Below are 115,343 nucleotides of genomic sequence, written 5' to 3'. Positions count from 1 at the left end.
GCCATTAACGAAAGAAACGCTTGAATATGCGGTCAGTATTAATCAGATAATGATTGGATATTCGAATCAAAAGCCTGTTGATATTATTTTTTTTCCTAATGAAAAGCAGATGGAGGATTACTCAGGTTTATTGGATGTCGTTGGTTTTTATTCTGAACGGGAGCAGCTGATCGGTTTGTTGCCTGAAGAAAAAAAGAAGCTTTTAGAAGGTGACGAGGTAGCGGTTTATTTGTATCAGAGATTGTTGATTCATGAATATACGCACCATGCGTTTCACCAGAAATTGAAGGAGCTTGAGGCAGATCCTGCTGAGTTTCCATTATGGTTTCATGAAGGGTTAAGCGAGTGGATCGCGAACTATGAATTGCTCATAGATCCGGTCACGTTTTCTGTCGTGCCCTTTGACCGTTTGCAGACAGATCAAGACTGGCAGGAAGCACGAGTCGAATATGACACTGATGTCTATTTGCAAAGCTTTTATATGATCAATGAGCTGACGGACAAATACGGGGAAGACATTATCTCAAAAATGATAAAGGAAACGGCAAAGAAAGGAGACTTTACAGAAGGATTTAAATCGGCAACAAAGGAAAGTCTTGATCAATTTGAAAAAGCTTTTAAGAAAACATTTGATGAAAAAAGTGAGGCATTGGATAAATTATATCCAATGCCTTTGTTATTAATGAAGTCCTTGTTGGCCCATACCGCCTTGAGTTGGAGGCATTTGTCCTTGTGCCGGAGCAAATGAATTTTTCATTTGTTCCATGTCCTGCGCATCTAGCTGAGGAACTTGGTAATAGCCGTGTTTGTTTTGGTATAGGAAAATTTCGAAAGCCATTTCAACATACTGTTGAATCTGCGCCGACAATACGCGTCTTACGGCTGGATTTGTCATTTCCAGAGAAGCCATCGTCAGCATAGAAGCTTGTGCTTTAACAGTGCAAAGCATTTGTCGGCTGATAATGCTGTCATCAATATCATTCATGGATTGAACAGGTTTTTTAGGCTGTGACGGCTGCATGCCGTAAACAGTCTGATTGTCTTCCTTCATCATATAAGTTGCTGTTTTTTGTGAAGGCTCGTTTCCTGTTTTAAAGCATTCAGCAGTTAAGTTATATTGAGACGCAATGAATTGATGTTGTCGATCAAGGATGTTTACTAATTCCTGATCCTTACAAAATTGTTTCAGCATCGTAAACTGGTCAAGGACATTAAGTGTTCCTGAAAGCACCTCATGCATATCAAACATTTCATGTCCGCCGTGGTTTTTATGCGGTTTGCCAGGGATGCCTTTGTTCATTTGGGATTGCTGCTGCTGATTTAACTGATCCAAACCGAATTCCTCCTTTTTTTTCAGATCAGCTGTATTTTGTATCAGTCTGCCGCGTTTTATGCAGAAGCCTGAAAGGAATTATATGGTGCCTGTCGAAATGATAAGCTGTAATGTGTTTATTAAGGGAGGAAAAATGATGAGGCGTATTCTGCATATAGTGTTAGTCGCGGCATTGATGTTCTTAAATGTGATGTACACGTGCGAAGCTGTAAAGGCGGCTGATCCGCAACATCCGATATCGGTTGATATGGCGATACAGCAAAAAGAAGGACAGGCGTTTGTTGAAGGATATGCTGTCGGCCAGGCTGTTTCTCCGCAGCGGTATAAACTGACAAGCCCTTTTTCAAATGATTATCATGTTGCGCTGGCGGACAGTAAAAACGAGGCATCGCCGGAACACATCCTTCCTGTGCAAATCCCCTCCGACTTTAGGAGCCGATTTGGGCTGCAAACTAATCCGCTTCTTCTTGGAAAAAAGATAACTGTTCAAGGACAGCTTGAAGAATACTTTAACACGACAGGACTTAAGAACGTTCAGTCGATGAACTTAACTGATGACATGAAAACACCGCCGGCTGAACAGCTGGTGACGATAAATGAAGCGCGGGGACGGCTGAATAAAGAAGTAACAATAAAAGGGATCGTCACTGCTGATCAAAGCGCGGTCGGAGGCGGGAAGCTGTCGACCTTTATGCAGGATGAAACTGGAGGCATTAACATTTATTCGTCTTCCCCTGAACTGTTTCCCGAGTTAAAAGAAGGCATGGATATCACGGTAAAAGGAAAAATCACGACATACCAAGGGCTGACAGAAATCGTTCCAAACTCATCAGGCATCAAAATCAACCAGTCAAACCAATCTCTCCCCGCTCCTATACATTCAACAATCAATGAACTGGTTAACAGCAGTCTGGGTGACCAGTTGGAAGGCCGGCTTGTGACACTAAAAGCGTTTGTTTCCTCAATTCCACATTCTCCTGCCGGCGGTGGTTACAATGTAACGATGATTGATGGGGATCACCATGCTATGACACTTCGGGTGATGAATGAAACAGGGGCCATAGGCGAACTTGATGAGGGCAAATGGTATGAATTTACCGGGGTGTTAAGCAGGTACCAATCCCTTCAGCTGCTTCCGCGAAAATCGTCTGACCTGAAATTGCTCAAAGAACAGCCAGCTCCTCCGTCTGCGGCGGAGGGTGAATATGAAGGTATTGTGGATCGGGTTGTTGACGGTGATACCATTCATCTCAAATCTCCCATACTTGGAACGACAAAAGTCCGGTTTGTGAATGTAGATACACCTGAAACGTATCACACACCAAAAAATGAAGCGGACGAAAATCAATTAAGCTTTGGCAAAAAAGCATCTGACTATCTAAAAACAATTTTGTCTTCAGGAGAGAGGATTACTGTCAAGGTCGGGAGTGAAGCGAAGGACAGCTATGGCAGACTTCTTGGGCAGGTCATAACGGAATCGGGTTCCAATGTGAACCTAGAGCTTGTGAAAAATGGCTATGCTCCGACGTATTTTATTTGGCCGGTAGACAATGAAGAGGATTATCAGCAGTTTCAGGCTGCCGCAGCCGCTGCGAAAAAAGCACAAAAAGGAATATGGAATGAAAACGATCCCCTCATGGAAATGCCTTTTGAATTTAGAGCCAGAGAGCAAGGGAAAGGCCTGACAAGATATGTGGGAGATTCGTCAAATAAAACGTATGTGGAGCCAGCTGAATGGAAACAGGTAGCTGTGGAAAATAGAATTTTCTTCGCCTCTGCAAGTGAAGCGGAAAACGCAGGATATAAAAAAAGGCAAACGGCACCGGAACAACATGTGCCGCTTAGCATTCTCAGTATGAACGATTTGCATGGCAAGATTGATCAGCAGTATGAGCTAGATCTTGATGGAAACGGAACTGCAGACGGCGTCTTTGGGCGCATGGACTATGCCGCCGCATATTTGAAAGAAAAAAAGGCTGAAAAGAAAAACACGCTGATTGTTCACGCTGGAGATATGATCGGAGGCAGCTCTCCAGTTTCATCTCTTCTACAAGATGAGCCAACTGTAGAATTGATGGAGGATATCGGATTTGATGTCGGAACGGTCGGCAATCATGAGTTCGATGAAGGTGCGGATGAACTGCTGAGGATTTTAAACGGCGGAGATCACCCGAAAGGCACAAGCGGATATGATGGACAGAACTTTCCCCTTGTGTGCGCAAATTGTAAGATGAAATCGACTGGAGAGCCCTTTTTGCCGGCATATGACATCATAAATGTGGAGGGCATACCGGTTGCTTTTATCGGGGTTGTCACACAGTCGGCAGCGGGTATGGTCATGCCTGAGGGAATAAAAAACATCGAATTTACCGATGAAGTGACAGCGGTGAATGAGGCGGCCGAAGAGCTGAAGAAAAAAGGCGTGAAGGCCATCGCGGTTCTCGCACATATGTCAGCTGAACAAAATGGCACTGCAATTACAGGTGAATCAGCAGATTTAGCAAACAAAACAGATTCTGAAATAGATGTGATTTTTGCAGCGCATAATCACAAGATTGTTAACGGCGAAGTGAACGGAAAACTGATCGTTCAGGCTTTTGAATATGGAAAAGCGATAGGTGTTGTTGATGTAGAGATCGATAAAACGACAAAAGACATTGTGAAAAAGTCGGCGGAAATCGAATATGTCGATCAGAGTAAAATAGAACCGGATCCAAGCGCCTCAGCTATTTTAAATCAATATCAAACACTAGCCGAACCGATTATCAGTGAGGTTGTCGGTGAAGCGGCTATTGACATGGAAGGCGGTTATTCGAATGACGGGGACACGCCACTTGGAAATCTGATTGCGGATGGCATGAGAGCGGCCATGAAAACAGATTTTGCCCTTATGAATGGCGGCGGAATACGGGAAGCGCTGAAGAAGGGCCCCATTACGTGGGGAGATCTTTACAATATCCAGCCTTTCGGTAATGTGTTAACGAAGCTTGAGATTAAGGGAAAAGATTTAAGAAAAATTATCAATGCGCAAATCTCGCCGGTTTTTGGGCCTGACTACAGCATCAGCGGTTTTACGTATACGTGGGATAAAGAAACCGGAAAAGCTGTCGAGATGAAAATGGCAGATGGCGCCGAGATTCAGCCTGATGCGACATACACACTGACCGTTAATAATTTTATGGCGACGGCGACAGGGACCAAATATCAGCCAATCGGATCGCTTGGGAAAAATCCGGTGACAGGGCCCGAGGATTTGGACGCGACAGTTGAGTACGTGAAGAGCTTTGATAAACCGATTGCGTATACAAAAGAGGGAAGAATTAAGCTGGCTGAAGCCAGTGACATTGAAGACCCTGTAACAGAAGACCCGGGAAATGGACCGGGGACGGATCAGCCGGTTAAAGACGTCCCAGAGCCTGGTGAGGATCATTCTGATATAAAAGAGACTCCGGGTACTGTACCGGTTCATCAGCTTCCGCCTTCAGCCAGTTTGAGAATCGACGAAATACCGAAAAAAACCGCTGATACTGTGGGCGGTATCAGCACATTGCCAGTGCCAAACGGGATTGCCGAAAGCGGGTCTGATCATCAGCTTCCGGATACATCAGCGGGCTACTATAACTTTATCGTGATCGGTGCGGCGGCGGCACTGTCCGGAACTTATCTATATGTCAGAAGAAAAAGGAGCGCTTCCAGAACGTGAAAAAGGTTATTCCACTCGTCATCATTGCGGCCGGCCTAGTGATCGCAGGCTATGGAGGCCTTAAATTGATCGATACCAATATGAAGACCGAACAGACATTAAAAGAAGCGAAACTGGCGTCTGAAAAGCCGCGGGTAGCTTCGCGCGAGAAGAAAAGCGCTGTTCAAGCAGAGAACAAAGTTTCATTTAAGCCTGAGACCGGACAAGCGAGCGGCATCTTAGAAATACCGAAAATCAACGCAGAGCTTCCGATCGTGGAGGGCACAGATGCAGATGATTTAGAAAAAGGTGTCGGGCATTACAAGGACAGCTATTATCCTGATGAAAACGGGCAAATTGTACTGTCGGGACATCGTGATACCGTGTTTCGCCGGACGGGAGAGCTGGAAAAGGGGGACAGGCTTCGTATTTTCCTGTCATATGGCGATTTCACGTATGAAATAGTAAAAACAAAAATAGTCGATAAAGATGACACATCCATTATTACGCTCCAGCATGAAAAAGAGGAACTCATTCTGACGACCTGCTATCCGTTTTCATATATCGGCAATGCCCCGAAACGCTATATCATATATGGAAAACGGGTTACTTAAAAGCCGCGGGCGATGCCTGCGGCTTTTCTTCAGGAAAAATAAGAGTGGAAAAGGTTTTCTATATCAGCTGGGCAAGGCGCCTCGACAACAATCAGCTCGTCGGTTATTGGGTGAACCGCTTGTACCTTTCTGGCATGCAGCGCCTGTCTGTTTAGCAGCGTGCTTCCGCCTCCGTAAAGCGCATCTCCTGCCAGTGGATGGCCGATGCTCGCCATATGAGCACGAATTTGGTGTGTCCTGCCTGTTTCCAGCTCTAACTCAACGAGTGACAGCCGCTCCTTCGCATTGGCGGCAATCACCTTGAAATGAGTGACGGCTGCTTGCCCGCCTGGTGAAACCCGGCGTCTTGTCGGGTGTGATCTGTCTCTGCCGATCGGTGAATCAATTGTCCCTTTTTTTGTCTTTAGCTTTCCTTCAGCGATGGCGGTATACGTGCGTTTCAGCGTCTTTTTCTCTAACTGCTGATCCAAAATGGCGTGTGCCAAACGATGTTTGGCAAAAACGATGGCACCAGATGTATCCTGGTCAAGGCGGTGGACATGCCGCACCTTGCATGTTTCGCCATTCACCTGATAATGGTATGCGATCAAGTTAGCCAAAGTGCCGGTTTGGCCATCCTCATTCGGATGTGTCGCTATGCCCGCAGGTTTATTCACGATGAGCATGTGATTGTCCTCAAATAAAATATCAAGTTCTCCATATTCTGGAATAACGGAAGATTCTTCATTTTCCTGAAGATCAATGAACAGGCGGTCTCCCTTTTTTACGGTTATATTGTGTAAGACGGATTCGTGATTGACCTTTATCCGATGATGGGACACCCAGTCTTGAAGCACGGGTTTAGAGGCTTTGAGCGCTGTTTTCAGTACAGAAAACAGCCATTGGCCATCCTGTTTTTCATTGATGAGGAGCTCAAGCCCTCTGCCTTTTTGTTTCATGTCAAATGGCTCCTTTTCGAAGCGGAAGGCCGCGTTTCTCATAGGAAACACTTACCTTAGCATTCGGGTTTTTTTCTGTGCTATTCTTGATTAAGAGTTAGGATATTCGATGGCAAGAAAGGTGATTGACGTGAGAATTGTGAACGCAGCAACTGAAGAACAGGAGAGCTTTATCAAGGAGCTGTCAATGGAGCTTTTCCATGATGTATTTCCTCTTTATTTCTCCGAACTGGACATTCAGCGCTTTAAAAAGAAAGGCGTTCTGTCTTTAAATAACCATGATTACCAAGGAACATTAAAAGAAGCATTTCAAATTATGGCTTGTCTGCAAATGATACATATTATTCTGACAAAGCCTTCACCGCATGCTGATATAAGTAATCAGGCGATTTTTGAGAAAAACAGCAAGATGCTGAATGATTTTGGGATATATTTTCCGTTTGCTTTTTCTGACTTTCAAACGAAGACAAATAAAGACTTTTCCGGTCACAGAAGGCTGATATAATCCGGCGGCAGGAGCTTTTCCGTTTTCAGAAAAGCTCTTTTTTGCATCAAAGAAATCATATCATAAAACCTTTCCTCTAACTCCCTTTTTAATCAGCGCGTGTCTGAACATACTAATGGGTGAAAGGGGTGCTGACAATGAGTTCAGTTAAAAATACAATGACAACGCAGGTGGCAACCGTTTCTCCGAATCAAACGATTCAGGAAGCGGCTTCTCTCATGAACCAGTATAACGTCGGGGCGATTCCTGTTGTGGATCAAGGTGTTTTAAAAGGAATGCTGACTGACCGCGACATTGCATTAAGAACTACAGCTCACGGCCGAGATGGCCAGACACCCGTTTCAGAAGTGATGTCAACAGACCTCATATCAGGTAATCCCAATATGAGCCTGGAAGACGCGTCGCAGCTGATGGCCCAGCACCAAATCCGCCGCCTTCCTATTGTAGATCAAAACAATCTAGTCGGGATCGTTGCGCTTGGAGACCTGGCAGTCAATCAGATGTCGAACGAGTCTGCGGGAGCAGCGCTGACAAACATTTCTCATCAAAACATTCATTAATAAGAAAGAGCTTGCGGTGTGCAGGCTCTTTCTCACATTAACCCTTACTTTTTGAAAGCAGACACGTTTCGGGGTATAGTGTATACATATGTCTCAATTCGGACTAAAGGAGTTGTACGCAGTGATTAAAGCGTTAATTTTTGATTTTGACGGGCTTATTCTCGATACAGAAACACATGAATATGAAGTCCTTCAGGAAATATTTGAGGAACATGGCTCGGTCCTTCCGCTATCCGTCTGGGGAAAGGTCATCGGAACAGCCGCGGGATTTCAGCCTTTTGAATATTTAGAAGAGCAGATCGGCCAAAAGCTGAACCATGAAGAGCTGACAAAACTGAGAAGAGAGCGGTTTACGAAACGCATGGAAACAGAAAAAGCGAGACCGGGTGTCGAAGCGTATTTGAATGCGGCAAAGGATTTAGGCTTAAAAGTAGGCCTTGCCTCCAGCTCTGACTATAAATGGGTATCCGGCCATTTGAAGCAAATCGGCCTGTTTGATGATTTTGAGGTCATTCAAACGGCGGATGATGTGGAAGAGGTGAAGCCGAATCCCGAGCTGTATGTATTGGCGGCAAAGAACCTTGGGGTATCGCCATCTGAATGTCTAGCGTTCGAGGATTCTGTCAATGGTTCGATTGCTGCGAAAAGGGCGGGGATGAAGTGTGTCATCGTCCCGAATAAAGTGACCGGCACCTTGATGTTTGAAGACTATGATCACAGGCTTGAATCAATGGCGGAGATGGAGCTCGCCCTATTGCTTGATTCACTGAACGCACAACACTAAAAAGGAGCGAGTAAATTGTCTGAGAAATTAGATTTGAGCCGTTTTGAAAAGAAAATGGCCATTCGCAATATCGAAGAGAAAGATATCGACAAGATTATTGATCTTCAAAAGGACTGTTTTCCGGGGATGGACCCTTGGAAGCGGGAGCATTTAATCAGCCACTTGGAGCATTTTCCCGAAGGGCAGTTTTGTGCAGAATTCGAAGGTGAAATAATCGGTTCGTGCTCAAGCCTCCTGATTAATTTTGATGAATATGATGACCGCCATACGTGGCAGGACATTACAGATGACGGTTATATCACAAATCATAATCCTGATGGCTTGAATATGTACGGCATTGAGGTCATGGTTGATCCGGAATACAGACGAATGAAGATCGGCCACCGTTTGTATGAGGCGAGAAAGGACTTGGCCAGACGTTTAAATCTGAAAAGCATCATCATAGGCGGACGGATTCCGAACTTTCACAAATATGCGGATGAAATGACGGCGAGAGAGTATGTTGAGCAGGTGACACGCCACCAAATTTACGATCCGGTTCTTTCTTTTCAGCTGATGAATGGTTTTACCCTTATGCGGATTAACCCGAATTATCTTCCGGACGATACAGCTTCGATCAAGTATGCGACGCTGATGGAATGGAATAATGTCGATTATCTTCCTCAGCAGACAAAACGCTATTATAAATCGGCTTTCCCTGTGAGAATTTGTGTCATCCAATACGAAATGAAGAAAATTTATTCCTTTGAGGAATTTGCCAATCAAGTAGAATACTATGTCGATGTCGCTTCCGACGCGCGCTCAGATTTCGCGGTGTTCCCGGAGATTTTCACAACCCAGCTGATGTCTTTCCTCGAGGAACGGTCACCGAGCTTGGCGGTTCAGAGAATTACCGAGTATACAGAAGATTACATCAGCCTGTTTACTGATTTGGCCGTAAAGTACAACGTCAACATAATCGGCGGATCTCATTTTGTCGAAGAGGAAGACAAGATTTACAATATCGCTTACTTGTTCAGACGGGACGGAACGATCGAGAAGCAATACAAACTCCATATTACGCCGAATGAGCGCAAATGGTGGGGAATCAGCGCCGGAGACCAGGTGCGCGTGTTTGATACGGATTGCGGAAAAATCGCGATTCAAATCTGTTATGACATCGAATTTCCTGAGCTCGCCCGGATTGCGGCGGATAAAGGCGCAAAAATCATTTTTACGCCGTTTTGTACAGAAGACCGCCAAGGCTACTTGCGTGTCAGATACTGTTCGCAGGCAAGAGCGGTTGAAAATCAAATTTATACGGTCATCTCCGGGACGGTTGGAAACCTTCCGCAAACGGAAAATATGGATATCCAATACGCTCAGTCAGGCATTTTCGCACCATCTGATTTTGAATTCGCCAGAGACGGCATTGTCGGCGAAACAAATCCAAATATCGAGATGGTCGTCATCGGTGATGTTGATCTGGAAATTCTCAGAAGACAGCGCCAAAACGGTACAGTACGCCAGCTAAAAGACAGACGCCGTGATATTTATCATATTCAATATAAAAAATAATCCCAAAACCCGCCTGAATTGGCGGGTTTTTTATCATAAGCGGAATTGAAAAATCTGTTGCATTTTGAGGTTACCAGCCTACTCGGTTATCCGATTTTAGTTAGAATATAGCTTTAATAATTCTTGCACTGAAAAACGGTTTGTATTGTTCACCTCGACAAAATACGCTAACTGCCATTTTTGTGTTTCGCTAGCTTGTTTGCTAGTGGGGGTTTCCCATCTAGGGTAAACTCTAATTCCCATTTTTCCATTTGTAGTGGCTGTTTTTAAGATATTTTGTTTTACAAGAACTTCTTTTGGAAAAACGAATTGTCCAAACTTATTATCGGTAAACGTATTGATAACCAATAAATCAGTAGCTTTTTCATATGGAAAGGCCTGGTTTTTATTATCCCCATCTTTTTCCCAAAAAGCAACGAACTGCCCAATCTTGTTAGGTGTTATTTTTGCGACTCTAAATCTTACCGATTTTGAATGTATCTGAAATATACCCGCTCCGTAATCTGAATTTTGAGCTTCTTCACGAATCGCATTTATAGTGAAGTGATTTGGTTCATAAAACAATTTATTTACATATGTTAATGCCTTGTAAAATTCATTCACTGTTTTGTACTCCTTATTTTTAATACTACATCATCCAAAGCCTTCTTAAATAGAATAGGCGAGTCATCAAATATCGTCAAAGATGTTCTAGTTTTATCACGTTTCTTATTCTTGTTATTCTGCTCCGTTAGTTAAAGAAGAGCTAAGTATTTAGTCCCGCACCTTTAAAACGGTTGATCCAATGTGTTAGACGTGTGGGCAGTCAGTAACATTTGAATAGGGTATAAATCTTTCACAATGTCTTTCCCTCAATACATGTTATCGATAATGTTCTATTCCTTTTTCCTTTGCATTTTTTTATAGACTCTTCATGCACCTGTAACAAGAACAATCTGCCTGTTCTGCTGCGGTTGTTTTATTCTTTCCGCGGTTTATTGACTCGAACCCCGTCTGGCTTTATATTGAAGGCAGGGAAATCATCACCAAGACATCACATAAGAGAAGGTCTGTTTCAATTGAATTGGCACTTTAGTGAACGCTAATGAAATGGAGATGATGGGGATGGAAAACATTCAGCAATATCAGGGATTAAAGCAAAAAGATGAGCAATTTGTGTGGCATGCCATGAAGGGAGCGCATCAAGCGGACAGCCTGATTGCCCAAAAGGCGGAGGGGGCCTGGGTGACGGACATAGACGGACGCCGCTATTTGGATGCGATGTCGGGTTTGTGGTGCGTCAATATAGGTTACGGCAGAACGGAGCTTGCTGAGGCTGCCTATGAGCAATTAAAGGAGCTTCCATATTACCCGTTAACGCAAAGTCACGCACCGGCAATTCAACTGGCGGAAAAGCTGAATGAATGGCTCGGCGGCGATTATGTCATCTTTTTTTCCAACAGCGGATCGGAAGCAAACGAAACTGCTTTTAAAATCGCCCGCCAGTACCATCTGCAAAACGGCGGCCACAGCCGTTATAAATTCATCTCGAGATACAGGGCATACCACGGCAATACATTGGGAGCGCTTTCGGCTACCGGGCAGGCGCAGCGGAAATATAAATATGAGCCTTTAAGCCAAGGGTTCCTGCATGCAGCTCCGCCAGATGTATACCGGAACCCGGAGGATGCCGACACGCTTGAAAGCGCAAATGAAATTGACCGCATCATGACATGGGAGTTAAGCGAAACGATTGCCGGGGTCATCATGGAGCCCATCATTACAGGCGGAGGCATCTTAATGCCGCCGGACGGTTATATGAAAAAGGTGGAGGACATTTGCCGCCGCCATGGCGCTCTATTGATTTGCGATGAAGTCATTTGCGGGTTTGGACGGACAGGCGAGCCGTTCGGGTTTATGCATTACGGCGTGAAGCCTGATATCATTACGATGGCAAAGGGAATCACAAGCGCGTACCTGCCGTTGTCAGCGACCGCTGTTAAACGGGACATTTTCGAAGCGTATCAGGGGGAAGCGCCTTACGACCGTTTTCGCCATGTGAACACGTTCGGCGGAAGTCCCGCTGCCTGTGCGTTGGCGTTGAAAAACATGCAAATCATGGAGGACGAACAGCTGATTCAGCGATCCCGCGATCTTGGAGCAACGCTTTTGGGTGAGCTTCAAGCCTTAAGAGAACACCCGGCAGTCGGAGATGTGAGAGGAAAAGGGCTGCTGATCGGAATTGAGCTTGTCAAAGATCAATTGACAAAAGAACCGGCTGATGCAGACAAAGTAAACCAAGTGGTTGCGGCGTGTAAAGAAAAAGGGCTGATCATCGGCAAAAACGGCGATACAGTCGCCGGCTACAACAACGTCATCCAGCTCGCGCCGCCATTTTGCCTGACAGAAGAGGACCTTTCCTTTATCGTGAAAACGGTGAAAGAAAGCTTTCAGACGATTTAACATAAAAGTGAATGATTAAAGGAGCACATGATGAGTTTTCACAATCAGCCGATTTTACCGGCTATACGAAATATGAAACAATTTGATGAGTTTTTGAACAGTTCATTTTCCTACGGTGTTATTCTTGATATTCATCTCGGCCAGCTGAAGGGCGTGATCAGAGAAGCGCAAAAGCACGGAAAGAACATGATGGTGCACGTCGATCTTATTCAAGGGATCAAGCATGACGAATACGGAGCAGAGTTTATTTGCCAGGACATCAAGCCTGCCGGGATTATTTCAACAAGGTCAAGCGTGATTGCCAAAGCGAAGCAGAAGAAAATTTATGCGATTCAGCGCCTCTTTCTGCTTGATACAAGCGCGATGGAGAAAAGCATGGAGTTTGTCGGCAAGCATAAACCTGACTTCATTGAAGTGCTGCCAGGCATCGTTCCATCACTCATTCAAGAAATAAGAGAGAAAACGGGGATTCCTATCTTTGCCGGCGGTTTCATCCGTACGGAAGAGGATGTGGAACGGGCCTTGAAAGCGGGGGCTGTGGCCGTCACAACATCAAACACCAAATTATGGAAGAAGTATGAAAACTTTTTGACAGAAAGTGATTGACACCGCTTACATCAACTGATACAATTGCACTAGGTTAATACATTGTGATGGAGAACTCGGAGACCACAGCAGCTCTTTACGGTACATGTCTATGCACCAGTAAAGCGGTTTGTTGTGGTTTTTTTATTCTCTTCTTCTCTATCATACTGTTAATCGTGACTTTAGGAGGAATGTGCTATGACAGCATTTTGGGGAGAAGTCATCGGTACGATGCTGCTGATCATTTTTGGGGCAGGTGTTTGTGCAGGTGTCAATTTAAAGAAATCGCTTTCATTCCAGTCTGGCTGGATTGTTATTGTATTCGGGTGGGGATTGGGTGTTGCCATGGCGGCTTATGCGGTTGGCGGCATCAGCGGAGCCCATTTGAATCCGGCGTTAACGATAGCGCTTGCATTTGTTGGAGATTTTCCATGGAAAGAGGTTCCGCTTTATATTATGGCGCAAATGATCGGAGCGATCATCGGTGCGGTGATTATCTATCTGCATTACCTTCCGCATTGGAAGGCAACGGATGATCCCGCTGCCAAGCTGGGTGTTTTCTCAACCGGACCCAGCATTCCGCACACATTTTCAAACGTTTTAAGTGAAGTGATCGGGACATTTGTTCTTGTGCTTGGCATCTTGTCCATTGGGGCAAATCAATTTACAGAAGGGCTTAATCCTTTAATCGTCGGTTTTCTCATTGTGGCGATCGGTATCTCTCTTGGAGGCACCACCGGCTATGCGATTAATCCGGCCCGCGACTTAGGTCCGCGGATTGCCCACGCTTTTCTTCCGATTCCGGGGAAGGGCCCATCAAACTGGAAATACGCCTGGATACCGGTAGTCGGTCCCATTTTAGGCGGATCGTTCGGCGGCGTATTTTACAACGCTGCATTTAAAGGGCATATCACAAGCAGTTTCTGGATTGTAAGCGTTATATTGGTTGTGTTATTGTTAGGACTCTATGGCTATACGAAAACACATTCAGCTAAAACATTATCAAATTCAAAATATATTTAATCAAAGGGGAGACATCTTATGGAAACATACATTTTATCCTTAGATCAAGGGACGACAAGTTCAAGAGCGATTCTCTTTAATAAAGAAGGCAAAATCGTTCACTCCGCTCAAAAGGAGTTTACACAATACTTCCCGCATCCAGGATGGGTTGAGCATAATGCGAATGAAATTTGGGGCTCTGTCCTCGCTGTTATCGCATCAGTGATTTCTGAATCAGGAATCAGCGCCTCTCAAATTGCCGGCATCGGTATCACGAACCAGCGCGAGACGGCGGTTGTGTGGGATAAGGATACAGGAAAGCCTGTCTATAATGCGATCGTTTGGCAGTCCAGACAGACGTCCGGCATTTGTGAGGAGCTTCGTGAAAAAGGACATAATGATGTATTCAGAGAAAAAACGGGGCTTTTAATCGATCCGTATTTCTCCGGCACGAAGGTAAAATGGATTTTAGACAATGTGGAAGGCGCGAGAGAAAAAGCGGAAAAAGGCGAGCTGCTGTTTGGAACGATTGATACATGGCTCATTTGGAAAATGTCCGGCGGGAAAGCGCATGTGACCGATTACTCCAATGCGTCCAGAACGCTGATGTTTAATATTTACGATTTGAAATGGGATGATGAACTGTTAGACATTCTGGACGTACCGAAATCCATGCTTCCTGAGGTGAAGCCGTCCTCCCATGTGTATGGGGAAACTGTTGATTATCACTTCTTCGGAAAAAATATCCCGATTGCGGGAGCGGCAGGCGACCAGCAGTCCGCACTGTTCGGCCAGGCGTGCTTTGAAGAAGGCATGGGGAAAAACACGTACGGCACAGGATGTTTCATGCTGATGAATACAGGGGAAAAAGCAATTAAGTCCGAACACGGGCTTTTGACGACAATCGCATGGGGCATCGACGGAAAAGTTGAATATGCTTTAGAAGGAAGTATTTTTGTCGCAGGCTCTGCCATCCAATGGCTCAGAGACGGATTGAGAATGTTCAAAGATTCCTCGCTAAGCGAATCTTACGCAGAGAAAGTGGATTCAACTGACGGCGTATATGTTGTTCCCGCATTTGTCGGCTTGGGAACGCCTTACTGGGACAGCGACGTGCGCGGTTCGGTTTTCGGCCTGACAAGAGGCACAACAAAAGAGCATTTTATCCGCGCGACACTGGAGGCATTGGCTTATCAGACAAAAGATGTGCTTGATGCAATGGAAGCTGATTCAAACATTTCATTAAAGACGCTTCGTGTAGACGGAGGCGCCGTGAAAAATAATTTCCTGATGCAGTTCCAAGGAGATCTTCTGAATGTGCCTGTGGAGCGTCCGGAAATTAATGAAACAACTGCGCTTGGCGCGGCCTATTTGGCAGGTATTGCTGTGGGATTCTGGAAGGACCGTTCTGAAATCGCGAACCAGTGGAATCTGGATAAACGGTTTGAACCTGATTTTGAAGAAGAAAAACGAAATGAGCTGTATACAGGCTGGCAAAAAGCCGTGAAAGCAGCTATGGCTTTTAAATAGAATAAGAGTATGATATAATGGTTACAAGTTAATAAGAACGGTCCTGAGATGAGGAGAGACCACAGCACCAAAGTGTAAGTATGCACTTTGGATGTTGTGGCCTCTTTTTCTATTTACACACCGTGACAACAAGGAGGAGCAATAATGAAACATCAATTTTCAAGTCTGGAAAGAGATCGCATGCTGACAGACATGACGAAAAAAACATACGATCTATTTATTATCGGCGGAGGAATTACAGGAGCGGGAACAGCTCTTGACGCGGCATCAAGGGGAATGAAGGTCGCGCTCAGCGAAATGCAGGATTTTGCGGCGGGAACATCAAGCCGATCAACGAAGCTTGTTCATGGAGGCTTGCGTTATTTAAAACAATTTGAAGTGAAAATGGTTGCCGAGGTAGGGAAAGAACGGGCGATTGTTTATGAAAACGGCCCGCACGTCACTACACCGGAATGGATGCTGCTTCCGTTTCATAAAGGCGGCACATTCGGTTCGTTTACAACATCCATCGGTTTAAGAGTTTATGACTTCTTAGCAGGCGTGAAAAAATCAGAACGAAGAAGCATGCTTTCAGCAAAGGAAACGCTGCAAAAAGAGCCATTGGTGAAAAAAGACGGCTTAAAAGGCGGCGGGTACTACGTGGAATACCGCACTGACGACGCGAGACTGACAATCGAAGTCATGAAGGAAGCGGTGAAATTCGGAGCAGAGCCTGTGAATTATTCGAAAGTGAAGGAGCTTCTTTACGAAAAAGGCAAAGCAGTCGGCGTATTAATTGAGGATATGCTGACAAAGAAAGAATATAAAGTGTACGCGAAAAAAATTGTCAATGCGACAGGCCCTTGGGTCGATCAGCTCAGAGAAAAAGATCATTCGAATAACGGAAAGCATTTGCAGCATACGAAAGGCATTCACCTTGTATTTGACCAGTCTGTTTTTCCGCTGAAACAGGCGGTATATTTCGATACGCCTGACGGCCGTATGGTATTTGCGATTCCTCGTGAAGGAAAAACATACGTGGGGACAACAGACACCGTTTACAAAGAGGCGCTGGAGCATCCACGAATGACAACGGAGGATCGCGATTACGTCATCAGTTCAATCAATTACATGTTCCCAGAGCTGAAAATCACAGTGAATGACATCGAATCCAGCTGGGCGGGGCTGCGTCCGCTGATTCATGAAGAAGGCAAAGACCCTTCTGAAATTTCACGGAAAGACGAGATTTGGACATCTGACTCAGGTTTAATCACCATCGCCGGCGGAAAACTGACCGGATACAGAAAAATGGCGGAGCATATCGTCGATCTTGTGAATGATCGCTTAAAAGAAGAAGGTGAAAAGGATTTCGGGCCATGTAAAACGAAAAACATGCCAATCTCAGGGGGACACGTCGGCGGTTCGAAAAATCTCATATCCTTTGTCACGGCGAAAACGAAAGAAGGAATCGCAGCCGGCTTATCAGAAAAAGACGCAAAACAGCTGGCGATCAGATACGGCTCCAACGTAGAGCGAGTTTTTAACCGAGTGGAAGCGCTGAAAGATGAGGCCGCGAAACGCCACATTCCGGTTCATATTCTTGCTGAGGCAGAATACAGTATAGAAGAAGAGTTGGCCGCAACACCTGCTGACTTCTTTGTCCGCAGAACGGGACGTTTATTTTTTGATATCAATTGGGTAAAAACATATAAAGATGCCGTTATTGATTTTATGAGCGAGCGATTCCAATGGAATGAGCAGACGAAAAACAAACATACTGAAAATCTCAACAAGCTTTTACACGATGCGGTTGTGCCGCTCGAACGATAAATCATAACGGGCTGTCTCTCAGCCCGTTATTTCTTTTTACGGGCCGAAAGCGCCGAATCCAAGGATTTCAAGTGACAGAAGCACTCGCTTCATATTAAAATAACGGCATAAGCTAATACATAGGAGGACGAATATGACTTGGAGAAAAAGTTATGAACGCTGGAAACAGACAGAACATTTAGATCCGGAACTAAAAGAACGCCTTACTGAATTAGAGGGGAATGAACAGGCTCTTGAAGACTGCTTCTATAAAAACCTTGAATTCGGCACTGGCGGGATGCGCGGAGAAATCGGCGCTGGGACGAATCGGATGAATATTTACACGGTGCGCAAAGCATCAGCCGGGTTTGCGGCATACATCTCAGAGCAAGGTGAGGAAGCGAAAAAACGGGGCGTTGTCATTGCTTATGATTCCCGCCATAAATCGCCGGAGTTCGCGATGGAAGCGGCAAAAACACTTGCGACACAAGGCATCCAATCATACGTATTTGATGAGCTTCGCCCGACGCCGGAGCTGTCATTCGCTGTCAGACAGCTGAACGCCTACGGGGGAATTGTGGTGACGGCAAGCCATAACCCGCCTGAATATAACGGCTACAAAGTATACGGAGATGACGGCGGCCAGCTGCCTCCAAAGGAAGCGGACATCGTCATTGAGCAGGTAAACGCGATTGAAAATGAACTGACGATCACAGTCGACACTGAAGATACATTAAAAGAAAAAGGCTTAATTAAGATCATCGGTGAAGATATTGATAAAGCCTATACTGAAAAACTGACGTCCATTTCCGTCCATCCTGAATTACCCGAAGAAGTTGATGTAAATGTTGTTTTTACACCGCTGCATGGAACGGCCAATAAGCCGGTCAGACGCGGTCTTGAAGCACTCGGCTACAATAATGTAGCGGTTGTCAAAGAACAGGAGCTGCCCGATGCAGACTTCTCTACTGTTCCCTCTCCAAACCCGGAAGAGCATGCGGCTTTCGAATATGCCATTAAACTCGGGGAAGAGCGGAACGCAGATATTCTCATCGCAACAGACCCTGACGCTGACCGTCTTGGCATCGCGGTGAAAAACGAACAAGGTAAATATACAGTGCTTACAGGAAACCAAACCGGTGCGTTGCTGCTTCATTACCTGCTTTCTGAAAAGAAAAAACAAGGCATCCTGCCTGAAAACGGTGTTGTTCTCAAAACAATTGTCACAAGTGAAATCGGGCGTGCTGTCGCTTCTTCGTTCGGTCTTGATACGATTGATACGCTCACAGGCTTCAAGTTTATCGGTGAAAAGATTAAGGAATACGAGGCAACAGGCCAGTACACCTTCCAATTCGGTTATGAAGAGAGCTACGGTTACTTAATCGGGGATTTTGCCCGCGACAAGGATGCCATTCAGGCGGCGCTCTTGGCAGTTGAGGTTTGCGCGTTCTATAAAAAACAAGGAATATCATTGTATGAAGCGCTCATTAATCTCTTTAACGAATACGGTTTTTATCGTGAAGGGCTGAAATCCCTGACGCTGAAAGGAAAACAGGGAGCAGAACAGATTGAAGCGATTTTGGCTTCCTTCAGACAAAATCCGCCGCAAAAAATGGCCGGCAAACAGGTTGTGACAGCCGAAGATTACGCAGTAAGCAAACGGATGCTTCTGACGGAAAACAAAGAAGAAGCGATCGGCTTGCCAACATCAAATGTACTGAAATACTTCTTGGAAGACGGGTCTTGGTTCTGCCTTCGTCCTTCCGGAACTGAGCCGAAGGTGAAATTCTATTTCGCCGTAAAAGGAACATCTTTAGAAGACAGTGAAAAGCGTCTTGCCGCGCTTTCTGACGATGTAATGAAGACGGTAGACGAAATTGTAGAGGCTACAGCTAAATAGTTCAAGAAAAGCTGGGTCATTTATGTGATCCGGCTTTTTTCTCATCCAAAAGTCTGAAAGAAAATCATCCCTCAAGCGAAGTAATGAATGACATAAAACTGGTATAATCTAAGATAACAGGAGATGAATGCCGGAGTGAGTGACGTGAGCAAAACGAGGATGGAAAAATTAAAAACGCTGAAAACGATTGCGGAAACCTTAAATCAAGGACACGATGTCAAAGCAACACTGGATGAGGTGTTAAAAGAATTGCTCAGTGTAACGAACCTTCAATCGGGATGGATTTTTCTAATCGAAGAAGATGGCTCCTATACGTTAGCCGCCGACGCCTATCTGCCCCCCGCTTTAAGCCGCAAGGAAAAAGTGCTGATGTGCGAAGGAGATTGCTACTGCCTGACGAAATTCAATAACGGAGGGCTTAGAAGGGCGGCTAATATCATGAACTGCAAACGCATAGAGTCAGCCAAAGAGCTGCACTGTTTTGACACAGAAGGGATTACGCATCATGCAACTGTGCCTTTAGAAGACGGAGACAGGAGATTCGGATTGTTAAATGTAGCCGCGGCCGGAAAAACCGTGTTTGATGAGGGAGAGCTGCATTTACTCGAGTCTGTCGCCTTTCAGATCGGAACCGCGATTCAGCGCATGAAGCTTTCTGAATATAAACAAAAAAATGCGCTATTAATGGAGCGCAACCGCCTCGCTCAGGAGCTCCATGATTCTGTCAATCAAATGCTGTTTTCCGTTAGTTTAACAGCCAGAGCGGCAAAGACACTCACAAAAGATGAGAATTTGCAGCAGATGATTGATTTCATTCAAAACCTATCACAGGACGCGCTCGCAGAAATGAAAGCGTTAATTTGGCAGCTTCGCCCCGGAGGGTTGGAAAAAGGGCTGCCTGAAGCCATTAAAAGCTATGGCGCGCTCATCGGATTGAATGTCATTTTCACACAAAAAGGCTGTCCGGTTCTTATTGATGAGCAGGAGCATATGCTGTGGCGTGTCGTACAGGAAGCTTTAAATAACTGCAAAAAGCATGCCGGAACTGGTACGGCGTATGTCCGTCTGACTGCTTCTTCATGCCATGCGGAGCTGGATATAATCGATCATGGGGCAGGGTTTCGCTATGAAGCGCATGCCGGTCTGCCTTCACTTGGCATCAAGGGTATGAAAGAACGGGCGGAAAAAGCCGGCGCGGAGTTTTTGATTGAGTCAGAGCTTGGAGCGGGGACAAAGGTGTCCGTCAAGCTTCCGCTAGCCAATCAGAAAGGAAGGACAGTGCAATGAAAATTGTAATAGCGGATGATCACCATGTTGTCAGAAAGGGGCTTCGTTTTTTCTTTGCCATCCAAGATGATATTGAAGTTGCAGGAGAGGCCGCAACCGGAACAGAAGCTCTTCGTATCATCGGAGAAACAAAGCCCGACCTTGTGCTGATGGATCTGTCTATGCCCGAGATGGACGGAATACAAGCCATAAAAAAAGCAGTTCAGCAATATCCAGGGGTCAAAATCATTGTGCTGACGAGCTATTCCGATCAGGATCACGTCATCCCCGCGCTTCAGGCAGGAGCGAAGGCGTATCAATTAAAGGATACGGAGCCCGAGGAATTGGTGAAAACACTTAGACAAGTGCATGCTGGAGAATACAAGCTTTCTTCAGCTATTATGCCCCATGTGCTGACACATATGAGAAATCAGCGCGATCCGGAAAAAGAAAAATTATATCAATTAACACGAAGAGAAAAGGACGTTCTGAACGAAATTGCGAACGGAAAAAGCAATAAAGAAATCGCGGCGGCCTTGTTTATTTCAGAAAAAACAGTGAAAACCCATGTGTCGAATCTTTTAGCAAAACTTGAAGTGGCCGACCGCACGCAAGCAGCGCTTTTCGCAGTAAAATATAACCTGAATGGAGAGATCGCGACATGAACATGTTAGTTATAAATGGCACGCCCAGAAAACATGGCAGAACAAGAATTGCCGCAACCTGCATTTCAGCGCTGTATCACACGGATTTGATTGATCTAAGCGAGTTTATATTGCCGATTTTTAACGGTGAAGCGGAGCAATCAGAACTTTTGCAGGTACAGGATCTTAAGCGGCGCGTCACTATAGCGGATGCGATTGTCTTATTATCGCCTGAATATCACAGCGGCATGAGCGGCGCTTTAAAAAATGCCCTGGATTTTCTAAGCAGCGAACAATTTAAATATAAGCCCGTTGCATTATTGGCAGTGGCGGGAGGCGGAAAAGGCGGCATCAACGCGCTGAACAATATGAGAACTGTGATGCGGGGTGTCTACGCCAATGTGATTCCGAAACAGCTTGTACTTGATCCAGTGCACATTGATATTGAAAAGGCTACAGTTACGGAACCTATAAAGATCAGCATAAAAGAGCTTGTCGAAGAACTCACCATGTTTGCAAAAGCAGGAAATCCCGGCGTTTGAACGCCGGGATTTGTTTATGTGAGCAGGGCTAATTGATCTTCGTAAGTCAGCTCTGTGGCATGATCAATATAACGGAGAAGGGAATACAGCATCTTTTCAAGAACAGCGTAATCCTGTTCAAAATGATACGCGTGCAGAAAATGCTCGATTCGTTTTGATAACAAATCATCCTGTGTACGCACCATTAAAATTAATAAATTATCCCATTGGGAACGGTGGGTGTAATACAGCGCTTTATCGTAATCGGCATAATCCATGAATCGCTTCTCCTTTCTTGTGTGAGAAGTTCATGATTAGTTTATGCCGCATCCTATGTAATTGACGTTGCAAAACTTGGCGTCTGCGGCAGTACAGGGTAGCAATATGAGGGAGACATAAAATCAAAATGACTGAATGAAGCCATCGCTTTTGGAAAACCTATGAGAGAACATAATCTGGGTACAGGAGACTGAAAATATGAAATCTCTGCCGTATTCAATTGCGCTTCTTTTTTGCGGATTGATCATTGTGTCAATGGCTGCAAAAGGGCATTCAGCGGACACAAACGAGTCTGTTCAAAAGTGGGAACAGCTCGCCTGGAGCAGAATTCAGGATGAATATAAGGGCGCTTCATTTTCTGATTACGCTTATATGGGGCGAACCGAGGTGAATGACCAGCAGACAAAAGATGTCTTTCGGGTGACGGTCAGACAGAATGACGACACCTTTTCTGTTCGGGCCGAAGTCTATTTTCATCCGGTGACAAAACATATGATCAGCATTAACGTTTTTCGGCTCTAATCAAAAAACTGTACAGCCGCTAAGGCCATACAATTTCTGCTTTAGAAATATCGTTTTGCACCGAGATAGCGCTGTTTCCAGTAAGAGTTGTTCATACTGGAAATAACAACTCCGGAATCATTGGCATTAATGAATTCTCCGTTTCCGAGATAAATCCCGATATGAGAAGGGCCGGCTTTATATGTTGAAAAGAACACGAAGTCTCCGACAGCAGGCTGACTGACAGATTTCATTGTGTTCCAATATCCGGCTGCCGTTAATCTTGATACGGATGTGACTTTGTTTAGCGCATAGTAAATGAAACCGCTGCAGTCAAATCCGGCCGGTGTCGTGCCTCCCCAGCGATACGGAACCCCAAGCTGCTCTTTAGCGGCGGCAATCATTGTGTTAATCTTCGCGCTTGATGAGCTGGACGTGCTTGAAGACCCGGATGAGGAAGAGGATGAAGCTTTTCCGGTAATGACCAATTTTTGGCCAACCTGCAAGACATCCGTTCTCAAATTGTTTTTCTCCCGAATCTGCTGAGCTGTTACATTGAACTTCTGAGCAATCACCCACAAGGAATCGCCGCTTTTCACCGTATATGTAGTCGTCGATGTGCCAGAGCTTGCATTTGACTTAGAAGACGATGACGGTGAGGAAGTGCCCGAAGGTGCTTTACCTGTCAGCTTCAGCACTTGTCCGACGTATATCACATCTGATTTCAGGCTGTTGCTGTTTCGGATTTGCTGTACGGTCACGTTATAGCTGTTTGCGATTTTCCAAAGTGAATCACCGCTTTTTACAGTGTATTTCGATGTTGCCGACGTTTGGTTTGAATGAGATGAAGTGTCTTTGGAAGACGTATCAGAACCGCTTGATTTTGTTTTCAACACTTGATTCACATAAATGGTGTCTGATTTTAAGCTGTTCAAGACCTTCAATTCAGCAACGGACATGTTGACTTTGTTTGCGATTTTCCAAAGCGAATCTCCAAGCTGCACCTTGTATGTTCCGGCAGAAGATGAGGAGCTAGAGCTCTTTTTGGAACTGCTTTTTTTATTAGAACTAGAGCTGGAACTGGAACTTGAGTTTGAAGAAACCGTGCCGGACACCTTTAATTTCTGCCCTGCACGAATCATATCGCTGCTGAGTCCGTTTAATTTTTTAAGTTCCTGCACCGTCATTTTATACTCAGTTGCGATCAGCCAAAGTGAATCGCCGCTTTTCACTGTGTAAACAGAACTTCCGCTCTTTTTGGTTGTTGAGCTTGAAGTAGATGAAGTTCCGGACTTGCTGCCTGGAATGGTAAGCGTCTGGCCGATCGACAGAACGGTAGTCGAAAGATGGTTGGCGGATGTGATGGCCGCCACGCTTGTGTTGTAGTTTTGGGCCAGTTTCCATAAAGAATCTCCGCTTTTGACCTTAATCGTAGCTGCTTCAGCTGGTGTGACTGCTAGAGTTGTACTGACAATCGCAGAAGCTGTCAGCCCTGCTGCTAATTTCTTTTTCATCTGAGCTCTCCTTTTTCCCCCAATGATTTGAATTTACTGTTTCTTTTTTATATCGGCAGCTTCGTCTCATCGTTTTGCCTTTTTTAAAAAACAGCCCAATTTTCTTAACAAAAAGGGGGAAAAAGGGCATAAAAAAGAAGGAATCTTTATCTATTCCTTCATTTTTAAAAGCTTCATGATATCTTCTTTGTTTTTGACAAGGTCGCGCAGTGTGTATTTGTCTAAAACCGCAAGATAGGCCATTAGCGCTTCATTAAGCACATGCTTCAAGCCGCACACTGGGGAAATGATGCAAAGATTTTTATTCACATCAAAACACTCAACAATATTAAAATCGTCTTCCGTTTTTCTGACAACCTCACCGATGTTGATGTCTTCAGGTTCCATGCCTAAGCGTATGCCGCCGCCTCGTCCGCGTATCGTTTCTACGTATCCGAGCTGGCCGAGCCTGTATATGACTTTCATGAGATGGTTTTTTGAAATAGAATACGTTTCGGCAATCTGTTTTATGTTTGAAAGTTCACCAGGACGTTCTGCAGCCAGAAAAATCAGCACTCTTAATGAATAATCAGTATAATTTGTTAATTTCATAATAAGACCTCGGAAAAAGAGATTTTCTATATCTTATCATAATCGATTGAAAAATGAAAAAAAAGGAATTTTAAAAAACGTGCACCCTACTGGGCGCACGTTTTTTGTTTACATGTTATTCGGCGGATTTTGGTTTTTACGGTTTTTATCGATTTCGGTGTTTTGCATTTTGCGTTCAAATGCAGACAGATAACGTGATGCAAAATCCTTTCCGCCAAGGCCGAAGGATAAACCGAAAGCGAGTGCGAAGCCGCTAAGCACGATGATGAACGCGGAATTGACGATCGTTTCAGCAACACCAAGCTGATCCAGGGCCATAAAGAGAGCAAGTGCGATAATCGTATATTTGGCAATCGCCGCCAAAGACTTGAATTCTTGGCCTTTAATGATGCTAGAAAGCACTTTTCGAACCAATTCTCCAGCGTAAAGACCGATTCCGAGAATGAATACGGCGACAAGGACATTCGGCAGATACGCGATAATGCCAGTCGCAATCTCTACGAGGAAGTGCATCTGAACAATTTGCAGCGCCTCGGCTGTGAACAGCAGAATGACAATGACTTGCGCGATCATGCCGACAACTTGAGATAGGGACAGCTTTGCAGGTGTTCCTGTTTCCATCCCTATTTTTCCTAACACAGAATCAAAGCCTGCGCGATGGAGCAGTCGGGACACCATGTTGTTCACCCATTTTCCTGTCCATATACCCGCTATAACAAGCACGATGGCAATGATGATGTTCGGAAGCATATTTAAAATAGTATTCAGCATAGAGACAGCCGGTTTTGAAATGCCGGCGACATCCAGCTGATCAAGTGCTGAAATGACAACCGGTATTAAAATCAGCACATAAGCGATTGTTCCGATGACTGCAGAAAGGCTTGTATCTTTTAAGTAAACTGATAAACCCATACGTGCGGCGAATCTTTCCGTGCCGATGCTTGCAAGGAAATTTGTTATGATATCTCGTACAAGACGGGCAACAAGCCAGCCGATTAAAACGATAAGTGCGGCAGCAAATAATTTCGGCAGAAAAGCGAGCACGCTTTCCATCATATTTGTAAACGGACCCGAAATGCCGCTGATGTTCAAAGAAGATAAGACCCCCGGCAGGAAAACAAGCAGCACGAGATAAAAGACAACTTGTGAAGCGGCATTAACTGCCTGATGAATATCTTTTCCTTCAGACACAACATTCCACTTGCGCAGCTTGTCACTTGTGTTCAGCTTCATCCCGATTTTTTTGACAAGGAAGCTCAAAACAGAGGCTGCAGCCCATCCTAACAGCAGAATGAGCCCGGCCTTCAGTACGCTCGGGATAGCCGCGGTAATGGCGGAAAGCATGCTGACAAACGGTGATGCCACTGTTGTCAGGTGCAAAATGTTAAAGAATAAAATAAAGACGATAATCAATGCGATAAAATAAACGACCTTGCTGATGACTTTTTCCGAGGAATAGCGTGATGGCTTTTTCCCAGCAAACAGCTTATCGTCAATTTTTGTTTTTCTGAGCCCTTTGTATACCGCTTTTTCAATGATTTTAGAGATAGCCCATCCGATTAATAAGACGAGTAAAGCAATGATTAAGTTTGGCAGCTTACTGAGATAAGAAGAAAGCATGTCTGCTGCATTCAATTGGTATCGCTCCTTTTTTTCATAATATGGTGTGTTTTTACCCACTGGCACAATCGGCAAACAGATGAATGTGCCGGGTGAATTTTTTTCTTGCCCAAGTGCGGTTATCATCTTTTGTCAGGCGGGCTCATACATTATAGATAAGTCCAAGTAGGGGGGATTCGGTTGAACGCGGAGGAGAAGAAGGGATTACAGCGGGCAATTGAGGAGATTACCGAAATTGCAAAAGGATTCGGCCTTGATTTCTACCCGATGAGATATGAAATCTGCCCGGCTGAAATTATTTATACATTCGGCGCGTACGGGATGCCGACAAGATTCAGCCACTGGAGCTTCGGCAAGCAGTTTCACAAAATGAAGCTGCATTACGATCTTGGTTTAAGCAAGATTTATGAGCTGGTCATTAACTCGGATCCATGCTACGCTTTTTTGCTGGACAGCAACTCACTGATTCAAAATAAATTGATTGTCGCTCACGTTCTCGCCCATTGTGATTTCTTCAAAAATAACTGCCGTTTCCAAAACACGAAGCGCGATATGGTGGAAAGCATGGCGGCAACAGCCGAGCGGATTAAGTACTATGAACAGGTTCACGGGATAAAGGAAGTAGAGGCTTTTTTAGACGCGATCCTATCGATTCAGGAGCATATCGATCCTTCTTTGGTCCGTCCGAAGCTCCTATGGAGTGTGGATGATGAGGAAGATGAAATGGAAGAGGCAGCGACGCCGTACGATGATTTATGGTCTTTGGATGAAAAGAAACCGAAAAAACACGTGAAAAAATCGAAAAAACCTTTCCCGCCGCGGCCGGAAAAAGATATTCTGCTATTTATCGAGGAGCATTCACGTGAGCTGGAGCCGTGGCAGCGTGATATTTTAACGATGATGAGAGAGGAAATGCTTTATTTCTGGCCTCAGCTGGAAACAAAGATTATGAATGAGGGCTGGGCTTCCTATTGGCACCAGCGAATTATACGCGAGCTTGATTTAACCTCTGATGAAGCGGTCGAGTTCGCCAAGCTGAATGCTGGTGTCGTCCAGCCGTCCAAAACAGGCATCAATCCTTATTATTTAGGGCTGAAAATATTTGAAAACATTGAGGAGCGGTACAATAATCCGACGGATGAAATGAAGAAAGTGGGCGTACAGGCTGACTCGGGCCGGGAGAAAATGTTTGAGGTCAGGGAAATTGAATCCGATATCTCTTTCATCCGCAACTATTTAACAAAAGACTTAGTGATGCGCGAGGATCTTTATTTGTTTCAAAAACAGGGCAGAGATTATAAAATCGTCGATAAAGCGTGGAAGTCGGTGCGCGACCAGCTCGTGAGCATGCGGGTAAACGGCGGGTTTCCGTATTTGACAGTAAACGACGGCGATTATATGAAAAATAACGAGCTCTATATTAAGCATTGGTATGAGGGCATAGAGCTGGATTTGAAATATTTAGAGAAAGTGCTCCCTTACTTATTCCAGCTATGGGGAAGAAGCGTGCACATCGAGTCTGTGCTTGAGGATAAGGAAGTCATGTTTTCGTACGACGGAAAAGGTGTTCACCGCAGGTATCTATAAAAAAAGAGGATGCAGCGTTCTGCATCCTCTTTATTTTCCCGCATTCAAAATCTTAAATATGATGTTTGCCTGATCGGTATTGTTAATCAGTCCTCGGAATTTTTCTTTTCCGGGGCCGTACGCGTATACTGGCACTTCTTCGCCGGTATGATCGGCACTCGTCCAGCCGCTGTTAGATCGTGTGTTAAAAATCTTGATGATGGCTTTGTAGGCGCCTTTGCTTTTGTCAGCCTGTACAGCGGCTTCAACACCTTTGATTTCATCAGAGGTGAATTTCAGATTTGTATAGCGGGTGAGCACATCTTTGACCGGTTTGCCTTCACTGATTTTTTTGGCCATATATTCAGGTGTTTTTTTTGCGGCGAGAATCGGCTCCGCGTGCCAATTCTTTTGACCATTTGCGCCGATGGTAAAGCCGCCGGTTGTATGATCAGCAGTTGCAATGACAAGCGTGTGTTTATCTTTTCTCGCAAAATCAATCGCGGCTTTATAGGCCTGTTCAAAGTCTTTAACCTCGCTCATGGCTCCTACTGTATCATTGTCATGGGCCGCCCAGTCAATTTGGCTGCCTTCGACCATCAAGAAAAATCCTTTTTTATTTTGGTTCAGGCGGTCAATTGCTGAAACCGTCATGTCCTTGAGAGATGGTGTTTTGCTGTCACGGTCGAGCGCTTTAGCAAGCCCTCTGTCTGCGAAAAGGCCAAGCACCTGCTGATCTTTATTTTTCTTCAGCGCTTGTTTTGTTGTCACGTAGCTATAGCCGGCTTGTTTGAATTCCTTCGTCAAATTTCTGTCCTCGCGGTTAAAATATGATTTTCCGCCGCCAAGCAAAACGTCTATTTTTTGTTTTCCTTTTATTTTGTCATCCATATAGCTGTTGGCGATTTGGTCCATGTTTTTCCGTGATTCATTGTGGGCGCCGTATGCGGCAGGGGTGGCGTGGTTAATTTCAGACGTTGCGACGAGCCCGGTCGATTTTCCTTGCTGTTTGGCTTCTTCGAGCACAGATTTCACTTTTTTTCCGTTTTTATCGACGCCAATTGCATTGTTATATGTCTTAACGCCTGTCGCTAATGCTGTTCCGGCGGCGGCTGAATCTGTAATATTAAAGTCCGGGTCATCAGGATGCGTCATCATCATGCCTGTCAGGTTAGGGTCAAATTGGGTCAACTTCGGGTTATTCGGTGTTTCCCCGTTATTCTTCATGGAACGGTAGGCGTTTATGTAAGGCGTCCCCATGCCGTCACCGATCATCACAATGACATTTCTGATCTCGGCTTTGTCTTGTTTTTTTGCGCTGGCCTTTTCAGTCTGCTGCAGTTCTGCACCGGCAAATATGCCGGCTGTAAGCACGGAAACAGCTGCGATTGGCAGCAGTTTAGATTTCAGATTTTGAAACAAATTCATTTTTTGCATGCCTCCTTTAATGTATTTGTTTATCATGTTAAGGAAATTTTGTTAAACGCGGCTTTTGATCGTGTAAACATTAAGTAAAGCATTGTAAGGAAATGAAAACATCTGTTTCGTTATCTTGCCTTTTTTCAATCAAAGCATTCATTTTTTCAGAAAAATCTTTACCCCCCTGCCCTTGCGTGATATGTTTATTTAAATAAAAAAACTGCGGATAACCGCAGCTTTCCTCGAATATGCTTTATGTCTCACTTTTCCACTATGTGAGTTGACCCCCGAAAGTTTGTCATTTATCCCCTTTATAATGGAAAATAGCCCAATAAACATGACAAAAGGACGCGTTTTTTGTCACCTTTGAAACGAAAATGAAATATTTTATACCCTTAAAAACTTTTTTTAAGAACGAATAAGTAAGAAATTAGTCACATGAAGTCAAGACTATTTCTGTTGGGAATCTATCCTTATAATAGAAACCAATAAGATTAATTTAAAAAAAGAGATACATATATAGAGAGAGAAACATTGGGGAGGAAAATATGAAAAAGCAAATCATTACAGCTACGTCAGCAGTGGTTTTAGGATCGACACTATTTGCAGGAGCGGCATCTGCACAAAGCATCCAGGTGAAAAAAGGCGACACGTTATGGGGACTTTCAAGAAAATACGACACAACGATCGGTAAAATTAAATCAGAGAACAGCCTTCGTTCAGACATGATTTACGCAGGACAGACTTTATCAATTAACGGCAAAACTTCAAGTTCAAAAAGCAGCAGCTCTTCCAGTTCTTCATCTTCTACATACAAAGTAAAGAGCGGGGACAGCCTTTGGAAAATTTCGAAAACATATGGCATGACAGTCAGTGAACTGAAAAAAATGAATGGCTTAAAGTCAGACTTGCTTCGTATCGGACAAGTCCTGAAACTGAAAGGTTCAACAAGTTCTAGCAGCTCTAGTTCATCGAAGGTATCAACGTCTTCAACTTCCACTTATAAAGTGAAGCGCGGGGACAGTCTGTCTAAAATCGCAAAGCAATACGGCACGACGGTTAGCAAGTTAAAAAGCTTAAACGGCTTAAAATCAGATTTGATTTATGTCAACCAAGTGTTGAAAGTGAAAGGAACAAGCACAAGCTCAAAAACTGTTTCTTCCGGCTCTTCATCATCTTCAAGCAGCAAAGCACCATCTACTACATCACTTAATGTTAGCAAGCTGGTTTCTGATGCAAAGGCGTTAAGCGGAACGCCATACAAATGGGGCGGAACAACGACTTCCGGCTTTGACTGCAGCGGATTTATCTGGTACGTGCTGAATAAACAAACAAGTGTGGGCAGAACAAGCACTGCGGGATACTGGAGTTCTATGAAGAGCATTTCTAGCCCGTCTGTCGGTGATTTTGTCTTCTTCACAACATATAAATCCGGCCCTTCTCACATGGGGATTTATGTCGGCAACAACAATTTCGTTCATGCAGGATCTAACGGTGTTCAAATCAGCAGCCTGGACAACAGCTACTGGAAGCCTCGTTACCTCGGTGCGAAAAGATTCTAATTGTAAAAGGAAACCCGTTCATTGGAACGGGTTTTTTCATTAGACGGAGAACCTCCGATTTGGTTGCTTCTAAAAATGAAAATGTGATAAAAAATCCAAGAATTTTTTTTCTTTTTTATTTTCATAAAGGGCGATTGCATAAGCGCCGGCATAGGGAAGCTGTACAGATTGATAAGGGATTCTGATCATCTGTTTCTCTGCCAACTCACGCTTTACTGTCGATAAGGGCAGAAATGAAACTCCGAGCCCTTCCTTGATAAACCGTTTCGTTATATGTGTTTGAGTGACTTTCATTGTTCTCACAAATGGAAATGTCACTCTGACTTGACGGAGCAAGTCGTCCCAGTAATCAGGATGATTGTGGGTCAAAAGCAGGTATTGCTCCAGCACCTCTTTGGCATCAATTTCTTTGTCTGCCATGAAACGCTGATCGGGCGGGGCAACAAGGACTACCGGGTCTTTATATAAGCAGTGGCAGGTTAAAGAGGAAGACTGTACCTTTAAACAGCTCAGCCCGATATCTGCTTCCCCGGCTTTAATCAGTGACGCGATTTCCGCCGATTCAAAAATCGTCACTGCCATTTCTGTTTCTGTATTCATTGCTGTGTACCGCTTCATGACAGAAGGAAGCACTGTATCTGCGATAAGCGGAGAAACCGCGAGCTGTAAGGTTTGAGAGTAGCCTTGTCTCACTCTGTGAAGCTCTGCCATGCTGTTTTCGTAATCATCAAGCAGCCTGAGCGCATACGGCAAATAAGCCCTGCCTTCATCAGTCAGCTGGATCTGCCTGCCTTTTCGTTCGAACAGTTTGCAGCTGATTTCTTTTTCTAATTGCTTGATATGTACGGTTACAGTGGGCTGAGATAAAAAAAGCGTTTCCGCTGTTTTTCGGAAGTTTTCATATTTCGCAGCAGTCACAAAGGTGTGAAGCCATTTGAAATCCATTTCTATTCACCCTCTGATTAATATTTTTAATTAATTCCCTTTAAAATATTCAATATTTTTTAAATATTATATTTACTATAATAACAGAAAAGGATAGGGGGAATACAAATGGTACATTACGGATTAAAGGGAATTACATGTGTGGAAACATCCATCAGCCATATTGACGGTGAAAAAGGCCGCCTGATTTACAGAGGCCACCATGCAAAAGACATCGCACTGAATCACAGCTTTGAAGAAGCCGCTTATTTGATCTTATTTGGAAAGCTGCCTTCATCGGAGGAATTACAGACATTTGAAGATAAGCTGACTGCTGAGCGGCATCTGCCGGAACACATCGAACGATTGATTCAGTCACTGCCAAACAACATGGGCGACATGTCGGTGCTGAGAACGGTTGTTTCAGCATTGGGGGAAAATGCGTACACGTTCTATCCGAAAACAGAAGAAGCAATCCGGCTGATTGCCATCACGCCTTCCATCATTGCGTATAGAAAACGATGGGCGCGCGGTGAACAAGCAATTACACCATCTTCCCAGTACGGACATGTCGAAAATTACTATTATATGCTCACAGGTGAACAGCCTTCAGAGGCAAAAAAGAAAGCGCTTGAAACATATATGATTCTGGCCATGGAGCATGGCATGAACGCATCCACTTTTTCTGCACGGGTCACATTATCTACAGAGAGTGATTTAGTGTCAGCCGTCACTGCCGCTCTCGGCACGATGAAAGGCCCGCTGCACGGAGGGGCTCCCTCAGCGGTGACAAAAATGCTTGAAGACATTGGAGAAAAAGAACATGCTGAAGCATACCTGAAAGAAAAACTGGAACAAGGAGAGCGCCTGATGGGATTCGGGCACAGGGTGTACAAGACGAGGGACCCGCGGGCAGAAGCTTTGAGACAGAAAGCAGAAGAGGTGGCCGGCAATGACCGCGATCTTGATCTTGCGCTGCATGTAGAAGCAGAGGCAATTCGTTTGCTTGAAGTCTACAAACCAGGACGCAAGCTGTATACAAATGTTGAGTTTTATGCGGCTGCTGTGATGAAGGCCATCGACTTTGACGATGAATTGTTTACACCAACCTTTTCAGCAAGCCGAATGGTAGGGTGGTGCGCCCATGTGCTGGAACAAGCAGAAAACAATATGATTTTCCGTCCGTCAGCGAAATATACAGGCACCATTCCTGAAGAAGTTCTTTCATAACAAAACATATTTTGCCGTTTATTCGCTTCTATGGCGTGGTAACGTTCAGTATCAACCACATGTCTAGGAGTGATGAATATGAACCCAATGGACAGACAAACAGAAGGGCAAGAGCCGCAGCATCAGGGCAGACAGCCGGGCATTGAGTCAGAAATGAATCCGCTGCCTCTGTCAGAGGACGAGGATTATCAAGGAAGCGGAAAGCTGAAAGGGAAAGTTGCCATCATTACCGGGGGCGACAGCGGCATAGGGAGAGCCGCAGCTATTGCGTTTGCTAAAGAAGGGGCTGATGTATCCATTCTTTACTTAGATGAGCATTCGGACGCAGAGGAAACGCGTAAACGAATCGAAAAGGAAAATGTCCGCTGCCTGCTTATCCCGGGAGATGTTGGGGACGAGAATCATTGTGAACAAGCTGTGCAGCAAACAGCGGATCACTTTGGCCAGCTTGATATCTTGGTGAACAACGCTGCTGAACAGCATCCGCAGGACAGTATTCTCAATATTTCAACAGAACAGCTGGAAAAGACATTTCGCACAAACATTTTTTCCATGTTCCATATGACGAAGAAAGCTTTGCCTCACTTGAAAGAGGGAAGTGCCATCATTAATACGACATCGATTACCGCTTATGAAGGGGATACGGCGTTAATTGATTACTCCAGCACAAAGGGTGCGATTGTTTCCTTTACGCGATCCATGGCGATGTCGCTTGCGGATAAAGGCATCAGAGTGAATGCAGTGGCGCCCGGTCCGATTTGGACGCCGCTTATTCCGGCGACATTCCCGGAAGAAAAAGTGAAACAGCACGGCTTGGACACGCCAATGGGAAGGCCGGGGCAGCCGATTGAGCATGCAGGTGCATATGTCCTGCTGGCGTCTGACGAATCGTCCTATATGACAGGGCAGACCATTCATGTAAATGGCGGCCGTTTTATTTCAACATAATCAACGAAAAACCAGCGTGATAGCTGGTTTTTTTATGTGAGGAGATATTTCAAGATAATAATTTGTAGACTTTTCTGACAATTAAGTTTTCATTTTTGTGATTTTATATATAATAAATATTGTTAGGAGAAAGGAATGATTCGTTCACCGGTACAAATAGAGTGGAAAAAAAGAAAAATGGCCATTATCGCACATGAATTCTGAAAATTCAAATAAAATATAAAAATAGATAATTAGTCTAGGAGTTGAAGGGGAATGAAAGGGAGCGTATTTAGGAAGAAAAGCATTCAGGATTTAATCGCTGCGACGAGCGGTGAAAAATCTTTAAAAAGAGAATTAGGGGCATTCGATTTAACATTGCTTGGAATTGGCGCCATTATTGGCACAGGAATTTTTGTCCTGACGGGAACAGGTGCAGTCACGGCCGGCCCCGGGCTGACCATTTCATTTGTTGTGGCGGCGCTGGCTTGTTTATTCGCGGCCCTGTCTTACGCAGAATTTGCGTCAAGTGTGCCTGTTTCAGGTTCGGTGTATACATTCACGTATGCGACATTGGGAGAGCTTTTGGCCTTTATTATCGGGTGGGATTTAATTTTAGAGTACATGCTGGCGGTAAGTGCGGTGTCAGTCGGCTGGTCTGGTTATTTCCAATCGTTTTTATCAGGGCTCGGCATTCATCTTCCGGTTGCTTTAACAGCAGCACCGGGGGCGGTGGAGGGCACATTTACCATCTTTAATCTGCCTGCCTTTGTGATTGTGATGGCGATAACGTTTTTGCTTTATTTAGGCATCAAAGAATCAAAAAGAGTCAACAACATCATGGTGATCTTGAAAGTGCTGGTTGTTTTGCTGTTTATCGCGGTGGCAGCCGTTTATGTGAAGCCGCATAACTGGCAGCCGTTTATGCCGATGGGCTTTGGAGGCGTATTCAGCGCAGCGGCGCTCGTATTTTTTGCTTTTATCGGATTTGACGCTGTATCCTCTGCTGCGGAAGAGACAAAAAATCCTGCGAAGGATCTGCCTAAAGGCATAATATTCTCTTTATTGGTTTGCACGATTTTATATGTCACTGTATCAGCCATCATGACAGGGGTTATCCCGTTTGCACAGTTTGCGGGCGTGGATCATCCGGTTTCTCTTGTTCTCCAAAGCGCCGGGCAAAATTGGGTGGCAGGCATCATTGATATTGGCGCCGTTTTGGGAATGACAACAGTTATGCTCGTGATGCTTTATGGGCAGACACGCGTCATGTTTGCTATGTCGCGTGACGGACTGGTGCCGGGCTCACTTTCTAAGGTCCATCCAAAGCACAAAACACCTTATGTGGCCACTTGGTTTTTCGGCACAATGTCGGCGCTCCTCGGCTCACTTGTTCCGCTGGATGAACTTGCAAAACTGGTAAACATCGGAACACTGTCAGCGTTTGTGCTTATTTCTGTGGCAGTGATCGTTTTGAGAAAGAAACAGCCTGATCTACCGAGAGCCTTTACATGTCCGGGGGTTCCAATGATCCCGGGTCTGGCGATTCTGTTCTGTCTGTTCTTAATTTTAAATCTTGGCTGGGTGACGATTGTCCGCTTCCTTGTGTGGCTGTTAATCGGATTGGCAATCTATTTCTTGTATTCAAGAAAGCATTCAAAATTAAATCAATAATCTTGTGGTTAAGAGAGCGGTTATTCAGGACGCTCTCTCTTTTGTGTTCTTGGTAAATGAATCTATAGAAATGAAGACAAAAATAAGAGATAATATAGGGTGGAAAGGAAGTGACGTTTATTGTCTGAGCAAAAACCAGTCCAATGGGCTTCGAAAATCGGTTTCGTCATGGCAGCCGCCGGCTCGGCTATCGGCTTGGGCGCGATTTGGAAGTTCCCTTATGTAGCAGGGACCAATGGGGGAGGCGCCTTTTTTCTTATCTTCGTGTTATTTACCATTCTCTTAGGCTATCCGCTTTTAGTGGGAGAGTTTATTTTTGGAAGACGGAACCAGACGAATGCCATTGATGCATATAAAAAAGAAGCGCCGCGAACAGCTTGGTTTCTCACGGGATGGGTCGGTGTAGCCGCATGTTTCTTAGTGCTGTCGTTTTACAGTGTAATCGGAGGGTGGATTTTGCTGTATATCGTGAAAACAGCATCTGGTTCACTTTCCGGGCTTTCTCAAGAACAGTTTGGAACCCTGTTTGCTGCTATTATTCAAAATCCGATGCAGACGCTCGCGGCTCAGTTTGTTTTTATGGTGCTGACTGTCTTGGTCGTCGCCAGAGGGGTTCAAAAAGGGATTGAACGGGTCAGCGCGGTGATCATGCCGATTTTGTTTTTATTGTTTATTCTGCTCGTTCTTCGGTCACTCACGCTTGATGGTGCGATGGAAGGCGTAAAATTTTTGCTTGTGCCTCATTTCGGCAATTTGACTCCGGAATCTATATTATTCGCGCTGGGACAGGCCTTCTTTACGTTAACACTGGGGGTTTCGGTGATGGTGACTTACAGCTCTTATTTGCCGAAAACGCAAAATGTCCCTCGTTCGGCAGCCTCCATTGTCGTGATGAATATCATTGTGACACTCTTGGCGGGCCTGGCCATTTTTCCGGCGGTTTTTTCATTCGGTTTTCAGCCAAATGAAGGTCCGACATTGCTGTTTACAGTGCTTCCGGCCGTTTTTGAACAGCTTCCGTTCGGCACGTTGTTTTTTATCGGCTTTCTCGTTGCGTTTTTATTTGCAGCCTTAACCTCAGCGTTTTCGATGGTTGAAATTATTGTCGCCACAATCGGAAAAGGGGATGAAAAGAAGAGAAAAAAACTGTCATGGACAAGCGGGCTGTTGATCTTTTTGGTCGGAATCCCTTGTTGCTTGTCTTATGGCGTGTTGAGCGATGTGAACATATTCGGTAAAACGTTTTTTGATATTGCCGATTTTACTGTCAGCAATGTTTTGATGCCATTAGGCGCTTTGTTAATTTCTCTTTTTATCCCGCTCAAAATTTCGAAGCGCGAGCTTTTAGCAGAAATGAGAAACGGATCAAATGCAGGTAAAGCATTCTTTTATACATGGTTTTATTTGCTTCGTTTTATCGTACCGCTGGCCATTATTATCGTATTCTTAAATTTAATCGGGATTTTATCATTTTAAACAACAGGCTCCGTTTCCGGGGCCTGTTTTCTTATTTAATAAGACGATGTCAACGGTGCCCATGCCGTTTTCAGTTTTTGGATCCCGAGCCTGATGTCCTCTTCTGACAAACCGCCATAACCGATTAAAACAGAAACAAATGGCGGCTGTCCTTTATAAGAGGGGGATACGGGATAGATGGTTACGCCATTGTCGGCAGCAGCACTAATCGCTTCTTCTTCACTTGCCGGAAACAAAAGCCGCAGGAGGATATGAAGACCGGAGTTTTTCCCGAGAACCTCAACGCTGTTCCCTAGTTCAGACCGTATGGCTTCTAACAGGACAGCGTGTTTTTTTCGGTATAAGGCTCTCATTCTGTTTACATGCTTTTGCCACTCTCCGCTTTCGATGAAGTCTGCCAGTGCCATTTGAGAGTGGGAAGAGACCGTTTGTTTCATTAAGTGAGCGTTTTTTCTGACCGATTCCATGAGTGCAGGGGGCAAGATCATGTAGCTGAGCCGCAAAGAAGGCAGCAGTGACTTTGAAAAAGTGCCGAGATATATGACTCTGCCATTTGGATCAAGACCCTGCAAAGACGGAATGGGCTGGCCGCTGTAGCGAAATTCCCCATCGTAATCATCTTCTATAATGAACGAGTTTGCTTCCTTTGCCCATGCCAGAAGCTCTTGTCTTCGGGTTATCGTCATAATGCTCCCGAGCGGAAACTGATGCGAAGGAGTCGTATACACGAGAGATGGATTCTGCGCTTTAAGCTCACCCGGCAGGACGCCTTCTTCATCAGAATAAATCGGAATGACATGCATGTGATTTGCTTCAAATAATCTTCTTGAACGATGAAAACCCGGTTCTTCAAACCCGATTTTTGTGCCGTGCTTAAGCGTAAGACAAAGAATTTGCAGAAGCACGGTCGTTCCTGCGCCAATCATAATCTGGCCGGGCTCGCAAATGACACCCCTTGACAGCCTGACGAAACGGGTAATCATGCGCCTGAGTTCAGGCTCTCCTTGAGGGTCTCCAGAGGTGTGGCCGGAATAGCGGTCCAGACTTTTTACGATGCTTTTTCTCCATGCGTTAAAGGGGAAGCGGGCCGGATCAACATTGCCTTGATGAAAGTCAATAACAGGTACGTTCTCTTCAGGTAAGACCTTCTGCATAGACTGCTGAAAATGGTCAGGAGCCGCTGTAAAATCTGCTTCTACTCCCGCCGCGAACCAGCCGATTTTTGGTTTGCTTTTGACATAGCCCTCAGCAGTTAATTGCTCGTATGCATGTTCAATTGTTGCTGTACTGACACCGAGCAAGACAGAGAGCCTGCGTTTTGAAGGAAGTTTTGTTCCTTTCGTAATTCTCCCGTGTGAAATTTCTTGTTTGAAAAAGGTATAAAGCTGCTCATACAGCGGTGTTTTGCTTTTTTTATCAAGAAACGGCGTGATATCCATCTCAAGTCTCCTTTATATCTGGCATGGTCATATTTTTTGATATTGGCTATTTGGTAAATGCCATTTATTAGCTATGATCATTGTAACGAAAGGAAAGGGGATTGAGAAGATGATTCATATGAAACAGTTAACCACGAAAGAAGAATGGGCTGAATCGTATCCGGTTATGAGTGAATTGAGAACAGAACTGGATGAAGAAACATATTTACAAAGGCTTGACGCCTGTGTGCAGCAAGAATCGTATATGCTGTTTGCCTTATATGAGGATACGGCAATCAGGGCGCTGTGCGGCGCGCTGCCGAGGGTTTCCATTCACAAGGGAGAGCATTTGTGGATTGCGGATCTTGTGACAACCGCGCCTTGCCGATCAAAGGGATACGGCAAATTACTTTTGGATTATGCCGCAGACTGGGCAAGAAAAGCCGGACTTGGCTTTGTCAGTCTTTCATCTGGCCTTCAGCGTAAAGACGCACACCGATTTTATATAGACAAAATGGGTTTTACGATAGAAAGCTACTTGTTTAGAAAGCCGCTGTAATCAAAAAAGACGCCCCCTCAGGCGTCTTTCTTTTAAAAGCCAAACTGTAAATTAGTATCTACAGATACAATGGTATACACACAAATAATCACAAAGAGATTCAGGATGACGCCGAGCAGGCCTGGCCCGGTGCGCCCTCTCTTGATGAAGAGTTCAATAATGCCAAACGGAACGGCGGCCATGGCGAACGGAAGCATTTGATAGGAATAAATTGTGACATTGCTGATAATCGCCAAATTCAGCAAGAGCAGGGACAGGATTGCTGTCCCGACTGAAATCCAGCCGAATACATTGTGTTCTTTAAAAATTCTTACCAGTTCCATAATTCCACCTCGCCGACATTCGCTGATTTTACAGATTTGTTTTTCAGCATGCTCTGGATTTCCTTGGTTGGGCCTGTAACGACCGAGCCGTATACATTGACACCGTTTTTCTCTACATAATCCAATCGTTTAACCACATTCAGGTCTTTTCGTTTTGAAATAACCTGCGCCCATTTTTCGTGCTTGGACATGAATGTCAAGGCGTTGATAAACTGATCGCCATTTGACTTGCCTTTTGTATTAAGCGCAGCCAAGAACTTTGAATCTTTCCCGGGATAGCCAAGCGGCTCTGCGTATACTTTCTCATTGTTGTTGTTCTCTGTTTCAATTGCATTCCACAAAAAGCTCACATCATACCCTTTGAACTTGTTATATATTTCTTTTGTCGGGTATGCACGGTCATATGAAAGGTAGACCTCGGAAACCGTTCCTTCGGGCAATGTCTTTAACGTTTGGTCAGCTTTTGCAGTGGATTGTTCAGACGCATTTGATGGGTGTGTAAAGTAATGGCCGGTTTTATGCACTTCTAAATCATAGTAGTTAACGACAGGCGCTTTCACTTTATTATAAAACATTTCAACTCGTTCATTCCCCACTGCGACTGTCTTCGTACCGATCTGCTTTTGCAACGGGAATTCGGTATTCATGCCAAACAGCTTCACTTGGCTTTTCAGTCCGGATGTATCGACAAGAACATTTGGCATGGTCAGGGCTACAGTGACTGCGGCGGTTTCCATAAACTCATTGCCGGTGCTTTGTTTTCCTCCCATTCCGTAATAGAGGTAGCTTCCCAGCGTACAAAGCGGCAAAATCATCAAGGTCGAAATAACGGCAAGGACAGAAATTCGTAAATAAGACTTGCGTTTCCCATAGGCTAAAATCGCTTTTTGTTTTTCTTGACTGATGCTGACATCCCAATCGTTATCGTCCTCTAGCTCGCTATCAATCAGTTCCTGATACACTTCGAGCTTCTCTAGTTCTTCCTCAAATGCGGTCATTTCCCGGTCGCTCATTTCCCCATTTTTATATTGATCAAAACGCTTTTTAAATTCTTCATTCATCATTAACACCTCTATTATAAAGTGCTTTCAGCCGCTGTCTGGCGCGAAATAAAACACTTTTAAAATTCGCCTCTGAAATATTCATAATATGGGATGCTTCTTTGTAATTTAGCTCTTTTAAATAATATAGCGTTAAGGCCTCCCGATAATTATCGGGGAGCTCGGACATATAACCAGTCAGCACTTCCTTTATCTCTACCTGATGAGCAGGGCTCTGAACAGCACTTTGAAAGAGGCTACCGATTAAGTCATCAGAAATGGTTACTTCTTTCTTATGCTTTCTGACGTAATCAATGAAGGCGTTTCGCGCCACTTGAAAAAGCCAGGGCTTTACTTTGCTGTGATCATAGGAGTGAATGTGTATGTATGCCCGCATAAAGGTTTCCTGCAGCAAGTCCTCGGCAAGATGCTTGTCTTTTGTCATGGAGAGCAGGAACCTGTAAACATCATTCATGTACATTTGATAAATTTCATCGATCGTCACTGCCTTTTCTCCCCTCTATGTTATACACGCATAAGAAAGGTTTAAAGTTGCACATTACATGCAAACGGCTTTTTATACCTCATCAAACACCATTCCTATATAGTACCTAAAAATGGCCGCGAAAGATAGTACCGAGAAATGTTTAACATTTTTTCCAGTGGGGAAAAGAGAGTGAAAAAAGAAGGAGTGGCACAATGGAATATACCAGTATAGCAGACACCGATATAAAAGCCTCCAGAATCGGCCTGGGCACATGGGCAATTGGCGGAACCATGTGGGGAGGCACTGACGAGAAACAATCAATCAAAACCATCCATGCCGCTCTTGATCAGGGGATCACACTGATTGACACCGCTCCGGCCTACGGCTTCGGGCAGTCCGAGGAAACTGTAGGGAGGGCGATCAAGGAGCACGGCAAAAGAGATCAGGTGATTCTCGCAACGAAAACGGCTCTGGACTGGAAGAACAACCAGCTCTTCCGCCATGCGAACAGAGCGAGAATCATAGAGGAAGTCGAGGCTTCTTTGAAACGGCTTCAAACGGATTATATTGATCTTTATCAGGTGCATTGGCCCGATCCGCTTGTGCCAATTGAAGAAACGGCGGAAGTCATGAAGGAATTATATGATGCCGGCAAAATCAGGGCGATTGGCGTCAGTAACTTTTCAGTTGAACAAATGGATACATTTCGCGCCATTGCACCGCTTCAAACGATTCAGCCTCCATATAATCTGTTTGAAAGAGAAATTGAAGAGAATGTTCTTCCATATGCGAAAGACAAACAGATCACAACGATATTATACGGCAGTTTATGCAGAGGGCTGCTAACAGGTAAAATGACCGAAGAGTACACGTTTGAGGGCGACGATCTGCGAAATCATGATCCAAAATTCCAGCAGCCCCGTTTTAAAGAGTATCTTTCTGCTGTTCATCAGTTGGATGAGCTGGCGCAGACACGTTATGGAAAATCAGTGATTCACTTGGCCGTCAGATGGATCTTAGATCAGCCGGGAGCGGATATCGCTCTTTGGGGGGCGAGAAAGCCTGAGCAGGTTGATGCGATATCGAAGATTACAGACTGGACGCTGAGCAGTGAAGATCATAAAGACATCAATACCATATTGAAAAATACGATTTCAGACCCGGTCGGGCCCGAGTTTATGGCACCCCCGACCAGGGAGGAAATCTAACAAAAGCTGAGGGCGATCCTCAGCTTTTTGGCGTTTTAACCAGAGAAATCTTAAAAATTAGTACCAGGTAATAAAAAATGTTGTTATAATAGAAGCAGAAAGAATCATTGATTACGACAAAGGAAGTGCGATATGTATAAGTTTTGTGCAAATGCTTTAAAAGTTATTCTTTCTCTTCGCGGAGGAGTGAAGGTGTATAACAAAGAAAACCTTCCGGCCGATTCAGGTTTTGTCATCGCGTGTACACACTCCGGCTGGGTTGATGTGATCACACTCGGAGTCGGGATTCTTCCTTATCAAATACACTACATGGCGAAAAAAGAGCTTTTTCAAAATAAATGGATCGGTTCGTTCTTGAAGAAAATCAATGCCTTTCCGGTAGATCGTGAAAATCCCGGACCAAGCAGTATTAAAACCCCGATTAAGCTGCTGAAAGAAGGAGAGATCGTCGGTATCTTCCCGAGCGGAACAAGGACCTCCGAGGATGTGCCTTTAAAAAGAGGCGCGGTGACAATTGCGCAAATGGGGAAAGCGCCGCTCGTTCCCGCTGCATATAAAGGGCCTTCAAGCGGAAAGGGATTATTCAAAAAAGGAAAAATGAAGCTCATTATCGGTGAGCCGCTTCAGCAGGCTGATTTTGCCCACCTGCCGTCAAAAGAAAGACTTGCAGCCATGACAGAGGCTTTAAATAACAGTATTAAAGAGCTTGAAAACAAGCTGGAACAGCTATAATCCACCAGTGCCCGCACTCCCCGATTTCCCGATTGTTTATAAGTTCCTTGGCAATTAGCTATACTATATAAGGAATTAATTATTGGGAAAGGTTACGGAAAATGATGAAAATGATCGTAGTAGGGGCTGGAATTCTAGGAGCGTCAACAGCGTATCAGTTAGCCAAAATGGGGGCTGAGGTTCTTGTCATAGATCGGAAAGATAAGGGACAGGCCACCCATGCAGCGAAAGGCATTATTTGTCCATGGCTGTCACCGAGGCGAAATCAGGCGTGGTACAAGCTGGCAAAGGCAGGAGCGCACTTTTACCCCTGTTTCATAGAGGAGCTTAGAAAAGCAGGCGAGATAGAAACGGGTTATGCTCCGGTTGGTGCTCTTAGTATTCATCACGAGAAAGAAAAGATTGAAAAGATTGAAAAACGGGTGCAAGAACGCAAACAAGACGCCCCGGAAATCGGAGACATTTCTTTTCTATCTGAATTTAAAACCGCCGGCATGTTTCCATTGCTGGCTAAACGGTACCATTCAATTCATATAAGCGGAGCCGCTCGAGTGGATGGCGAGATGCTGAGAGATGCATTATTGCGTGCTGCTCAAAGAATGGGCGCCGTTTATTTAACAGGCGATGCCAAGCTTCAATATCATTCGAAACGAGTGACAGGAGTAACCGTCGGTGATGAATGTTATTCTGCTGACAAGGTGATTGTTTGTGCCGGTGTATGGGCAGACCAATTGCTGGCGCCTTTAGGCATTCGCTTTAAAGTAAGCGTGCAAAAAGCGCAGATCATATATGTACAGGTTCCTGACGCAAACAATATGGACAGTTGGCCTGCTGTCATGCCGCCTTCTAAGGAATATCTGTTAGCTTATGCTGACAAGAGAATGGCCATCGGAGCGACTCGTGAAGATGATATAGAAGGTCGTGATGAACGGATCACGGCAGGCGGGCTGCAGGAATTGTTGAACAAAGGATTGGAAATGGCTCCTGATTTAGCAAACAGCACCTTTCAAGAAGCAAGAGTCGGTTTACGACCGATTACACCGGGTGATGTGCCGGTGATCGGACCTCTTCCCGGCTGGGACGGGATCATAGCGGCAAATGGCCTTGGATCGTCCGGTTTGACAATGGGACCTTATATGGGGCAACAGCTGGCGAAGCTGGCTCTTAAAATGGACGTAGACATCGATTTAGAAGAATATGATATAAAAAATGCAGCAGAAGTTCAATGAACATCCGCTGCTTTTTTGTTTTATATTTTGGATAATGAAAGCTGGTCCTCTGGCAGTGCTTTGAGTGAGCCGTCATTGTTTAATACAGAACGCCATGTATAACGGGGTTCATAACCAAGGGTCTTTTTCGCTTTATCGATCGCCATCAGTGTTTCATATCCTTTTATATCCCGCTTTAAAGAGACTTCTGGGAAAAATCGTTTTACCAAGTCTTCACTCGGTTCTTTCATGATGGTATCCGGCGCCGTAATGTGGAAGACCTCATTGCCGATATTGTTTTTTTCGATTGCAAGCAGGCAAGCGTGCGCAGCGTCTCTCACATCGCAATACGCCCATGCATTTTTCTTTTGGATATCCTTTTGCTTTTCGTTCCAATGCATGCCTGGAATTTTTTCATACTCATCAGGTTCATATATATTTGCAAAGCGGAGGGTGACAATTTGTGTATTCATCAGCTTTGAAAACATATCTGAAAGGATCTCGGTCAGACGCTTTGCCATTGCGTAAGACGATTTTACGATTGTCGGATGCTCTTCGTCTACAGGAAGGTAGCTGAGCTCTTTCGGTACAAACGGATATCCCAGCACCGTCTCGCTCGAAGCCCATACAAGCTTACGCACTTTAAAATCTTTACAAGCCTCCAAAATATTGAAGTTGACAAGCATATTATTTTCAAATATCGCCTGGGAGGGATTTCTGACATCGGTCGGAATATTCCCAAGATGGACCACAGCGTCACAGCCCATAATAAGCTGGCATACTTGGCCGTAATCCCGCAAATCGGCTTGGATAAATGTTTTTGATGCTGATTCCTCTGTTAATATTCTATCTGATGCTGTTACATCGTGGCCGGCCTCCAATATTGTTCTTACGGCCCACCGTCCTATTTTACCTGCTGCTCCAGTTACCACTACTTTCATCATTTCACTCCTTTTTCTTGTTTTTAAATGAGATCCAGTCCCCTGATTAGAATTCCCGAGGATTCAGTTTTTATAAAAGAATAGGGAGGTTAGAAACAAAACATAATAAAAAAGACACCTCAATAAAAGGTGTCTCAGCGTGTCGACAAACCCTCGCATTCGTTGTCAGTCCTGCGCGTTGGTGCTTACTTGAGAAAAGATCAGCGGCTAAAAGCTGAGCGTCCTGCTCAAACGCCGCTGTCACCGCATCCTGCGGAAGTCTGCTCCAATACTCGTCCTTCCTAGACTTCAAGGGTTTTCAATCACGCTGAAAAGATGACAAAATCCTAAAACAAAAACCGTTTTAGGACTTTGTCTACAATCTAAAAGACACCTCAATAAAAGGTGTCTTTTTATATTATGCTTCTTTCGGTTCTCCAGCTTCAACCAGCTCTTCTGCCGCGAGTTTTTTGACTTCAATATAAGCGACGTGGTGGCCGTCGATTTCGTTAATGATAAATTCGCAGCCTTCTTCGATGATAGAATCATCTTTTTCAACATCGTATTTTTGGGTAAGGAACCAGCCGCCGATCGTATCGACTTCTTCGTTCTCTAAATGAATGCCGAACAGGTCGTTTACTTGGTCGATTAACACTTTTCCGTCAAGAATATAATGGCCATCGCCGATTTTGCGGATTTCGTTAATTTCATCAATATCAAATTCATCGCGGATTTCGCCGACAATTTCTTCGATGATGTCTTCAACCGTCACAAGTCCGGCCGTACCGCCGTATTCATCAGACAGGATGGCCATGTGGACTCTGTCTTTTTGCATTTTGACAAGCAGATCTTGGATCGGCGCGGATTCAATGACATGAATGATCGGGTTGACGAATTGAGAAATGGTGGAATCAACAGATACCTCGCCGCTGATGCAGGCGGTCAGCACTTCTTTAATATTAATAACCCCGATAATGTTATCTTTATCGCCCTCTTCTACAGGGTAGCGGGTATATTTTTCGATTTGAATGATGTCCATCATTTCAGAAATCTTGATATCATGCGGAAGGCTGACAATTTCAGTCCGCGGAATCATAATTTCTTTCGCGAGCCTGTCGTCAAATTCAAAGATTTTATTCACATATTTAAACTCTGACTGGTTAATTTCACCGCTTTTATAGCTTTCAGACAGAATGATTCGCAACTCTTCTTCAGAGTGAGCCAGTTCGTTTTCTGAAACGGTCTCCAGGCCAAATGCTTTTGTCAATAACCGAGCGGAATTGTTCAAAAGCCAAATGAATGGGAACATGATGCGGTAAAACCAAATCAGCGGTTTCGCAAACAGCATAGACACTGCTTCCGCCTTTTGGATGGCGACTGTCTTAGGCGCAAGTTCTCCGACAACAACGTGTAGGAACGTGATAATGGCATACGCAAAAATAAACGATATGACATGTGAAAGGGAACCTGGCACATTCAATTGTATGAAAAGCGGGTGAAGCAGCCTTTCAATTGTGGACTCGCCTAAAACCCCTAATCCAATGGAAGTCAATGTAATTCCGAGCTGACACGCAGATAAATATTCATCAAGATGCGTAGTCACTTTTTTTGCGGCTATTGCTGCTTTATTTCCTTCCGCGATCAGCTGATCGATTCGTGAGCCTCTGATTCTGATAATGGCAAACTCAGAGGCCACGAAAAATGCCGTCAGGGCGATTAAAACAGCAACTAAAATCAAATTCACTATGTCCAATTAGAACCTTCACTCTAGCATTGAGAATGAAGGTAACACCTCCTGTTAGATAAAATGGTTTTAACTTAACAGCAGCATAAATGATTGGAACACGGCGAGCTTTTCGGGTGGGAGCTTGTTTTTCAGCTTGTCACGATCCTCGGGCTTCAGCCGTTCAAACCGATGCAAGATTCCGGAGATATTTTGATTCATATGATCAATTTCTAATGCCAGTTTGCCAATTTCATCATCAAGTTTAGCTGAAGAGGGAAACTGGTTCTCCAGTCGATCTTTAATATCGGACAGGGCCAATCGCTGCTTCTTGCAATCTACAATAAATATGAGTCGTTTAAGTGCATTTTCATCGTAGTAACGGTAATTTGAACAGGATCTGGCCGGCGTAAGCAGACCAATATTCGTATAATAATCAACTGTTCGTTTCGTTACTCCGGCAAGTTTTGCTAGTTCACTGATGCGATAAGTCTCAGCCCCATCTATATCCCTCCCAACCATCACGTTATAGTTATGAGAATAGTTTAATATATGAACGGTGTCTTGCACAAGTTTATTGTTTTTTCCCAGATAGAACTGGAAGTTGTGGAATTCATCATCTGATTAAAGTAACATGGAGAAAAACAATTTTCGAAATATTTTATACTTGAAGGGACAGATGAAATTGGCTGGGTTATCTCGGGAAATTGAAGAAAACTTAAATAAAGGATCATGGATTCGCAAGCTGTTTGATGAAGGCGCAAGGCTGAAGAAAGAGTTCGGGGATGACCAGGTCTTTGATTTTTCGCTTGGCAACCCGATTGTTGAACCGCCTGAAGCTTTTAAGAGAGCATTAATAGAAGAAGCTGAAAAAGGCAATCATGGATACATACAAAACCAAGGGCTTCCGGCAGCGAGAGAGAAGGTCGCGCAATTTCTGGGGTCCCGTTTTGAAGCGGAGTTCTCGTCGGAACGAGTCGTCATGACGGTGGGCGCGGGCGGCGCATTGAATGTCGCGTTAAAAAGCATTGTGAATCCGGGAGAAGAGGTCATTATTCTCGCACCTTATTTTGCCGAGTATAAATTGTATATTGAGAACTATGGGGGAAAGGCTGTCAGCTGCCCATTGACGCCTCGATTTGAGATTGATATTGAAGCGGTAAGGCAGTCCATCACGCCAAAGACGAAAGGGCTGATTCTCAACACGCCTCATAACCCGACAGGCACTGTTCTCAGCCAGAAAAATATAGATGATTTAGGCGCTTTATTAAAAGAAGTAGAAGAGAAGAACGGCCAGACCATTTATGTGTTGTTTGATGAACCCTACAGTCAATTAATCTATGATGAAGAGCTGGCAAATCCGTTTCAATCGTATCACCGTGTGATTTTGGCGAGCTCATTCAGTAAAGATCTCGGCATAGCCGGAGAGCGGCTCGGATATATCGGTTTGGACAGCCGGATGCCTGATTCAGGCCTTTTGATCAACGCTTTTGTGTATTGTAATCGAACGCTGGGATTTGTGAATGCGCCTGTCATGATGCAGCGGGCTGTGGCAAGAATGGATAATGTAAGAGTCGAGGCAAGCGCTTATAAAGAGCGCAGGGATTTAATGGTCGGCATTTTAAAGGAAGCCGGTTTTGAATTTGAAATGCCGAAGGGCGGTTTTTTCGTTTTTCCGAAATCTCCAATAGAAGATGAAGTCGCCTTTTGCGTGCATGCCGCCCAAAAATACAAACTATTAATCGTGCCGAGCAGCGGTTTTGGAATGAAAGGGCACTTCCGTTTATCCTTCAGTGTGCCGATAGAGCAGATTAAAAACTCACGGGATATTTTTGTATCCTTATATAAAGACTTTGCTTAAAGAAAATTTCATATTTCCAAAATCCGAATCCAAACAGGCAACACAAATGACTGGCTGTGCCTGCAATTAAAGCCTGCTTCACAATAAAAGTCTAAAAATTAAAAATCATTTTTGGAATGAGTTGTGTTACAATAAAATATACAATTTATAATCAAACTTTGACTTGGAGGTGGTATGATGGGGCCCTCTGCTTAGGCAACAATACACCGCGTACCTCAATGTTAAGGAAAAATGATTATATCAGGAGGTGACTCCTTATCCTTTCATGAGGGGATAAGGTTAAATGGACGATATTGACAGTCTGATTTTAATTGGTGTGCTCATTGCTTTAACCGCGTTTTTCGTTGCAAGCGAGTTTGCGATTGTTAGAGTAAGGAGATCCAGAATTGATCAGCTTATAACAGAAGGAAACAAACGGGCGATACTCGCAAAGCGTGTCATAACAGATTTGGATGAATATTTATCCGCATCCCAGCTGGGCATTACATTGACATCGATCGGACTTGGCGTGCTGGGGGAGCCGGCATTTGAACAGCTTCTGCATCCATTGTTTGAACCGCTCGGCCTGCCGGAATCGGTTTCTCATGCGGTCTCTTTTGCGGTCGCGTACGGCCTGATCACGTTTCTGCACGTTGTAGTAGGTGAATTGGCCCCGAAAACGGTGGCGATCCAAAAGGCAGAACAGCTGACCTTGCTGATAGCGGGTCCATTGCGTTTATTCTATTTGCTCCTGTTTCCGTTTATTTGGATCCTCAATGGATCTGCGCGGCTTTTATGCGGCTTGTTCGGTTTAAAACCTGCGTCAGAGCATGATGGTTCCCATTCTGAGGAAGAACTCAGAATGCTGTTATCTGAGAGTTTAAAAAACGGAGAGATTAATCCGTCTGAATATAAATATGTAAATAAGATTTTTGAATTTGATAATCGGATCGGCAAAGAAATTATGATACCGCGGAAGGAAATGGCCGCTGTGTCAACAGAGATGACGATGGCCGAGATGCTTGAAGTCATGCTGAAGGATAAATACACACGCTGGCCTGTGACAGACGGGGACAAAGACAGTGTCATCGGTTTGGTCAATACGAAGCATTTGTTTTCTGATTTGTTGTTTATGACAGAAGAGGAACGAATGAAGATGACGATCCATCCGTATGTGCGGCCGGTAATCGAAGTGATTGAAACCATCCCGGTTCATGACTTGCTGATTAAAATGCAGCGCGAACGCATTCATATGGCCATATTGTCTGATGAATACGGAGGAACATCGGGACTTGTGACGACAGAGGATATTCTTGAGGAAATTGTCGGCGAGATCAGAGATGAATTTGATGAGGATGAACAGCCGCTGATCCAACATCTTGGCGATCGCCATTATGTCATGGATGGAAAGGTTCGGATCGATCAGGTGAACAGCCTTCTTGGTGCATCGATTCAAGAAGACGTTGATACGATCGGCGGGCTGATATTAAAAGAAAACATCGATGTTGAGGCTGGTGAATCCATCCGCATCGGTTCATACACGATAAAGGTGCTGAAGATGGACGGCCGATTAATCAAGCAAATCGAGATAAAAGAAGAAGCAAGCACAACCGGGGTTACCGCGCACCACACGTTGCCGATGCCCGAGCCTGTGATACTGAACAATGCGACCTTGAGCGAGAAATAAGCTCAAGGTTTTTTTACGTTGCAATTGTCCAGCCGCACCAAAACGCCAAAAGCGACCCGCAAAGCGTTAGGGTGATGTACAGAATGCTTTCCATAACGCGTTTGGCCAGCAGGAGCTGAACACTTTCAACGCTGAAAGTGGAAAAGGTCGTAAAGGCGCCGAAAAATCCCGTGCCGATGATGAGGGAGGCCGAAGCATTTGTGACGTGGAGCCCTGTAAACAATCCAAGCCCGAGAGCCCCAAGTATATTGACTGTTAATATGCCAATGGGCAGGCTGGGACTTTTGGTTTTGACGGTGATGACATTGCCAAGCCAAAAGCGCAGCATCGCGCCAAGGCCGCCCGCTATAAAGATACCCGCCAGTGTCATCTTTCCTGCAGCTCCTTTCTTTGCTGAATGCCTGCTATGCCGCGGCCCGACAGTACGCCAACCAGCGCAAGAACGATTCCTGATATCAATAAGAGTCCCATATATAAAACAGCTAATGAGGGTTGTGCTTGCAAAAGCATCACCGTTTCTTTAGAAAACGTGGACATTGTTGTAAAGCCGCCGCAAAAGCCGGTACCTAAAAAAACCGGCAGCAGAGGCCGTTTTGCCTTGATCATAAAAAAACCGGTCAGAATACCTAATAGAAGGCTTCCAGCCGCGTTTTCCAGCAAGGTTGCAGCGGGGAACTGATCGGTTTGTATCCACATGTTTAATCCGTATCGGAGGCAGGCGCCAAGCGCTCCTCCGACAAACACCGCGCTATATCTTTTCATGTTTGCCATCCTTTTTGATGAAATCCGGGTAGTCTGTTACGACGCCGTCCACGCCCATGGCTTGTAATTTTGCGGCTGTCTTTTGATTATTGACAGTCCATGCAAACACTTTTAAGCCGTTTTTATGGCCTGAAGCGATCATCAGCCGGTTGAGTCGTGTGTATTTGATATTGACATAGTTTGCGAGAGATTGGCAGGCCTTCAGCTGATTTCTGGACAGCATCCCAAAATTGGGCCTCATAATGACCGCTGTCGGAAACGATGGATAAAGCTCATGAAACCTCTGGACGGAGCGGAACTGAAAGGATTGGACAATATTGTTGATAGAAAAAGAAAATTGCCCTAACAGCTGTCCCACTTCTTCTTCAATTCCGATTTGAGATGGATGGCCTTTTAATTCAATTAATAGGCCGATTTTTTTGTGGTAGCGCTTGAGCACCTTTTCCAAGGTAGGAATACGCTCTCCCTGAAAAGCAGGGCCGTACCAGCTTCCTGCATCGAGTTTCTGCAATTCCTCCAATGTAAAATCTTTAACAAAACCCGATCCGTTTGTTGTTCGGTCAACTCTGTCATCGTGTATCACAACAATCTGCCTGTCTTTTGTAAGCTGGACATCCAGTTCGATCATATCTGCATTCATTTCCGCCGCAAGGTCAAATGCAGCAAACGTATTTTCCGGAGCGTAACCTGATGCTCCGCGATGGGCAATGGTGTACAAGCTAAGTCAGCTCCTCATATGGGCATTTCTGTTATTGTATCAAATCCATATATGCACGGCGATACAAACTGGTGAATTTTTTCTGCCATATCGGAATGGTCCTGGCTGAGAACCGCGTATATCTAAATAAAGACACTCAGCGTATCAGAACATATTTCGTCAGGAAATTAGGCCTTTCGACATATTCACAAAACATTCTGTTACTTTATAATGGCAAAAAAGGAGGCGAGATCATGGGAAAAGGGAGAATCAGAGTGGAGGAAAGAATTAAAGCCGAAACGGATGCTGAAATGCAAAAAGCAACTCTCCTTGATCAGACACAAACGAAAAAAAGTAAGTGACTGTCCCTGTTGAATCTGGCTGAATAGATGAATTGAGAAATGGCCCCGGCGTTCCGCCGGGGTTTTGTGATGAAAAAAGACATTTAGATGAGCATCTTTACGAATCTTTTAGTATAATAAACATTTGATTTAAATAGAAGGGAGACTGTCATGCTAGATTATCTGCAACAATACTTCACACTTGATAAAATGATACAAATCGGCATCAGCTTGGCGATTTTGCTGGTGTTTCTTATACTCAGAAAACTGTTTACAAGATATTTCTTTCAGTTGCTTTTTAATCTCACGAATCGGCGGAAAACAGAAATTTTCAAACAGGTGGTTGTGGCGTTTGAAAAGCCGGCCAGATGGTTTTTTGTTGCTTTAGGGCTGTTTTTAGCGATCCGGTATTCACCGTTTTTAGACGAACAAATGCCTGTCATCAGCAACATATACCGCTCGCTGATTGTGGCGCTTTTGTGCTGGGGGCTTTGTAACTTGACCGCAGCGTCGTCGTTTATCTTCCATAAGGTGAATCAGCGCTTTGAGCTGGAGATGGATGACATTCTGGCACCGTTTTTATCCAAATTGCTTCGTTTTGTCATCATTGCGCTCAGTGTCAGTGTGATCGCTCAGGAATTCAATTATGATGTCAATGGATTCGTGGCGGGCCTGGGCCTTGGCGGACTTGCATTTGCGCTTGCAGCGAAGGATACCATCAGCAACTTCTTCGGCGGAATCATTATTATTACAGAAAAGCCGTTTACCATCGGTGACTGGGTGGAGACGTCGACGGTAACGGGCTCAGTAGAGGATATTACCTTCCGAAGTACGAGGTTCAGAACCGCACAGGGGGCGCTTGTAACAGTGCCGAACTCTACGCTGTCGATGGAAGCGATCACGAACTGGACAAGAATGACCAAACGCCAGATCACGTTTTCCATCCATGTGTCCTACGCTACGCCGGTTGAGAACCTTGACCGCTCTATTCGTGCTCTCAGAACAATGCTCTTAGAGCACGAGGGCATTGATAATGAAACGATCATGGTCAACTTTGATACGTTTGCCGACAGCTATTACAATTTGTTTTTCAACTTCTATACAAAAACAGCGGTTTGGGCTGAAAACCTCGATATTAGAGAGGATATCAACTATAAAATCATTGAAATCCTTGCCGCAGAGGGTGTCGAGTTTGCATATCCCGGCCAAATGGTTTTTGTGAAGCAAAAGCACCAAAACGATCCGTTCCAAGTGAATGTAAGTAAAGAGGAAAAGGAACGGGCTTAAAAAGGGAAAGACTTCGTCTGACAGAGGCGGAGTCTTTTTCGTGGTAAAATAAGAGAAAAAAGGCGGTGTTAAGTTGGAAGCATTCAGAAACATTTTAAATGAAGCGCAGCGAATTGTCGTACTGACCGGAGCGGGAATGAGCACAGAATCAGGAATTCCCGACTTTCGTTCGGCAGGAGGCATCTGGACGGAGGATGCCGCAAGAATGGAAGCGATGAGCGTTGATTATTTTTTAAGCCACCCGCGTCAGTTTTGGCCTAAATTCAAAGAATTGTTCCAGATGAAAATGAGCGGTAGCTTTGAACCGAATGAAGGGCACTTGCTTTTAGCTGAGCTGGAGAAGCAAGGGAAGCAGGTCGATATCTTTACGCAAAACATTGACGGCCTTCATAAAAAAGCCGGGAGCAGACATGTGTATGAATTGCATGGGTCTATCCAGACAGCAGCCTGCCCGGCATGCGGAGCGCCATATGATCTCCCTCATTTGCTGGAGCGGGAGGTGCCGGAGTGTACGGCGTCCGGAAAAGATGGTGCCATTTGCAAAACGGTATTAAAAACCGATGTGGTTCTCTTTGGCGATGCCGTCTTGCACTTTGAGACCCTTTATGAAAAGCTGGATCAAGCAGATCTTTTATTGGTCATCGGCACATCTCTCGAAGTCGCTCCGGCAAGATTTGTGCCTGAGGACGCAAGCCGGATTCCCGGCATGAAGAAAGTCATCATTAACCTAGAACCGACGTATTGCGACAGCTTGTTTGACATGGTCATCCATCAAAAAATTGGAGAGTTTGCCCGAAGTTTGGGAATAAAAAAGTGAGGCCGCACTCATGCGCCTCACTTTTTTATTCGTGAACAGGAACCATTGTGTCCTCTAATACTCCAAAGGAATAGCCTTTTTCTTTTAGTTTATTGATTAATACCGGCAGCGCGTTCACTGTAGCCGGAAGATCATGCATGAGAATCACATATGGCCGGCTTGAATGGCTGTGTTCCATATTCTCCAGCTGCTGTAAGACGGCCGTCACATATGCTGAATTCCGGTATTTCCAGTCCATGCTGTCGATGGTCCAATCCCAGTACACAAAACCGTTTTTCTCAAGATTGCGGATTTGTGAGGAGGTCAATGACGGCTTGCTGCCGTATGGCGTTCTGACAAGATCGGTTTTATATCCGGTAATGTCTTGCAGCGTGTCACGCGCCTCCCGCATTTCTTTTAACGGGGATGTCGGTGTTTGGTAGAATAGTTTATTATTATGGGTGACGCCGTGTAAACCGAGTGCATGGCCTTCCTTTTCTGATCTTTTCACAGCTTGTTTGAATTCATTCATCCGCGGTGACAGCATAAAAAATGTCGCTTTTACATCAGCGCGCTTCAATACGTCGAGCAAGCGGTTTGTATAGGCTGACGGGCCGTCATCGAAGGTTAGGTAAACCGTCTTATCTCCCATGTTCTGTTTCGTCTGCAGATGTTTTATCAGCAGATCGGGGGAGTCGTTTTTCAGCTTCAGGCTTTCCTTCTCATTGCGAAGCTCGCCGTTTGTTGTGACAGTGACTTCCTTTGCTTTCGTTGAGCTGTTGGAATAAACCAACATCACCATAATCAAAAGCAGCACACATAAAACTGCTAAACTTGCAAATTTAAAGGCAAGCGAAACTGCAGAAGGAGAAGCGTCTCCTCTCGTTTGTCGCATAACAATCTCTCCATTGGCATAAAATCTCTACATACCGCTGTACAGCAGGCAGCTTATCAAGATGCATAAGTTTACAACTTATGTATTACGAGTCAAGTATACAGGAATAAAAATGGGAAGAACATAGAAAAAATGTCGAAATGTCGGATTTTAAGGAAAAAATAAACTCCTTCCCGCTATAGATCTCTTGTTCTTTCTGTTTTTCAGCACATCCTATATGGTAGAATAAGTGACAATGACAGCCAGAAAAACTTCAGGAAAATCTCGAAAAGGGAGGGCTATTATGAAGGTTTTAGTCAATGGCCAGCTGATCGAACGCAGCGAAGCATCAATCGATTTGGAAGATCGCGGTTATCAGTTTGGCGACGGTATTTATGAGGTTATCAGGGTGTACAAAGGGGTATTGTTCGGCTTGCGCGAGCATGCGGAGCGTTTTTTCAGAAGTGCGGCTGAAATCGGAATCTCACTCCCGTTCAGTATAGAAGATCTCGAGTGGGATCTGGAAAAGCTTGTTCAGGAGAATGCGGTCAGTGAGGGAGCGGTATACATTCAGACGACAAGAGGTGCGGCGCCGCGAAAGCACCAGTACGAAGCTGGACTTGAGCCGCAGACGACTGCTTACACATTTTCTGTGAAAAAACCGCAGCAAGAACAGGCGTACGGAGTGGCAGCCATTACAGATGAGGATCTTCGCTGGCTGAGGTGTGATATTAAAAGTCTGAATTTACTGTATAATGTCATGGCGAAGCAAAAGGCCTATGAAGCTGGAGCTTTTGAGGCCATTTTAATTAGAGACGGTGTTGTTACGGAAGGTACATCCTCTAACGTTTACGCCGTTATCAACGGGACGGTGCGAACGCATCCGGCTAACCGGCTCATTCTTAATGGCATTACACGTATGAATATTTTAGGGCTGATTGAAAAGAACGGGCTCAAGTTTGATGAGACGCCTGTCAGTGAGAAAGAGCTGAGACAGGCAGAGGAAATCTTTATCTCGTCAACGACGGCAGAGATTATTCCGGTTGTGACGCTCGATGGGGACTCAATCGGAAACGGCGAACCCGGACCGGTGACAAAACAGCTTCAGGCTGCTTTTCAAGAAAGCATTCAGCAGGCAGCAAGCATTTCGTAATGAAGCATAAAAAAGAGCCCGCTTTGCAAGCGGAGCTTTTTTTATTTTTTAATAAATCCAACCAAAATTGAGATCATCGGCGATATATAAAGGAAGAATGCGAACGGGATATAGTCTATGACGGGAACGGCAAGCGCGCTCGCCATAAAGGCTCCGCATACTCCCCAAGGGATCAACGGATTCATTAATGTCCCGCCGTCCTCTAAGGATCTGGAAAGAAATTTCCGCTGGATGTTTTGTTTGTCGTATAAGGTTTTAAATGATTGTCCCGGTATTAATATTGATAAATACTGTTCACCGGTTGCCAAATTGACGCCGATGCTTGAACAGACAGTCGCCGCAATCAGCTGGCCTTTCGAGCGGATGCTTTTCATGACACCCTCCAATAGCGCGGAAATTAACCCGATTTTCTCCATCAATCCGCCGAGTGCAAAAGCAATCATAATGAGCGAGACTGAGCCCATCATGGATTGCAGTCCACCTCTGTTGATAATTTTAGCGGCAGCCTCATTGTCAGTTTCAAACGCCGTGCCATGTTGCAAAGCTGTCATAAATGCTTGCATGCTGCTGTCAGGTACAAAGATAGCAGTCAAAATTCCCGAGGAAATAATTCCTGCAGTCAGAACGGGAATCACGGGCACACGCTTAACCGCCAGCAAAACGACCAAGAGCGGTGAAAGAAGCGCCCATGGCGTCACATTTGCGGCATCCTTGATGCCGGTTATGACATGTTGAATATCATCGGTTGAAGCCGTGTCCGCTGATACTGATAAACCGAGAAAGTAAAACAGCACGACGGTGATGAGCAAAGCCGGAATAGTAGTGCCCATCATATGCCGAATGTGTTCAAAGATCGGTATTTCGCCTATGCCGGCGGCAAAATTGGTTGTGTCCGACATCGGCGACATTTTATCACCAAAGCATGCGCCGCATATGACCGCGCCTGCCGTCCATTCAAGCGGAACACCGGCCGCGCTCGCCACGCCAATCAGTGCGACTCCAATCGTGCTCACAGTTGTCAGGCTTGAGCCGACAAGCGTGCTGATGATCATGCAGGAAAACAAAGCCGTCAAAAGAAGGTGGCTGGGTTCAATAAAGGACAGGACGTAAACTGTTACGGACGGTATTGCGCCGCTGTACATCCAAGCGCCGATTAAGATACCGATCAGCGCCAGTACGATAATCGGCTGTACGCCGTTCTTGATCCCATCTGTAATCCCTTTTTCTAGGGTCTTCCAGGAAAAACCGAACCATAAACCGGCTGCTGAAAGCATGACAACACATAGAAACAGCGGGATATGCGGTTCTGTATGAAGCAAGAATAAGCAAGAAATAATGATGCCTAACATAAATATAAATAAACCGACGGCTAACGGAAATGTCAGCTTTTTTTGAGAATCCAAAATAACACCCCATATGATCTTTAATGCTTTTGTGCTTTTGGGCACGAAAGCATTATAACAGAAAAAAACGAAAATCTATGTTTTTTCACAATTATGACTTTAAAAAAGCGAGCACTGGGCGTGCTCACTTTACAATCAGGACGGGTATATCCGATTTCGCTGAAAGTTTTTCACTTACACTTCCGAATAATAACTTTTTCAGCTTGTTTTGGTCTCTGCTTCCGGTTACGATCATATCAGCAGAAATGCGGTTCGCATACTCGATAATGGATTCAGCAGGATCGCCTTCTACTATATCTATATCCCCATTGGCCTGCTGGTCATTGAGCATCATCCTGGCTTCGGCGATGACTTCTTCCGTACGGTCCTCGTAGATGATTGGCTCAGTCGGTGCGACATCTGATATCAGCGGATCAGGAACACTCGTCATGCCTCCGCCCATATAACTTGCTCCTGCTTCGGGCCTCGGCGGGTCGATGATGGTCTGAGTGTCTTTCATATCATGTGAATGGGCGACGGTAATGGCGGCATCTACGGTTTTAGCAAGATCAATGGCTGTCTGAAGCGCTCTCTTACTATTTTCACTCCCGTCAAACGCAACGATAATACGGTCAGCATGAAACATCATTTTCACCCCTTCAAAAACGTCTTACAAGACAATACCCGGATTTGAGAACCATTAACCTTTTCCTTATGAAGAAATGATTGACAAAAAAAGGTTTTGTTTATATGATGAAAAAAAGATAAAAAGTGGAAGGAGGGTTTGCTATGCCAAGGAATTTGCGTGTTTACAAAACAGTTTCATATTGGCGCGGCAAACCCAAGTTCTGTTTGATTGACGGTTTTTTAAATCTAGCCGCGCGCTGAAAAGCGCTGTGCATATCATATTGGTCAAAAAAGGCATGGAGCTGACGCTTCATGCCTTTTTTATATACAAAATCTAAGGAAAGACAGGTGTATGGGATGTGAAGACAAATACAGAGACAAGACCAACTTGTAACAAACTGAACGAAAAAGGAAGCAAGGAAAAAATAGAAGGCGGCTGATGAGATAAAGGAGATGAGGATTGATGTTCTCAGTATTGAGAAAGCTTGGCTGGTTTTTTAAAGCATACTGGCTGCGCTATACGATTGCGATTGTGCTTTTATTAGGAGTCAATGTCATTGAAATGTTTCCGCCGAAGCTCTTGGGAAACGCCATAGATGATATGAAATCTGGGGTGTTTACTGCAGATGGGCTGCTGTTTTATATCGGTATCTTTATTGTGCTGACGGCGGTCGTGTATATCATGTCTTATTTTTGGATGCACCAGCTGTTTGGCGGAGCGAATGTGATGGAGAGAATTCTTCGTACGAAGCTGATGGGGCATTTGCTGGCCATGTCGCCGCCGTTTTATGAAAAGAACCGGACAGGCGATTTGATGGCGCGGGGGACGAATGACCTTCAGGCTGTCAGTTTAACGACGGGGTTTGGCATCCTGACATTAGTCGATTCTACGATGTTTATGATGACGATCTTTTTGACGATGGGATTTTTGATCAGCTGGAAGCTGACCTTTGCCGCCATTCTCCCGCTTCCTATTATGGCGATTGCCATCAGTCTATACGGAAGTAAAATTCATGAGCGGTTTACGGAGGCCCAAAATGCGTTCGGGGCGCTGAATGACAAGGTGCTTGAATCCGTTTCAGGCGTGCGGGTGATTCGCGCGTATGTACAGGAAACAAACGATGTCCGCCGGTTTCATGAAATGACCGCTGATGTTTATCAGAAAAATATGAAAGTGGCATTTATAGATTCACTGTTTGAGCCGACGGTGAAGCTGCTTGTCGGCGCCAGCTATCTGATCGGGCTCGGCTACGGAGCGTTTCTTGTGTTTCGGAATGAACTGACGCTTGGCGAGCTAGTTTCCTTTAACGTTTATCTCGGCATGATGATTTGGCCGATGTTTGCAATCGGTGAACTCATTAATGTGATGCAACGCGGAAATGCGTCATTAGACAGGGTAAGTGAAACCCTTTCTTATGAGCCGGACGTGACAGATCCCAAGCGGCCCGCTGAACTGAAAAAGCCTGGAGATATCGTTTTCAGCCATGTCAGCTTTACATATCCAAGCTCAACAAGCAGCAATATTCAAGATGTTTCGTTTGCGGTGCAAAAAGGGCAGACTGTCGGGATTGCCGGGAAAACCGGGAGCGGAAAAACGACGATTATTAAGCAGCTTTTGCGCCAGTACCCCTCAGGCAAAGGGAGCATCACATTTTCAGGTGTACCGATCCAACAAATCCCCCTTGACCGGCTCCGCGGGTGGATCGGATATGTGCCGCAGGATCATTTGCTGTTCTCGCGGACGGTAAAAGAAAATATTCTATACGGAAAACAGGATGCGAGTGATGAAGAGGTTCGGCAAGTCATTGCCGAAGCACATTTTGAAAAGGATGTACACATGCTTCCGTTCGGCTTGGAGACAATGGTCGGTGAAAAAGGCGTTGCGCTGTCCGGCGGGCAGAAACAACGAATTTCGATTGCGAGAGCTCTTATGGCGAATCCGGAGATTTTGATCCTGGATGATTCGCTTTCTGCTGTTGATGCCAAAACCGAAGCGGCGATTATCAGCAATATCAGAAAAAACCGCAAAGGGAAAACGACATTTATTTTGACGCACCGTTTATCCGCGGTGGAGCATGCTGACCTGATTCTTGTGATGGACGGCGGCGTGATTGCTGAGAGAGGCACCCATCAAGAGCTGATGGCCAATAATGGGTGGTACCGGGAACAATATGAAAGACAGCAGCTGTTCACTGCGGAAGAAGGGGGAGCAGGGGCATGAAAACGGGAAAAACGTTATGGAGATACGCACTCCTTTATCGAAAATTGCTGCTCATAGCCGTCGTTTTGCTAGCTGTCGCCGTCGGAGCAGAACTGACCGGGCCGTTTATCGGCAAAAAAATGATTGACGATCATATCCTCGGTATTGAGAAAACTTGGTACGAAGCTGCGGAAAAAGATAAAAACGCCGTTCAGTTCCACGGCACCTCTTATGTGAGAGAGGACCGGATGCAGGAGCCTGTTTCTCGAGAAAAAGAAGCGCATATTTATCAAGTGGGAATGGCGTTTTATTTTGTTGATCAGGCTGTCAGCTTTGACGGGAACAGAACGGTTTCTGACGGAATGCTGACAATCACAAACGGAGACAAGAGCCGGACATATGCTGCCGAAAAGCTGACAAAAGAGGAAATTTTCCAGTTCTATCAGCCGGAAATAAAGGGAATGATGTTTCTGATCTGTCTGTATGGAGGTTTGCTCGTCTTTTCTGCATTTTTTCAATACGGACAGCATTATTTGCTGCAGATGAGCGCCAATCGGATTATCCAGAAGATGAGGCAGGACGTGTTTTCGCACATACAGAAAATGCCGATACGCTATTTTGATAACCTTCCCGCAGGCAAAGTGGTTGCGCGGATTACCAATGATACAGAAGCCGTCAGGGATTTATATGTCACAGTGCTGTCAACATTTGTGACAAGCGGAATCTATATGGTCGGCATATTCGCAGCATTGTTTCTGCTTGATGTTAAGCTCGCGTTAGTGTGTCTGGCAATTGTGCCGATCATCTGTCTGTGGTCAGTTATCTATCGGAAATACGCGTCTTATTACAATCGAAAAATCCGCTCGATCAACAGTGACATTAACGCAAAGATGAATGAGTCCATTCAAGGCATGACAATTATTCAGGCTTTCCGTCACCAGAAGGAAACGATGAGAGAATTTGAGAAATTAAATGAATCTCATTTTTATTTTCAAAACAGGATGCTGAATTTAAACTCTTTAATGTCCCATAACCTTGTCAATGTGATCCGAAACCTTGCGTTTGTCAGTCTGATCTGGCACTTTGGCGGTGCGAGCCTGAATGCGGCCGGAATTGTTTCTGTCGGAGTGCTGTACGCGTTTGTTGATTATTTAAACCGGTTATTTCAGCCGATCACAGGCATCGTCAATCAGTTTTCAAAGCTGGAGCTGGCACGGGTTTCCGCCGGGCGTGTTTTCGAACTGCTTGAAGAAAAGAATACGGAAGAAGCGGGTGAACCGGCGAAGGAGCGCGCGCTGGGGCGGGTTGAATTTCGTAATGTGTCATTTGCATATCATGACGGTGAAGAGGTGTTAAAACATATTTCTTTTACCGCGCAAAAAGGCGAAACCGTAGCGCTCGTTGGCCATACCGGATCAGGAAAAAGCTCGATTTTGAATCTTCTGTTTCGTTTTTATGATGCGCAAAAAGGGGATGTTCTGATTGATGGAAAAAGCATTTACAACATGTCAAGACAGGAACTCAGATCCCATATGGGCATTGTGCTTCAGGACCCTTACCTATTCTCGGGCACGATCGGTTCTAACGTAAGCCTTGATGATGAAAAAATGACCGATGAAAAGATCAAAAAAGCACTGCGGCAAGTCGGGGCTGAGAGCCTTTTGGAAAAGCTGCCTCAAGGCATCAATGAACCCGTGATTGAAAAAGGGAGCACGCTATCTTCTGGAGAGCGGCAATTAATATCTTTCGCAAGAGCTCTGGCCTTTGATCCCGCCATTTTGATCTTAGATGAAGCAACGGCGCATATTGATACAGAGACAGAGGCCGTGATCCAGAAGGCGCTCGATGTTGTCAAACAAGGGCGCACCACCTTCGTCATCGCCCATCGGCTTTCAACAATCAGAAACGCGGATCAGATTTTGGTCCTTGATAAAGGAGAAATTGTTGAGAGAGGGAACCATGAGGAATTAATGGCCGTCAAAGGACAATATTATCAAATGTATAAGCTGCAAAAAGGCAAGAAACATTCCATAGCATAATGCTTACAACCCCAAAACAATCGTGTTTTGGGGTTGTTATGTAGTTAATAAGCCAGTCCGGCACGATATCCGGCATACTCGCCTGTAATGAGCTCATGATATAAAAAATCAGCTGTATCGCCGACCGTAATGCTTGTGCCGCCCTCCGGCAAAACGTTACGCTCCACACGGTAATCGCCGGTTGCTGCTCCGTCCGGGAGGTAAGTGGGGCAGATGATTGTCCAGTCTAAAGAGGATTCTTTTAGCATTTCGTATACTTTTGCATGCTCCTTGGCTGCTCGGGTTAGCTTTCGTTTCGATTCACTTGTTTCAAACCGGTACTTTCCCGGTTCATATCGGGAATTAAGAATGCCTGCGGTGCCGATCGTAATCACCCGTTTGATATGCTGTTCTTTCATAATGGCGATTATATTTGCCATCGCTACAGACAAGGTATCATCACCATCTGTGCCGAGACAGCTGATTGCGATCTCAGCATCCTTCATCACTTTTTTTACATCTTCCCGGCGGCGCGCATTCCCTATGACGATCCGGTCTTTTGAAAGGGGGAGCTCAGCATGATGAGATCTGACCAGAGCGTATATATCAAATTGTTCATCTGCGGCAGCTTGTTTTAAAAAAGCTTGTCCGACGCGGCCGCTGGCTCCAAATAAAGCGATTTTCATCAAAAAACCTCCTTGCCCCTCATTATAAAAGGATGCTCTCAGTTTGAACAGCGCGGGAAAGAATACCTGTACAAATAGGCAGAACGATGGGAAACATATTCATGAAGCATGGATATACTGACGAACTGAACCAGCTCCCAATTCACAATGGCAATGAAGGCCACCCTTATTTCCTCCCTTTTTTTCTAGGATATGTGAAGTGGGAAAAAAGGGTGACAAATAGAAAGAGAGCGCGAAAACCGCGCCCTCTATAGCCATATATTGAGTTGTTATTGAACGTTGCCGCCCATTTGCTGCTGAGCGAAAGAGACTAAACGTTTAGTGATTTCTCCACCGACAGAACCGTTAGCGCGGGAAGTTGTATCCGCTCCAAGGTTAACGCCGAATTCAGAAGCGATTTCAAGTTTCATTTGATCGATAGCCTGAGCTGCGCCAGGAACTACTAATTGGTTTGAAGAATTTTGGTTAGCCATGTGTAAAATCTCCTTTTTGTTTAGTATGGTTGGGTTAACTGGAGTTGCACCAGTCTGTGGACCCGTCTCGGGTGTCACTGCCGCCTCGGCGTAACCCAATGCTTTGCCGGCTTGTTACTAGTATTATGTTAAAGTGGACGGATACGCATACGGAAAATTGAGTGGTAAATGTTGAGAAAGTATAAAAAAAGCTTAGCCGTTCAGGCTAAGCTAGTCATAAATATGAAAAAGCATCAGTTCATGTATTTCGTTCGTAAGAGCAGGCTCGTCAGCGCGGGCGGGAAACAAATCTCCCCATTCAATTTCACCGCTTTTATGATAGATGCCCTCATAATGGGTTCCTTTATAATAAAACGAAATTCTCCATCCCGGAAGCTTTTCTTTTTGGAACAAAGGTTTCCAGCTGAAATGAGAAATCATGACGGCCACGCTCCTTAACATTGATATCAATTGACCTGGTGACGAACGAATTATTTTCATTGTATCACTGTTTTAGAACATCATTAAGGTCTTTGTGATGCAGTTTGTCCCAGCGATGGATAAAGATAAGCCCGCTTTATCAAAAAAGCGGACAGATTACGAAGGCCATAGCGCTTCAGGGGTGGTGATCGCCTTCTCGGATAAATATGACGCGTACTCAAAGCTTCTTCGTTTTGTCAGAGAATCAACATGATGCAAATTTGGATGAGAAAAAATACTGCGGCCCGGACGCGAATTCGCTTCAAACATCCATACTTTACCGCTTTGATCAATGCCAAAATCGAAACCGATCTCCCCGATAAACCCCTCGATATGATCGTGAAGCACATGGCTTGCCGTCAGTGCGGCTGCGGAAAGCTTTTTAATGACCTCAATTCTTTCAGCGGGAACATCGTATACTTCTGCAAGTGTTTTTACGATTCCGCCATTAGATAGATGTGTTGTAATGCTGTTTTCTCCGGAAATTTTTACTGCTATTGCAGTCACTGTCCATTTCCCTTTTCTGTTTTTATTGGTATGGACACGGAAATCCGCTGGTTTGCCTTGAAATTCAATCAGATCCACACCTTGCTGAATGAGAAAGTCAGACAGGTCGTGCTGTTTTTGAAATTCTGCCAGAAATGAGGCGGCGTCGGAATAATCGATAGAAGAAAATGTTTTGGCGTCATTCGTATGTTTCACCGTCAGGCCATCGTCTGTTTTTGTCAGCTGATAAATTCCGGTGCCGAGTGCTCCGTTCGCTGGTTTGATATAGACTTTTTTGTATGCATCACAGAGCTCATCAATCCGCTCCTCAGATGGTGTAAGCTCGGATTTCGGCAAAAATGGGGCTGTTCTCGGATCTTTTTCGAGCAATTGATGAACGCTCCATTTATTAAAAAATGTTTTATTAAACCATGGAATTTGATATTCATCGATCAGTCTCTTTTTTGTATGCTGCAAGAGAAGCGAATCTTCAATTTTTCGGTTTGGCAAACGGTCATAAACGACGTTCGGCAGCGGGACGATTTTTTTCTCCCAGCCGTTTTCCCTGTATAGGAGCCCCTCAATCGTGCCTTCCTCCCAATTGATTTGGTGAGCGCCAAAAACGAAGCAGTAGCCTCCAGCTTGCTCGTGTAATGTGACAAGCTTAGAAAAAAAGAGGGAACGATCTTTAAAAGGGCGTTCAAGAGATACGGTAAACCCCGCCGTAAAAATGCCGATTAACGGCCCGATATGTACCGTATGATCATGAATCAGAATGTCAGCCCTGCTTCGATGGGGAAGAAAAAGCTCGTGAAACAGATTTTCAGAGAGAAGTACGGTTTGTTCTAAATGCCGCCTGTAAGAAACGTGGCATCTGACAACCTTCGTCCCGAACGCGGCATGCAAGAGACCGTCTCGCTTCAGCGAAGAGGGCAAAATCAGGGTATTTTCACTCGTTTTGTCTATGCCGATCAAAAACCGTTTATGATTCACGCGGAAGAACTCCTTTCTGGCGTTGCTCAGAAAACAGATATTGGCAGCGCTTTAGGGGACAAGTGTAAAGCTGATCTTTTTGCTCGGGAGAGACACGCAGAATTGACTTTCTGCCTGGTTTGGAATTAATATCTAAGATCCAAATTCTCCCGTCCTTCGCAAGGCATATATCGAGACCAAGTTCAAACAGCGGCCCATAGCGCTCGTCAAGATAATACGGAACCGACTGGGTAATCGAGAACACGTCATCAAGTAAGACTACTTGCTGTTTTTTCGGTATATCTTCAAACCAAGAATCGAATGTCAGCGCATCAGACCCGCCTGACAAATTGGCCAGCAGCCCGTGTTTGTATCCGCGTCTCACGGCCTTTCCGACTGTATTCCATTCACCTGCTTCGTTTTTTTCCATGAACAGGCGAATATCACACGGGTATTGTTCTTTATCTTGAATATTTAAATAAGGCTGAAGCAAATAGTGATGTTGAAGCACTTTTTTGCACCATGTTTTAAAAGAAGCATGGTTGGAAAAGGTTTTTGTCTGCTTATCCTTTCCGATGTGATACGTGGCGGTTATGTTTTTCTTACCGAGATCCAATAAAATAACGCCTCTGCCTCCTGCGCCGAACGCCGGTTTTAAGATGCAGGCTTTTTCCTTGGATAAAAAGGAATGGATTTGTTCATAGCGGCTTACTTTCATCGTCTCCGGAATATAAGGATTGATCACAGCGTGCTGCTGCAAATCATGAAGGACGGTCCATTTATCAGGAAGACCCCGCCCGATGAATTCCGTTTTCGGATATTTTTTGAGCCACTCAACAATCGGCTTCGCTTTTTGGGATTGTGAATCCTTGCCATAAAAACAGCGGTCATAAATATAATCTGGAATCGCCAATTCAGTTTCGTTCCAAGTGCCGCTGGCCGAATGATAGACCGATGCTTTGACACGCAAGGTGTCAGGTGAAATATCAAACGGTGTAAAGCGGATGAATCGTATGCCGAATTCGGGTGCTCTTTCGGCCAGTTCTGCGGAATAATCCGCTTCATGCTGGCGGGATAAGGACATAAAACCGAGTGTTATCATGATGAGACTCCCCCTTTTATTCAAAAGCTGCCGGCGGGTGTCAGCAGCTTTACGGTAAAAACATTCAGGACGAACGCAGCTGACGGTATTCTACTTTACAGATTACGATTCTTCACCTTGCCCTATTCCAGATGTACAAGCTGATTTTCTGACAACACGAATTAGTCTCCTCGTTTGCTAAGTGATTGCCTCAGCCTCTATAATACGAATAGGTACATGATCTATTAGAAAAAAGATGAAGCACAGATGGAGGAAGATGAATAGGAATGGGTATTGCAGGAACCTTTATTTTTATGATTGTGATCGGCGCTGTCATTGGCGCAGTGACCAATCATTTAGCGATTCAAATGCTATTTAGGCCATATAAAGCGTACTATTTGTTTGGGAAACGAGTCCCTTTTACCCCCGGACTGATTCCGAGAAGACGGGATGAACTTGCAAAACAAATGGGACTGATGGTCGTCAATCATCTCTTAACCCCTGCGGGTATTAAAAAGCGGCTCGTCTCCGATACAGCCAAAAAACAGGCTCTTCAAGTTGGGGAACAGCTGATTCAAAAGCTGTCACTTTCTGAAATGACAGTAAAAGAAGCGCTTGAAAAAGCCGGGGTTAAGCGTCCCGATGAAGCGGCAGACGCATGGATCAGCAGCTGGACGGATGATAAGCTGAATGAGCTTTTCCGCCAATACGAGCACCAATCATTAAAAGAGTTGGTGCCTTTGGAAGTGCAGGAAAAGCTTGAGGAAAAGATTCCGATGATTTCAGGATATATATTGTCACGCGGTGTTCATTATTTTGAAAGTGATGAAGGGAAAATCCGTCTCGGCAATATGATTGATGACTTTTTAAAAGAGCGCGGCATGCTTGGAAGCATGGTGCAAATGTTTCTAGGCAATACAAGCCTTGCAGATCGCGTGCTTCCGGAGCTTCTCAAGTTTTTGCGGAATGAGGAGACAAAAAAACTGCTTTCTGATCTCTTGAAAAACGAATGGGGCAAGCTGAGGGAGTATACGTTTTATGAAGCAGACGAAAAGTGGAATGCCAAAGCGCTCATTTTCAGCCTGAAACGAAGAGTGCTGCAAACATTTTCGACGGCTCCTTTCTTCGACAATACGATTGGCACCCTTACCCTCCGTTATGAATCTGAGCTGACCCAGCAAATGCTGCCGGCATTGTTAGATCAATTGCTTGAAGGGGTTTCGGCCAATCTTGAAAGTGTCTTAAAACGGATGCGCCTTGAGGAAATCGTCAAGGAGCAGGTGGATCAATTCCCGGTGCAGCGTCTTGAAGAAATGGTCCTGTCCATTTCAAAAAAAGAATTTAAAATGATTACCTATTTGGGAGGCCTTCTAGGTGGAATCATAGGTGCGGTTCAGGCATTGTTTGTCACCCTTTTTTAAGAAGAAATGATTGTTGATTAATGAAAGGTGCTCCATAGTCTGTTATAGTGGAGTGGTATGTCAAACGGCAACGATGAAAGGAGCTATTCACAATGGCTAGTAATTTTTATGATGTAGCGTATGAACTGGAAAAATCATTACGCGGGAGCGAAGAGTTCACCCGTTTAAAAAACCTTTATGATGAAGTAAACGCAGATGAATCTGCAAAAAGCATGTTCGAAAACTTCCGTGATGTGCAGCTTAGACTCCAGCAAAAGCAAATGGCAGGAGAAGAAATTACAGAAGAAGAAGTGACGCAGGCTCAAAAAACAGTTGCGCTTGTACAACAGCACGAAAAAATTTCTCAGCTGATGGAAGCGGAGCAGCGCATGAGCGTGCTGATCGGTGAATTAAACAAAATCATTATGAAGCCTTTAGAAGAGCTATACGGCAGTGTCGAAGGCTAATCGGCAAAATCCCTTCTTGGAAAAGAAGGGATTTTTTTATTCATTCAGCAAACTTGGAAATTCAATGAATCTTTTACTTCTCCATTGATGATCACTGATAATGTATGGATTCCTTTGTAATGCTTTCTGGTCGTCAGATCCTTAAAGGATTGAATTCTTGTGTATGACTTAGTTTCATTTTTTCGTATATTTGTTTCTGAAATTTTAAATACTTTTTGATGACGCTGACCCCTTGCTTTTATAAAATCAATTGCGTACTCAATTCTTACTTTTTGACCCCTTTCTGAATGAATATAGAAAGAGAATTCGAGGTTTTCGCCAATGGCTATACGGCTGGATTGGCATGTTAAATCATGTAATTGGATCGAATCAGCATTTTCATAACCAAAAAGCTGTAAGGCCTGTTTATCGCCCTTTTTTAATAAGGTTCGATAGGCGTGTTTGATGATCCAATCGGTGTAGGGGTGTGTTCCGTGCCATTGATCTGCGATTTTTTTCAGCAAATGAGGATGCGTTTTTGATATATCATTAAGGCTGTTGGCCACGCTTTTCCTTACATACAAGGACTCGTCCTGCATCAGTTTTTCAAGGATCGGCAGAACGGGGGCAGGGTCCGATTTTAAAGCGGGTATCGATTTTCCCCATGGCAGGCGGGGCCTGCTTCCTTCGCTCGCAAGTCTTCTCACGTGTTCATTTTTATGTTCAGACCATGCAAGCAATTGCGGGATCATTTTTTCTTGATCTAAAAGCAAAAAAGGCCTCACAGCAAATTCTGAGGTAGAATAGTGTGTAAAGTATTCCAACGCCTTTATTGATTCTTCCCAATGCGCTAACCCGTACTGTTCCACATAATCAGGGAATAGAATTCCGCTGAGTCCTTTGAAATGAGGGGCTGCATTCCGTAAAATCGCGAGCGCTTCACCGTAATGTTTTGGCAGCGTTTCGTATAAGGAAGCTGTAATGCGGCGCATCCGCTCTTTTAAAGCGAGTTCAGGCCAGTCTTCCTGAAGCAATTGTTCTTCGAATTTGTCTTTGTTAAAATCAGGATAGGATTCCATTATACGATGTATCAATTGAAATATCAGTTCTTCATTATATACTTCTTTTAAATCAGCCATCTGATCACCGCTTTTTTGTTTATTATATATATTATATGGGAATGTATGTTCCGAATCAAGCGTTCGATTCCAAAAAATAACAATAAATCCTACTTCAGGAATACAACATTTGGTTGATTTTTTTAGTTAAAAAAACCCTTGTCATCGGCAAAGAAAACTGAGATAATAGCATTGAAAGCGCCTACACTTACCTGGTTTCAATTGGATACGGTCGCATATCATGCCGTTATATAGAGGGGATAAGCAACAGAGAGAGTAAGTGTTCGGAGCGCGTCATTGGTCAAACAAGGGGTTCCTGATACATGATTTTTCGTAAATCGAAATAACGATATTAGGGAGAATGGCAGCTTCGATCGTATCCTATCATCATGCCATACATAAAGTCTGCTGAGTCAGGCTTTTTTGCTTGGCAGAAAAGGTTGTTCTAAACACAGAGACAGGGTCATATCCTATACACAAGTACAGTCATCAAGGAGGGGGACATCTCTGTGTCAAAACAATTGCTTGCCTTAAACATAGATGGAGCGCTGCTTCGGTCTAGCGGGAAGATTCATCAGGCAACGAAAGACGCGATTGAATATGTAAAGAAAAAAGGGATTTACGTCACACTTGTGACGAACCGCCATTTTCGTTCAACGCAGAAAATAGCGAAATCGCTTAAGTTGGATGCCAAGCTGATCACCCATAGCGGAGCATATATCGCTGAGAAAATAGACGCCCCATTTTTTGAAAAAAGAATTTCTGACGACCATACCTTTAATATTGTTCAAGTGCTGGAGAGCTATCAATGCAATATTCGACTTCTTCACGAGAAGTATTCCATCGGAAACAAGAAAAAGGTGAATTCAAATTTATTGGGGAAAGCACTCATTCATCCGTCTGATCCGATCTTTTATCCAGTCCAGTTTGTAGAATCATTAAGCGATCTTCTCATGGATGAGCCGGTGAGTGCGCCTGTCATCGAGGTGTACACGGAGCACGACATTCAGATTGACATTACAGAAACGATTACGAAAGCCTTCTCTGCAGTTGACGTTATTCGCGTAAACGATGAGAAGCTGAATATCGTCCCGAAAGGTGTCTCGAAGGAAGCGGGTCTGGCCCTCGTCGCTTCAGAGCTGGGTTTGACTATGGAAGATGTAGTGGCCATCGGGCATCAGTATGACGATCTCCCGATGATTGAACTTGCCGGTCTTGGGGTAGCGATGGGAAACGCCGCTCCGGAGATCAAGAGAAAGGCTGATTGGGTCACAAGGTCCAATGACGAGCAGGGTGTCGCTTACATGATGAAGGAATATTTCCGAATGCAGCAGCGAAAAGGATTTCTTGATAAGTTCCACATGAAACGTGTGTAAATAAAGCCGCTCGCGCCCTGACAGGTGCGGCGGCTTTTTTGCCGGATTGATTTTAGCGGTTTATTTCTGTACACTAAAGAAAGTTTTGAATCTGATAAATTAGGTGATGAAGTTGCAAATTAAAATAGAAGGCATACATGATGACCGCCTGCATCGGCCTCTGCAAAATATTGCAAATTTGTTTTATGAAGAGTGCGAGCTGGTGTACGACGGAGAGGAGCCCGCAGGTTTTGTTATTTCTTTAGACTGCTTACAAACGGATGAGCATGTAACGGTTTCGGGAGAGGTGAAGGGAACTGGCATAACGGAACAGCATACAAAATCCTTTTCTTCAGGCATGAATGAAAAAGAAGCTTTTAAGCAAGTGAAAAATACGATTTCTTATGTGTACCTCAATCTTCTTCAAGCGTACACGGGCATCACGCAAAAGTGGGGAATCCTCACAGGAATCCGGCCGACAAAGCTGCTTCATAAAAAGCTGCAAAGCGGAATGCCGAAGGAGCAAGCGCATGCTGAATTGAGAAAAGACTATTTAATTCACGATGAGAAAATCGAATTAATGCAGGACATTGTTGACCGGCAGCTGGCGGCAGTGCCGGATTTGTATCAAGTAAAGGATGAAGTCAGTATTTATATTGGCATTCCGTTTTGCCCGACAAAATGCGCGTATTGCACATTCCCTGCGTATGCCATCCAAGGGCAGGCGGGCAGAGTCGGTTCATTTTTATGGGGGCTGCATTACGAAATGCAGAAAATCGGCGAATGGCTGAAGGAACATGATGTTAAGGTAACAACCATTTACTTTGGCGGCGGGACGCCGACAAGCATTACAGCGGAGGAAATGGATTTGCTGTATGAAGAGATGGTCCGCTCCTTCCCGGATGTGAAAAACATTCGTGAGATTACGGTGGAGGCCGGCCGCCCTGACACGATTACAGAAGAAAAACTTGCCGTTTTAAACAAATATGACATTGACCGAATCAGCATCAACCCGCAATCCTATGAAAATGAAACGCTAAAGGCGATCGGACGGCATCATACAGTTGAAGAGACCATTGAGAAATATCATCTGTCACGCCGGCACGGCATGAATAATATCAATATGGACCTGATTATCGGTTTGCCTGGGGAAGGCGTGAAGGAGTTTAGACACAGCCTTTCAGAAACGGAAAATCTGATGCCGGAATCCCTTACCGTTCATACTCTTTCCTTTAAACGGGCGTCAGAAATGACAAGAAACAAGCATAAGTACAAAGTCGCCGGCAGGGAAGAGGTTTCTCAAATGATGGATGACGCGGTAGTCTGGACGAAAGAGCATGGGTACGTGCCTTATTATTTGTACCGCCAGAAAAACATCCTCGGGAACCTGGAGAATGTCGGGTACTCTTTGCCGGGACAAGAAAGCATCTACAATATCATGATTATGGAAGAGGTGCAGACGATTATCGGCATCGGCTGCGGCGCGGCAAGTAAATTTATTGACCGGGATACAGGGAAAATCACACACTTTGCCAATCCGAAAGATCCGAAATCGTACAATGAGCGATTTGAGCACTACACGGACGAAAAAATCAACTATTTAGAGCAGACTTTTGAGAAAACGACAAAGCAGCACTGATCACAGTGCTGCTTTTTTTATCCCTGTTTTCTTGCAGGCTGAACCTCTGGCTTCCATTTAAATACCTTGTTCAGCAGGCGGTAGATTCGTTTTGATTCCTTTGTTAAAAGCGGTCCTAAAATCGCCAGAATGAGAACATATAATGCGGCAAACGGCTTTAATGTGGCTGACAGGCCGCCCGCTATCCCGAGATTCGCAACAATAATCGAAAACTCTCCCCGTGATACGATTGTCAGTCCGATATTCGATGACGCTTTATGAGAAAGCCCTGCGCGCCGTCCGGCCGCCATTCCGGCGATAAAGTTTCCGAGAATGGTCAGAATGACTGCTCCTAAAGCAAGCCAAACCGCTTCACCTAGCGAAAACGGATCAATACTGAGGCCGAAGCTGAAAAAGAACATCGCACCGAAGAAGTCGCGAAACGGAACGACAAGGTGTTCAATCCGGTCGGAATGCTCTGTTTCGGAAAAAACCAAACCGAGCAGCAGCGCGCCGATCGCTTCCGCTACATGAATCGTCTCTGAAAATCCGGCAATAAAAAAGAGCGCGGCGAAAATGACGATAATAAACACTTCATTTGAGCGAATGTCCAACAGCTTATTCAACAGAGGCGGGAGCTTTCTGGCTGCGATAAAAAACAGCAGCATATAACTGAAGGCGATCAAAATGGACAAAAACGCACTCCCGACTGATGTCGCATCACCTAGTACAAGACCGGAAACAACGGACAAATATACGGCAAGGAAAATATCCTCAAACATGATAATACCGAGGATCAGCTCGGTTTCCGGATTGGCCGTTCTTTTTAAATCAACGAGCACTTTTGCGACAATCGCACTTGATGAGATCGTGATGACGCCTGCAAGGACGAGGACTTCCAGAAAAGAAAACCCAGTGATAAACCCGTAAAGCAGCCCGAGGCTGAAATTAATCAAGATATAAATCGTTCCGCCGGCCGCGATTGACTTTCCAGATTTGATTAATTTTCCAACAGAGAATTCGAGTCCGAGATAGAAGAGGAGGAACAGCACGCCCATCCGCCCGAAAAACGCGATGATTTCACTGCTTTCTATAAATGTAAGGTCAATAATCCCCGCTTTCGGGGCGTGGGGGCCAAGCAGCATGCCCAGCACAATCAGAAACGGAATAATTGAAAATTTAATTTTATTGGCGATCACACTGGCAAGCGCCACAAGCACAAGCGCAGTCCCGACTTCAAATACAAGATGATCCATCGGCCGATTACACGCCCTCTCCAGAAAGAAAATCGTGAATCAGTTTCTTCAGATGCTTTCTTTCACCTGAGAGGACAAGTGTGTCATTTTCTTCAATAACCGAGTCTGCCCCGGGATTTAAAAGTTTTTCCCGGCTGTGCTTGATGATGGCGATCACAGTGACATCGCAGTTCTGGCGGACATCAAGCTCCCCGAGTGTTCGCCCGATCGATTTGGCGCCTTTTTCAACCTTAAACCATTCAATAATGAGATCGCTGAAGGCCATTTCGATCGACTCCAGTGCTTGTGGTTTATAGACCATGCCCCCGAGAATAGCCGCAATTTGCCTTGCTTCGGAATCATCCAATGAGATATTGGAAAGAAGCTCATCCGGGTCCCGGTCATGAAACCGGTAAATTTCTCTTCTTCCGTCATCATGAATGATAATGGTCATCTTTTCGTGGCTTCTCGTTTCGATTTCAAATTTTTTGCCGATGCCCGGCAGATCGTTTTCTTTAATATTCAATGAAAATCCCTCCGAATGTAGTGTTGGCTAATGGGGTGAGTTACAAACAAGAACATTTATATTCGGAGGTAATTAGACTGGTATTTGACAGGGACGGCGCAAACCTTTTCCAGCCTGTTTATCAGCGGTTCGTCAAGGGGTTTGACAGACAGCTGCCTGACAGACAGCGCCAGCGGACTGTATTCTTTGATTAGCTCTGCGATGTACAGGCTGCCCGGCGATGGCGTTTTGGCCGACTGTGTTTCCTGCGGATATGAGGACATAGGCACATAGCTGTCAGTGGTTTCTTCAAGCTGGGAAGGCAGAACGACGTCCGAAGGGGGAAAGTACACCACAAATAAACTTAACAGTAAACTGACAAGCAATTTATCCATGCTTCCTCTCCTCCTTTCGAATAGCCCTCTTTCACTATATAAAACTTTATGTTTCCACTCAAACAATATGCATTTTTCAGTATCTATTGATCTTGAAAAATAAAAAGGTTTATTAGAGGATGGCGGGGAATGTATAGGAGAAAGAAAAAAGAAAACGCATACATGGAGGTGCTTCACATGGAGTTTATTCAATATGAATCGAATGGAACCGTTGCGGAGATTATCTTGAATCGCCCTGAAGCCCATCACGCCCTGAATGAACAGATGCTGTCTGAACTGAAGGAGGCGGTTGAAAAGGCGGCTGCAAGCGAGGCGCTCATCGTTCTCCTGAGAGGAACCGGGAGAGGCTTTTCAGCTGGCGGAGATATTCGGATGATGACATCAGAGCATGACCCTGATCAATTTAAGCGGCTGATGGATACGATTGAGGCTGTCACTCTGTCATTATATCAGATGAAGAAAGTGACAATTGCAGCTATTCACGGCGCTGCTGCGGGACTGGGTCTGAGTTTGGCGCTTTGCGCTGACATTGTGCTCGCGGAAAAAAATGCCGTTCTCGCGATGAATTTTATCGGCATTGGGCTTGTTCCGGACGGCGGAGGGCATTATTTGCTGAAGAAAAGAATTGGGGAAGCGAAGGCGAAAAAGCTCATTTGGAGCGGGAAAAAAATTTCCGCCGCGGAAAGCGCCGATATGGGCCTCCTTGACGGGACGTTTGCCGGAGACCCTGCGGAAGGCGCAAGACCCTTTATTGAAACCCTTTTGGCCTCGCCTCTTTTGGCGATGATCGAAACGAAAGCCATCTTTCAAAGCCTCCAGCTTGAAGAACTTCAAAAGGTGCTTGCCCTTGAACGCAGCGCCCAAGAGAAAATGAGAAGGACCAAGGATCACCAGGAAGGAATCCGTGCCTTTTTGGAAAAACGAGAGCCTAAGTTTCAAGCGTAACAGATCAGCCGGAAAGCTGATCATCTATGAAACAAAATCAGCTTTCCGGCTGCATTGACTACACGATGGGTGTGACTGTGCAGCTCTTTTTCTTTTAATAGGGCTTCACCACGCATTTTAGCCGTTTCTTCATTTTCTGCCTCAAATCGCTCGTTAACCAGTGTTTCCCCCGAAGGATCAAAAGCTGTAAGGAAATAATCAGCCATCAGGTTTCCCCTCCATTTTCAAGGTTTATCAGTCTTTCTTCATTTATATTTATATTCTAAAAAAGAATTCAAAATCCTTTATTAAGTTTGATCCAAAATTAGTATATAATGGGTCAGGGAAGGAGGAGATTTGGTGCTTAAGATTGATCACGTAACGAAGACATTTGGAGATTATAAAGCTGTTGACGGATTGGACTTAGACATTCCGGAGCAGCAAATGTTCGGTCTTTTAGGCGCAAACGGAGCGGGAAAAACGACGACGTTTCGCATGATCCTTGGTTTACTAAGCATTACGGAGGGCTCAATCAGCTGGAAAGGCCGTCCTGTGAATTACAATATCAGCAACAAAATCGGTTATTTGCCGGAAGAGCGGGGCCTTTATCCGAAAATGAAGGTGAAAGATCAGCTTGTCTATCTTGCCAGATTAAAAGGGATGGAGAAGCAGGAGGCTGTAAAAGAGCTCGGCACATGGCTTGAACGCTTCAATATAACAGATTACGAGAATAAGAAGGTGGAAGAGCTTTCGAAGGGAAACCAGCAGAAAATCCAATTCATTTCGGCTGTTTTGCATAAGCCGGAGCTGCTGATCCTTGATGAACCGTTCAGCGGTCTGGACCCTGTCAATGTTGAGCTGTTAAAAGAGTCTGTCATTTCTCTTAAAAACAGCGGTGTTTCTATTTTATTTTCCAGCCACCGGATGGAGCATGTGGAGGAGCTTTGTGAACACCTGTGCATATTACAGAAAGGGAAGCCGGTTGTGCAAGGCAGGCTGAAGGAGATCAAGCGGTCCTTCGGCAAGAAGAATGTCACGATCCACTCCGATGACGATCTGCGTTTTTTGCAGTCTCATGAAGACATTCTCAAATGGAAGGAAACGGCTGGCGGCGTCAAGCTGCAGATCGCTAATGAAGATATTTCTCAAGAGATCTTTGCCATGCTCCAAGGAAAAGGGTTTATTAGAAAGTTTGAGCTTGAAGAGCCGTCACTGCACGATATTTTTATAGAAAAGGTGGGTGCCGTCTATGAATAAGTTTTGGCTCATGCTTTCTCATACATATAAAAATAAAATAATGGCAAAATCCTTTATTATCTCGACTGTCATCACGGTACTGCTTGTTTTAGTTGTAACGAATATGGAGTCGATCATTTCTATGTTTCAAGGTGATGATACGAAAGAAAAAATCGCCGTTGTTGATGAAACAAACGAATTATATCCGATTTTCTCGAACCAGCTGAAAGCGGTGGATACAGACGGCGGTCTAGATGTGAAGCAGTCGAAGCAATCGGAGGATGAGGTCACAAAGCAAGTCAAAGATGAAGCGCTCGATGGCATGCTCATCATCAAACGAGATGAAAAAGGGGCCATTTCAGGAACTTATAAAGCGTTAACGATTTCTGATGATAGCACGTACCATACGCTGCAGCAGGCGCTGACGCAAACCAAAACGGCTGTCGGAACAGCGGATCTCGGTGTCTCGCAGGAAACGATCAGCAGTCTTTATGCGCCCGTTACTGTCGGACAGGAGACGCTGAAAGAGGGGGCAAAGTCTGAGGAAGAGCTTGGCCAGACAGCGGGGCTTGTTTACATCATGCTGTTTGTCATTTATTTCTCAGTCATTATGTATGCCAGTATGATTGCGATGGAGGTCGCAACCGAAAAATCCTCGCGTGTCATGGAAATCCTGATCTCGAGCATGCCGCCGATCCAGCAGATGTTTGCAAAGCTGCTTGGCATCGGGCTCGTCGGAATGACGCAGCTTGCTGTCATCATAGCCGCTGGCTCATTGTCGCTAAAGCTGAACAAAACGAGCGAAACAGCTTCATCTGTCGGAGGATTCCTTAATCTGACCGACGTTTCAGCAGCCACTGTCATCTATGCTGTGATTTTCTTTTTGCTCGGATACTTTTTATACGCGACACTCGCCGCGTTTCTCGGCAGTGTCGTCAGCAGAATAGAGGACGTGCAGCAAACGATCACGCCAATGACACTTTTGGTTGTCGCCGGTTTTATGATTGCGATGTTCGGCTTGAATGCACCTGACGCAGGATTTATTACGGTAACCTCGTTTATTCCTTTCTTTACGCCAATGATTATGTTCTTGCGCGTTGGCATGCTTGATATTCCGTTTTGGCAGGCTGCTGCCAGTATCGGAATCACACTGCTCACCATTGTCATACTGGCTGTCATCGGCGCCAGAATTTACAAAGGCGGTGTGTTGATTTACGGCAATTCAAGCGCGTTCAAAGCGATCAAACAAGCGCTTCGTTTAGCGAAAAACTGATTGAAAAACAGCCTGGGCATGAGTTCGGATTTACAGGACTCATGCCTTTGAGTTTTACCTTTATTTGTTCTAGACTAATTCAAGGTCGTGCTTAAAATGTTAGGTGCCCTTAAATTTAGGTACAGAAATTCAGACCTTAAGATGCCAAATAGTGAAGTATGTCTAGCTTATAATGGTCTGGTTAAAATTTGTATTTGACTCCAATATTGAAGTTTACTTTTGTGAACTCCGATATGATTTGAGATCTCATTCAACTCTTGCTTTCATTTATGTAGCGATTGACCACGTTTATTCATTTCACCTGTAAATTTATCCAAAAGAAAAGCAGTCCTTATAAGCGTTTGATGAATTTTGATGTGCATTGTATCTGTAATTTGAGGGTCTAAGTGACTATTTAATTTTCATTTCGTGATTCTAATTTCCTAAAAAAGCATATAAGAATTATGTCGAAATTCGTAAACCCCTGTTGCAATTGTCGTTTTATAAATATTATAATCTTGATAGACTGGCAAAATTATATGAATCTGTTTTATTTGGTATGTCTATGACTTATTTGTTATCTTTTGGGTGGTGGATAATTTAAAAAAATAAAAATTTGTATTTAATTTTTTGTAGAAGTGTGGGGAGTTTTTTTGAAATTTAAAATTTTAATGATTACACAAAATTTTTATCCTGAAATCGGCAGTGCGGGTAACCGTATGAAGAACATGTTCCTCATGCTTAAACAAAAAGGATATCATGTAGAAGTTTTGACTACTGAGCCAACCTATCCTTCCAGAGAAATTTATTCGCAAGACTGTTTATGGAATGAACAAGAGATCGACTTTGATCAAAACATTACTCGATTGTCAGTACAAAACAAAAAATATTCTACCAACCTTTTAAGTCGTCTTTTTTATTATCTAGAGATTATGTTTAAGATGTTTTTTTATGTCACAAAGGATAAAAAAAAATTTGACATTGTGTTTGTTACTTCTCCGCCTATTTTTGTAGCCTTTGTCGGATTGGTTGCGAAATACAGGTATAAAGCAAGAATGTTGCTGGATGTAAGGGATTTATGGCCAGAATCTCTAAAAGGTGTGGGTGTATTTCATCATTCTTTAATCATTTGGCTTTTTGAAAAAATAGAGTCTGCTTTATATCGGAAGGCAGATCATATCATTATCAACAGTGAAGGATTTATAACTCATTTTAAAAATAAATCAGAAGATTTAATTAAAAAATTGATGTTTCTTCCGAATGCAGCTAGAAAAAATGAGATAGTGTTAAGAGAGCGTCAAGAAACTTCAACATTTCACGTAGTTTATGCAGGCAATATCGGCCTAGCCCAAGATGTCACAATCTTAAAGCAGCTTGCTGAAAAGCTTGATTATTATAATATTTCTTTAACTGTTATCGGTTATGGAGTTCACAACCAGAACTTTGCGGACTTCGTTCATCGCCATGAACTTAAAAATGTAAAACTTCTGAAACCGATGGGGAGGCAAGACTGTTTAAATCAAATGGCTCTCTGTGATGTTGGAATCGCCATACTAAATAATTCTAATGTTTTTGAAACCGTTTTGCCTGGAAAGATAATTGACTATTTAACTTGTAAACTTCCTGTTGTAGCTTCATTGTCAGGCTATCCTAAGAAATTGATCGAGGACAAAAAAATAGGATTTGTTACAAACAGTCAATCAGTAGATGAAATGGTAGATTATATTTTGAAGCTTCATCATAATTCTGAGTTGTTGCGAATGATGAAACAGAATTGCGGGAAATTTATAGAAGAAAATTTCTTGTGGGAAAATAATATTAATAAGTTAACAAATGTGATAGATAAAATTACCAAAGGTTGATAATAATGATGAGAACGAAAGTTTGTATGTTTGTCTGGAATCATTTCACAAATGACGCTAGGGTAATGAGAGAATGTATGGCATTATCTGAAAATATCTATGATGTAGACTTAATTTGTATCGACGATCCGAAAAACCCTGATCTGAAAGCTTTTGAAGAATACAATCAACATTTTCGCGTTCACCGTGTAAAAAGATACCCTGATAGCATGATGTTTTTTCAAAAAGTAAGACAATTCAAATCTCTGTTGCTTTTGGCTTTTCTTTTATGGTTGTTAGTGATTTATTTCCTGCCAATTCCTGCGGTTGTGTGCACTTTATTTGCTTTTGTTGTTCTCAAAACGAAACTTAAAACAGCTTTCGTCCGAGGAAGTATCATCCTAAGAATGATTTTAAAAGGTTTTAATAAAAAATATGATTTATATCATTCAAATGATTTAAATACCCTTCCTCAAGGCTACATTTGTTCAAAGTTTCGCCTAAAGAAAAAAAAGCTGATTTATGATTCACATGAAGTTCAAACTAGCAGAACAGGATACGATAGTAGTTTTTACGGAAAAATGGAAGCTTTTTTAATTAAAAAAATAGATGCCATGATTGTCGAAAACCATACAAGAGCGGAGTACAATGAGGTTCTTTATGGGTTTTATCCCTATGTCGTTCATAACTATCCTTTTAAGCAAATAGAGTCTATGGAAAAAATTGATCTCCACAAATTATTGAACCTCCCTCAAAATGAAAAAATACTGTTATATCAGGGGGGGATACAAACAGGGAGAGGGCTTGAAAATCTTGTCAAAGCGACTCCGCAGTTTAATGAAGGCACCCTTGTTTTTATTGGAGATGGCCGAATAAAGCCTGATTTAGAAAGAATGGTTGCGGAATTGGATATTGGAGATAGGGTTAAATTCCTGCCCAAAGTTCCATTAAATGACCTTCCTAAGTATACAAGAAATGCATATTTGGGTTTTCAAGTTTTAAATAATGTTTGTTTTAATCACTATTCTGCATCTTCTAACAAACTATTTGAGTATATGATGGCCGGAGTTCCAGTAGTCGCATGTAACTTTCCTGAAATCAGGAGGGTGACAGAAGGGGAGGGAACCGGCGTAATAGTAGATTCCCATGACTCGGATTCTATTGCCGAGGGGGTTAATCAGCTCCTGGGCAATCCTGAATTAAGAGAAGAGTTAAGGAAAAATAGCCTAAAAGCAAGAGATCTCTATAACTGGGAACAAGAAAAAACCGCTTTTTTAAGAGTTTATAGTAATTTTTGTGAAAATCGCTTAGCCTAGTTTTTATATCATAATTAGTTAATTAGTATCGAAAAGGAGCATATAATATATGAAAATCTGTACTATGGGTCTTGGTTATATTGGATTACCTACATCTATTATGTTCGCAAAGCATAATGTTGAAGTAGTAGGTGTTGATGTTAAGCAGGAAGTAATAGATTCTTTAAACGCTGGTACCATCCATATTGAAGAGCCGGGGCTTCAAGAAGCTTTGAATGAAGTGGTTCAAGCAGGCAATTTTAAGGCGTCTTTGATGCCGGAAGAAGCAAAAGCGTTTATTATCTCTGTGCCAACCCCAAATCGAAACGATGAACATAAATCTTGTGACTTAACTTATGTGCTTGACGCAGTTAAGACTATTCTTCCCTTTGTAAAAAAAGGAAATGTCATTATTGTTGAATCGACGATCGGGCCGAGAAGTATGGATGACTATATAAAACCTCTTGTGGAACAGGCAGGCTTCGTTATCGGAGAGAATGTGTATTTAGTTCATTGTCCTGAAAGAGTGCTGCCAGGCCAGATTCTTCACGAATTGATATATAATAACCGTATTGTGGGTGGGATAACCCCGGCCTGCACAGAAGAGGGAGCAAAAGTTTACAGCACCTTTGTCAAAGGTGAAATTATAAAAACAAATGCTAAAACGGCGGAAATGTCAAAGTTGATGGAAAATACGTTTAGAGACGTAAATATCGCTTTGGCAAATGAGCTTGCAAAAGTGTGTAATGAACTCGAAATCAATGCTCATGACGTCATTGAAATGGCAAATAAACACCCTAGAGTCAATTTACATCAGCCTGGACCGGGTGTTGGCGGACATTGTTTAGCGGTCGATCCATACTTTATCGTGGCCAAAGCGCCTGAAACTGCTAAGCTGATTGATCTATCACGTTCCATTAATACATCAATGCCGTATTATGTGGCGGACAACGTAAATGCGTTGCTAGAGAAAACAAATGGAAAAACGATTACTGTATTTGGTCTAACTTATAAGGGAAATGTAGATGATATTAGAGAAAGCCCTGCAATGGAAATCTTTGAATTATTAAAAGAACAGGGAAGATATGAAGTAAGGGCATATGATCCACATGTGAAAAGAGATTTTGTAATAAATGATGTCGAAGAAGCCGTGAAAGAGTCCGATTTAATTTTAATTCTAGCCGATCATGATGAATTTAAAAAATTAAACTGGGATCGGTTATCAAACATGTCTACGAAGCAAATATTTGATACAAAAAACATTGTGAAAAATCGTTCTAAAGATTTTAAATATATCAATTTAGGAAGTCTGCATGAGTTTATTCAAAAAGAAGCAGTACTGATCTAAATTTGGCACATTGTTTTTTTTAGACAACTATATGAGACCAAATAGCTCTAAGCGGGGGTAAAAGCATTGAAAAAAATAAAAGTTATGACCATATTCGGGACTCGTCCTGAGGCAATAAAAATGGCTCCTCTTGTCCTTGAACTTAAAAAATATCCTGATCATATTGAATCTTTGGTCACAGTTACTGCACAACATAGGCAGATGCTTGACCAGGTTCTGAGTGCTTTTAGTATTAAACCAGACTTTGATCTGGATATTATGAAGGACCGGCAGACACTAGCAGATATTACTACTAGGGCACTGACGAAATTAAATGAATTATTAGTTCAGGAAAAACCTGATATCGTTCTTGTACATGGTGATACAACAACGACTTTTGTTGGCAGTCTTGCCGCATTTTATAATCAAATCTCTGTAGGGCATGTAGAAGCAGGACTGAGAACGAGAAATAAGTACTCTCCTTTTCCTGAAGAAATCAACCGCCAGATTACGGGTGTCATTGCAGACTTGCATTTTGCGCCTACAGAAAAGTCTAAACAAAACCTTTTAGAGGAAAACAAAGACCTTGAACAAATCTATGTGACGGGAAACACTGCGATTGATGCCTTAAAAACGACTGTCCGAGGTGATTACCATCATGAAGTGCTTGATCAACTAGGTAATGACCGAATGATTCTTTTAACTGCTCACCGAAGAGAAAACATAGGTGAACCTATGGAAAATATGTTTCGTGCTATCAAAAGAATTGTTGAAGAGCATCATGACATTCAAGTTGTGTACCCGGTTCATTTAAACCCCGTCGTTAGGGAAACAGCAGAGCAAATTTTGGGTGGCTTAGATCGGGTTCATTTAATTGAACCTTTGGAAGTCATAGATTTCCACAACCTTGCCTCAAAATCATATTTGATTTTAACTGATTCAGGTGGAGTGCAGGAAGAAGCCCCTTCATTAGGTAAGCCCGTGCTTGTTTTGCGGGATACGACAGAGCGGCCTGAAGGAATTGAAGCAGGGACATTAAAACTTGCGGGTATAGAAGAAGAAGTCATTTACAAGTTGACGAAACAGTTATTAACAGATGAGGAAGAATATGAAAAAATGTCTAAGGCTTCAAACCCTTATGGAGATGGACATGCATCTAAGCGCATTGTTGAAGCTCTATTACAATATTTTTCATGAAATATCCAATAGTCTGCCTTATGGCAGACTATCACGGAATTAATTTTATATTCCCTCACTTACGCAGAAAGGGATGAAGATGTTTTGAAACCTGTTTTCTCAGAAGCAGCTCAGAAAGAAGATGAAAAAGCGATCCAGTTTTTACAATTGGACGATAACAATCCAATCAAGTGGGAATATACATCAGCTGTGGGGGACCACGTTCTTATTGCAGTGAGGTCTAGTAATCTTGGCAACGAATATTTGTCCGCAATTGGAAAAAAAGTGATGTATTTAAGAAATGACCTTGAAGAAGAGAAAGAAGCAGGTCTTGAAACGTTCGACACCATTCTATTGGGAGCTCTCCCAAAGATGGTATTTGATTCAGACAGATATATTGAACGGCTTACACCATATTTATCACCGAATGGAAGATTTGTACTATGGACTTTTATAAAAGATATAAACCTAGATCGTCTCCTTGCTCTAATTATAAAATCTTACCATCTTGGTTTACGTGTGAAAGTTCAAAGGGGGCACAATTGGCTGGGCTTGAAATTAGAGCATTCCAAAGAAACAGCCGTTAACGATATATCAGAGGCAATCCGTAATGTAATTGATTTTCTTCATTTACATGATGAAAAACAAATTCAGCCTTACGAAAAACAAATATCTTCCCTTTTGAGCGAATTAACGGCCCTGAAGAAAGAGCTTGTTGAGTCATATAAAAAAGAAGAAAAATTGCTGCAACATCAAAAAAAGATAGACAATCAAACAAAGTATCTTGAGAAGCGCTATCAAGCACTCTCTTCTTCAAAATTAGGACGCTTAACCCTTTTTTATTGGAAATTCAGAAAAAGAAGAGGTAACCGTTGATGTCGAATATTGATCAACGTCTTATGACCATTAAACAAAAAATAAATAGACTGACAAAAGAAATTGCGGTTGATAACGCTGCTATAAAGGAGTTTAACAATAAAAAGAGCTTAGCTGTATTAAAGGATAGAAAAAATAAGCTATCAACCTTAAGAAACAGCCAAGCGGCTAAAAATAAGCCAACTTCTTCTCAAAATAGCATAATGACACCATCTGAAAAGGAAGCCTATTTGAAGTTTTTGGAGAAAAACCACAAAAAAGGTTATTATGATGAAATTCAGGAACAAATTAAGCAACTTCCGGACAGTAATGGTTCAAGGTATTATAAAAAACTTGATCTTCAAATTGGAATTATTGCAGATGAATTTTTATTTAAAAGTTTAGAGGACGCTGCGAATTTTCATTATATTACTTTTGAAAATTACAAGAATTTCGGTGATAAAATCGATATCTTTGTTCTTGCCACTGCATGGAGAGGGCTTGATGGAACATGGAAAGGCCTTGGAAATCCGAAAATAAAAAAAATTCGAGATCAGGTTCGCAACATTATTGAATTTTATAGAAGCAAACATATTCCGATTGCCTTCTATTCAAAAGAAGACCCAGTTAATTATGAGTTTTATATAGACTTGGCTCAGCAAGCAGACCATATCTTTACTACTTGCCAAGAAGTCCTTGACGATTACCGAAGAGATTGTCCTTCAGCAAAGACGTTTGATGTATTGGAGTTTGGTGTTAACCCAATTTATCATAACCCAATCGGAACAAGATTGTTCAGAAGGCAGGATATACTATTTGCAGGGTCATGGTATCATAAATATCCCAACAGACAGCATGACAGCCGAATTCTCTTTGATGGTGTATTGGATACGGGCCGTGAGTTAACTATCATTGACCGAAATTTTCCATTACAGCTTCCAGCTCATTTTTACCCAAAGGAATATATTCCTTACGTTGTGCCGGCTACAGATCATGAAACTTTGCAAAAAATTCATAAGATGTATGATTTCACATTGAATTTAAATTCTGTAAAAGACAGCAACACTATGTTTGCCAACCGAGTATATGAATTGCAGGCAATGGGCACGGTTGTATTATCCAATTACAGCATCGGAATAAATAGTAAATATCCAAACGTTTTTCTGGCCCCTTCTAGAGAAGAATTGACGGATTACTTAAACTCATTATCCGCAAATGAAATATATGAACTGCAGATGCAAGGCGTTAGAAAAGTGTTGAACGGCGAAACGGCATTTGACAGAGTAAATAAAATTGCGGAAATTACAGGACTTGAAAAGTATCAATTAAATAAAAAAGTGCTTGTAGTCGCAAAAGAAGATACATCTGAAATGAGAGAGCAATTCAACCGTCAATCTTATAAATATAAAACATTTATGGTAGAAAAAGATGTGACTGAACAAATTTATGCAGAGCATGATATGGTTGCATTTTTCGATGTAGATTACCGTTACGGAGAATTTTATCTCGAGGACATGGTCAACGGTTTTAAATACACAGATTCAGATTATATTACAAAAGATGCGTACTATCGTTCTTCTCAAGAGTATGTTCCCGGGATTGAACACCATTATGTAGATGAGATGAAAGATCGTCACCGTACGGTGTTCTGGAGAGAAGCGTTTGAGTGGCAAACGCTAAAAGATATGGAACCTGGTGAACTGTTAAAAGGATACAGCGTGGACCCTTTAGAGATCTTGACTGATCCAAAATGTAAACAGGAGAAAGAAAACAAATCATATAAAATTTCGGTGATTGTACCGACTTATAATAATGGGGAGCATTTAAGATTTAAATGTTTTCAAAGTCTATCCAGAAGCAGTATTTTTGAGGAAATGGAAATTATTATAGTTGACGACGGTTCAACAGATGGCTATACACCTTATGTTGTTAAAAGGTTGCAAGAAAAATACCCAAATGTTAAAACGTATTTTTATCCGCAAGGAGGCAGCGGAAGTGCGTCAAGGCCGAGAAATAAAGGATTAGATTTGTCTTCTTCAGAATGGATAACCTATCTGGATCCAGATAATGAAGCGATTAATGATGGGTATGCCGCTCTTTTACAGGAAGCGAAAGGATCTTCATATGACATGGTAATTGGTGATATGGTTCGATTATCAGATCAAGAGCAGTTATTTTCCTACTACAAAACCATGATGGGATTTAATAACGGCAGAGCATCTCGGAAGGAGCCACATGAGGAATTTCTCAAAAAGACTTATTTTAAGGCAATGAGCATGCAAGCCCTTGTCGCCAACAGAGAATGGCTTGTCAATTCCGGAATAAAGATGATTGAAGGGGCAATAGGAGAGGATACTCTCGTTTTTCATGAAATGATTCTTTCATCAAGGGAATTTAAAGTGATTGATTTACCTATTCATATTTACTATGCAATGGTCGAAAATTCTTCAGTTAACAATATAAACAAAAGATTTTTTGAGCGATATATGCTACTTGAAAAAGGGCGAATTGCTTGGCTGAAAAAAGAAGGACTATTAAAGGATTATCAAGATATTCGGCTTGAGAATTATGTAAAGAATTGGTATATGGTTAAATTGGCCATGGTAAATGAAGAGGAAAAAGACGCAGCAAAAGATCTTCTAGTGCAAATACTGAGGTTGTATGAAGGAATGAATTGGAAAGATCAAGATATAATAAGTTTCTTAGAGTCAGAAATTTAGGTAAGGGGGGCTTCCCCCTTACCTAGTTTGTTAATCTTTTATTTAAAATAGCTAAAGTCTCCTCTTTACTCATAGGATTATGCCCTTTTTCCTCATCATAATAAAAGTGACATTCAATTTTATTTATATAAGGTTTTTGTTTGGTGAGCTCAAACAGCTGATTAAAAAAGGGATGAAAATGCCGGTTAACATCATGTTCGCAGGCTAAATTTTGGTAATAAATGATATTGGGAATATAATTAATTTTTTTGTAAAACTCCGGAATGCTTAACCTATATTTTAAATGCTGTGGAAAATCTTCTAAGTCTCTTTTATTATAAGATGTCTCGAGCATTTTCAAAACATGGCTTTGATAATAGTTACTCACAATTGTTTGTGGGTTATTAACTAATGCGGTAGAGCCTTTAATCATGCCACTGAGGAAAAGAGAAGTGTATCCCCCGGCGGAGCTTCCATAAAAAGTGGTTTTTTCCGGCTGTATTTTTATTATTTCAGAAATTTTTACAATAATTTCTGAAATGGTTTCTAAATAAAAATGTTCTTTATCTCCCTGACCCCAGCCGATATTTATATTTCCTAAATAAAGGGTTGGGTCATTATAAAATATGGTTGAACACGCGATTTCGTCAGCCCATGAATGCCTGTGGAAAACAGGTAGTGAATGTTTTTTGGGATCTATAGCGCCGGAGCCAAGAACTAATAAAGTGTCAGAAGATGATTTTATATTCAGAAAAAACTCAAACTTCACCTGTTTAAACTCTACAATTAATAGGAATTTCTCATCAAAGACTATAGTTTCCTTTGATAAATCTTCTAATGATGTGAATGTTTTTTTGATGTCCATATAGTCCCCTCGGTATTTATTTTCTTTTAAAGATCATATATATATAATACTATTTTTGTCAAGGTCTGCTAATTTTTAAACAGTAAAGATGAAAATTTATTTTTGAGACCATACGTCAGGGCTCTCATTACATTTTTTGAATTGTTCAAAAAAATCATCCGTTGTTCAAAATTTTGATATACTCGTAAATGTCGCTTAAACAAACTATTGTATAAGCCGATATGAAAAAATGAGAGATTAATAAAAGAAGAAAGGGGGAGTCTAATGAAAAAAGTATCTTTAAAGTTTACTGTTGCTGTGTTTTTTATCTGCACGTTGAGTTTTGTTTTTGTCAATAAATCATCGGGCTATACAGATACTTCTACATATAAAGTAGAAACGTCCGCTGAGTTTCTTGGGCAGGAAGACGCTGAAAAGAATCTGCAAAAGTTGAAGGCAAACACCGGCTGGGATGCAGTATATCAAAAAACAAACGAATATAGGAATATTTACAACATGTATTCCGGTGGATTTCCTACAGAATCGAGTGTTAAAACAGGACTGCAGGAGTTTGAAAATAACACAGGTATAAATGCTGATTACGTGCCAATCGGGACGAAAGATTATTATTATTATGTGTCTAGCGGCGGCTTTCCAGATAAATCTAGGGCGGAATCAGTCGTTCAGTCTTTTACAAAGGAGACCGGGGTTTCTGCAGCTGTTGAACCTATCAATACGACTAAAGATTACTATTATCAGTTAATCAGCGGCGGATTCGTCGGCGAAACTAAAGTAAAGGCTATTTTAAATGATTTTAAGACTAAAACAGGAATTGAAGGTACATATAAACCGATCGGCGATCCTGAAAAGTATTACACTTTGATAAGCGGCGGATTCAACGATGAGTCAAAAGTAAAGAATATTTTAAGTGATTTCCAACAGAAAACCGGAATCAATGGGACATATAAGCCAGTTGGCGATCCCGAAAAATATTATATTCTGACAAGCGGCGGATTTAGCAGTGAGTCTGCCACACAAGCCAATCTTGAGAAATTTGTGACTGAGACAGGCATTAAAGGCCATGTAAAGCCTGTGGGAGATTCTGTCGACTACTACAACATCAGAACCGGCGGTTTTGGGAGCGAATCTCTTGTCAAAAAGTATATTCAGGAGATTAAAGATGCTATCAACTTAACTGCTGAGTATGAACAAGTGCCGAATTCAACTTCATTCAGAATTCTATTCCATGATCTCAATTCTGCAGATCGGGAAAAGGCAGAGCGGCATATGACGGAGAAAAACTGGTGGTTCTCAACAGCGAAAAGTGATAAACAAACGTATGAGCGCTACAAAATCATATCCGATCCCGTGCTTGGAATGACCACTGTAAACAAAGGGTTGGAATTCTTTAAAAAGAATTCATGGTATGTGTCTTATAAAGAAACTGGGGAACAAGCACATACTAAATTTAAGATTTATTCCGATCCGATTCTTGGTGATTCTTTGCTTGCTAAAGGGTTAGATTTCTTCAAAGCTAACAATTGGTACGTTGGTTATCAGGATACTGGTAAAGAGGGTTATACTCGCTTTAAAATTTATTCCAATCCGGTACTGGGAATGGATCAGGTAAATAAAGGATTGGAGTTTTTTAAAAAGAATTCATGGTATGTCGGCTATCAAAAGACTGGTGACACCGGATATTCATCATATCGGGTAGTGTCCGATCAGGTCTTAGGTAAGGCTCAGGCCCAAAAAGGACTGGATTTCTTTAAGGATAATGGTTGGTGGGCTACAATCGTTAATACTGAGAAAACTGGTTATTCTAGCTATAGAATTGAAACTGGGATGACTTTGTCGTATGATGAATTGCTTAAAGCACAGGCTTTCTTTAAAGAAAAGGGCTGGTGGAGCAGTTATACTAGCGAAAAACAATATCTTTATAAAATCATAATTGATAATGTTCAGGGATATAACAAAGCTTCATCAATAGCCAGTCAAATTAAAAAGGACTTTGGATGGAACGTCAACATTGTCAAAATAAAAGACGGTCCTCAAATTATGTATACTGATTATGGCCTGACCTTCAATGATATGCTCAAAAAGCAAATGAGTGTAAATCCACAGACAGACTCGCCGGGTTATGTATCACTTACTTATATTAATACGGCAAATAGTACTGTAACGGCGGACTTCTTAAATGTGAGATCTTCTCCGGAAGTGGCAAGCAACAACATTATTGGGCTTCTTGAAAAAGGTGATAAAGTAAGTGTAATTGGTACAGAAGGAAATTGGGCGAAAATCAACCTTGGTTGGAGAAATGCAAGTGAAGATGAGACCGGGTATTATATCAATCCGAATAATTTTTCGATAGACAGTAAATATTACTTCCAGTATTTAAAACTGTCACAATATGCAGGTCTATCAGCCAGTGAAATCAATACCAAGATTTTAAATGGTAAGGGAATTCTTGAAGGCAAAGGTGCAGCGTTTGTTGGGGCATCCAAAAAATACAACATCAACGAATTGTATTTGATTTCCCATGCTCTTTTGGAAACAGGAAATGGAACCTCTGAATTAGCCAATGGTGTCACATATAACGGTAAGACTGTTTACAATATGTATGGATATGGTGCATATGATTCCTGTCCGGTATCATGTGGCTCTAAAACAGCCTATGAGCAGGGGTGGGATACTCCTGAAAAGGCAATCATCGGCGGAGCGGAATTGATCGGTAAAAACTACATCCACAGAAGCGGTTTTCAACAGGATACACTGTTTAAAATGAGATGGGCTCCAACAGCGAGTCATCAATATGCGACAGATATCGGTTGGGCTTATAAGCAAGTAAATCGTATGTACAGCTTGTATACACTTCTTGATAATTATACGTTATATTATGACATTCCTAAGTATAAGTAAGGAAAGAGATCAGATGCATAAAAGCGTCTGGTCTCTTTTTTGAAAAAGAAAACCCTAGACTAGGCCTCGGGTTCCAAAAAGCTTTCAGCGCGTTGTATGAAGAAAAATTCCCCCGGGTGCTAAAATACTATTGGTTCGCCAACCAAAATATCAACATACGGAGGAGTTTTTTATGTCAAAAGAAACTAACAGTTTAGCACATACAACATGGAATTATAAGCATCACCATAGAAGGCAAGTCATTTATGGGAAAATTAAATACTTCGAACCTTATGTGACAGGAAAGGCGCCGAACGAAGCAACAGCATGTAAAAGATCATATCCATAAGTTAGTGAGCATACCGCCAAAGATAAGCGTATCGGCATTTGTGGGTTATTTAAAAGAAAAAGCAGTTTAATTGCCGCAGCCACCCGTTATCACGGGTGGTAATTTTTTAGGAAAAACCCTTATATGTAAATGATGGAGGAAGAACTATTTTTTTATTCGAGAAGGCGAGGAGGGCCTAATATCTCTGTTTAAACAGTTGTCTAGATGACGTATTCTTCACCTTTTCTCGTTTTCGAACTGTTTTTCATCAATGTTTAGCAGCTTCCTAAACAAACAATTGGGTAGAATGGTTTTCTTAGAAAATTTTTTTTGATGACTTCAGACTGCATTCTCTCTTACACATTTTGAGAGTTTTTTGCATTGTTTTAGCGTTCACTCGCTTTATTTTCATTCAGTAGCTTCAGGATGTTTCTTACTCCGTTCTTTTAAGAATTCCTCGTTTTTCGTTTTTTCAATCCTTTCTCTCGATCTCAAAAAAGATATCCCGATTCTTTATTTAGTAACTGTCTTGACCAATTTTACCTTTCTAGAAATTGAATGCGTTTTTTCTTGATATTATGTTTTTCTGTTTTTTCTATAGTTTAGGATCAATATAGATATCTAAGTTTTCAAGACAGTCTGTCCACCGATGATAAACAGTGGTTATTATTTGACAGAACGTGCATTCGTAAGAATTCGGTGCTAAAATAAGGGTACTTCATCCTGGAAAGGAGCAGAATGTTGACGGATCTAACCTTTATTCATGCGGCAGATCTACATCTCGACAGCCCGTTTTACGGGATATCGCATCTGCCGGAACCGATTTTTGCCCGGATCAAAGAAAGCACGTTTGCAAGCGTGAGACATATGATAGATGCCGCAGTGAGAGAAAACGTTGATTTCATTTTGCTGGCTGGGGACCTGTTTGACGAAGCCAATCGAAGTTTAAAGGCCCAGCTCTTTTTAAGAAAGCAGTTTGAAAGACTCAGAGAGTGCGGGATTTCAGTTTATGTGATCTTTGGGAACCACGATCATCTTGGCGGGGAGTGGACGCCGATTGAATGGCCTGAGAATGTCCATATTTTTTCGTCCGCTGTACCTGAAGAAAAATCGTTTTATAAGGAAGGCAGGCGCATGGCAAGCATTTACGGCTTCAGTTATCAGGAGAGAGCCGTGACGGAAAACCAAGCCGTCCGCTATCGGAGGTCGACTGACGCGCCGTTTCATATCGGTATGCTTCACGGCACGCTGTCAGGAGCTGAAGGACACGATCCGTATTGCCCGTTTACATATGATGATCTCGTGAAAAGCGGGATGGATTATTGGGCGCTTGGCCATATTCATAAACGCCAGATTCTTTCTGCCGAGCACCCGGCGGTCATCTATCCGGGAAATACGCAAGCGCGCCATATGAAGGAGACGGGAGACAAAGGCTATTATCTCGTTCGTGTGGCCAGCGGAGACATATCGTATGACTTCCAGAAAACGCATGATGTCCTGTGGGAAAAAGCGGCAGTTGATGTGACGGAGGCAAAGAATGTGACCGCCCTTTTCCAAATGATTGAGGACGCGTTTTCGAAGCTGCGGATAAAGGGGAGCCCTGTTTGTGTCAGACTCGTGTTGCAAGGGACCGCACCACAATGGCTGCTGGAGGCGCCGAGAGGCACTTTGGATGAGCTTCTTGAAGCTTTTCAGGAGCAAGAGGCGGAGGAAGAACACTTCATTTGGCCGCTCTCATTGGAAGACGAGACAGAACATGAAACAAACCTTACAAGCCTTGATCCTTTTTTTGGCGGTTTATTTGCAGATATTGACCGCGGCGATCTGTCAGCTGTGCTGGAGGGGCTTGAGCGGCATCCTGTGTATAGAAGGCACGCGGACCGGTTTAGCCAAGAGGAGCTAAAGGAAATAAAAGAGCAGGCACAGATTTTATTGAAAAGACAGCTTAAGGTGCTTGAAACATGAGGCGGTGAAAGCTTTGCGAATTAAATCTTTACATATCTACCAATACGGGAAATTTTCCAATCGGACCTTTCACTTTTCCGCCTCGCCTGTCCAATTAATCTACGGATTAAATGAGGCAGGAAAAACGACGATGATGTCATTTATTGAAAGCATGCTGTTTGGTTTTCCGAAAACGAAAAAATATGAACCGAAAACAGGCGGTGTCTACGGAGGTGTTCTTGAAGCTGAACATCCCGAATATGGGGTGTTGAGGATCGAACGGACGAAAGGGACTGCCGAAAAGCTAAGAGTGTACACAGAAAACGGCGAAGTGAAGCAGGGAGATGTTTTAAAGAAGCTGTTTCAAGGCACGGACAGGGCGCTGTATAAAGCCATTTATTCATTTGATGTATTCGGGCTGCAGGAAATTCACGCCTTTAATCGGGACAAGATTGGGGAATTTCTGCTGTTTTCCAGCTTGTTTGGCGCTGAAGCTGTATCTAAGCTTGATTCACGGCTGACAAAGGAAAGCGAAATCCTCTATAAACCAAACGGGCGAAATCCTCAATTGAATCAAGAGCTGGAAACGCTTAAGCAGCTGGCAGCGAAGCTAAAACAGGCTGAAGCAGAGGAAGCGGGTTATCATCAGCTTCTTGAAGAAAAAAGAACGCTCGAATCCCGTCTTGCAGCCGCAGAAACCGAATTGCAAGAGGCGGCAGGACATATCCGATCGTTTGAGGGGGCGATTGAGCTGAAGCCGCTGCTAAATGAAAAAGCGGCGCTCGAACAGGCGATTGCGCAATATCCGGAACAGGCGGGACAATTTCCGGCTGACGGGCTGCACCAGCTGGAAAAATATGAATTTCATCTTCACCCGAAATCCGCACAGGCGGAGGCGCTTCGAGTGAAGATGGCGGAGCTGGACAAACAGGTGCAAAAGCTTAATCCGGATCAAGAAATGTTGGCGAAAGAAACGCTGATACAAGAGCTTTCCGCAGCGTTTCATATGTACCAATCCTGCGGAGAACAGCTCGCCGCCATTCAGGCACAGCTGCGCCAGTCATCCGCGCAGGCAGCGGCAGGGCTGGAACAGCTCAATAAAACGGATGAAAATGAACTCCTGAATATGAACACGTCATATGACTATGAATGGCAGCTACAGCAGGCGGTGCAGCAATATGTGCAGGCAAGAGACAGAAAACGGCAGCTTGATGAGACGTTTGAACTTGCCCGGCAAGAGCTGGAAGACGCAGAAAAGGCCGTTCAGGCCGCTTCGTCCGCTACCCTTGAAAACAGCGATAGAAAAGATAAAGAATCGGCCCTTAAAGCATATGATGAAGCACAGGGGCAGCATCAAGAGCAAGCGAAGCTGCGAGAACAGCTGAAGTTTTTTGAAAGGCAGCAGGTTAAACAGAAAAAGACTGTCATTGCAGCTGGTATGTTGTTCATCGTTCTCTTTCTGCTGCTGCAGCAATGGATTCCCGCCATAAGCATCGGCGCTGCACTTATTGTGTATTGGCTTGCATTAGGTAAAAAAACACCGTCTTCCCGAAACAGCCGGGAGACGAGACAGCCAGTGACGGACATGTCGCCGGCAGAAGCCGAAGCGCTGAGAGAAGCGTTATGGGAGGATGACCGCAATAAACAGCATCTCATCACACAGCGGGCAGTGCTCCAGCAAAAAGAGGCTGCTTATGAAAGGGTCATCCAGCAGTTTGAACAGTGGGAAACCGATATGGCCCCGTCCTTTACTCAGGTCGAGCGTTTTATGAAGGAGCTCCGATTCATGGAAGATCCGTCTTTTTTGCTTGATGCATACAGCTTAATGAAGGATGTCAAAAAAGACGTGAAGAAAAAGCATGAGCTGACAATTGAAGCAGGCAGGCTGAAAAAGCGCCGGCGAACATTCGAAGAACGCGTCAGCATGGTTCACCCTGCAGACCAGAATCAGAATATGTCCATCTCGGACGCCCTTCACACACTGCGGAGAAACGTTGAACGTGAAAAAGAAATCGAGAAACAAAGAAAAGGAATTGAAACAGATATTCATTATACAAAGGAACAGCTGCTGGAGCTGGAACAAGAAATTCAGTATTTTGAAGCCCAGATCGAACAGTTATTTGCCGCGGCGGCTGCAAAAGACAGAAATGAGTTTTGTGCAATAGCTGAGGTCAGCAGGCAACTGAAGGATACGGAGAACAAGCTTCATCATGTAAACGCGCAGCTTCAAAGCGGACACCCGGTTGAGTTTGAACTGGCGGATTCCAATACGCTTTCTGAATTGAAAAACAAGCAATTAATTGAGAAGGAAAGAAAAGAGCGGCTGACTGAGGAGATCCAACAGCTTCGCAGCCAAATCGCATTGCTCTTTGTCAAACAGGAACAGTTAGAGGCTTCGGGGTTGGTCTCAGACCTCAAGCTGCAAACCGAAATGCAAAAAGAACGTGTGAAAGACACCGTTAAAAAATGGGCCTCGATCCAAATGATCAAACAAGTGATCAGAAACAAATTGGAGCGGCATAAAAAAGTCGAACTCCCGCGCCTTCTAGAGACGGCCGGAGAATTTTTCCGCCCGCTGACTGACGGAAGCTACCAAACGATTTATTTTTCCGAAACGGATGATTCCATTATGGTCATGCATTGTGATGGAACGGTCTATCAAGCGGAAGAGCTGTCACAGGGGACGTGTGAGCAGCTGTATACAGCGATCCGATTTGCTCTGGCCGTTACGCGTCAGGATGGGTCAAGGCTTCCATTTCAGCTTGATGACAGCTTTGTTCATTTTGATCAGGAAAGGCTCAAACGTGTATTAGACGTCCTTTATGATTTATGTGAAGGCGGTAGGCAGATTTTGTATTTTACATGTCATGATCATGTAAAGGATGCGTTTAAAAGCAGCGAAATCATTCATTTGGTGTCATAAAAGAGGTTCTATAGCTGTAAATCGGTATGTGATATACTGGTATTATGTAAGATAAGATACGGAGGGAGCTTTAATAGAATGGCTAAAGGGATTATGCTACATGAGGTTGGCGAACAGGTGGACCAATATCTATTGATTAAATCCTTGACGAAAGGGATTGCGAGCAACGGGAAACCATTTTTAACGCTGATGCTGCAAGACCAGTCAGGCGATATTGAAGCGAAGCTGTGGGATGCCAAGCAAAGTGATGAAGTGACCTATGCGCCGCAGACGATTGTGAAGGTCGTGGGGGATGTCCACCATTACCGCGGGCGCACCCAGCTGAAGCTGAGAAATATCAGACCAGTGAGCGAGCATGAAGACGTCAATATTGATGATTTTTTAGAAACCGCGCCCATTCCGAAAAATGAAATGATGGACACCATCACTCAATATATATTTGAAATGAAAAATCCGAATATCCAGCGGATTACAAGGTTTTTAGTCAAAAAACACGAAGCAGAATTTATGGATTATCCGGCGGCTACGAAAAATCACCATGAGTTTGTCTCCGGTTTAGCGTATCATGTTGTCTCTATGTTGAATTTGGCGAAATCCATTGCGGATTTATATCCGTCTCTTGACCGCGATCTGCTTTATGCGGGTGTTATCCTGCATGATCTCGGAAAAGTGAAAGAGCTGTCCGGCCCTGTTTCCACTTCGTATACGGTCGAAGGCAATTTGCTCGGCCATATTTCGATTATGGTCACAGAGCTGTCAAAAGCGGCTGAAGAGCTTCAAATTGATTCTGAAGAGGTGTTAATTCTTCAGCACTTGATTTTGAGTCACCACGGTAAAGCGGAGTGGGGAAGCCCGAAGCCGCCGATGGTGAAAGAAGCGGAAATTCTGCACTATATAGACAACCTTGATGCCAAAATGAATATGATGGACAGAGCGCTTGAGCGCGTGAAACCAGGCGAGTACACTGAACGTGTATTTGCACTGGAAAACCGTTCCTTTTACAAACCGGCTTTTCACAAATAATCAAAAAAGGGCTGATGCTGAACCATTCAGGTCAGTCCTTTTTTATGCGCTTTTGGCGCTCATAACTCGTCTCATTCCCGCATAGATTTAAGAATAAAGAATCTATGTAAAAGGAGGAGAAGCCCGTGTTATTTTTTCCATGGTGGGTGTATCTTTGTATTGTAGGCATCATTTTCAGTGCATATAAAATTGTGGCGGCAGCAAAAGAGGAAGAAAAAGCAGACCAGTCCTTTATTGAAAAAGAAGGGCAGATATATATGGAGAGGATGGAAAAGGAGAGAGAGCGCCGCAGTTCTCAGCAGCCTGAAGACGAAAATCAAAACCATTCCATCGCATAAAAAAGCTGTGCAGCTCGATGAGCCTGCACAGCTTTTTTTATTATTTAGAACTAGAAGTGCTCTCGCTTGTTGAAGAAGTATTAAATGTGTCTTTCAGATCTTTATCTTTTACTTCGATATCAGCTTTCTTCATAACTTTTTGAACAGCTTCCTGAACGGCTGTGCTGTCACTTAGTTTTTGTTCAAGAACTTCGGATTTCAGTTCTTTTTTCATGTCATCGTATTTGCCGCGTTCTTCTGTCTTTTTGATGATGTGGTAGCCGTATTGTGATTTGACAGGATCACTGACTTCATCTGTTTTTAATTTAAATGCAGCTTTGCTGAATTCTTCCACCATACCGTCTTTTGCGAACCAGCCAAGGTCGCCTCCGTTTGATGCAGTGCTGTCTGTAGAGTATTCTTTTGCTAGGTCTTCAAATTTCTCGCCTTTTTTCAGCTTTTTCTCTACTTCCTCAGCTGTCTTTTTATCAGCGACAAGGATGTGGCTTGCGCGGATTTTGTTTTTTAAGCCTTCCCAGTATTCTTTGGTATCAGCATCTGTTACTTTAATTTGATCTTTAGCCGCTTTTTGTGTAAGTAATTCATATTTTACTTGCTCTTTGAGGTAATCTTTTCCATATTGGTCTTCGAGGGCAGTATATTGATCGCCAAGCTGTGTTTTGTATTCTTTCAGCTTGTTGTCAATTTCTTTATCTGTCACTTTATATTTCTCGTCCAATACTTTTTCTTGCACTAGCTGTGTCAGGACGCTTGCACCAGCTGTTTTCTTCATGTTTGTGTAAAGCTCGCCTTTGGTTACATCGCCTGCGTCTGTTTTTGCGATGACTTCTTTGTCGCCTCCGCTGCAAGCACTGAGAGCGAGGATGCTTGTCGCGGTAATAGCTGCTATTGCGATTTTTTTCATTGTTTTCAAACACTCCTAATCATTCCAAATTAAATTACCTAAGCGTATCATAACACATTGTGGCTTTCTGTAAAAAGATTTTAAATAAAGGGCATTCGTCTAGTCAAACTTTTGCTGATGGCATACTTATATATTGATCAAGAAAAGGAGGTATGTAACATGAGCGGAGGATACTCTAACGGTTTCGCGTTGCTTGTAGTACTGTTCATTTTGCTTATCATCGTAGGTGCAGCTTACATCTACTAAGCAACCAGGGGATCGCTTGTTAGATAAGCGATCCTTTATTTTCACTAGCGCCTAATCGTTTCAATCATGAATTGCATAAGATGTAATTGGAAAATAAAGCTTTTTACAGGAGGTGCTTTTTAAGATGGGTGAAGTATTTGCAGGCGGTTTCGCTTTATTGGTTGTGTTATTTATTTTATTGATTATCATCGGTGCTTCTTGGCTGTGCTAATCAAAATAAAAAGCCTAGCTGCTGAATCAGCAGCTAGGCTTTCTTTCATATTTACACAGTAAAGGAGATCTCCACAAATGAAGAGATCAGTAAAATTAATATAGATACATTGATAAATCGAAATACCTTATCCTGCCGCTCTTCAGGAATCTCTCTGACAAGGCATAGTGTATTGGTGAGCCTGTTTATGAAATATAAAATAAACATGGCAGCCACGATAAAATAGAATAAAATGATGGGAGATTCCCCCTCTCTCTGAACTGTCCCATATTACATTACCAAATATTTATTAAAAAAGATAGAATGCAAATTGAAAAATCGCTACTAGCGACAAGGTTTGGCTACTTTTCAACAAGAATATCCAAGCCGTCTGCTTCCTGGTCAATAAAAGCGGCTTTCGGCGCTTGTATCAGCTTGAGGGCCAGCAAGAAGTCAGGCAGACAGTAGCCGGCATGAATGCCCGAAATCATGCAGAAATAATGGGCATGATTTGGAAAAGCCAGCGCAGCGTAAAACAATACAGGCGTTATCAGCAAAAACGGGCTTACCAGTGAAATCAGCATAGTCGTTTTTGGTATCCGTTTCCATGCGCGCATGCGCAATATGGAAAACTTTTTTTCTGATTTTCTTTTTTTGCAGATGATCGGCAGGACATGGATGACTTTATGTGCAAATAAAATAAAGACGAGCAATCCGCCGAATACAGGTACATATTCATCGCTTAAGCTTGTGCCGGGCCGCAGCAGCTCAAATGCTAAAAAGGTAGATATAAAAACCAAAATCATAAAACATACAGCAATTAATATGATGCGAACGGCGCCATAATCCTTCATGAGATTTATGGTCTTCCAGCAATTCATTAAAGTCATCCTTCCATACATCTTGATTAGAATCTCAAAATAATTTACTCCTCCTAAGAGAAAAAATCAATGCTTTTTTAAGAAAAAATATCATCCGGCAGGTATTTTTTTGAAACAAGCAAACAAACTGCGAAATATGGGGTTAGAACTTTCTTCTCAGTGAATTATCAGCTAAAATAAGATTAAAGATAGAAAGAAGTGGTGTGGATGGATTCGATGGATCATCGCATTGAGCGATTAGAATATTACATACAATTATTAGTGAAAACAGTAGATATGGACAGGTACCCTTTCTATGCGCTTCTCATTGACAAAGGGCTGAGCAGGGAAGAAGGGGAAGAGGTTATGAGGATATGCGATGAATTGTCGGATGAGCTGGCAGCACAAAAAGCGCAAGGATTTGTAACCTTCGATAAGCTCCTTGCGCTTTTTGCCGGACAGCTGAATGAAAAATTAGATGTTCATGAAACTATCTTTTCCCTGTATGAGCAGGGGCTTTATCAAGAGCTGATGGAAGTCTTTATCGGCATCATGAAGCACTTTGATTAACTGTTTACAGGTTCGAGCTCTTCTGCCGGTTCATCCGCAGCACTGTCCTTTGCTTTTTTCTTCAGTTTTCCGTTTACGCTTTCAAAGTCATTGTCAATATTGGTGAGTGACGTTTCGAAAATTTCCATAAAATCATCGCCGTAAATATGGCGTATCATACACATCAGTTCTGCCACTTCAGGGAATTTTCCGAATAAATGATAAAGTGGCTGTGATCCTTTAAAAACCGCGTTGCGAGTCGGATCGAATTCCTCGAGCAAGCTCCAGAATACTTCATTCCCTTCCTCAGTCAATTGGACGTATGTGTTCCGTTTATCATTCAGCCGTTTGGAGAATCTTAAATATCCTCGCTCTTCCAGCTTTTTTGAAAAATTGAATGCGGTTGATACGTGCATGACCCCGAATTTCGCGATTTCAGAAATGGAAGCTCCATTCAATTGATACGCAATCCATAAAATATGATGCTCATTAATATTCAGGTCATACGGTTTAAGCCATTGCTGCCAATCCTTCTCAATCGATTTCCAAAGAGCTTTGCTAAGCTGAGCCATTTTCTGGGTGAAGACCAGAGCCTCTTTCACATCATAAGGCGGTTCCACTCGATTCATTACGTCACCTGCTTCTCTTTTTCTTTTTCTCTATTATGCCAATAAAATAAAGATTAATAAAGATGAAAATTTAAGAATTTTTTAATAAATTCACAATCCGTTGCGGTGAGAGGCTTTTTCGGTCAAAAAAAAATGCGGGTCCAGTTTTGGCCCGCATTTTTTTCTTTTGAATAGGATATTAGTTTTGTAAGGTTTTCTCCAGCTGTTTGATCTTCTCTTCAATATCAGCGATTTCTTTTTGCAGATCCTGCTGGTGAGGTTTGATCTCTTCCTGCCATTTTTTAATTGACGTTTGGAGCTCGCCGCTCACATCTTTAATGACATCTGTACTTTCTTTGGCCGCTTTGATCAGCTGGTCTTTTAACGCAAGCCCGTCTGATTTTAAGCGTTTGATCGTTTCTTCGAAAGAATCATAATTGGTTTTCATTTTTTCACGCAGCTGCGCTCCTGAGGAAGGTGCAGTAAGAAGAACTGCAGCCCCTCCGATAATGCCGCCTACGAATAGTCCTGTTAGCAGAGAACGTCCGTCCGCCATTACAATCACCCCGTCTTTTTCTTGAAAATAGGATTCATTCAGTATTTTTCGTTTTTGTTGAAAGCCTGAACTTCTATACATAGCTTGCTTTATTTTAGCATATTTTTTAAGTGAAAAGGAGGGAGAAGGTTGTCTGTCTTTATAATTGTGTTATCCTGCATCACCCTTGCCTTCGCTTCAGGCGCTGTTTACTATATCAGACTCCTCAGCCAGGCTGCTTCTTATCCGCCCAAGAAGGTCATCCGGCAGAAAGCGCTTGTTTGTTCAACCGGAACCGCCTTTACACTATGTCTTATCTTTTTCACAAAACTCTTTGCTTAAAACATGCTGACAGGCTGCGGACTCTCTGTCGAAAAAAACCTCTCCCGGAAGCGGAAGAGGTTTTGGGTGACAATTATTCAGCAGCTTCCATAAAGCTTGAACGTTTTAAAATGGTTTGCACAATCGGATAAATAATAATCATTGCGATTGTGTTCAGTACAGCGGCCGGCAGAACAACAGCCGCGAACAATGCGGCGAAACCGCCAGGCAAACCGACGATCAATAAAGCTGACGATAAAAATACAATGCCCGATAAGATGGTTCCGATCGCTGTCAGAACTGCGGCTGCACCTGTTTTCTGGCTCTTTCTGAACAAAAGGAACAGGATGAAGAACAGAAAAGCTGACACGGGTTTATCGATGATGTTAGGAATCTGTCCGGCTGGAAATGCGGTTGTAAGTGCGGAAATAATTCCGGTCACAATCCCAATGACGAGTACATTTTGCACCCGCGGGAACAGAAGGATGCCCATGAACATCATGATCAGCATCATATCTGGTTTCATGCCGCCTAAAAAGGGCGGAATAATGGAATGAAGCGCTGCGCCGATTGCGGCAAACAGAGCCATAATGACTAACTCTTTTGTTTTCATATCTATGCTCTCCTCTGCTAAGCTTTTTGCCCTCCAATAATATGCTCGTCATTTATTGCGAAGGCTTAAAGAATGTGATATGCAAACAGTATACCAAACGAACGGTTTGCATAGCCAGACTTTTTACTCATTTTCCTGCTGGAATTTCTTCATGAACGCAGCTAATTTTTCACAGTCTTCGAGAGACACCGCGTTATAAATAGAAGCACGGCAGCCTCCTACTGAACGGTGTCCGCCAAGGCCGATCATCTTTGCTTCTTTTGCTTCCTGAACGAATGTTTTCGTTAATTCGTCATTACGAAGCGTGAAGGTAACATTCATGCGTGAGCGGCTGTCCTTTCTGGCATGTCCTTTATAGAATCCGCCGCTTTCATCAATGCAGCTGTAGAGCACCTGCGCTTTTTGTTCATTACGTTGTTCAGCAGCTTCAACACCGCCGTTTTCTTTCAGCCATTCCAGAACAAGGCTCAGCATATAAATCGCAAATGTCGGCGGAGTGTTGTAAAGTGAATCCGCTTTGACATGCGTTGAATATGTCAGGATTTTTGGAACGTTCGCATTTTCATTTTGCAGCCACGTTTTTTTCATGATGACAACTGTCACACCGGAAGGGCCGAGGTTCTTTTGGGCGCCTCCGTAAATCACGTCAAATTTGGGCACATCGATTTTTCTGCTTAAAATATCGCTGGACATGTCAGCGACAAGCGGAATAGGGGAATTCGGGAATTCTTGCCACTGTGTGCCGAAAATCGTATTGTTGGACGTGAGATGTAAATACGCGCCGTCTTTTACATCTGTAAGGTCAACTTCAGGAATAAAGCTGTAATTGTCTGCCTCGCTTGTCGCTGTCACAGAGGTGTTCCCGAAGAGCTTTGCTTCAGCGAGGGCTTTTTCGGACCAAGCCCCAGTCATTACAAAATGCGCGGTTTTATCAGGTGTTAAAAAGTTCATCGGAAGCATTGAGAATTGAAGGCTTGCCCCGCCTTGAAGAAACAAAATATCGTAATCTTCCGGGATGCCCATCAGTTCGATTAAAAGGTTTTTCGCTTTTTGGTGCACCGCTTCGTACTCTTTGCTGCGGTGGGAAAGCTCCATAACGGACATGCCGGATTCGTTAAAATCAATAAATTCTTTCTGTGCTTTTTGCAGAACTTCCAATGGCAGCGCTGCAGGACCTGCGTTAAAATTTGTTGTGCGTTCCATCATGATCCTCTCCCTGTTCTCCACGTTAATGTATAAAATAATACAATTATCCTATCACAAAAATGCAGTTTTTTGATAAAAAATTAGAATAATCAAAAGAAATTGACGGATGTTTGCTATAAATGCTCACAAATAAAATAACCCCATCTTATGATGAGGCCAGGCGTTTCGCGATAGAGGAAGAGATGGTCTGCAGATCCTCCGGTTTGTAATCATCAGCATGTGTTTTCCAAACGGCTCCGAATCCGTCTCCTTTTCCGTAACGCGGGATAATATGCATATGATAATGGAAAACAGATTGTCCTGCTTTTTCGCCGTTATTGTTCAGCGTATTTAAGCCGATCGGTTCAAATTCATCCCGGATGGCGCGGGCGATTTTCGGAACAGCGTGAAAATATTGTTTTGCTAATTCATCCGTAAATTCATACACGTTTTCGATATGCGTTTTCGGAATGACAAGCGTGTGTCCCTTTGTCACTTGGCTGATATCAAGGAAGGCCAGCACGTGTTCATCTTCATACACCTTTGCGGATGGAATGTCACCGGCAATAATTTTACAAAAGATACAATTCTCTGCATTATGCATGAAAGTTCCTCCTTATGAAATTGTTTCGTATGTATACACTCATCGTACCACAGAAATGCTGGAAATAGAAAACAGGATGAACGGCGAGCGTTCACCCTGAATGCAGAGGAAGAGCTTTATGAAGAAAATGTGATATGCCTTTGGTAAGCACCTCATTTGTCGATAAAATGAAGACTTGTTTAATGCCTAACGATTCCTGCGATAAACACCTCATTTGACAATTTGCTTCATAGAAGAATTCATCAAGTTCAGTGAAGAGAAAAGGTTTGAGCATTGGACATGTTTATTTTCTATCCAACTGTATCTAAGACGTCTTTGACAAACACCTCATTTTTCAGTTGATATGCTTTTCCTCTACAACCATTATGATGTCCCGAAACCTGTCTCTTTATGACAGCAAATTCATCATTTGTTAAAAGGGAATTGTTTCAAATCATGCTTTGTTTTTGGTACTATGAAGAAAACAATATAAGGGGAGAAACTATGTCTCTGCTATCGGTAAAGAACTTGACCGGCGGATATACAAGAAATCCGGTTTTGAAAAACGTATCATTCACCCTTGAACCGAATCAAATTGTCGGTTTAATCGGGCTGAACGGTGCGGGTAAAAGTACAACAATCAGACATATCATCGGGCTGATGGACCCGCATAAAGGATCAATCGAATTAAATGGGAAAACCTTTGCTGAGGATCCGGAAGGCTACCGCTCACAATTCACCTATATACCTGAAACACCTGTTTTATATGAAGAGCTGACGCTGATGGAGCATCTGGAGTTAACAGCGATGGCATACGGTATCTCAAAAGAAACGATGGAGAAAAGGCTGCCGCCGCTTTTAAAGGAATTCCGAATGGAAAAGAGGCTGAAGTGGTTCCCGGCTCATTTTTCTAAAGGAATGAAGCAGAAGGTTATGATTATGTGCGCATTTTTGGCAGAGCCCGCGCTCTACATCATTGATGAGCCTTTTCTAGGACTTGATCCGCTTGCGATTAACGCGCTGCTTGAGCGGATGAATGAAGCGAAAAAAAGCGGGGCGAGCGTGCTGATGTCAACGCACATTTTGGCAACGGCAGAGCGCTATTGTGATTCGTTTATTATTTTACATAACGGCGAGGTGCGGGCGCGCGGCACGCTGTCCGAACTCAGAGAGCAGTTTGGAATGAAGGACGCGGCGCTGGACGATTTGTATCTTGAACTCACAAAGGAAGACGCTGGCCATGAATAATATGCTTGATATTTGGCAGTCGCGGCTGCAGGAGCATATCAAAGAAACAAGGACGTATATGAAATATATGCTCAACGATCACCTTGTCATTGTTTTGATCTTTTTTCTCGCGGGCGCTGCAAGCTGGTACAGCAAATGGATACGTGACATTCCCGCTCACTTTCCGTCTTTCTGGGTGATGGCCGTACTGTTTTCGCTCGTGTTGACAAGCTCTTATGTGCGGACGCTGTTGAAAGAGGCTGACCTTGTCTTCTTATTGCCGCTTGAAGCAAAAATGGAGCCTTACTTGAAGCAGGCGTTTGTCTACAGTTATGTGTCTCAGCTGTTTCCGCTGATTGCACTGAGCATTGTTGCAATGCCGCTTTATTTCGCTGTCGCACCGGGGGCTTCGCTCGCATCGTATGCGGCAGTTTTTGCCCAGCTTTTGCTGCTGAAAGCGTGGAATCAGGTGATGGAATGGCGCACGACCTTCCAGAATGACCGAAGCTTGAAACCGATGGATGTGATCATTCGCTTTGCGGCGAATACGCTCGTTCTTTATTTTGTTTTCCAATCTGTTTATATGTATGCGCTTGTGGTTTATGTCATTATGGCAGGTCTTTATCTCTATATGTCTTCCTCAGCAAAACGGAAAACGTTTAAATGGGAGAGCCATATTGAGTCCGAATTGAGACGCAAGCAGCGTTTCTACCGAATTGCCAACCTGTTCACTGATGTGCCGCATTTACGAAAGCAAGCGAAACGCAGGGCGTATCTCGACTTTTTGCTGCGTCTCGTGCCGTTTGAACAGCGCAAAACGTTTGCCTACATGTTCACCCGGGCCTTTTTACGTTCAAGTGATTATTTGGGCATCCTCGTCAGATTGACGGTCATTTTCGCGCTGATCATTATGTATATGTCGGCAAGCCCGCTCATCGCAGGGGTTTTTACTGTATTTACCATTTTTATTACGGGCATTCAGCTTCTGCCGCTGTTCGGCCACTTTGACCATTTGGCGCTACAAGAGCTTTACCCTGTGAAAAAAGAGACGAAGCTGAAAAGTTATTTCTCTTTATTAAAAACGGCACTTAGCGTACAAGCGCTGCTGATGTCTGCTGCTTCTGCCTATGCTGCCGGCTTGACAGGGTTTCTGTACGCGCTGATCGGTTCTGCCGTCCTGATTTTTGTTATTATGCCTTCTTATATGACAACCAGACTGAAAAAACATGGAAAGCTGTGAGCTTAAAAAGGGGTAGGTCAAATGACAGACAACCAGCTGCTGATGCATGAAGCCCTTCAATGGAAAATGCATTTTTTGCGAAAAGATTCCATGTTTGAACGCTTTTCAAAGCGTATGCAAACGAAGGTGAATGAGCGGATTCCGGAAAAAATTCATGCGGCCGTCACTGAAAGTGTGAAAAAAATGGTCGAAGCGACGATGGCCGGCTCCAATATCATCGCCTATAAGAAGGATACAAGCGCACTTTCGCTCAGTGAAAAAAACGAACTGGCGAAAAAAACGATTGCTTCTTATCAGAAAGTGGCGGCTGCTGAGGGAGTCGGCACCGGAGCGGGCGGCATTTTTTTAGGGATTGCCGATTTCCCGCTGCTGCTTTCGATTAAGATGAAGTGTTTATTTACCTTATCCTCAATTTATGGCTTTGATGTGAAGGATGCGCAAGAAAGAATGTTTTTGCTGCTGGTGTTTCAGCTCGCCTTTTCGAGTGATGACTGCCGCAAATCGCTTTTTTGTGTCATCGACAATTGGGAGACGGAGAAAAAGAGTATCGACTGGAGAGTGTTCCAGCAGGAATATCGCGATTATATCGACGTCGTAAAGCTTTTGCAGCTTTTGCCCGGAGTAGGTGCGGCAGTCGGCGGCATTGCCAATTATAAGCTGCTTTCTCAGCTTGGCGAGACGGCAAGACACGTTTTTCATATGAGAATTACAAAGGAAACAGCCGGAGAATAAACACTCCGGCTGTTTTTTTATAGTGTATGATAGGTGATCGCGGCACCCGCAAGCACCTTTGCTGCTGTCAGCATTGCTTTTTCATTGATATCGAATTTCGGATGGTGGTGGGAATAGACGCGCTCTGGCTGTTCAGGAGCGGCACCAGTAAAGAAAAAAGTGCCTTTGACGTTTTGTAAGTAGTAGGCAAAATCCTCGCCGCCCATTTGCGGTTCACAGTCAATGACCTGCTGAACGCCCTCCGTGTTCTTTGCGCTGCTGACCAAGTGGCTCGTTTCTGCAGGATGGTTCACAACAGCCGGATAGCCCCGTTCATAGTTGTACTCATAGGACGCGCCGTGCATGCTGCACACTCCTTTTACAACTGCTTCAATTTCTTTCTCCAGAACGTTGCGGACACTATCGTCAAATGAACGCGCAGTGCCGATGAGTGTGGCTTGGTCTGCAATGACATTAAACGGGTTGTCGGCGATAAAAGAGCCTGTCGAAATGACGGCGGAATGAATCGGATTAACTTTGCGGCTGACAATGTGCTGCAAAGAGGAAACGATTTGCGAGCCGATCAGGACGGCGTCTTTTGTATCGTGCGGGTGAGCGCCGTGGCCGCCCTTACCGCGGATTTTTATCGTGAATCGGTCCGCCGCCGCCATCACGGCGCCGGGGCGGCAGAGAATGGTTCCGAGCGGCTCAGTCGCCCAAAGATGCGTGCCGAATATCACATCTGCATTTTCAAGACAGCCGTCATCAATCATTGGCTTTGCGCCTCCCGGATAATATTCTTCCGCATGCTGATGGATTATCACAAATGTTCCCTTCAGTTCATGTCTATTTTGGTGAAGGACCTTTGCCACTGCGAGAAGAGCTGCCGTATGGCCGTCATGGCCGCATGCGTGCATGACACCCGGCACTTTGGAGGCGTAAGAAACATCTTTTTCATCTTGGATGGGGAGGGCGTCAAAGTCGGCCCGCAACGCGACTGTTGGGCCGGATTCGCTGCCTTCTATATATGCTAAAACCCCTCTGCCGCCAACATTCGTGCGGATCGGGACGCCTAATGATTCATAATAGGAAGCAATAAATGCGGCGGTTTTTTCTTCTTGAAACGAGAGCTCAGGATACATGTGAAAATGGCGCCTGATCTCGACCATTTCTTCAAAACAGCTGTCGAGCTGTTTGTTTATCTCTTTCTGCAGTGTAAATATGGACAAAGCCGCTTCCCCCTTTTTCTATGCTTTTCCATGATTGTATAGAAAAAGTCTGAATATTTCAACTTGACTTCAAAGCAACACCATGGCTGCGATGGCTGTCACAGAAAGGCCAATCGCGACGGGAATGAAGTTTTTTCTGGCAAGCTCAAAAGGATCAACTTTGCAAATGGCCGCAGCGGGAATCAGCGCCCATGGGACCAGTGTTCCGCCCCCCACCCAGATGGCAGATATTTGGCCGAGTGCGGTCAGAACGGCGGGATCAGTATGAAGAGCGGACGAAAAGAGGTGTGCGACAGAGCCTGCGAGAGAAATGCCTGAAAACCCTGATCCGTCGAGGCCGGTTATCGCTCCAGCGGCAGTTAGAGCAACGGCGGCAAGCTCCTTTGACATAGGCATCATGCCGGATAAAGCAATGCCGAGATCATTGACAATGCCTTGGGAACCTTTAGGGAGTGCAATGCCCAGTATGCTTTCAAAACCTGACCCGCCAAGATAAAAGAAAGCGGCAATCGGGATGACGGGGCCGAAAACCTTAAAGCCGAACTGGAACCCATCAATAAAATAACCGGTGATTTTTTCAAGCCCTTTTTGCTTATACACGAGAAAATGGACAGTCAGGAGGATGCAGATCGCAGACCCGCCGATTAACGCGGTTGCATCATTTCCCTGTAGATTAAACAAGAGCATGCAGGCGATATCCCCAAGAAAGACAAGCGGAATCAAAAAAGCCAATATGGACCGCAGGCGTTTTGGCAAATACAGCGAGGTGTCTTGTTCGTCAGAAAGCATAGGGGAAAAAGAAGCTGGACCGAGCTTTTTTTTGCGTTCGCGCTGAATCATGATAAAAGCTGCGGTTGTAGTGGTCAAGCCCATAATCAGCACAAGGGGAATGCTTGCCGAGACGACATCACCGACAGGAATGCCTGCCGCATCAGCTGTCAGTTTCGGCGCCGCCTGAATGACAAAGTCCCCTGACAAAGCAAAACCGTGACCGAACAAGTTCATAGCCATAGCTGCTGCAATAGGCGGCAACCCGGCGCGGGCCGCCGCCGGGAGCAGGACCGCGCCGATCAAAGCGACACCCGGAGAAGGCCAGAAGAAGAGAGAAATGGCGAACATCAGGCCGCCAATCAGCCAATAGGCAGTGACAGGGCCTTTCACAAGGTTTGCAAAGGGAGAAATCATTGCTTCATTTATCCCTGTTTTTGTTAACAAATCACTCATCGAAACGATAAAACAAATGATGAAAATCGTGGGCAGCAGTTCGCCGGCCGCGTAAATAAAGCTGTGGAATAAACTGCTGACAGAAGCTGAAAGTGAATGGCTGGTCCAAAGCGCTATCATGAAAATGCCGAATAAGGAAATAAAGGTCGTATCTTTCCGCAGCAGCATAAATAGGATAATCGCCCCGATAAAAAACACATACAGTATGTGGACAGACAAAATCCCGACTTCCATCATTGATCACTCCTTCCGCTTCCTACAGATTATTCATAGGCAGGCGGAAGGTGCGGGGACAGAAGGCAGGGTTATGATAGAAGATGAACATTGATCTGTTTGAGCTGCTCAAGCAAATGCTGCTTTAACACTCTATTCGCTTTCTGCTGATGCTCAGGGAAGCATTCAGGAGAAAAAATAACGGCGCCATCAGCCAGCCAGTTTTTTCTGTAGGCGATGATGCTTTCCGATGGTTTTAAAAATGAACCATCCTCGCGCCGCATCTCGTAATCATCAAACCCAAACTGAAAACCGCAGCACGGACAAATTTCATAAGAATGATTCCCTTGCTTATCATATGCCGGTTCAGTCAGTCCCTTAAACCCGCAGACTGGGCAAGTGTACTTCATTTTGATTTCCTACCGATAAATAAGCTGCCGGAGATGCCGGCAGCTATTCGACAGCGGAATATGTGGTGACATACGAAGGCCGGGAGAAGATCGACGTGGTGTCAATTCCGGCAGACGTGCCGCGTTTTTTGTGGGCTTCTTTGTATGAACCTGACTGCTGCCAGTCTTGAAAGGCTCTTTCCGTTTCCCACAAGGTCAGAATGACGTACGTATCACTGTCAAGCGGGCGGAGCACACGAATTGCTTCAAAACCGGGCTCGTTTTCTACTTTTCCCGCTCTGTTTTTGAATCTGTTTTCAAACAGCGGACGTCCTTCCTGAGTGACGGCAATATTGTTCAAGACGGCAAAACCGGGATTCTTCATCTCGCCGGCTTGGTCAATCGCTTCATAAGCATGGGGTGCCTGAAAAACGGTATCACCGCTTGTTTCGTGGATCAAAATCGCGTTTTCTTGCCCCTGCATCAAAAGGATATTTTCCGACGGATGCTTCTTTACGAGCGTTTTTAAAAAATCGGCTGTCCCATATGTAATATAAACATTCATATCAGCCACCTCCTGCTTGCTAGTATATCAAAACAATGGTATAAGTTTCTATTGGCGAGTGCTTCAAACATAATTCCAAACAATTTTTCCCATACTACCTTTAGAAAGGCGAGGTGAGTTCATGTTTAAGGTGAAGAAAAAGAAACTATTTATACCCATCATTATTTTAGTGTTAACTGCTTTTCTCGCTTTAATAGGATATATTTCAATTATTTTTCTCGGGCATTATGTCATAGATGAAAAGAAGCTGATTCTTCATGCCTCTTCAAAAATTGTCGATCAAGACGGAGTGGAGGTTGCCAGCCTGTATACAGAAAATCGTGAGCCGGTCTCGATTAATGAGATTCCGGAGCGGGTCAGAGAAGCGTTTATCGCTGTTGAGGATAAAAGGTTCTATGAACATCACGGCATTGATGCGAAATCTGTCGGAAGGGCGGTATACCGCGATATATTAGCAGGCGGAAAGGTGGAAGGCGGAAGCACGATCACCCAGCAGCTTGCCAAAAATATTTTTCTGACACACGACAAAACGTTTTTAAGAAAAACAAAAGAAGTGATCATTGCGATTAATCTTGAACGGGATTACAGCAAGGACAAACTGCTGGAAATGTATTTGAACCAGCTTTACTTCGGGCATGGGGTGTACGGCATACAAGCGGCGTCCCACTATTATTTTAATAAGGAAGTAAAAGATTTAACTGTATCCGAAGGCGCGGTTTTGGCCGCTATTCCGAAGGCGCCTTCTACGTATTCTCCTGTTTTGCATCCTGATAAAAGTAAGGAGCGGCGTGATACGATTCTCGGCATGATGAATGACCAAGGCTACATCAGTGCGAAAGAGGCTGTCAGCGCGCAGGGGAGGACGCTCGGTCTGAACGTGAAGAAACAGTCGGAAACACCTTGGTTTGACAGCTATATTGATCTTGTGATTGAAGAGGCGGAAGACAAGTACTCGATTTCCGGAGAGCAGCTTCTTCAAGGCGGATACACGATCAAGGTTCCGCTTGATTCGAAGCTTCAGAAGACGGCTTATCAGGTGATGAAGCAGGGAAGCTACTATCCCGGAACAGACCAGAATGCTGAAGGAAGCGCCGTCTTTATCAATAACAAGACAGGCGGTGTGGAAGCGGCGATCGGCGGAAGGGAATACACATCCAAAGGATACAACCGCGTCACAGCTGCCCGCCAGCCGGGTTCCACATTGAAGCCGCTTGCGGTATACGGGCCGGCGATGCAGGAAAAGAAATTTAAACCATATTCTCTATTGAAGGATGAGCTGCAATCCTACGGAGATTATACACCGAAAAACTATGACAGCCAGTATGAGGGCGAAGTGACCATGTCTGACGCCATTACGTACAGCAAAAACGCACCGGCTGTCTGGACGCTGAATGAGATCGGCGTCGAAACAGGAAAATCTTATTTGAAAGCAAACGGCATCGATATCCCTGATGAAGGCCTTGCCCTCGCTCTCGGCGGTTTGGAAAAAGGCGTTTCCCCGCTCCGGCTTGCCGGCGCGTTTCATACGTTTGCCGCGGATGGAATGTATACTGAACCGTTCTTTATTTCCAGCATAGAGGATGAAGACGGAGAAACGATAGCCGACCATAAAGAAGAAGGAAAGCGGGTATTCAGCAAGCAGACGTCTTGGAATATGACAAGAATGCTGCAGCAGGTGGTCAAAAAGGGAACGGCCGTGTCAGGAACTTATCACGGTGACCTGGCGGGAAAAACCGGCTCTACTTCTTATACAGGCGTCTCCGGCGCGACAAAGGATGCTTGGTTTGCCGGCTATACACCGAAAATAACCGGGGCTGTCTGGATGGGCTATGATAAAACAGACCAAAACCATTATTTAAAAGGCGGCAGCGCGTATTCGACGAGACTGTTTAAAGATATTTTGACGCAGGCTGGAGAAACCGGTGATGTGTTTACGAAGCCTAAAAACGTCAAAGAACTGGAAAGCCCGATTAAGCTGGAGCCGGTCAAAACGCTAACAGCAGATTACACATTTAAAGCAGCGGGGCTGTTTACCATTGAATTAAAATGGGATGCTCAAGAGGATGATCGGACCGTATACAGAATTTATGTAAATAAGGATGGCAAGGAGACGCTTCTTGATTCAGTCGAAGGAAAGGGCAGCTATGAAATCCCTTATGCCAACTTGTTTTCAGGCGCTTCTTATAAAGTTGTGCCTTATAATACACAGACAAAAAGAGAAGGGGAAGGAACCGATTACGTTCAGCCGAAATTGTTTTCCTCTTAATGGAATTCGGCGATTTTTTGAACATTGAGCCTCATTTCTATACCATTTGCCCAAAACGAGGTATAGTGTAATGGTCAAGAAACACGAACGTATGGTTGCAGTATGAAAGGTGGAAATCAGATGAGTAAACAAGAAACGTTTAACGAGACGTTTTTAAAAGCTGCACGGGGAGAAAAAGCGGATCACACGCCTGTATGGTACATGAGACAAGCTGGGCGCTCACAGCCGGAATACCGTAAGCTGAAGGAAAAGTACGGATTGTTCGAGATTACCCATCAGCCCGAACTATGTGCGTATGTCACAAGACTTCCGGTTGAGCAATACGGAGTTGATGCTGCAATCCTTTATAAAGATATCATGACTCCGCTGCCTTCAATCGGAGTGGATGTTGAAATCAAAAACGGGATCGGGCCTGTGATTGATCAGCCGATCCGGTCTCTGGCGGACATTGAAAAACTCGGACAGATTGATCCGGAACAGGATGTGCCGTACGTGCTAGAGACGATTAAACTGCTTGTCAATGAGCAGCTCAACGTCCCGCTCATCGGTTTCTCAGGTGCGCCTTTTACGCTTGCCAGCTACATGATCGAAGGCGGTCCTTCGAAAAACTACAATAAAACAAAAGCCTTCATGTACAGCATGCCGGATGCATGGGACCTTTTGATGCATAAGCTTGCCGACATGATTATCGTATACGTAAAAGCGCAAATTAAAGCAGGCGCAAAAGCGATTCAAATCTTTGATTCGTGGGTCGGCGCGCTGAATCAGGCGGACTACAGAACATACATCAAACCCGTGATGAACCGGATTTTTACAGAGCTTGCACAGGAGGATGTGCCGCTGATCATGTTTGGTGTCGGCGCAAGCCATCTGGCAGGTGATTGGCATGACCTTCCCCTCGATGTTGTCGGGCTCGATTGGAGACTCGGCATTGAGGAGGCCAGATCAAAAGGCATCGCCAAAACAGTGCAGGGCAATCTGGACCCGTCCATTTTGCTGGCGCCTTGGGAAGTCATTGAGAAAAAAACGGCGGATATACTGGATCAGGGCCTGAAATCGGACGGTTTCATTTTTAACCTTGGACATGGGGTATTTCCTGACGTCAGTCCTGAGGTTTTGAAAAAACTGACAGCATTTGTCCATAAATATTCACAAAACAAAAAAACGGGTCAATATTCCTAAGCGTATCTTTTGCTATCATGATGATATACCTGTCAAAATATTTGTATCAGATCATTAAAGAGGGTGTAAACAGTGGGTAGAAAGAAAATGGGGCTTCTCGTTATGGCGTACGGCACGCCTTATAAAGAAGAAGATATCGAACGTTATTATACACATATCAGAAGAGGCAGAAAGCCTGAACCTGAAATGCTTCAAGATTTAAAAGACAGATACGAAGCAATTGGCGGCATTTCACCGCTTGCCAAAATCACAGAAGAGCAGGCGCACAAGCTTGAACAGCACTTAAATGACATTCAGGACGAGATTACATTTAAAGCGTATATCGGTCTGAAGCACATCGAGCCGTTTATTGAAGACGCTGTGGCAGAGATGCATAAGGACGGCATCACAGAAGCAGTCAGCATCGTGCTGGCACCGCATTTCTCCACATTCAGCGTGCAGTCCTACAACAAACGTGCCAAAGAAGAGGCTGAAAAACTTGGCGGCTTAACGATTACGTCTGTTGAAAGCTGGTACGATGAACCGAAGTTCGTGAAATACTGGGTTGACCGAGTGAAGGAAACATATGCGTCAATGCCTGAGGATGAAAGAGAAAAGGCGATGCTCATCGTATCCGCCCACAGTCTGCCGGAAAAAATCAAAGAATTTGGAGACCCGTACCCGAACCAGCTACATGAATCGGCGAAATTGATTGCTGAAGGCGCAGGCGTTTCCGAATATGCTGTCGGCTGGCAAAGCGAAGGGAACACGCCTGATCCTTGGCTCGGACCCGATGTACAGGATTTAACACGTGATTTATTCGAACAAAAAGGCTATCAGGCATTTGTATATGTCCCTGTCGGATTTGTAGCGGATCATTTAGAAGTGCTTTACGATAATGATTATGAATGCAAAGTGGTCACTGACGATATCGGCGCAAGCTACTACCGCCCGGAAATGCCGAATGCAAAGCCGGAATTTATTGATGCATTAGCAACAGTTGTATTAAAAAAATTAGGACGTTAAAGAAGGCGATGAACATGAGTGACGGCAAAAAACATGTAGTCATCATCGGCGGCGGCATTACCGGTTTAGCCGCCGCCTTCTATATGGAAAAAGAAATCAAAGAAAAAGATCTGCCGCTTGAGCTGACGCTTGTTGAGGCAAGTCCGAGAG

The 115,343-nt window shown here is 43.8% G+C and carries 108 protein-coding genes and 3 pseudogenes (2 of these 111 cut by a window edge); 66 read left to right on the top strand and 45 right to left on the bottom strand.

What is annotated here, in order from left to right:
* On the top strand, positions 1–748 hold the 3' portion of the coding sequence (locus tag ACMX2I_RS16905; protein ID WP_414957595.1) for a hypothetical protein. 221 nt of this gene lie to the left of the window's left edge; only the last 748 of its 969 coding nucleotides appear in the window; the start codon falls outside the window, past its left edge; its stop codon occupies positions 746–748.
* Here ACMX2I_RS16905 and ACMX2I_RS16900 read toward each other — a convergent pair.
* A complete protein-coding gene (locus ACMX2I_RS16900) occupies positions 680–1,333 on the bottom strand; it encodes a spore coat protein (protein WP_148964385.1) in 654 nt (217 codons plus the stop codon). The two genes, ACMX2I_RS16905 and ACMX2I_RS16900, sit on opposite strands and share 69 nt — an antisense overlap.
* 82 nt (positions 1,334–1,415) lie before the next feature.
* Between ACMX2I_RS16900 and ACMX2I_RS16895 the strand changes: the two genes are divergently transcribed.
* Together ACMX2I_RS16895 and srtA are read left to right on the top strand one after the other, a co-directional pair.
* On the top strand, positions 1,416–5,036 hold the full coding sequence (locus ACMX2I_RS16895; protein ID WP_414957594.1) for a 5'-nucleotidase C-terminal domain-containing protein: 3,621 nt from the start codon (positions 1,416–1,418) through the stop codon (positions 5,034–5,036).
* Positions 5,033–5,629, top strand: coding sequence for a sortase SrtA (gene srtA / locus ACMX2I_RS16890; protein ID WP_414957592.1), 597 nt, complete (start codon positions 5,033–5,035; stop codon positions 5,627–5,629). Before ACMX2I_RS16895 ends, srtA begins: the two co-directional genes overlap by 4 nt.
* Positions 5,630–5,658: 29 nt before the next feature.
* On the opposite strand, the gene ACMX2I_RS16885 is transcribed toward srtA, so the two are convergent.
* Positions 5,659–6,567, bottom strand: coding sequence for an RluA family pseudouridine synthase (locus ACMX2I_RS16885; protein ID WP_414957590.1), 909 nt, complete (start codon positions 6,565–6,567; stop codon positions 5,659–5,661).
* A gap of 109 nt (positions 6,568–6,676) precedes the next feature.
* On the opposite strand from ACMX2I_RS16885, the gene ACMX2I_RS16880 reads away from it, so the two are divergent.
* The 4 genes from ACMX2I_RS16880 to ACMX2I_RS16865 all read left to right on the top strand — a co-directional run bounded on the left by ACMX2I_RS16880 (position 6,677) and on the right by ACMX2I_RS16865 (position 9,973).
* The gene (locus ACMX2I_RS16880) at positions 6,677–7,072 is read left to right on the top strand and encodes a YhcU family protein (protein ID WP_087993732.1); all 396 of its coding nucleotides are present in this window, start codon (positions 6,677–6,679) and stop codon (positions 7,070–7,072) included.
* A 137-nt stretch (positions 7,073–7,209) separates the two neighbouring features.
* Positions 7,210–7,632, top strand: coding sequence for a CBS domain-containing protein (locus ACMX2I_RS16875; RefSeq protein WP_394716930.1), 423 nt, complete (start codon positions 7,210–7,212; stop codon positions 7,630–7,632).
* A 121-nt stretch (positions 7,633–7,753) separates the two neighbouring features.
* The gene (locus ACMX2I_RS16870) at positions 7,754–8,416 is read left to right on the top strand and encodes an HAD family hydrolase (RefSeq protein ID WP_414957589.1); all 663 of its coding nucleotides are present in this window, start codon (positions 7,754–7,756) and stop codon (positions 8,414–8,416) included.
* Positions 8,417–8,431: 15 nt separating this feature from the next.
* Positions 8,432–9,973 (top strand): GNAT family N-acetyltransferase, encoded by a 1,542-nt coding sequence (locus ACMX2I_RS16865; RefSeq protein WP_414957587.1) that lies wholly within the window; start codon positions 8,432–8,434, stop codon positions 9,971–9,973.
* A 96-nt stretch (positions 9,974–10,069) separates the two neighbouring features.
* On the opposite strand, the gene ACMX2I_RS16860 is transcribed toward ACMX2I_RS16865, so the two are convergent.
* Complete coding sequence (locus ACMX2I_RS16860) at positions 10,070–10,576, bottom strand: MepB family protein (RefSeq protein WP_414957585.1); 507 nt, start codon at positions 10,574–10,576, stop codon at positions 10,070–10,072.
* Positions 10,577–11,062: 486 nt separating this feature from the next.
* On the opposite strand from ACMX2I_RS16860, the gene ACMX2I_RS16855 reads away from it, so the two are divergent.
* The 9 genes from ACMX2I_RS16855 to ACMX2I_RS16815 all read left to right on the top strand — a co-directional run bounded on the left by ACMX2I_RS16855 (position 11,063) and on the right by ACMX2I_RS16815 (position 21,672).
* Positions 11,063–12,415: an aspartate aminotransferase family protein gene (locus ACMX2I_RS16855; protein ID WP_414958347.1), complete on the top strand. Its 1,353-nt coding sequence runs from the start codon at positions 11,063–11,065 to the stop codon at positions 12,413–12,415.
* 27 nt (positions 12,416–12,442) lie between these two features.
* Positions 12,443–13,021 carry a glycerol uptake operon antiterminator GlpP gene (glpP, locus tag ACMX2I_RS16850; RefSeq protein WP_414957584.1) on the top strand — a complete coding sequence of 193 codons (579 nt, stop codon included), beginning with the start codon at positions 12,443–12,445 and terminating at the stop codon, positions 13,019–13,021.
* Between the two features lie 177 nt (positions 13,022–13,198).
* A complete protein-coding gene (glpF, locus tag ACMX2I_RS16845) occupies positions 13,199–14,023 on the top strand; it encodes a glycerol uptake facilitator protein GlpF (RefSeq protein WP_394716936.1) in 825 nt (274 codons plus the stop codon).
* Between the two features lie 18 nt (positions 14,024–14,041).
* Positions 14,042–15,532: a glycerol kinase GlpK gene (glpK, locus tag ACMX2I_RS16840; protein ID WP_333518352.1), complete on the top strand. Its 1,491-nt coding sequence runs from the start codon at positions 14,042–14,044 to the stop codon at positions 15,530–15,532.
* Positions 15,533–15,673: 141 nt separating this feature from the next.
* Complete coding sequence (gene glpD / locus ACMX2I_RS16835) at positions 15,674–17,341, top strand: glycerol-3-phosphate dehydrogenase (RefSeq protein ID WP_087991181.1); 1,668 nt, start codon at positions 15,674–15,676, stop codon at positions 17,339–17,341.
* A 133-nt stretch (positions 17,342–17,474) separates the two neighbouring features.
* The gene (gene pgcA / locus ACMX2I_RS16830; protein ID WP_414957582.1) at positions 17,475–19,220 is read left to right on the top strand and encodes a phosphoglucomutase; all 1,746 of its coding nucleotides are present in this window, start codon (positions 17,475–17,477) and stop codon (positions 19,218–19,220) included.
* Between the two features lie 144 nt (positions 19,221–19,364).
* Positions 19,365–20,507 (top strand): GAF domain-containing sensor histidine kinase, encoded by a 1,143-nt coding sequence (locus ACMX2I_RS16825; RefSeq protein WP_414957580.1) that lies wholly within the window; start codon positions 19,365–19,367, stop codon positions 20,505–20,507.
* On the top strand, positions 20,504–21,151 hold the full coding sequence (locus ACMX2I_RS16820) for a response regulator (protein ID WP_414957578.1): 648 nt from the start codon (positions 20,504–20,506) through the stop codon (positions 21,149–21,151). Before ACMX2I_RS16825 ends, ACMX2I_RS16820 begins: the two co-directional genes overlap by 4 nt.
* Complete coding sequence (locus tag ACMX2I_RS16815) at positions 21,148–21,672, top strand: NADPH-dependent FMN reductase (protein ID WP_414957577.1); 525 nt, start codon at positions 21,148–21,150, stop codon at positions 21,670–21,672. Before ACMX2I_RS16820 ends, ACMX2I_RS16815 begins: the two co-directional genes overlap by 4 nt.
* 14 nt (positions 21,673–21,686) lie before the next feature.
* Here ACMX2I_RS16815 and ACMX2I_RS16810 read toward each other — a convergent pair whose 3' ends face one another.
* Positions 21,687–21,929, bottom strand: a complete 243-nt coding sequence (locus tag ACMX2I_RS16810) for a YhdB family protein (protein ID WP_414957575.1) — start codon at positions 21,927–21,929, stop codon at positions 21,687–21,689.
* 199 nt (positions 21,930–22,128) lie between these two features.
* On the opposite strand from ACMX2I_RS16810, the gene ACMX2I_RS16805 reads away from it, so the two are divergent.
* Positions 22,129–22,452 carry a YqzG/YhdC family protein gene (locus ACMX2I_RS16805; RefSeq protein WP_253268968.1) on the top strand — a complete coding sequence of 108 codons (324 nt, stop codon included), beginning with the start codon at positions 22,129–22,131 and terminating at the stop codon, positions 22,450–22,452.
* Positions 22,453–22,493: 41 nt separating this feature from the next.
* Here the strand turns inward: ACMX2I_RS16805 and ACMX2I_RS16800 are convergent, their stop codons facing one another.
* The 3 genes from ACMX2I_RS16800 to ACMX2I_RS16790 form a co-directional block, all read right to left on the bottom strand.
* Positions 22,494–23,945 carry a LysM peptidoglycan-binding domain-containing protein gene (locus ACMX2I_RS16800; RefSeq protein WP_414957574.1) on the bottom strand — a complete coding sequence of 484 codons (1,452 nt, stop codon included), beginning with the start codon at positions 23,943–23,945 and terminating at the stop codon, positions 22,494–22,496.
* Between the two features lie 150 nt (positions 23,946–24,095).
* Positions 24,096–24,536 carry a nitric oxide-sensing transcriptional repressor NsrR gene (gene nsrR, locus ACMX2I_RS16795; RefSeq protein ID WP_202328517.1) on the bottom strand — a complete coding sequence of 147 codons (441 nt, stop codon included), beginning with the start codon at positions 24,534–24,536 and terminating at the stop codon, positions 24,096–24,098.
* A 108-nt stretch (positions 24,537–24,644) separates the two neighbouring features.
* Positions 24,645–26,171 carry a mechanosensitive ion channel gene (locus ACMX2I_RS16790; RefSeq protein ID WP_414957573.1) on the bottom strand — a complete coding sequence of 509 codons (1,527 nt, stop codon included), beginning with the start codon at positions 26,169–26,171 and terminating at the stop codon, positions 24,645–24,647.
* 165 nt (positions 26,172–26,336) lie between these two features.
* Between ACMX2I_RS16790 and spoVR the strand changes: the two genes are divergently transcribed.
* Positions 26,337–27,743: a stage V sporulation protein SpoVR gene (spoVR, locus tag ACMX2I_RS16785; RefSeq protein ID WP_087991189.1), complete on the top strand. Its 1,407-nt coding sequence runs from the start codon at positions 26,337–26,339 to the stop codon at positions 27,741–27,743.
* A 30-nt stretch (positions 27,744–27,773) separates the two neighbouring features.
* Here the strand turns inward: spoVR and phoA are convergent, their stop codons facing one another.
* Complete coding sequence (gene phoA, locus ACMX2I_RS16780; RefSeq protein WP_414957571.1) at positions 27,774–29,159, bottom strand: alkaline phosphatase PhoA; 1,386 nt, start codon at positions 29,157–29,159, stop codon at positions 27,774–27,776.
* A gap of 530 nt (positions 29,160–29,689) precedes the next feature.
* On the opposite strand from phoA, the gene ACMX2I_RS16775 reads away from it, so the two are divergent.
* Positions 29,690–30,703 (top strand): LysM peptidoglycan-binding domain-containing protein, encoded by a 1,014-nt coding sequence (locus tag ACMX2I_RS16775; protein WP_414957570.1) that lies wholly within the window; start codon positions 29,690–29,692, stop codon positions 30,701–30,703.
* A 69-nt stretch (positions 30,704–30,772) separates the two neighbouring features.
* Here ACMX2I_RS16775 and citR read toward each other — a convergent pair whose 3' ends face one another.
* On the bottom strand, positions 30,773–31,648 hold the full coding sequence (gene citR, locus ACMX2I_RS16770) for a transcriptional regulator CitR (protein ID WP_087991192.1): 876 nt from the start codon (positions 31,646–31,648) through the stop codon (positions 30,773–30,775).
* Between the two features lie 108 nt (positions 31,649–31,756).
* On the opposite strand from citR, the gene citA reads away from it, so the two are divergent.
* The 4 genes from citA (at position 31,757) to ACMX2I_RS16750 (ending at position 36,934) form a co-directional block, all read left to right on the top strand.
* Complete coding sequence (gene citA / locus ACMX2I_RS16765; RefSeq protein WP_414957568.1) at positions 31,757–32,857, top strand: citrate synthase CitA; 1,101 nt, start codon at positions 31,757–31,759, stop codon at positions 32,855–32,857.
* 78 nt (positions 32,858–32,935) lie between these two features.
* On the top strand, positions 32,936–33,805 hold the full coding sequence (locus ACMX2I_RS16760; RefSeq protein WP_414957567.1) for an SDR family oxidoreductase: 870 nt from the start codon (positions 32,936–32,938) through the stop codon (positions 33,803–33,805).
* A 255-nt stretch (positions 33,806–34,060) separates the two neighbouring features.
* A complete protein-coding gene (bcaP, locus tag ACMX2I_RS16755; protein WP_414957566.1) occupies positions 34,061–35,458 on the top strand; it encodes a branched-chain amino acid transporter BcaP in 1,398 nt (465 codons plus the stop codon).
* Positions 35,459–35,578: 120 nt separating this feature from the next.
* Positions 35,579–36,934: a sodium-dependent transporter gene (locus tag ACMX2I_RS16750; RefSeq protein WP_414957564.1), complete on the top strand. Its 1,356-nt coding sequence runs from the start codon at positions 35,579–35,581 to the stop codon at positions 36,932–36,934.
* Between the two features lie 35 nt (positions 36,935–36,969).
* Here ACMX2I_RS16750 and ACMX2I_RS16745 read toward each other — a convergent pair whose 3' ends face one another.
* Positions 36,970–38,373, bottom strand: coding sequence for a PLP-dependent aminotransferase family protein (locus ACMX2I_RS16745; RefSeq protein WP_414957562.1), 1,404 nt, complete (start codon positions 38,371–38,373; stop codon positions 36,970–36,972).
* Between the two features lie 109 nt (positions 38,374–38,482).
* Between ACMX2I_RS16745 and ACMX2I_RS16740 the strand changes: the two genes are divergently transcribed.
* Positions 38,483–38,911, top strand: a complete 429-nt coding sequence (locus ACMX2I_RS16740) for a GNAT family N-acetyltransferase (protein WP_087991198.1) — start codon at positions 38,483–38,485, stop codon at positions 38,909–38,911.
* Between the two features lie 32 nt (positions 38,912–38,943).
* On the opposite strand, the gene ACMX2I_RS16735 is transcribed toward ACMX2I_RS16740, so the two are convergent.
* From ACMX2I_RS16735 to sigM, 3 genes are read right to left on the bottom strand one after another with little or no spacing between them, the layout of a single operon-like run.
* The gene (locus ACMX2I_RS16735; protein WP_087991199.1) at positions 38,944–39,234 is read right to left on the bottom strand and encodes an anti-sigma factor; all 291 of its coding nucleotides are present in this window, start codon (positions 39,232–39,234) and stop codon (positions 38,944–38,946) included.
* Complete coding sequence (locus ACMX2I_RS16730) at positions 39,222–40,298, bottom strand: anti-sigma factor (protein WP_414957560.1); 1,077 nt, start codon at positions 40,296–40,298, stop codon at positions 39,222–39,224. Before ACMX2I_RS16730 ends, ACMX2I_RS16735 begins: the two co-directional genes overlap by 13 nt.
* The gene (sigM, locus tag ACMX2I_RS16725) at positions 40,288–40,779 is read right to left on the bottom strand and encodes an RNA polymerase sigma factor SigM (protein ID WP_087991201.1); all 492 of its coding nucleotides are present in this window, start codon (positions 40,777–40,779) and stop codon (positions 40,288–40,290) included. Before sigM ends, ACMX2I_RS16730 begins: the two co-directional genes overlap by 11 nt.
* Before the next feature lie 194 nt (positions 40,780–40,973).
* On the opposite strand from sigM, the gene ACMX2I_RS16720 reads away from it, so the two are divergent.
* The 3 genes from ACMX2I_RS16720 (at position 40,974) to ACMX2I_RS16710 (ending at position 43,930) form a co-directional block, all read left to right on the top strand.
* Complete coding sequence (locus ACMX2I_RS16720; RefSeq protein ID WP_414957559.1) at positions 40,974–41,969, top strand: aldo/keto reductase; 996 nt, start codon at positions 40,974–40,976, stop codon at positions 41,967–41,969.
* Positions 41,970–42,101: 132 nt separating this feature from the next.
* Positions 42,102–42,701: a 1-acylglycerol-3-phosphate O-acyltransferase gene (locus tag ACMX2I_RS16715; protein ID WP_087991203.1), complete on the top strand. Its 600-nt coding sequence runs from the start codon at positions 42,102–42,104 to the stop codon at positions 42,699–42,701.
* A gap of 101 nt (positions 42,702–42,802) precedes the next feature.
* The gene (locus ACMX2I_RS16710; RefSeq protein ID WP_414957557.1) at positions 42,803–43,930 is read left to right on the top strand and encodes an NAD(P)/FAD-dependent oxidoreductase; all 1,128 of its coding nucleotides are present in this window, start codon (positions 42,803–42,805) and stop codon (positions 43,928–43,930) included.
* 20 nt (positions 43,931–43,950) lie between these two features.
* Here the strand turns inward: ACMX2I_RS16710 and ACMX2I_RS16705 are convergent, their stop codons facing one another.
* From ACMX2I_RS16705 to cueR, 3 genes are all read right to left on the bottom strand, one after another.
* Positions 43,951–44,850, bottom strand: coding sequence for an NAD-dependent epimerase/dehydratase family protein (locus tag ACMX2I_RS16705; protein WP_414957556.1), 900 nt, complete (start codon positions 44,848–44,850; stop codon positions 43,951–43,953).
* A 397-nt stretch (positions 44,851–45,247) separates the two neighbouring features.
* Entirely contained in the window at positions 45,248–46,582 is a 1,335-nt protein-coding gene (locus tag ACMX2I_RS16700; protein WP_253268972.1) for a hemolysin family protein, read from the bottom strand.
* Positions 46,583–46,642: 60 nt separating this feature from the next.
* Complete coding sequence (gene cueR, locus ACMX2I_RS16695) at positions 46,643–47,074, bottom strand: Cu(I)-responsive transcriptional regulator (RefSeq protein ID WP_289349051.1); 432 nt, start codon at positions 47,072–47,074, stop codon at positions 46,643–46,645.
* A gap of 157 nt (positions 47,075–47,231) precedes the next feature.
* Here cueR and ACMX2I_RS16690 point away from each other — a divergent pair, with 157 nt between their 5' ends.
* Both ACMX2I_RS16690 and ACMX2I_RS16685 read left to right on the top strand, forming a co-directional pair.
* The gene (locus ACMX2I_RS16690; RefSeq protein ID WP_414957554.1) at positions 47,232–48,413 is read left to right on the top strand and encodes a pyridoxal phosphate-dependent aminotransferase; all 1,182 of its coding nucleotides are present in this window, start codon (positions 47,232–47,234) and stop codon (positions 48,411–48,413) included.
* 283 nt (positions 48,414–48,696) lie between these two features.
* Complete coding sequence (locus ACMX2I_RS16685; RefSeq protein WP_414957553.1) at positions 48,697–50,079, top strand: hemolysin family protein; 1,383 nt, start codon at positions 48,697–48,699, stop codon at positions 50,077–50,079.
* A 13-nt stretch (positions 50,080–50,092) separates the two neighbouring features.
* Here the strand turns inward: ACMX2I_RS16685 and crcB are convergent, their stop codons facing one another.
* Genes crcB through ACMX2I_RS16670 form a run of 3 tightly spaced genes read right to left on the bottom strand, consistent with a single transcriptional unit; the run spans position 50,093 to position 51,559 of the window.
* On the bottom strand, positions 50,093–50,449 hold the full coding sequence (crcB, locus tag ACMX2I_RS16680) for a fluoride efflux transporter CrcB (protein WP_414957551.1): 357 nt from the start codon (positions 50,447–50,449) through the stop codon (positions 50,093–50,095).
* Positions 50,446–50,841 carry a fluoride efflux transporter FluC gene (locus tag ACMX2I_RS16675; protein ID WP_414957550.1) on the bottom strand — a complete coding sequence of 132 codons (396 nt, stop codon included), beginning with the start codon at positions 50,839–50,841 and terminating at the stop codon, positions 50,446–50,448. Before ACMX2I_RS16675 ends, crcB begins: the two co-directional genes overlap by 4 nt.
* Complete coding sequence (locus ACMX2I_RS16670; protein WP_414957549.1) at positions 50,828–51,559, bottom strand: glycerophosphodiester phosphodiesterase; 732 nt, start codon at positions 51,557–51,559, stop codon at positions 50,828–50,830. Before ACMX2I_RS16670 ends, ACMX2I_RS16675 begins: the two co-directional genes overlap by 14 nt.
* Positions 51,560–51,792: 233 nt before the next feature.
* Here ACMX2I_RS16670 and ACMX2I_RS16665 point away from each other — a divergent pair, with 233 nt between their 5' ends.
* From ACMX2I_RS16665 to ACMX2I_RS16655, 3 genes are all read left to right on the top strand, one after another.
* Positions 51,793–51,900, top strand: coding sequence for a YhdX family protein (locus ACMX2I_RS16665; protein WP_003224203.1), 108 nt, complete (start codon positions 51,793–51,795; stop codon positions 51,898–51,900).
* A gap of 150 nt (positions 51,901–52,050) precedes the next feature.
* Positions 52,051–53,166, top strand: a complete 1,116-nt coding sequence (locus tag ACMX2I_RS16660) for a mechanosensitive ion channel family protein (protein WP_414957547.1) — start codon at positions 52,051–52,053, stop codon at positions 53,164–53,166.
* A 73-nt stretch (positions 53,167–53,239) separates the two neighbouring features.
* Positions 53,240–53,983 (top strand): NAD-dependent protein deacylase, encoded by a 744-nt coding sequence (locus ACMX2I_RS16655; RefSeq protein ID WP_087991215.1) that lies wholly within the window; start codon positions 53,240–53,242, stop codon positions 53,981–53,983.
* Positions 53,984–54,008: 25 nt separating this feature from the next.
* On the opposite strand, the gene ACMX2I_RS16650 is transcribed toward ACMX2I_RS16655, so the two are convergent.
* Positions 54,009–54,857: a polysaccharide deacetylase family protein gene (locus tag ACMX2I_RS16650; protein ID WP_414957545.1), complete on the bottom strand. Its 849-nt coding sequence runs from the start codon at positions 54,855–54,857 to the stop codon at positions 54,009–54,011.
* Positions 54,858–55,140: 283 nt separating this feature from the next.
* Between ACMX2I_RS16650 and dat the strand changes: the two genes are divergently transcribed.
* Positions 55,141–55,989 (top strand): D-amino-acid transaminase, encoded by an 849-nt coding sequence (gene dat, locus ACMX2I_RS16645; RefSeq protein WP_414957544.1) that lies wholly within the window; start codon positions 55,141–55,143, stop codon positions 55,987–55,989.
* Between the two features lie 41 nt (positions 55,990–56,030).
* Here dat and nhaC read toward each other — a convergent pair whose 3' ends face one another.
* Together nhaC and ACMX2I_RS16635 are read right to left on the bottom strand one after the other, a co-directional pair.
* Positions 56,031–57,392, bottom strand: coding sequence for a Na+/H+ antiporter NhaC (gene nhaC, locus ACMX2I_RS16640; protein ID WP_414957542.1), 1,362 nt, complete (start codon positions 57,390–57,392; stop codon positions 56,031–56,033).
* Between the two features lie 124 nt (positions 57,393–57,516).
* Positions 57,517–58,017 (bottom strand): universal stress protein, encoded by a 501-nt coding sequence (locus tag ACMX2I_RS16635; RefSeq protein ID WP_253269155.1) that lies wholly within the window; start codon positions 58,015–58,017, stop codon positions 57,517–57,519.
* A 159-nt stretch (positions 58,018–58,176) separates the two neighbouring features.
* On the opposite strand from ACMX2I_RS16635, the pseudogene ACMX2I_RS16630 reads away from it, so the two are divergent.
* From ACMX2I_RS16630 to bmrD, 3 genes and pseudogenes are all read left to right on the top strand, one after another.
* A pseudogene (locus ACMX2I_RS16630) lies at positions 58,177–58,336 on the top strand (hypothetical protein).
* A gap of 125 nt (positions 58,337–58,461) precedes the next feature.
* Positions 58,462–60,219, top strand: coding sequence for a multidrug ABC transporter ATP-binding protein BmrC (gene bmrC / locus ACMX2I_RS16625; RefSeq protein ID WP_414957540.1), 1,758 nt, complete (start codon positions 58,462–58,464; stop codon positions 60,217–60,219).
* Positions 60,216–62,237: a multidrug resistance ABC transporter ATP-binding protein/permease BmrD gene (gene bmrD, locus ACMX2I_RS16620; protein ID WP_414957539.1), complete on the top strand. Its 2,022-nt coding sequence runs from the start codon at positions 60,216–60,218 to the stop codon at positions 62,235–62,237. The genes bmrC and bmrD overlap by 4 nt, the downstream gene beginning before the upstream one ends.
* 44 nt (positions 62,238–62,281) lie before the next feature.
* Here bmrD and ACMX2I_RS16615 read toward each other — a convergent pair whose 3' ends face one another.
* The 6 genes from ACMX2I_RS16615 to spaC all read right to left on the bottom strand — a co-directional run bounded on the left by ACMX2I_RS16615 (position 62,282) and on the right by spaC (position 66,394).
* The gene (locus tag ACMX2I_RS16615; protein WP_414957538.1) at positions 62,282–62,902 is read right to left on the bottom strand and encodes an NAD(P)-dependent oxidoreductase; all 621 of its coding nucleotides are present in this window, start codon (positions 62,900–62,902) and stop codon (positions 62,282–62,284) included.
* A 38-nt stretch (positions 62,903–62,940) separates the two neighbouring features.
* A complete protein-coding gene (locus ACMX2I_RS16610) occupies positions 62,941–63,066 on the bottom strand; it encodes a hypothetical protein (RefSeq protein ID WP_087991220.1) in 126 nt (41 codons plus the stop codon).
* A 105-nt stretch (positions 63,067–63,171) separates the two neighbouring features.
* Positions 63,172–63,375 carry a beta type acid-soluble spore protein SspB gene (gene sspB / locus ACMX2I_RS16605; RefSeq protein ID WP_087991221.1) on the bottom strand — a complete coding sequence of 68 codons (204 nt, stop codon included), beginning with the start codon at positions 63,373–63,375 and terminating at the stop codon, positions 63,172–63,174.
* Between the two features lie 210 nt (positions 63,376–63,585).
* A complete protein-coding gene (locus ACMX2I_RS16600; RefSeq protein ID WP_072566014.1) occupies positions 63,586–63,804 on the bottom strand; it encodes a YheE family protein in 219 nt (72 codons plus the stop codon).
* A 147-nt stretch (positions 63,805–63,951) separates the two neighbouring features.
* The gene (gene yheD / locus ACMX2I_RS16595; RefSeq protein WP_289346811.1) at positions 63,952–65,313 is read right to left on the bottom strand and encodes a spore coat associated protein YheD; all 1,362 of its coding nucleotides are present in this window, start codon (positions 65,311–65,313) and stop codon (positions 63,952–63,954) included.
* The gene (gene spaC, locus ACMX2I_RS16590; protein WP_087991224.1) at positions 65,303–66,394 is read right to left on the bottom strand and encodes a spore coat associated protein SpaC; all 1,092 of its coding nucleotides are present in this window, start codon (positions 66,392–66,394) and stop codon (positions 65,303–65,305) included. Before spaC ends, yheD begins: the two co-directional genes overlap by 11 nt.
* 266 nt (positions 66,395–66,660) lie before the next feature.
* On the opposite strand from spaC, the gene ACMX2I_RS16585 reads away from it, so the two are divergent.
* Together ACMX2I_RS16585 and ACMX2I_RS16580 are read left to right on the top strand one after the other, a co-directional pair.
* A complete protein-coding gene (locus ACMX2I_RS16585) occupies positions 66,661–67,794 on the top strand; it encodes a DUF445 domain-containing protein (protein WP_414957537.1) in 1,134 nt (377 codons plus the stop codon).
* A gap of 92 nt (positions 67,795–67,886) precedes the next feature.
* The gene (locus ACMX2I_RS16580; RefSeq protein WP_087991226.1) at positions 67,887–68,240 is read left to right on the top strand and encodes a YlbF family regulator; all 354 of its coding nucleotides are present in this window, start codon (positions 67,887–67,889) and stop codon (positions 68,238–68,240) included.
* Between the two features lie 44 nt (positions 68,241–68,284).
* Here ACMX2I_RS16580 and ACMX2I_RS16575 read toward each other — a convergent pair whose 3' ends face one another.
* Positions 68,285–69,358: a DNA alkylation repair protein gene (locus tag ACMX2I_RS16575; RefSeq protein WP_414957535.1), complete on the bottom strand. Its 1,074-nt coding sequence runs from the start codon at positions 69,356–69,358 to the stop codon at positions 68,285–68,287.
* Positions 69,359–69,846: 488 nt separating this feature from the next.
* Here ACMX2I_RS16575 and ACMX2I_RS16570 point away from each other — a divergent pair, with 488 nt between their 5' ends.
* Positions 69,847–70,713 (top strand): Cof-type HAD-IIB family hydrolase, encoded by an 867-nt coding sequence (locus ACMX2I_RS16570; protein ID WP_414957534.1) that lies wholly within the window; start codon positions 69,847–69,849, stop codon positions 70,711–70,713.
* Between the two features lie 112 nt (positions 70,714–70,825).
* Positions 70,826–72,331: a coproporphyrinogen III oxidase gene (locus ACMX2I_RS16565; protein WP_414957532.1), complete on the top strand. Its 1,506-nt coding sequence runs from the start codon at positions 70,826–70,828 to the stop codon at positions 72,329–72,331.
* A gap of 17 nt (positions 72,332–72,348) precedes the next feature.
* Here the strand turns inward: ACMX2I_RS16565 and khtU are convergent, their stop codons facing one another.
* Genes khtU through ACMX2I_RS16550 form a run of 3 tightly spaced genes read right to left on the bottom strand, consistent with a single transcriptional unit; the run spans position 72,349 to position 74,445 of the window.
* A complete protein-coding gene (khtU, locus tag ACMX2I_RS16560) occupies positions 72,349–73,566 on the bottom strand; it encodes a K(+)/H(+) antiporter subunit KhtU (protein WP_087991230.1) in 1,218 nt (405 codons plus the stop codon).
* A gap of 7 nt (positions 73,567–73,573) precedes the next feature.
* Positions 73,574–74,071 carry a K(+)/H(+) antiporter subunit KhtT gene (khtT, locus tag ACMX2I_RS16555; protein ID WP_087991231.1) on the bottom strand — a complete coding sequence of 166 codons (498 nt, stop codon included), beginning with the start codon at positions 74,069–74,071 and terminating at the stop codon, positions 73,574–73,576.
* Positions 74,072–74,127: 56 nt separating this feature from the next.
* Complete coding sequence (locus ACMX2I_RS16550; protein ID WP_148964141.1) at positions 74,128–74,445, bottom strand: hypothetical protein; 318 nt, start codon at positions 74,443–74,445, stop codon at positions 74,128–74,130.
* A 177-nt stretch (positions 74,446–74,622) separates the two neighbouring features.
* On the opposite strand from ACMX2I_RS16550, the gene ACMX2I_RS16545 reads away from it, so the two are divergent.
* Positions 74,623–75,390 (top strand): enoyl-CoA hydratase, encoded by a 768-nt coding sequence (locus ACMX2I_RS16545; RefSeq protein WP_414957530.1) that lies wholly within the window; start codon positions 74,623–74,625, stop codon positions 75,388–75,390.
* A 20-nt stretch (positions 75,391–75,410) separates the two neighbouring features.
* Here ACMX2I_RS16545 and ACMX2I_RS16540 read toward each other — a convergent pair whose 3' ends face one another.
* Entirely contained in the window at positions 75,411–75,596 is a 186-nt protein-coding gene (locus ACMX2I_RS16540; RefSeq protein ID WP_148964143.1) for a YhzD family protein, read from the bottom strand.
* A 133-nt stretch (positions 75,597–75,729) separates the two neighbouring features.
* On the opposite strand from ACMX2I_RS16540, the gene ACMX2I_RS16535 reads away from it, so the two are divergent.
* The 8 genes from ACMX2I_RS16535 (at position 75,730) to ACMX2I_RS16500 (ending at position 87,071) form a co-directional block, all read left to right on the top strand.
* Positions 75,730–76,626 (top strand): ABC transporter ATP-binding protein, encoded by an 897-nt coding sequence (locus tag ACMX2I_RS16535; RefSeq protein WP_414957528.1) that lies wholly within the window; start codon positions 75,730–75,732, stop codon positions 76,624–76,626.
* Positions 76,619–77,878: an ABC transporter permease gene (locus ACMX2I_RS16530; protein WP_414957526.1), complete on the top strand. Its 1,260-nt coding sequence runs from the start codon at positions 76,619–76,621 to the stop codon at positions 77,876–77,878. The genes ACMX2I_RS16535 and ACMX2I_RS16530 overlap by 8 nt, the downstream gene beginning before the upstream one ends.
* A gap of 632 nt (positions 77,879–78,510) precedes the next feature.
* A complete protein-coding gene (locus tag ACMX2I_RS16525) occupies positions 78,511–79,719 on the top strand; it encodes a glycosyltransferase family 4 protein (protein ID WP_414957525.1) in 1,209 nt (402 codons plus the stop codon).
* A gap of 5 nt (positions 79,720–79,724) precedes the next feature.
* Positions 79,725–81,014, top strand: a complete 1,290-nt coding sequence (locus ACMX2I_RS16520) for a glycosyltransferase family 4 protein (RefSeq protein ID WP_414957524.1) — start codon at positions 79,725–79,727, stop codon at positions 81,012–81,014.
* Positions 81,015–81,063: 49 nt separating this feature from the next.
* The gene (locus ACMX2I_RS16515; protein WP_414957522.1) at positions 81,064–82,341 is read left to right on the top strand and encodes a nucleotide sugar dehydrogenase; all 1,278 of its coding nucleotides are present in this window, start codon (positions 81,064–81,066) and stop codon (positions 82,339–82,341) included.
* 66 nt (positions 82,342–82,407) lie between these two features.
* Entirely contained in the window at positions 82,408–83,517 is a 1,110-nt protein-coding gene (gene wecB, locus ACMX2I_RS16510) for a non-hydrolyzing UDP-N-acetylglucosamine 2-epimerase (protein WP_289346820.1), read from the top strand.
* Positions 83,518–83,601: 84 nt separating this feature from the next.
* Positions 83,602–84,372 (top strand): hypothetical protein, encoded by a 771-nt coding sequence (locus tag ACMX2I_RS16505; protein ID WP_333518313.1) that lies wholly within the window; start codon positions 83,602–83,604, stop codon positions 84,370–84,372.
* On the top strand, positions 84,372–87,071 hold the full coding sequence (locus ACMX2I_RS16500; protein WP_414957520.1) for a glycosyltransferase: 2,700 nt from the start codon (positions 84,372–84,374) through the stop codon (positions 87,069–87,071). The genes ACMX2I_RS16505 and ACMX2I_RS16500 overlap by 1 nt, the downstream gene beginning before the upstream one ends.
* 22 nt (positions 87,072–87,093) lie before the next feature.
* Here ACMX2I_RS16500 and ACMX2I_RS16495 read toward each other — a convergent pair whose 3' ends face one another.
* Positions 87,094–87,915 (bottom strand): glycosyl transferase family 2, encoded by an 822-nt coding sequence (locus ACMX2I_RS16495; protein ID WP_414957518.1) that lies wholly within the window; start codon positions 87,913–87,915, stop codon positions 87,094–87,096.
* 264 nt (positions 87,916–88,179) lie between these two features.
* On the opposite strand from ACMX2I_RS16495, the gene ACMX2I_RS16490 reads away from it, so the two are divergent.
* The 6 genes and pseudogenes from ACMX2I_RS16490 (at position 88,180) to ACMX2I_RS16465 (ending at position 97,348) form a co-directional block, all read left to right on the top strand.
* Positions 88,180–90,813: a glucosaminidase domain-containing protein gene (locus ACMX2I_RS16490; protein WP_414957517.1), complete on the top strand. Its 2,634-nt coding sequence runs from the start codon at positions 88,180–88,182 to the stop codon at positions 90,811–90,813.
* Positions 90,814–90,985: 172 nt separating this feature from the next.
* A pseudogene (locus ACMX2I_RS16485) lies at positions 90,986–91,205 on the top strand (transposase); the annotation flags it as partial.
* A gap of 653 nt (positions 91,206–91,858) precedes the next feature.
* The gene (locus ACMX2I_RS16480) at positions 91,859–93,085 is read left to right on the top strand and encodes a metallophosphoesterase family protein (RefSeq protein WP_414957515.1); all 1,227 of its coding nucleotides are present in this window, start codon (positions 91,859–91,861) and stop codon (positions 93,083–93,085) included.
* Positions 93,086–93,089: 4 nt separating this feature from the next.
* Positions 93,090–95,987 (top strand): AAA family ATPase, encoded by a 2,898-nt coding sequence (locus ACMX2I_RS16475; protein ID WP_414957514.1) that lies wholly within the window; start codon positions 93,090–93,092, stop codon positions 95,985–95,987.
* Positions 95,988–96,065: 78 nt separating this feature from the next.
* Positions 96,066–97,010, top strand: coding sequence for a 3'-5' exoribonuclease YhaM (yhaM, locus tag ACMX2I_RS16470; RefSeq protein ID WP_087991237.1), 945 nt, complete (start codon positions 96,066–96,068; stop codon positions 97,008–97,010).
* Positions 97,011–97,135: 125 nt separating this feature from the next.
* Complete coding sequence (locus tag ACMX2I_RS16465) at positions 97,136–97,348, top strand: sporulation YhaL family protein (RefSeq protein WP_202328493.1); 213 nt, start codon at positions 97,136–97,138, stop codon at positions 97,346–97,348.
* Positions 97,349–97,388: 40 nt separating this feature from the next.
* On the opposite strand, the gene ACMX2I_RS16460 is transcribed toward ACMX2I_RS16465, so the two are convergent.
* The gene (locus ACMX2I_RS16460) at positions 97,389–98,252 is read right to left on the bottom strand and encodes a peptidylprolyl isomerase (RefSeq protein ID WP_414957512.1); all 864 of its coding nucleotides are present in this window, start codon (positions 98,250–98,252) and stop codon (positions 97,389–97,391) included.
* A 159-nt stretch (positions 98,253–98,411) separates the two neighbouring features.
* Here ACMX2I_RS16460 and yhzE1 point away from each other — a divergent pair, with 159 nt between their 5' ends.
* Both yhzE1 and yhzE2 read left to right on the top strand, forming a co-directional pair.
* Positions 98,412–98,498, top strand: coding sequence for a sporulation protein YhzE1 (gene yhzE1, locus ACMX2I_RS16455; protein WP_003327753.1), 87 nt, complete (start codon positions 98,412–98,414; stop codon positions 98,496–98,498).
* 124 nt (positions 98,499–98,622) lie between these two features.
* Positions 98,623–98,709 carry a sporulation protein YhzE2 gene (yhzE2, locus tag ACMX2I_RS16450; protein WP_032681524.1) on the top strand — a complete coding sequence of 29 codons (87 nt, stop codon included), beginning with the start codon at positions 98,623–98,625 and terminating at the stop codon, positions 98,707–98,709.
* A gap of 341 nt (positions 98,710–99,050) precedes the next feature.
* Here the strand turns inward: yhzE2 and ACMX2I_RS16445 are convergent, their stop codons facing one another.
* Positions 99,051–99,569, bottom strand: a complete 519-nt coding sequence (locus ACMX2I_RS16445) for a DUF3267 domain-containing protein (RefSeq protein WP_148964159.1) — start codon at positions 99,567–99,569, stop codon at positions 99,051–99,053.
* Between the two features lie 207 nt (positions 99,570–99,776).
* Here ACMX2I_RS16445 and ACMX2I_RS16440 point away from each other — a divergent pair, with 207 nt between their 5' ends.
* A complete protein-coding gene (locus ACMX2I_RS16440; RefSeq protein WP_087991240.1) occupies positions 99,777–100,118 on the top strand; it encodes a YhaI family protein in 342 nt (113 codons plus the stop codon).
* Here the strand turns inward: ACMX2I_RS16440 and ACMX2I_RS16435 are convergent.
* Positions 100,115–100,726 (bottom strand): HTH-type transcriptional regulator Hpr, encoded by a 612-nt coding sequence (locus ACMX2I_RS16435; protein WP_087991241.1) that lies wholly within the window; start codon positions 100,724–100,726, stop codon positions 100,115–100,117. The two genes, ACMX2I_RS16440 and ACMX2I_RS16435, sit on opposite strands and share 4 nt — an antisense overlap.
* A gap of 178 nt (positions 100,727–100,904) precedes the next feature.
* Positions 100,905–101,261 carry a YtxH domain-containing protein gene (locus tag ACMX2I_RS16430; RefSeq protein ID WP_010329248.1) on the bottom strand — a complete coding sequence of 119 codons (357 nt, stop codon included), beginning with the start codon at positions 101,259–101,261 and terminating at the stop codon, positions 100,905–100,907.
* A gap of 129 nt (positions 101,262–101,390) precedes the next feature.
* Between ACMX2I_RS16430 and ACMX2I_RS16425 the strand changes: the two genes are divergently transcribed.
* Positions 101,391–101,582, top strand: coding sequence for a hypothetical protein (locus ACMX2I_RS16425; protein ID WP_087991242.1), 192 nt, complete (start codon positions 101,391–101,393; stop codon positions 101,580–101,582).
* 73 nt (positions 101,583–101,655) lie between these two features.
* On the opposite strand, the gene trpP is transcribed toward ACMX2I_RS16425, so the two are convergent.
* From trpP to ACMX2I_RS16410, 3 genes are all read right to left on the bottom strand, one after another.
* Positions 101,656–102,174, bottom strand: a complete 519-nt coding sequence (gene trpP / locus ACMX2I_RS16420; protein ID WP_087991243.1) for a tryptophan transporter TrpP — start codon at positions 102,172–102,174, stop codon at positions 101,656–101,658.
* Positions 102,175–102,297: 123 nt separating this feature from the next.
* Positions 102,298–103,377: a phosphoserine transaminase gene (serC, locus tag ACMX2I_RS16415; protein WP_414957510.1), complete on the bottom strand. Its 1,080-nt coding sequence runs from the start codon at positions 103,375–103,377 to the stop codon at positions 102,298–102,300.
* 148 nt (positions 103,378–103,525) lie between these two features.
* A complete protein-coding gene (locus ACMX2I_RS16410) occupies positions 103,526–103,963 on the bottom strand; it encodes an HIT family protein (RefSeq protein WP_087991245.1) in 438 nt (145 codons plus the stop codon).
* A gap of 483 nt (positions 103,964–104,446) precedes the next feature.
* Here ACMX2I_RS16410 and ecsA point away from each other — a divergent pair, with 483 nt between their 5' ends.
* Genes ecsA through ACMX2I_RS16395 form a run of 3 tightly spaced genes read left to right on the top strand, consistent with a single transcriptional unit; the run spans position 104,447 to position 107,141 of the window.
* Entirely contained in the window at positions 104,447–105,190 is a 744-nt protein-coding gene (gene ecsA / locus ACMX2I_RS16405) for an ABC transporter ATP-binding protein EcsA (RefSeq protein WP_087991246.1), read from the top strand.
* A complete protein-coding gene (gene ecsB / locus ACMX2I_RS16400; RefSeq protein ID WP_414957508.1) occupies positions 105,183–106,409 on the top strand; it encodes an ABC transporter permease EcsB in 1,227 nt (408 codons plus the stop codon). Before ecsA ends, ecsB begins: the two co-directional genes overlap by 8 nt.
* Before the next feature lie 21 nt (positions 106,410–106,430).
* On the top strand, positions 106,431–107,141 hold the full coding sequence (locus ACMX2I_RS16395; protein ID WP_202328491.1) for an EcsC family protein: 711 nt from the start codon (positions 106,431–106,433) through the stop codon (positions 107,139–107,141).
* Positions 107,142–107,158: 17 nt separating this feature from the next.
* Here the strand turns inward: ACMX2I_RS16395 and sndC are convergent, their stop codons facing one another.
* The 4 genes and pseudogenes from sndC to hmoB form a co-directional block, all read right to left on the bottom strand.
* Positions 107,159–108,349: an N-acetyl amino acid acetylase SndC gene (gene sndC, locus ACMX2I_RS16390; RefSeq protein WP_289346828.1), complete on the bottom strand. Its 1,191-nt coding sequence runs from the start codon at positions 108,347–108,349 to the stop codon at positions 107,159–107,161.
* Between the two features lie 69 nt (positions 108,350–108,418).
* On the bottom strand, positions 108,419–109,810 hold the full coding sequence (locus tag ACMX2I_RS16385; protein WP_414957506.1) for a hypothetical protein: 1,392 nt from the start codon (positions 109,808–109,810) through the stop codon (positions 108,419–108,421).
* A gap of 68 nt (positions 109,811–109,878) precedes the next feature.
* A pseudogene (locus ACMX2I_RS16380) lies at positions 109,879–110,196 on the bottom strand (hypothetical protein).
* Between the two features lie 43 nt (positions 110,197–110,239).
* The gene (gene hmoB / locus ACMX2I_RS16375; RefSeq protein WP_333561983.1) at positions 110,240–110,740 is read right to left on the bottom strand and encodes a heme-degrading oxygenase HmoB; all 501 of its coding nucleotides are present in this window, start codon (positions 110,738–110,740) and stop codon (positions 110,240–110,242) included.
* A gap of 121 nt (positions 110,741–110,861) precedes the next feature.
* On the opposite strand from hmoB, the gene ACMX2I_RS16370 reads away from it, so the two are divergent.
* The 4 genes from ACMX2I_RS16370 to hemY all read left to right on the top strand — a co-directional run.
* Positions 110,862–113,006: a transglycosylase domain-containing protein gene (locus ACMX2I_RS16370; RefSeq protein WP_414957504.1), complete on the top strand. Its 2,145-nt coding sequence runs from the start codon at positions 110,862–110,864 to the stop codon at positions 113,004–113,006.
* Positions 113,007–113,126: 120 nt separating this feature from the next.
* Positions 113,127–114,188 carry a uroporphyrinogen decarboxylase gene (hemE, locus tag ACMX2I_RS16365; RefSeq protein WP_087991253.1) on the top strand — a complete coding sequence of 354 codons (1,062 nt, stop codon included), beginning with the start codon at positions 113,127–113,129 and terminating at the stop codon, positions 114,186–114,188.
* A 72-nt stretch (positions 114,189–114,260) separates the two neighbouring features.
* A complete protein-coding gene (gene hemH, locus ACMX2I_RS16360; protein ID WP_087991254.1) occupies positions 114,261–115,193 on the top strand; it encodes a ferrochelatase in 933 nt (310 codons plus the stop codon).
* Between the two features lie 14 nt (positions 115,194–115,207).
* A protein-coding gene (gene hemY, locus ACMX2I_RS16355) for a protoporphyrinogen oxidase (RefSeq protein WP_414957503.1) crosses the window boundary here: on the top strand, positions 115,208–115,343 show its beginning. It continues 1,277 nt past the right edge of the window; the window shows 136 of its 1,413 coding nt (coding positions 1–136); its start codon is at positions 115,208–115,210; the stop codon falls past the right edge of the window.

This window comes from Bacillus sp. SW14, from assembly GCF_047608225.1.
GTDB lineage: Bacteria > Bacillota > Bacilli > Bacillales > Bacillaceae > Bacillus > Bacillus subtilis_G.
Note: the sequence above shows the minus strand (reverse complement) of the source record. Positions and strands in the feature narration are given on the sequence as shown.

Coding starts and splice junctions, on each gene's coding strand:
- ACMX2I_RS16895 (WP_414957594.1), top strand. CDS start 1,416: ATGGTGCCTGTCGAAATGATAAGCTGTAATGTGTTTATTAAGGGAGGA.
- ACMX2I_RS16885 (WP_414957590.1), bottom strand. CDS start 6,567: ATGAAACAAAAAGGCAGAGGGCTTGAGCTCCTCATCAATGAAAAACAG.
- ACMX2I_RS16880 (WP_087993732.1), top strand. CDS start 6,677: ATGGCAAGAAAGGTGATTGACGTGAGAATTGTGAACGCAGCAACTGAA.
- ACMX2I_RS16875 (WP_394716930.1), top strand. CDS start 7,210: ATGAGTTCAGTTAAAAATACAATGACAACGCAGGTGGCAACCGTTTCT.
- ACMX2I_RS16855 (WP_414958347.1), top strand. CDS start 11,063: ATGGAGATGATGGGGATGGAAAACATTCAGCAATATCAGGGATTAAAG.
- glpP (WP_414957584.1), top strand. CDS start 12,443: ATGATGAGTTTTCACAATCAGCCGATTTTACCGGCTATACGAAATATG.
- glpF (WP_394716936.1), top strand. CDS start 13,199: ATGACAGCATTTTGGGGAGAAGTCATCGGTACGATGCTGCTGATCATT.
- glpK (WP_333518352.1), top strand. CDS start 14,042: ATGGAAACATACATTTTATCCTTAGATCAAGGGACGACAAGTTCAAGA.
- pgcA (WP_414957582.1), top strand. CDS start 17,475: ATGACTTGGAGAAAAAGTTATGAACGCTGGAAACAGACAGAACATTTA.
- ACMX2I_RS16820 (WP_414957578.1), top strand. CDS start 20,504: ATGAAAATTGTAATAGCGGATGATCACCATGTTGTCAGAAAGGGGCTT.
- ACMX2I_RS16815 (WP_414957577.1), top strand. CDS start 21,148: ATGAACATGTTAGTTATAAATGGCACGCCCAGAAAACATGGCAGAACA.
- ACMX2I_RS16810 (WP_414957575.1), bottom strand. CDS start 21,929: ATGGATTATGCCGATTACGATAAAGCGCTGTATTACACCCACCGTTCC.
- ACMX2I_RS16805 (WP_253268968.1), top strand. CDS start 22,129: ATGAAATCTCTGCCGTATTCAATTGCGCTTCTTTTTTGCGGATTGATC.
- ACMX2I_RS16800 (WP_414957574.1), bottom strand. CDS start 23,945: ATGAAAAAGAAATTAGCAGCAGGGCTGACAGCTTCTGCGATTGTCAGT.
- nsrR (WP_202328517.1), bottom strand. CDS start 24,536: ATGAAATTAACAAATTATACTGATTATTCATTAAGAGTGCTGATTTTT.
- phoA (WP_414957571.1), bottom strand. CDS start 29,159: ATGCAAAAAATGAATTTGTTTCAAAATCTGAAATCTAAACTGCTGCCA.
- ACMX2I_RS16775 (WP_414957570.1), top strand. CDS start 29,690: ATGAAAAAGCAAATCATTACAGCTACGTCAGCAGTGGTTTTAGGATCG.
- citR (WP_087991192.1), bottom strand. CDS start 31,648: ATGGATTTCAAATGGCTTCACACCTTTGTGACTGCTGCGAAATATGAA.
- citA (WP_414957568.1), top strand. CDS start 31,757: ATGGTACATTACGGATTAAAGGGAATTACATGTGTGGAAACATCCATC.
- ACMX2I_RS16760 (WP_414957567.1), top strand. CDS start 32,936: ATGAACCCAATGGACAGACAAACAGAAGGGCAAGAGCCGCAGCATCAG.
- bcaP (WP_414957566.1), top strand. CDS start 34,061: ATGAAAGGGAGCGTATTTAGGAAGAAAAGCATTCAGGATTTAATCGCT.
- ACMX2I_RS16745 (WP_414957562.1), bottom strand. CDS start 38,373: ATGGATATCACGCCGTTTCTTGATAAAAAAAGCAAAACACCGCTGTAT.
- ACMX2I_RS16740 (WP_087991198.1), top strand. CDS start 38,483: ATGATTCATATGAAACAGTTAACCACGAAAGAAGAATGGGCTGAATCG.
- ACMX2I_RS16735 (WP_087991199.1), bottom strand. CDS start 39,234: ATGGAACTGGTAAGAATTTTTAAAGAACACAATGTATTCGGCTGGATT.
- ACMX2I_RS16730 (WP_414957560.1), bottom strand. CDS start 40,298: ATGATGAATGAAGAATTTAAAAAGCGTTTTGATCAATATAAAAATGGG.
- ACMX2I_RS16720 (WP_414957559.1), top strand. CDS start 40,974: ATGGAATATACCAGTATAGCAGACACCGATATAAAAGCCTCCAGAATC.
- ACMX2I_RS16715 (WP_087991203.1), top strand. CDS start 42,102: ATGTATAAGTTTTGTGCAAATGCTTTAAAAGTTATTCTTTCTCTTCGC.
- ACMX2I_RS16710 (WP_414957557.1), top strand. CDS start 42,803: ATGATGAAAATGATCGTAGTAGGGGCTGGAATTCTAGGAGCGTCAACA.
- ACMX2I_RS16705 (WP_414957556.1), bottom strand. CDS start 44,850: ATGAAAGTAGTGGTAACTGGAGCAGCAGGTAAAATAGGACGGTGGGCC.
- cueR (WP_289349051.1), bottom strand. CDS start 47,074: ATGGTTGGGAGGGATATAGATGGGGCTGAGACTTATCGCATCAGTGAA.
- ACMX2I_RS16690 (WP_414957554.1), top strand. CDS start 47,232: ATGAAATTGGCTGGGTTATCTCGGGAAATTGAAGAAAACTTAAATAAA.
- ACMX2I_RS16685 (WP_414957553.1), top strand. CDS start 48,697: ATGGACGATATTGACAGTCTGATTTTAATTGGTGTGCTCATTGCTTTA.
- crcB (WP_414957551.1), bottom strand. CDS start 50,449: ATGACACTGGCGGGTATCTTTATAGCGGGCGGCCTTGGCGCGATGCTG.
- ACMX2I_RS16675 (WP_414957550.1), bottom strand. CDS start 50,841: ATGAAAAGATATAGCGCGGTGTTTGTCGGAGGAGCGCTTGGCGCCTGC.
- ACMX2I_RS16665 (WP_003224203.1), top strand. CDS start 51,793: ATGGGAAAAGGGAGAATCAGAGTGGAGGAAAGAATTAAAGCCGAAACG.
- ACMX2I_RS16660 (WP_414957547.1), top strand. CDS start 52,051: ATGCTAGATTATCTGCAACAATACTTCACACTTGATAAAATGATACAA.
- ACMX2I_RS16650 (WP_414957545.1), bottom strand. CDS start 54,857: ATGCGACAAACGAGAGGAGACGCTTCTCCTTCTGCAGTTTCGCTTGCC.
- dat (WP_414957544.1), top strand. CDS start 55,141: ATGAAGGTTTTAGTCAATGGCCAGCTGATCGAACGCAGCGAAGCATCA.
- ACMX2I_RS16635 (WP_253269155.1), bottom strand. CDS start 58,017: ATGTTTCATGCTGACCGTATTATCGTTGCGTTTGACGGGAGTGAAAAT.
- bmrC (WP_414957540.1), top strand. CDS start 58,462: ATGTTCTCAGTATTGAGAAAGCTTGGCTGGTTTTTTAAAGCATACTGG.
- bmrD (WP_414957539.1), top strand. CDS start 60,216: ATGAAAACGGGAAAAACGTTATGGAGATACGCACTCCTTTATCGAAAA.
- ACMX2I_RS16615 (WP_414957538.1), bottom strand. CDS start 62,902: ATGAAAATCGCTTTATTTGGAGCCAGCGGCCGCGTCGGACAAGCTTTT.
- sspB (WP_087991221.1), bottom strand. CDS start 63,375: ATGGCTAACCAAAATTCTTCAAACCAATTAGTAGTTCCTGGCGCAGCT.
- spaC (WP_087991224.1), bottom strand. CDS start 66,394: ATGATAACACTCGGTTTTATGTCCTTATCCCGCCAGCATGAAGCGGAT.
- ACMX2I_RS16585 (WP_414957537.1), top strand. CDS start 66,661: ATGGGTATTGCAGGAACCTTTATTTTTATGATTGTGATCGGCGCTGTC.
- ACMX2I_RS16580 (WP_087991226.1), top strand. CDS start 67,887: ATGGCTAGTAATTTTTATGATGTAGCGTATGAACTGGAAAAATCATTA.
- ACMX2I_RS16575 (WP_414957535.1), bottom strand. CDS start 69,358: ATGGCTGATTTAAAAGAAGTATATAATGAAGAACTGATATTTCAATTG.
- khtU (WP_087991230.1), bottom strand. CDS start 73,566: ATGGATCATCTTGTATTTGAAGTCGGGACTGCGCTTGTGCTTGTGGCG.
- ACMX2I_RS16550 (WP_148964141.1), bottom strand. CDS start 74,445: ATGGATAAATTGCTTGTCAGTTTACTGTTAAGTTTATTTGTGGTGTAC.
- ACMX2I_RS16545 (WP_414957530.1), top strand. CDS start 74,623: ATGGAGTTTATTCAATATGAATCGAATGGAACCGTTGCGGAGATTATC.
- ACMX2I_RS16540 (WP_148964143.1), bottom strand. CDS start 75,596: ATGGCTGATTATTTCCTTACAGCTTTTGATCCTTCGGGGGAAACACTG.
- ACMX2I_RS16530 (WP_414957526.1), top strand. CDS start 76,619: ATGAATAAGTTTTGGCTCATGCTTTCTCATACATATAAAAATAAAATA.
- ACMX2I_RS16520 (WP_414957524.1), top strand. CDS start 79,725: ATGATGAGAACGAAAGTTTGTATGTTTGTCTGGAATCATTTCACAAAT.
- ACMX2I_RS16515 (WP_414957522.1), top strand. CDS start 81,064: ATGAAAATCTGTACTATGGGTCTTGGTTATATTGGATTACCTACATCT.
- ACMX2I_RS16500 (WP_414957520.1), top strand. CDS start 84,372: ATGTCGAATATTGATCAACGTCTTATGACCATTAAACAAAAAATAAAT.
- ACMX2I_RS16495 (WP_414957518.1), bottom strand. CDS start 87,915: ATGGACATCAAAAAAACATTCACATCATTAGAAGATTTATCAAAGGAA.
- ACMX2I_RS16490 (WP_414957517.1), top strand. CDS start 88,180: ATGAAAAAAGTATCTTTAAAGTTTACTGTTGCTGTGTTTTTTATCTGC.
- ACMX2I_RS16480 (WP_414957515.1), top strand. CDS start 91,859: ATGTTGACGGATCTAACCTTTATTCATGCGGCAGATCTACATCTCGAC.
- yhaM (WP_087991237.1), top strand. CDS start 96,066: ATGGCTAAAGGGATTATGCTACATGAGGTTGGCGAACAGGTGGACCAA.
- ACMX2I_RS16460 (WP_414957512.1), bottom strand. CDS start 98,252: ATGAAAAAAATCGCAATAGCAGCTATTACCGCGACAAGCATCCTCGCT.
- yhzE1 (WP_003327753.1), top strand. CDS start 98,412: ATGAGCGGAGGATACTCTAACGGTTTCGCGTTGCTTGTAGTACTGTTC.
- yhzE2 (WP_032681524.1), top strand. CDS start 98,623: ATGGGTGAAGTATTTGCAGGCGGTTTCGCTTTATTGGTTGTGTTATTT.
- ACMX2I_RS16445 (WP_148964159.1), bottom strand. CDS start 99,569: ATGAATTGCTGGAAGACCATAAATCTCATGAAGGATTATGGCGCCGTT.
- ACMX2I_RS16440 (WP_087991240.1), top strand. CDS start 99,777: ATGGATTCGATGGATCATCGCATTGAGCGATTAGAATATTACATACAA.
- ACMX2I_RS16435 (WP_087991241.1), bottom strand. CDS start 100,726: ATGAATCGAGTGGAACCGCCTTATGATGTGAAAGAGGCTCTGGTCTTC.
- ACMX2I_RS16430 (WP_010329248.1), bottom strand. CDS start 101,261: ATGGCGGACGGACGTTCTCTGCTAACAGGACTATTCGTAGGCGGCATT.
- trpP (WP_087991243.1), bottom strand. CDS start 102,174: ATGAAAACAAAAGAGTTAGTCATTATGGCTCTGTTTGCCGCAATCGGC.
- serC (WP_414957510.1), bottom strand. CDS start 103,377: ATGGAACGCACAACAAATTTTAACGCAGGTCCTGCAGCGCTGCCATTG.
- ACMX2I_RS16410 (WP_087991245.1), bottom strand. CDS start 103,963: ATGCATAATGCAGAGAATTGTATCTTTTGTAAAATTATTGCCGGTGAC.
- ecsA (WP_087991246.1), top strand. CDS start 104,447: ATGTCTCTGCTATCGGTAAAGAACTTGACCGGCGGATATACAAGAAAT.
- ecsB (WP_414957508.1), top strand. CDS start 105,183: ATGAATAATATGCTTGATATTTGGCAGTCGCGGCTGCAGGAGCATATC.
- ACMX2I_RS16395 (WP_202328491.1), top strand. CDS start 106,431: ATGACAGACAACCAGCTGCTGATGCATGAAGCCCTTCAATGGAAAATG.
- ACMX2I_RS16385 (WP_414957506.1), bottom strand. CDS start 109,810: ATGATGGAAGTCGGGATTTTGTCTGTCCACATACTGTATGTGTTTTTT.
- hmoB (WP_333561983.1), bottom strand. CDS start 110,740: ATGAATGTTTATATTACATATGGGACAGCCGATTTTTTAAAAACGCTC.
- ACMX2I_RS16370 (WP_414957504.1), top strand. CDS start 110,862: ATGTTTAAGGTGAAGAAAAAGAAACTATTTATACCCATCATTATTTTA.
- hemE (WP_087991253.1), top strand. CDS start 113,127: ATGAGTAAACAAGAAACGTTTAACGAGACGTTTTTAAAAGCTGCACGG.